This is a genomic window from Novosphingobium kunmingense (assembly GCF_002813245.1).
In the GTDB taxonomy this organism is placed as follows: Bacteria; Pseudomonadota; Alphaproteobacteria; order Sphingomonadales; family Sphingomonadaceae; genus Novosphingobium; species Novosphingobium kunmingense.
Genome location: NZ_PHUF01000003.1, coordinates 450,975 through 562,674 on the forward strand (window position 1 = coordinate 450,975; position 111,700 = coordinate 562,674).

The window sequence follows — 111,700 nt, forward strand, 5'->3', positions numbered from 1 at the left end:
GGAAACCGCTTCATCGTCCAGAAGCACGATGCCACGCGGCTGCACTGGGACTTCCGGCTGGAAGCCGACGGCGTTCTGAAAAGCTGGGCGGTTACCAAGGGGCCTTCGCCCGATCCCGATATCAAGCGGCTGGCGGTGCGGACGGAAGATCACCCGCTGGCCTATGCCGAGTTCGAGGGAACCATACCCAAGGGCGAATACGGCGGCGGTACCGTGATGCTGTGGGACCGCGGCACATGGGCGCCGGTGGCTGGCAAGAGCTGGAAGGACATCGACGAAGGGCACATCCACTTCACGCTGGATGGCGAGCGGATGAAGGGTGAATGGATACTGTTCCGCCTGAAACCACGCCCCGGCGAGAAGCGCGAGAACTGGCTGCTGCGCAAGGTGCAGGACGAGTTCGTCGAAGACGGCGATCCGCTTGTCGATAGGGCGCTGACGTCGGTTCTGACGAGGCGGTCGATGGCCGAGATTGCTGCCGATCAGAAGGGCAGCCATTCGCTGGCAGGCAAGAAGGGCGATGACTTCGCCGCCGAAATGGCCGCGGCGGCCAGATACAACAAGAGCAAGGCAAAGCCGGCCCGTCCGCGCAAGGCCGCGCCGCTGCCCAAATTCCGCGCCGTCCAGCTTGCCACGCTGGTCGATGCCGTCCCGCCCGGCAACGGCTGGATGCACGAGATCAAGTTCGACGGTTACCGCGCGCTGATTGCGGCAAAGGGCGCCGAGGTGCGCGTCTACACCCGCAACGGCAAGGACTGGACCGACAAGTTCGGCCCGCTGGTCGAAACGATCGCCGCGCTCGATCTGCCCGCCTGCCTGATCGATGGCGAGATCGTCGCCACGGGCAAGGACGGCAATCCCCATTTCTCGACGCTGCAGGCGGTGCTCAAGCGCGGACACGGCAGCCAATCGGCAAGGGACAGGCTGGAGTATCACGCCTTCGATCTGCTCGAAGCCGATGGCGAGGACCTGACCGGCTTGCCCAACGTGGAGCGCAAGGAACGGCTGGAAGCGTTGCTCAAGGGCGCGAGCGCGCCGATCTATGTCACCGACCACGTCATAGGGGCGGGCGAGAAACTGCTGCGGACGCTGTGCGGCGCTGGCCAGGAAGGGATCATCGCCAAGCGTATCGACGCGCCCTATTCGGGCAGGCGCACGAAAGACTGGGTCAAGGTAAAATGCACCTTGCGACAGGAATTCGTGATCGTCGGCTGGAAGGCGTCGAAGGCCAGAGGGCGGCCTTTCTCCTCGCTGTTGCTGGCGCAGAAGGACGGCCGCAAGTTGGTCTATCGCGGAAATGTCGGCACCGGCTTCGACGCCGACGGCATGGCCGATCTCGCGAAAAGGCTGAGCAAGCTCGCGGTGGAGGAACCGCCGGTCGAGGCGTCACGCGAGGATGCGCGCGGGGTGACCTGGGTTAAGCCCGCACTGGTTGCCGAGATCGCCTTTGCCGAACTGACCGCCGAAGGATCGGTGCGCCACGGCAGCTTCGTGGGCCTGCGCGGGGACAAGACGGCGAGGGAGGTCAAGGCCGAAAAGGCCGAGCCGGCGCCCCGCGACGACGAGGTCCGGATCAGCAGCCGCGAGCGCGTGATCTTCCCCGAAAGCGGGCTGACCAAGGGCGACCTCGCCGACTACTACCAGGCGATCGCGCCGCTGATCCTGCCCTTTGCCGGCCGGCGGCCGATCAGCCTGGTGCGCTGTCCGCAAGGGCGGGGCAAGCAGTGCTTCTTCCAGAAGCACGACAGCGGCTCGTTCGGGCCGCATGTGCGCAAGGTGCCGATCCGCGAAGGCGACGGCGGCCTCGACGACTACATCTTTGTCGAGGATGCGGCGGGCCTGCTGGCCTGCGTGCAGATGGGCACAATCGAGTTCCACGCGTGGGCATCGCGCAGCGATGCGGTCGAAGCGCCGGACCGGCTGATCTTCGATCTCGATCCCGACGAGGGGTTGTCCTTCGCCGATACGGTGAGTGCGGCGAAGCACTTGCGCGATCGCCTGTCCGACCTCGGCCTCGTCAGCTTCGCCATGCTGTCGGGCGGCAAGGGCGTTCACGTGATCGCGCCGCTGACCCCGGGGCATGACTGGGACAAGCACAAGGACTTTGCCCGTCGCTTTGCCGAGGCGCTCTCGCTCGCCGAGCCGGACCGCTTCGTGGCAACGATGAGCAAGGCCAAGCGCAAGGGCCGCATCTTCATCGACTGGCTGCGCAACCAGCGCGGCGCGACCGCCGTCGTGCCCTACAGCGTTCGAGCCCGTGAAGGCGCGCCGGTGGCGGTGCCGGTAACCTGGGCCGAACTCGACAAGGCGGCGAACGCGCACCCCTGGTCGATTGGCGATGCAAAGGCGTTGATCAAGCGGGCCCAGAGCAAGGCGCTGGCCGGATGGGGCTTTGCCGAACAGCGCCTGCCGGACATTTGACGGCCCGTTGCCAGGTACGCGCAACGGCTTGAAAGGTCTGAATAAATACCGGATCGACCCGGTGCAACTGCATAGCCGCGCGGGATAATTTGGAAAATAGCAATATTCCGCTGGTTACTTATATCGATGTAAGCAGCAAGAACATCGCACAACAGATACTTTGCTGTCATACTAATAGTTGTAACAATGCATGCCTAAAGGCCGCTGCGGGTCTGGAAAGGTTCCGGACTCTGCGCGAAGCGTAGTTGCCCATGAAACATTCAAATTTTTTTCCGAAGGTGTGAGCGACATCACATCCAGATTTGATTGATTCGCGCATGATTGTTGCTGTCGAGGGGGCTGGAGCCACCGGACACCCAGCAGGAGTGATTACCATGATCAAGTTCTACACCGTTCGCGCCGCCGCGATCGCCGTGGCCGCCACTATCGCAACAACCGCCGCGCTGCCCGCGTCGGCCGAAACGTTCGACGCCGATGGCCGCTATCAGGTCACCGTCAATGTCGACGATGGCATGCTGGCCACGCCGCGCGGTGTCAATCGGCTGCGCCAGACCTTGCTGCGCAACGCGCGCCGCACTTGCCGCGCTGATGTGCCCTCGGCCGCCGGGGCCGCCAACTATCGCGTGTGCATGGCCGAAATGACCGAGCTCGGCCACCGCGCGATCAACGCCCGGGCCGAACAGTGGGCAGCCCGCCACAACCAGAGCGCACCGCTCGCACTCGTCGAAAAGAAGGACTGACCGGCGCGAAATCGCGCGCGGCCAGGCCGATCGTCACGAAGCGTCCCCGTGGCCCTGCCGCGGGGACGTTCTCGTTGTCGTCCCGATCAGGCGATCGCCCCGAACAGGTCGTGGGCGTCGGCATCCTCGATCCGGGCCATGACGATCGCGCCCGGTTCCAGATCGGGCGGAACGTCGCGAAGATAGACCGCGCCGTCGATTTCCGGCGCGTCGGCCTGGCTGCGTCCGGTAGCGCCGATATCGCCGTCCTCGTCCGCTTCGCCGACCTCGTCGATGATCACCGGCAGCACCCGGCCGACCTTGGCGGCCAGCTTCGCCGCGCTGATCGCCTCGGTCTTTTCCATGATCCGGGCATAGCGTTCTTCCTTGACCGCTTCGGGCACCGGATCGGGAAGTGCATTGGCCGCCGCACCTTCCACGGGTTCGAAGCGGAAGGCACCGACCCGGTCGAGCTGCGCTTCGTCGAGCCAGTCGAGCAGGTACTGGAAATCGGCCTCGGTCTCACCCGGGAAACCGACGACGAAGCTGGAGCGGATGGTCAGGTCCGGTGCGATCGCCCGCCAGGACCGGATCCGGTCGAGCACCCTGGCCTCGTTGGCTGGGCGCTTCATCGCGCGCAGCACGCTGGGTGCGGCGTGCTGGAACGGGATGTCGAGGTAGGGCGTGATCAATCCTTCGGCCATCAGCGGGATGACCGCATCGACGTGCGGATAGGGGTAGACATAATGCAGCCGCACCCACGGCGGCGTGCCTTCGGGCGTGCGCAGCCCGCCCAGTTCGCGCGCCAGGTCGGTCATGTGGGTGCGGACTGGGTGGTCTTTCCACATCCGCTCCTCGTGCCGGACATCGACGCCGTAGGCCGAGGTGTCCTGGCTGATGACCAGCAGTTCCTTCGTTCCGGCGGCGACCAGCTTTTCGGCTTCGCGCAGGACGGCGTCGATCCGGCGGCTGGCCAGCTTGCCGCGCAGCGACGGGATGATGCAGAAGGCGCAGGCGTGGTTGCAGCCTTCGGAAATCTTCAGGTAGCCGTAATGCCGCGGCGTCAGCTTGATGTCCGGTTGGGGGATCAGGTCGATGAAGGGGCCCTGCGTCGGCGGGGCGGCGTCGTGTACGGCCTCGACCACGGCCTCGTACTGGTGGGCGCCGGTGACGGCCAGGACGTCGGGAAATTTGGCGCGGATCAGGTCGGCTTCGTTGCCCATGCAACCGGTGACGATCACCCGGCCATTTTCGGCGATCGCTTCGCCGATCGCGGCCAGGCTCTCCTCCTTGGCGCTGTCAAGGAAGCCGCAGGTGTTGACCAGCACCACGTCGGCGCCCTGATAATCGGGGCTCATCGCATAGCCATCGGCGCGCAGACGGGTGAGGATGCGTTCGGAATCGACCAGCGCCTTTGGGCAGCCTAGCGAAACCATGCCGACGCGTTTCTGATCGGGAATCTGGGTGGCCATGGGGGCGGGCCCTTACACCCCTCGCGCACAAAGTGCTACCGCCAAGCGCGTAGAACGAAAACAGGAGAGTACGATGGGTCCGGTAAATTGGCTGGCGGTGGGTCTTGGCACGGTGGTGTTCTTCCTTGTCGGCGCGGTTTGGTACGGTGCGCTGTTTGCCGTGCCCTGGCAGCGCGAGGTCGGCGTGGGCGAAGCGCCGCGCGGTTCGGCCGTGGTGCGCGTGATGGGGCTGACCCTGCTGTGCGAGTTTCTGGTCGTCTCGACGCTGGGCCATCTGTTCGCCCGAACCCAGCCGGCGCCGCACGTGGTGATGATGATGGCCTTGGGCTTTGCCCTGACCGTCATGGCCCCATCGCTGGGAATCAACTATTTGCACCAGCGCAAGTCGCTGAACCTGTTCCTGATCGACGCGGGCCATTTCGTGGTCGGGATGGCGGCGGTCGGCGCGGTGTTCATCCTGCTGGGTTAGGGTTTGTCCTGCGGCAGGTATTTCGCCGGGTCGAGCGGCACGCGGTTGCGACGGATCTCGAAGTGCAGTTGCGGTTGGGCGGCCAAGCCCGTCTCGCCGTTGAGGCCGATCCGCTGCCCGCTGCGCACCTCCTCGCCGTCGGTGACGGTGATCGCGTCGAGGTAGGAATAGGTCGTGGTCCAGCGCCCGCCATGGAACAGGATCACGGTCTTGCCGTACTCCTTGGGACCTTCTCCGGCGTAAATGACCTTGCCGGCGGCCGCTGCGCGGATCGCGGTACCCTTGTCTGCCAGAACGTCGATGCCGTCATGGCCGGTCTTGCCGCTACCTTGGGCCGCAAAGGCGCGGCGGACCGGGCCGGTCACCGGCCAGCGAAAGGCGGGAACGTCGCCGTCGGCTTCGACCGGAACCGACGGCGCTGCAGCGACCGCAGCCCGGGCCAGCGTCGGAATGGTCAGTTTCTGCCCCGTCCTGACTGGCGCCTTGGGATTGACGCCGCTGGCCAGCGCGATCTGGCTCCACGGCACGCCGAAGTCCATGGCAATGCCGAAGCCGGTTTCGCCATCCTTGACCGTGTGGGTGCGGCGGCGCGGGATGACCAGCTTCTGCCCGGTGCGAAGCGCGTAGGGAGCCTTGAGGCCGTTGGCTTCGATGATCAGCACGCGCGGCACCTCAGCGCGGTTGGCTATGCCACCCAGGGTCTCGCCCGCCTTGACGGTGTGGCTGGTCGCGACCTTCGGATCGTCCGCTGCCGCCAGCAGCAGCGCACCCGCCGTCAGCAGAAGCGCCGCGCGGGTGCCCATCAGTCGAAGCGCTGCGCCAGTTCGGCGAGCGAGGCGTCGTGGGTCAGGTCAAGCTGCAGCGGGGTCACGGACACATAGCCATCCTGGATCGCTTCGAGGTCGGTCTTATGGCCGGGCGTATGCTCGATCCCGTGCAGCCCGAACCAGAAGTACCGGTACCCTCGCGGGTCGGTCCCTTCAACCACCGAGCCGCGCGCGTAATCGTGAAATCCCTGCCGTACAACGCGAATGCCCTGAACATCGGCCGCAGGCCGGGGCGGGAAGTTGACGTTGACCAGCGTGCGCGGGGCGAACGGCAGGCCAAGCAGCGGCTCGATCACTTTGGCGCCCCAAGCCTCGGCCGCGGCGAAGGGCACGGTATCGCCCATGCCTTCCTTCTCGTAGACCTGGCTGAGCGCGATCGAGCGGATTCCGGCCAGCGCGCCTTCGATCGCGGCGCTCACCGTGCCTGAATAGGTTACGTCGTCGCCCAGGTTCGCGCCGCGGTTGACGCCCGACAATATCAGGTCGGGCGCACCCGGCATGACCTCGCGCAGCGCCATCATCACCGAATCGGTGGGGGTGCCCGACACGGCAAAGCGCCGCTGGTCGAACTGGCGCAGCCGAACGGGACGGCTCAGCGTCAGCGAATGGCCCGCGCCCGACTGCTCCTCGGCCGGGGCGACGATCCAGATGTCGTCCGAAAACTGACGCGCGATCCGCTCCAGCACGGCAAGGCCTGGGGCGTGGATGCCGTCGTCGTTGGTGAGAAGAATGCGCATCAGTTCGGCACCAGCCGGTCGATTCCGCCCATGTAGGGCTTGAGCACGTCAGGCACGATCACCGATCCATCCTCCTGCTGGTAGTTTTCCAGCACCGCGACAAGCGTCCGCCCGACCGCCAGGCCCGACCCGTTCAGCGTGTGGACGAACTCGGTCCCCTTCTGCCCTTCGGGGCGGTAGCGTGCGTTCATCCGCCGCGCCTGGAAATCGCCGCAGTTGGAGCAGGACGAAATCTCGCGGTAGGCGTTCTGCCCGGGTAGCCAGACCTCGAGATCGTAAGTCTTCTTCGCGGTAAAGCCCATGTCGCCCGCACAAAGCAGCAGCTTGCGGTAGGGCAGGGCCAAAGCCTGCAGCACCGATTCGGCCGCCTGCGTCATCCGCTCGTGCTCGGCCTCGCTGTCGTCGGGGCGGGTTATGCTGACCAGCTCGACCTTTTCGAACTGGTGCTGGCGGATATAGCCGCGCGTGTCCTTGCCCGCCGCGCCCGCTTCGCTGCGGAAACAGGGGGTCAGGGCTGTCATGCGAAGCGGGAGCTGCGCGTCCGCCAGGATCTGCTCGCGGACCGAATTGGTCAGGCTGACCTCGGCCGTGGGGATCAACCAGCGCCCGTCGGTGGTCTGGAAATTGTCCTCGGCGAACTTGGGCAACTGGCCCGTGCCGAACAGCGATTCCTCGCGCACCAGCAGCGGCGTCGCGCATTCCGTATAGCCGTTGCTGACCGTCTGGTGATCGATCATGAACTGACCCAGCGCGCGCTGCAGTCGCGCCATTTGCCCACGCAGGAAGGTGAAGCGCGCCCCCGAAATCGCGGCGCCGGTCTCGAAATCCAGGCCCAGCGCCGGCCCGATATCGGCGTGCTCCTTCGGCGCGAAGGCGAAACTGCGCGGCGTGCCCCAGCGGCTGACCTCGATGTTCTGCGTCTCGTCCTCGCCCTCGGGCACTTCGGCGGCGGGAAGGTTGGGATAGCGCGCCAGCGCATCGGTCAGCTGGACCGACAGTTCGCGGTCTTCCTGCTCCAGTCCGGGCAAGCTGTCCTTGAGGCCGGCAACCTCGGCCTTCAGCCGTTCCGCCTCGTCCTTATCGCCGCGGCCCATTGCGGCGCCGATCGCCTTCGAGGCCTCGTTGCGCCGCCCCTGCGCCTCCTGCATCGCGGTCGCCACCGCGCGGCGGGCAGCATCGAGGGTGAGGATCGCTCCCGAGAGGGATTCGAGCCCACGACGGGCCAGTCCCGCATCGAACGCCTCGGGATTGTCGCGGATGAACTTGATGTCGTGCATGGTGGCGGCGCTATGCCGCTTCGCCCTGCCCGGCGCAAGGTCGGGTCAGCGGCGCAAGCCGCAGCTGTCGATGCCCAGCAGGCTGTAAAGCGGACAGGTGCGCAGCAGGCCGGTGGCAAGCGGGATCAGCCCCAGCCAGCCCCACGGCGTGCGCGGGCCGACGAAGACCAGCGCGATCAGCACCAGCCCCAGCGCGATCCTGGCAATCCGGTCGACGGTTCCGACATTGGTGACAAACATCCTGGCTATCCTTTCGCGAGTTCGTGCGAAAAGCATCTAGGCGGGTGCCGGTGGGGTTTCATTGACCTTGGTCAACAAGCCGGAAGTGGTGGGCGCGACAGGGATTGAACCTGTGACCCCACCCGTGTGAAGGGTGTGCTCTACCGCTGAGCTACGCGCCCACTTCCTCAAGAGCGCGGCCCTTAGACAGGCGGGCGCGAATTGACAAGACGGGAAAGCACGATAGGGGCACCTGCCATGAGCGAAGACACCCAGACCGGACCCGATGTGCCCCCCGATCGCCTGGCGATCAACCCGCGCAGCGACCATTTCGATGCCGAAAAGCTGCAGCGCGGCGTGGGCATCCGCTTCAAGGGCGTGGTGCGCACCAACGTCGAGGAATACTGCATTTCCGAAGGCTGGGTGCGGGTCCAGGCGGGCAAGACCATGGACCGCCACGGCAATCCGCTCACGCTCAAGCTCAACGGCCCGGTCGAAGCCTGGTACGAGGACCTCGGCGAAGACGCCCCGGTGGCGAAGGCCTGATTCTCGTAGACCCGATTACCAGCCCATCCGCCGCTTGATGATCGCGGCGATGGGATCGTGGAAGGGCGATGACGCGCGGGGCTTTGCCTCGCCCGTGGCCGGCTTGCCCGGATAGATGAAGCCCTGCAACGGCCAGCGCGAGCCGCCCAGCCGTCCGGCCGGCGCGTACCACACCCGCACTTCCGACCAGTCGCCCTGGTCAGACACGTCGATGACCTTGACGTCGTCCTCGATCTGGCCGCGGCGGCCGCCTATCGGGCTCCAGTTGGCGTGGCGGATCAGCACAGTGCGATCGTCGACCACGCGGCTGACTGCGGCGACGTGGCCGAGCGTCGAATTTCCGTGGGGCTTGAAGGCCATCACCGCGCCCACCCGGGGGTGGGTGCCGCGGGCATAGCGGCCCTCGGCCTTGTCCCACCAGGTGTGGGCGTCGCCGTAGATCGCGATGCCCGAAATCTGCCGCGCATAAGGCACGCATTGCAGGTAGGGGGGCAGCACGCTGCTGCCGCCGCCCGAGACCAGGCGGCTGTCCTCGATCACCGGTTCGGCCAGGGCGGGCGAGGCGGCGGCAATCAGGGCGGCGAACAGGAACGGGCGGCGGAACATCGCGCCATCCCTCGCAAAACAGGGTTAGCATTGGGTTAAGGCGGCGACCCCGTTCCCCGCAAAGCTTGCCAAAGCCGCCGCCAACAGCCACTGGGCTGGCATGGCGCTTCCCCAGGTCATCATCATCGGTCGTCCCAATGTCGGCAAATCGACGCTGTGGAACCGGCTGGTCGGCAAGAAACTGGCGCTGGTCGACGACCAGCCCGGGGTGACGCGCGACCGCCGCATCGGCGAGGCACACCTGCTCGGCCTCGACTTCACCATCGTCGATACCGCCGGGTGGGAGGACGAGGACGCCGCCAGCTTGCCGGGCAGGATGCGCAAGCAGACTGAGGCTGCGCTCGAAGGCGCCGACCTTGCCCTGTTCGTGATCGACGCGCGCGCGGGACTGACCCCGCTGGACGAGGAAATCGCCCGCTACCTGCGCGAATCGACGGTGCCGATCGTGGTCGTCGCCAACAAGGCGGAAGGGAAGGCCGGCGATCACGGCCTGTTCGAGGCCTTTGCGCTGGGGCTCGGCGATCCGGTCGCTCTGTCGGCCGAGCATGGCGAAGGGCTGGCCGACCTGTTCGAGGCGCTGCTGCCGCACCTCGAGGACAAGCAGCCCGACAACGAGTTCGAGCCCTTCGATGAGGAGGACGAGGACGCGCTCAACCGCGCCCCGCTCAAGCTGGCCATCGTCGGGCGGCCCAACGCCGGCAAGTCCACGCTGATCAACGCGCTGCTGAAAGAGGATCGCCTGCTGACCGGCCCCGAAGCGGGCATCACGCGCGATTCGATCGCGGTCGACTGGCAGTGGACCGATCCCGACACCGGCGAGGAACGCCCCGTCCGCCTGATCGATACTGCGGGCATGCGCAAGAAGGCGCTGGTCACCGACAAGCTCGAAAAGCTGGCCGTGGCAGACGCGCGCCACGCGATAGACTTTGCCGAGGTGGTGGTCCTGCTGCTCGACGCGACGCGCGGGCTCGAACACCAGGACCTCAAGATAGCTAGCCTCGTGCTCGAAGAAGGCCGCGCGTTGATCGTCGCGATCAACAAGTGGGACGTGGCGGACGATGCCTCCGCCCTGTTCAACGGCATTCGCGCGGCGCTCGACGAAGGGTTGGCGCAGGTCAAGGGACTGCCGCTGTTGGCGGTCTCGGCGCGGACCGGCAAGGGCCTCGACCAGATGATCAAGGCCGCGTTCGACGTGCGCGCCGCCTGGTCGAAGCGCGTGCCCACGGGCCTGCTCAACCGCTGGTTCGACGAGGCGCTCGGCAAGAACCCGCCGCCCGCGCCCGGCGGCAAGCGGATCAAGCTGCGCTACATCACCCAGGCCAAGATCCGTCCGCCGGGCTTCGTCCTGTTCGGCACGCGGCTCGACGACCTGCCGATGAGCTACCAGCGCTATCTGGTGAACGGCATCCGCCGCGACCTCGGCTTCGATGCCGTGCCGGTCCGCCTCACGCTGCGCAGCGCGAAGAACCCCTATAAGAGCTGATCAGCTTCCGGCGGCTTCGCTTTGCAACTGGATGTAGTTGGGCAGGCCCATCCGCTCGATCATCTCGAACTGCTTTTCGAGGAAGTCGACGTGTTCCTCCTCGTTGCCGAGGATCTCGGAAAAGAGGTCGCGGCTGACGAAGTCGCGCACCGCCTCGCAATGGACGATCGCTTCCTTGAGCAGGGGAATCGCCTCGTGCTCGGTCTTGAGGTCGGCCTTGAGGATCTCGTCCACGGTCTCGCCGATATGGAGGCGGCCGATCGCCTGGAAATTGGGCAGGCCGTTCAGGAACAGGATGCGGTCCGCCAGCTTGTCGGCGTGCTTCATCTCGTCGATCGATTCGTGCCGTTCGTACTCGGCCAGCTTCTTGACGCCCCAGTTGTCGAGCATGCGGTAATGCAGCCAGTACTGGTTGATCGCGGTCAGCTCGTTGAGCAGCGCCTTGTTCAGATAGTCGATGACCTGCGCGTCGCCCTGCATGAACGCCTCCTGTGCTTGCGTGGCGCGATCATGGCCCCCTTGCGCAATGGGGGCAAGTCAACCTGTGACCAGAGCGGGGAGCTGCGCGCGGGCGCGCTCGTCAAGGATGATGTCGGTCGCCTCGTCGAGGCACGAACCGCACTGCGGCACCTTGCCGAGCGCCGCGTAGACTGCATCGACATCACCGGCGTTGCGTCGCGCGGCGGCGCGTATCTCGCATTCCCGGATGGCATTGCAGACGCAGATGATCATGGCGGCTCCCTCGGGTGGAGAGGCCCTGTTAATGCGAATCGATCTCAATAGCAACCGGTCTTCGCAACGGGACCATGCGGCTGTAGGTCAGGCAGCGCCACACCCATTCGAGCGGACCATGGCGAAAACGCTGCAACCAGGGCCGCGACCACAGCAGCATCAGCGCCCAGATCGCCGCGACGAACGCCAGCAGCTCGATCCGATCATATCGGCCGAACAGGCCCAGGCCCCAGCCGTTGAACAGCGGCACCAGCAGCAGCGACGTGCCGATATAGTTGGAAAAGGCCATCTGCCCGGCGGCGGCGAAGCGCTGACCGAGTGCGGTGACTGCGGCCCTCGGCGCCCAGGCGGCGAGCAGGAAGGCGAGGCCGATGATCATGGCAAGGCGCGGCACGGGGGCGGCGCCGATGAAGACGAAGAAGGTCAGGTCGATCGGAAAGCCTTTGGCATGGACCCACAGCCCGAGACCAAGCGTTGCCGCGCCGCCTCCCAGCAGCGCGGCTGATCCCCAGAGGCGCAGCCAGCTTCGATCGATGGCGCCACTGAACAGGCCCAGTTCGAACAGCGCCATGCCGATAATGGCGAGCGGGATCGTCTCGATCAGCCCGTAGGTCAACGATGACATGAGGATGCCATCGGCCCGTTCGAAGGTCACGTGACGCACGATGTCGAAGTAGCTTCCCTCCTGGTACAGCGCCAGTTCGGCAGCGTTCACCCGCAGGCTTTCAGCGGCAGTTTCGGCAAGCTGCGCCTCGGCACCCAGCATCAGCGGCGCACCCTGCTGCAGGGCGAGGATCGCGCTGCCGAACAGGTAGAGCGCCAGGCCGAAGGCCAGCTTGTGGTCCGGAGGCCAGTGCAGCGAGGTCAGCAGGAACAACCCCGCAAGCGCGTATCCGTGCAGGATGTCGCCATGCCAGAGGAGCAACAGGTGCGCCATGCCGAAGACGAACAGCCAGCCCAAGCGTCGCGCCTGAAGCCAGGCGCCGGCCGCGCCGTCGCCGGCACGCTGGGCGAACAGCATCATGCTGGCGCCGAACAGAAGGGTGAACAGCCCGCGCAGCTTGCCATCGACCAGCACGAACTGGACCAGCCAGACGATCCGGTCGGCTGCATTGGCCCCGCCCGCCAGGGCCGGGGGCCAGACCGCGGCAAGATAGGTGTGGCCGTAGGGCACGATATTGGCGAGGACGATCCCGAGCACGGCGACACCGCGCACGAAATCGAGCGTGACGAGCCGATCGCCTTGCGCCGTCGGCGTGGAGCCGCTCCTGCTGTCCTCGCCCTGCGCCATCCACGCGCTTCATGCGAGAGGGCTGGCGCGCATGGCAAGCGTTAAAGGCCGATGGCGAACCCTACTTCGGAACGGGAAGGCAGGTTGTGCCTAGTGCAGCGCAGGCGCTGCGCGCCGCAGCCTCACTGGCGAAGTTGCCGGCCTGGAGCCGCGTTACCGCACCCGCCTTGACCAGGATGCGCGGATGACCGGCGAGCGCGGGACGGGTCTTGAGCCGGTTCCACAGCGCCTCAGCGTTGTCCGCCACCGCAAAGGCGCCGAGCTGGATCCGCCATGATCCGCCCGTGCTTGCCAGGGCCGTCGCGGGCTTTGGCGCCACCTTGGCCGGAGGTGCCGTGGCGGCCAGCGCCGGCTTGACCGGCAGGTCGGAGGGCGCGGGGCGGGCATAGTCGGCGCCTGCTGTTGCCGGATTTGAATCCCCGGCACTGGCGGCTGGCGGCGGCGTGGGCGAAGCGGCGCCGAGATCCGCGGCGGCGAGCTGCCGGTTGCGCGCGGCGCCGGTTTCGGCCTCGATCGCCGCGCTCAGTTGCACCGCCTGCTGGCGTTGCTCCAGCGGTATGAAGGCATCCATCTGCTTTACCGCCGAAGCTGCCGGGACAACGCCCTGGGCCTGCGCCAGGCTGACCAGCGCATAGGCACGCGGCCAGTCCTTCGCCACCAGCACGCCGTTGAAGTGGGCCACGCCAAGCAGGTACTGCGCGCGCGGCTCACCCCGTCCGGCAGCGGCAATCAGGAAGGGCAGGGCGGTCTTCTGTTCGCCGCGCTGGAACAGCAGCAGCCCGTAATTGTCGGCGGCCTGCAGGTGGCCGCGTTGAGCTGCGCGGCCGTACAGCGTTTCAGCCTTGCGAAGGTCGAATGGCACGCCCTGGCCGAGACGGTTCGCCTGGGCGAGATTGTAGAGTGCGTCGGGATCGCCGCGTTCGGCTTCAACGGTCCATTCGCGCACGGCCGCCGCATAGTCGCCCTTGGTCCAGGCCTCGACTCCGGCTCTGGTATCGGCTGCGGCCGGGACGGAGAGAATCGCCGCACCGGCAAGGGTCGCAAGCATGGCGCGCGAACAAGGGGTCATAGTCACAAAATCCCGAGCGATCAGGGTGCGTTATCGCCCCTGCCCTGCGCCACGGGCCGCGTGGCCCATTGCAGCGCGTCCCCTCGGTAAAGGTCCATGGTGAAGATCGCGTTAGCGCGCGGCGGCGGCAGCAAATCTGCGCCAAAGCAGCGATTCAGCCGTTCCGGCCTTAACCCAAAATTAGGAACGTTCTGCGATCCCCCACTGCAAGTCCGATTGGGCTCAGGCATTTTTCAGGGGGAATTGGCTTTGCGCGTATTGGCATTGGCATCGCAGAAGGGGGGTTCGGGCAAGACGACCTTGTCGGGGCACCTAGCCGTGCAGGCCCAGCGGGCTGGTGCGGGGCCCGTCGTCCTGATCGACATCGATCCGCAGGGCTCGCTCGCCGACTGGTGGAACGAGCGCGAGGACGAGTTTCCCGCTTTCGCCCAGACGACTGTCGCGCGCCTCGCCGCCGACCTTGCCGTCCTGCGCCAGCAGGGTTTCAAGCTTGCCGTCATCGACACGCCGCCGGCGATCACCATGGCGATCCAGTCGGTCATATCGGTGGCCGAACTGATCGTTGTTCCGACCCGACCGAGCCCGCACGACCTGCGCGCCGTCGGCGCCACGGTCGACCTGTGCGAACGCGCCGGCAAGCCGCTCATCTTCGTGGTCAACGCTGCGACGCCCAAGGCCAAGATCACGTCCGAAGCCGCTGTCGCGCTGTCGCAGCACGGCACCGTCGCGCCGATCACGCTGCACCACCGCACCGACTTTGCCGCCTCGATGATCGACGGCCGCACGGTGATGGAAGTCGATCCCAACGGCCGCAGCGCCGCCGAAGTGACCGCGCTGTGGAACTACATCTCGGATCGCCTCGAAAAGAACTTCCGCCGCACCGTCTTCGCTGCGCCGACCAGCGTCAGCACTATCCAGGGCGTCCAGCGTCCGGCCGGCGGTTTCGGTCGCCGCGTCGCCAGCTCGTAACGGCGGCGCCCGGGCGATGACCGACACCAAGTCCTTCGCTTCGCTGAGCCCACGGCTCCTGGCCCGCAAGGGCGGGGCAAAGCCGGCCATGCGGCCGCAGCTGACACCGATCCAGTTCGATGCCCTGGCCCGTCATGCCGACGACCTTGGCTGGAACGACATGGGCGACGATGCCGACGTCCATTCCGGCGAACCGGCCGAAGTCTATCCGATCGCACCCGAAGGCAGCCCGCGCGAGCGCGCCACCCGCCGCCGCATTGCCGCCGCGCGCCGCTCGGCGCTCGACGATGGTCGCCGCGCCGCCTTCACGCTGCGGGTCGATGCCGAACGCCATCTGAAGCTGCGCCTCGCTTGCACGGTCAAGGGGCGCAGTGCCCAGCAACTGGTGACTGACGCGATCGACCGCCTGCTCGACGAATTGCCCGACGTGGCCGCACTGGCCGCGCAGATTGCCGCCAAGCCGCACAAATCCTGATCTCCAAAGGGGGGACTGACCATGACCATCAACCGCATCAGCCGCAAAGCCAAGGTTCTGGGCCTTCCGCTCGGCGTGGCCGGCATCGCCGCCGCTGCCCTGCTTGCCGGCGGCACGATGAGCACCACCGCCGTCGCCCGGTCGTCGCCCGACCAGACACTGGCCGAAGCGAGCAAGCTGCTGGCCAAAGGCAAGACCGAAAAGGCGATCGAGCTGGCCGAGACCGCGGTTGCCGCCAACCCGCGCGAACCGAGCTACCGTGCGCTGCTCGGCCAGGCCTATTTCAAGGCCGGCCGCTTCGATTCGGCGATCACCACCTTCAATGACGCGATGAAGCTGGGCGACAACAGCGCGCGCACTGCGCTGGCCCTCGCGCTGGCCGATGTCGCCGCCGGTCGCAACCGTGATGCGATCGCGATCCTCGATGACTGGCGCGACGCCATTCCAGGCAGCGATCTTGGCCTCGCCATGGCGCTGGCCGGCGAGCCGGGCCGCGGCGTGGCGATCCTTGCCGACGAACTGCGCGCAGGCGATGCCACGGCCAAGCTGCGCCAGAACCTGGCCTATGCCTATGCCCTCGACGGGCGCTGGCGCGAAGCCCGCCTGATGGCCGCGCAGGACATTCCGGCCGATCAGCTTGACAAGCGCCTCAGCGCCTGGGCCGCCAACGCCCAGCCCGAAGCGGCCAAGGCCCGCGTTGCCGCGCTGATCCGTGCGCCGCTTCGCGACGATCCGGGCCAGCCGCGAATGCTGGCGCTGGGCGACAGCCCGGCCGGTGAACAACTCGCCGCCGAAACCGCCGCGACCCAGACCCTTGCGACAACCAGCGAGCTGCCGGCTGTCGCCGCCGCGCCTGCCGCAGCGCCCGCAAGCACCGCCACCCTGGCGCAATATACGCCGGTGTCGACCCCGGACGAAACCGCTATGGTTGCTCCGGCCGAAACGCCTGCGGCGCAGGCGCCGACCTTCGCCAGCGCGTTCGCCGCGCAACCGGTCGCCGCTCAGGCCGCGCCACGCACCGCGCGCCCTGCCCGGGTCGCGACGGTCAAGACGCTCCACAAGCAGGGCCTGCGCCCGCGTGGCGGCGTGGTCGCCAGGGGCGGTAGCCATGCGGTGCAGCTCGGCAGCTTCTCGAGCCAGCAGGGCGCGCGCCGCGCCTGGGGCATCTTCGCCGCGAAGAATCCGGAACTGCGCAAGTACCGGATGCAGATCACGCAGGCGACGGTTCACGGCAAGCAGTATTGGCGCGTGGCTGCGGCCGGTTTCGACAAGGGTTCGGCCTCTGGCCTGTGCTCGACCGTGAAGACCCGCGGCGGGGCGTGCTTCGCCTATGCCACCAACCGTTTCGCGCCTGGCGGCAAGGCCGTGGCCGCACCCGCCCTGGCCCAGGCCAGAAAGCCGGTCCAGCAGATCCGCGTCGCTGCCGCCGCTTCGGTGCGCGGTGCCGCTGGTCGCGCCAACCTTCGCTGACACTTACCTGCCATAACAAAAACAGTCGGATCGCATCTGAACCCTCTCCCGCCTCCACGGGGGAGGGTTCTTCACATCATTCGACAGGAACGCCGCCCTTGAACAGCGCGGTCACGCGGCCCTGGACGCCCTGCTTGTCGAACGGGGTGTTGCCGGCGCTGGCGGCCATCTTGTCCGAATCGACGATCCACGGACGATCCGGATCGATCAGTGCCAGGTCGGCCTGGTAGCCGGCGGCAAGCTTGCCCGCATCGACGGCCAGCAGCTCTGCCGGCGTCGCGGCCACCAGATCGAAGGCGCGGGCCAGCGTGATCACGCCGTCGCGAACCAGCGACAGGGTCAGCGCCAGCAGCGTTTCGGCTCCGGCCATGCCGGGTTCGGCATCGGAGAAGGGCAGGCGTTTGTCTTCCGGCCCGCGCGGGTCGTGGCCCGATGCGATGACGTCGATTGTGCCGTCGTGGATCGCTGCGCGCACCGCTACGCGGTCCGCCTCGCCGCGCAAGGGTGGGGAAAAGCGCGTGAAGGTGCGGAAATCGCCGATTGCTGTCGTCGACAGCATGAAATGGGCCGGGGTGACGCCGGCGGTGACGCGGATCCCGCGCTGCTTGGCGGCGCGGACCAGGTCGAGCCCGCGTCCCGTGGTGACCTGGCGGATGTGGATTCGCGCGCCGGTCATTTCGGCCAGCAAGAGGTCGCGCGCGATGGCCAGGGCCTCGGCCTCGGCCGGGGCGGAGGGCAGACCGAGCCGGGTGGCCATTTCGCCCGCGGTCGCAACCGCGCTGCCGGCAAGGCCGGCATCCTCGGCGTGGGTCACGACGACAAGGTCGAGCATGGCGCAATAGGACAGCAGCCGGTGCATCGTGCCGCTGTCGGCGATCCAGCGTCGCCCGGTCGCCACGGCGCGCGCGCCGGCGTCGCGCATCAGCGCCAGTTCGGCAAGGTCGGTGCCGTCGAGGCCCTTGGTCGCCGCTGCCAGCGGGTGGACCCACAGGTCGGGCTTGCCCGACTGCGCGGCGAAGCGCACCGCCGATGGCTTGTCGAGCGCGACCGACTGGTCGGGCATCAGCGCGGCGCGGGTGATCCCGCCGAAATGCAGCGCCGCCTTGTCGATGGCGAAGACGCCCAGATCGACCAGCCCCGGTGCGATCAGCGCGCCTTTCGCGTCGATCACCCGGTCGCCGTCCTGCGGCGTGACATCTTTGCCCACGGCGACAATGCGGTCGCCCTCGCAGCGCAGGGCGCCGGGCGCGGGTTCGGCACCGGAAAGGACAATCCGGCCCCCCGTGAGGGTCAGCGGCGCCAGCGGCCTCATGCCCAGCCCTCCACCTTGCGGGTTCGCCGCGTCAGCACGTCAAGGCAGGCCATGCGGATCGCGACGCCCATTTCGACCTGGCTGGTGATGGCCGAACGCCCGGCAAGGTCGGCGACGTTGCTGTCGATCTCGACCCCGCGGTTCATCGGGCCTGGATGCATGATGAGGGCATCCGGCTTCGCCTTGGCTAGGCGGTCCAGGGTCAGACCGTAGAGGTGGCGGTACTCCCGCGGAGAAGGGATGAACTGCCCGCTCATGCGCTCCTGCTGAAGGCGCAGCATCATCACCACGTCGGCGCCTTTGAGAGCGGCGTCGAAATCGTGGAACGGGGTGACCTTCATGGCATCGACTTCGGCGGGCATCAGCGCGGGCGGGGCGCAGACGCGCACGTCGGCACCCAGGGTGGTCAGGCAATGGACGTTCGATCGCGCGACCCGGCTGTGCAGGATGTCACCGCAGATCGTCACGGTCAGCCCGCCGAAATCGCCCTTTGCGCCGCGCTCGGTCATGAAGTTGCGGATGGTCAGCGCGTCGAGCAGCCCCTGGGTCGGGTGCTCGTGCTGGCCGTCGCCGGCATTGAGCACCGGGCAATCGACCTTGTCGGCGATCAGCCGCACCGCTCCCGACGACTGGTGGCGGATGACCATGGCATCGGCGTGCATCGCGTTCAGCGTCATCGCCGTGTCGATCAGGGTTTCGCCCTTCTTCACGCTCGACTGGGCGACCAGCATGTTGACCACGTCGGCGCCGAGCCGCTTGCCCGCGATCTCGAAGCTGAGGAGCGTGCGGGTGGAGTTTTCGAAGAAGGCGTTGATGATGGTCAGGCCGGCCAGCTTTTCGCTGCGTTTCTGCGGCTGGCGATTCAATTCGACCCACTGTTCCGCTTCGTCGAGCAGGAACAGGAGTTCCCATGGGGCCAGGCCCGCAAGACCGGTCAGGTCGCGGTGCGGGAAGGCGGCCGAGCCGGCTGGATAGCGGCTCTGCGGCGTGTGGTTCGCAGATGTCATTGAAGACGGTGCCTTAGGTGGGATTGCCACACTGGGCAAGCGCAAGGTCGCCGTTGCCCACCATTCGCGGGTAAGAATTGCCTGTTAAGTGGTGCATTGCGGGACAGGGCCGAGCGATGGCTTGTCTGGCAGCGGGCGCCGTGGTGGCGTCATCGTCGAATTGCGAGATGCCGGACCATGGACGATACCCTGACTTTGCCCCGGACCCGAAGGCCTTCGCCGGTTTCACGCGATCGTGTGACGCGTGCCGGCTTGCCGGATTCGCGTTTGCCTCTCGCGGCAACGCTGATCGCGGCGCTGGGGCTGGCCGTGGCGCTTGCCTGGGGGATCTGGCACCGCGGGCCCTGGTACGATGATTTCTACTCCTGGTTCGTGACCGATCCCGGCCGGACTTTCGCGGACGGTCTGATCTCCAGTTGGCTGGTCGATAACCACCCGCCGCTGTTTTACGTACTGGTCTGGATCACCCGGCACGCGTCCCATTCGATCGAAAGTGCCCGCCAGATCAATCTGGTGGCGCTCGCCGCCGGATTGCTGGGAAGCTGGTTCCTGATCCGAGATCTTCGTCCGGAGCGCTGGATTGCCGCCATCTTCTTGCTGGTGATCGCCGCCAATCCGGCGACGCTGGAATATGGTACCGAACTGCGATCCTATCTGGTTTCGCTGATTGTCTCCGCTGTCGTGATCCTTGCGCTGACGGTCGGCTGGCTGACGGGCACGCTCGACCGGGCGCAGCGGATAGTCCTCGCTGCGGGATTGCTGACCGGGTTCAATGTCCACATCCTGACCAGCGTGATCCTGGGTGCGGCAACTCTGCCGTTCATCGCGGCGGCATGGTTTACGGGGCGTCGTCAGCTCGCACTTGCCATTTTGTGGCCCGCATTGATTGCAGGCGCGATCTTCGTCGGTATCTGCCTGATCCAGATCCCGCTGTGGTGGGCCAACACCACGGTGTTCTGGATCCCCAAGGACTTCAGCGGCGTGCGCTGGTCGATCGAACTTTGCATCGAGGCCGCGATAACGGCCAACCCGGTCGCCCTTGTCGCCGCCATTGGCGGCGGAGCGCTGTTGTGCGCCGACGCAGCGATCCGTCGCACGATATCCCCGGAGCTGGCCGCCGCGTTGCTCCTTGGCTTGGGGATCGTCCTGGCCAGCGCATTGCTGGCTGCGCTCCAGCTGGTGCGCCCGATGGTCATCGAGCGCTATCTCGCCGCCCTGATCGCGCCCGCCGCCATGACGCTGGCACTTGGTTTCAGCGAACTGGTGCGCCGGGTGGGACGGCGGGGCGGTGTCCTGATCCTGGCGGCCACCCTTGCAGCAACCGGATGGGCCTTGGTCAGGAACACCGAACTGGCGATCGAACGCCATTCCTGGCTGTGGGCCTCCTCGCTTGCCGCGCGGGTCCAGCGTCATTGCGCCGACACCCCCATCCACATCGATCCGCCATACTGGAACGCCTACAGCCTGTCCTTGCCGCCGCGGGACAATCACATGGTCATGAAACGGTCCTACGCCCTTGTCGCGGGGCGGCTCGGCCTTCGCCTCGAGCCCAGCCAGTCGCGGCGCATTGCACGCGATTGCCCAACTTTGTTCTGGGCCGAGCACGATGTCGAAAGCCGCCGCACGCCGGAAGCGGTGCTCGCCCGTCTGCGCGAGCAGGGCTTTGCGGTCGACCATATCTGGATGTACCGCCAGCGCTTCGGCTGGATCGCCAGCAACCGGCCCTTGTCGGCGGAAGGGCAACGCTAGTCGACGAGTGCGGCTGGCCATTGCCCGCCATGCCGCCTATCTCGAAGGCTGGACGAGTGGCACCTAGGATGACCCGATGATTTTTGCCCGCAAGGTTTGGACCTTCCTTGTCGCGATCAAGGACGGGCTCGTCCTGTGCTTCATGCTGCTGTTCTTTGCCGCGCTCTATCTGGCGCTGACAGCGCGGCCCAGCGCGGGATTGGTTCGCGACGGCGCGCTGCTGGTCAAGCTCGACGGCGTTGTGGTCGAGGAACCGGCCGAGATCGACCCCTTCGAACTGCTGCTTTCGCGCGCCAAGCCGCAGGGCGAGCATCGCGCCCGCGACGTCGCCCGCGCCATCCGCGCTGCTGCCACCGATGACCGGATCAAGGCCGTGGCGCTCGACCTGTCGGAGTTTTCAGGCGGCGGGCTTGTCCACATGCAGGAAATCGGCGCGGCGATGGATGCCGTGCGCGCAGCCAAGAAGCCGGTTCTGACCCATGCCGGCGCGTACATGGACGACGGCGTCCTGCTGGCCGCCCACGCGAGCGAGGCCTGGGTCGATCCGTTTGGCGGTGCAATCGTCACCGGCCCCGGGGGCACGCAGCCGTACTTCGGGCCGCTGCTCGAAAAGCTGAAGATCACGCCGCACGTCTACAAGGTCGGCACCTACAAGGATTTCGTCGAACCGTTCATTCGCGACGGCGCCTCCGATCCGTCGCGCGAGGCGCGCCGCGCGCTCTACGCTGCCGTGTTCGAGGACTGGAAGGCCGATGTCGTCAAGGCCAGGCCCAAGGCCGACATCGCCCGGGTCACCACCGATCCGGTCGGCTGGATCACGGCTTCCGGCGGCGATGCGGCCAAGGCCGCGCAGGCTGCGGGACTGGTCGACCGCATCGGCGACCGGGTCGCCTTCGGCGAACGGGTGAAGGAACTGGTCGGGGCCGATCCCGCCTCGACCAGGCCAGGCGCCTTCGCCCACACCTCGGTCGATACGCTGCTCGCCGCCCATCCCGAAAGCCGCGAGGGCAAGGCCGTGGCGGTGGTCACCGTGGCCGGCTCGATCGTCGATGGCGACGCGGGACCCGGCACCGCCGGCGGCGATCGCATCGCCCGGCTGATCGACGATGCCAACGACAACGATGCCGCGGCGCTTGTGTTGCGGGTCGATTCGCCAGGCGGCTCGGTCATGGCGTCCGAAGTGATCCGCGGCGCGATCGAGCGCTTCAAGGCCAAGAAGCGGCCGGTGGTCGTATCGATGGCCAACCTTGCGGCCAGTGGCGGCTATTGGGTTTCGACTCCGGCCGACCGGATCTTTGCCGAACCGGCGACGATCACCGGTTCGATCGGCATCTTCGCGCTTATCCCCAGTTTCGAACGGACCCTGGCCGATTACGGAATCAAGGCCGATGGCGTGCGCACCACGCCGCTTTCGGGCCAGCCCGACATTCTGGGCGGCTTTACCCCCGAAGTCGACGGGATGATCCAGTCTACGATCGAGCATGGCTATGCCCGCTTCATCGGGCTGGTCGCGCAGTCGCGGAGACGCACGCCCGAGCAGATCGACGCGATTGCCCAGGGCCGCGTCTGGGACGGCGGCACCGCCCGCCAGAACGGCCTGGTCGATCAGTTCGGCAATCTCGACGATGCTCTGGTGTTCGCCGCGCAGTCGGCCAAGCTGGGCGATGACTGGCATCCCGAATTCTACGGTCGCAGCGAAAACCGCTATGCCTCGTTGCTCGAACGGCTGAAAGGCGGGGACGACGATGCCGAGGGCGCGCGCTCGGCCGATCTGGCCGCGATCCTCGCGCAGCGGCAGGAACAGCGGGTAGTCCAGGCGATCGGCAGCCTGCGCTGGATGGTCGGCGCGCGCGGGGCGCAGGCCTATTGCCTCGATTGCCCGGTACAGGTCGTCAGCGTCCGGCCGCTGAGCGTTGAAATGGGCTGGGCCGCGCGCCTCGCCGCGCTTGTCAGCCTCTAGACCTCGTTGGGAACCTGGCCGGGTTCGTTGATCGACGGGTCCGGCGCCGGGGTTTCGACCGGCTGGGTCGGCGGGGCTTCGGGCACCGGGTTCTGTCCCGGGCTTTCGGGCGGGCTCTGTGGCTCGATGGTGTCGGGCGCGGGGTCTGGCTGGGTCGCCATGGCAGGTCTCCTCTGCTATGATAACGGCTAGCCCGACCGGCCGTTCCCCGCAATCCGGCCGATCGCCGCCGCAAGCGTGCTTGCCCTTTTCGGCGGACCTCACTAAGGGCCACCGCTTGATTCAAGGCTTCGTCGGCTGCGGGCGTGGCGGAATTGGTAGACGCGCTGGTTTTAGGTACCAGTATCGCAAGATGTGGGGGTTCGAGTCCCTTCGCCCGCACCAGTTCCCCCGCACCGGATCCGACCAGCCAGGACGCAGTTCGAGAAGGCTTCTATTGTCATGCAGATTGTCGAGACCACCAACGAAGGTTTGAAGCGCGCGTATACGGTCAAGATCACGGCGAAGGACATCGCCGCCCGGATCGATGGCGAAGTCGCCAAGATCGCGCCGCAGGTCCGCATGCCGGGCTTCCGCGCGGGCAAGGTTCCGGCGAACCTGGTCAAGAAGATGCACGGCCCCGCGCTGCACCAGGAAGCACTCAACACCTCGGTGCGCGAAGCGGTCGACAAGGTCGTTGCCGACAACAAGCTGCGTCCGGCGATGCAGCCGCAGATCGAGCTGACCCCGGGTTACGAGGAAGGCAAGGACGCCGACCTCACCGTCAGCCTCGAAGTGCTGCCCTCGATTCAGGCTCCGACTCTCGACGGGCTCAAGCTCGACAAGCTGGTCGTGCCGGTCACCGACGAACAGGTTGACGAACAGCTCGGCAAGCTGGCCGCCGGGGCCAAGAGCTTCACCGATGCCAAGAAGGGCAAGAAAGCCGAAAACGGCGACCAGGTCGTGATCGACTTTGTCGGCAAGCTCGACGGCGTGGAATTCGACGGCGGCAGCGCGCAGGACACCGCTCTCGAACTGGGCGCCGGCCGCTTCATCCCGGGTTTCGAGGAGCAGCTCGTCGGGGTCAAGGAAGGCGATGAAACGACCATCACCGTGACCTTCCCGGTCGACTATCCGGCCGAAAACCTGAAGGGCCAGGACGCGACGTTTGACATCAAGGTCAAGGGCGTGAAGGTTCCGGGCGAGACCAAGCTCGACGACGATTTCGCCAAGAGCCTCGGTCTGACCGATCTCGAACAGCTCAAGGGCCTGCTGCGCGGCCAGCTCGAGCAGGAGACCGCCGGTCTGACCCGCACCCAGATGAAGCGCGCGCTGCTCGACCAGCTCGCCGCCGGACACGATTTCGACGTGCCGCCTTCGATGGTCGAAGCCGAATTCGGCCAGATCTGGCAACAGCTGACCCAGGAAGCGCAGAACGAGGACGACCCCGAAGCCGCGCTCAAGGAAATCGAGGACGAGAAGGACGATTACCGCGCCATCGCCGTGCGCCGCGTGCGTCTCGGCCTGCTGCTGTCGGAAATCGGCCAGGCCAATGCGGTCGAGGTCAGCCAGCAGGAAATGCAGATGCTGATGGCCCAGGCCGCGCAGCAGTACCGTCCGGAAGACCGCCAGCGGTTCTACGAATACGTCCAGCAGGACCCGATGGCCGCCGCCCAGCTGCGCGCCCCGCTTTACGAGGACAAGGTCGTCGACTTCCTGTTCGACAAGGCCGATGTCACCGAAAAGACCGTGACCCGCGAAGAACTGCAGGCCGCGATCGAGGCCGAGGAAGCCGCTCCCGCCAAGGAGGCCAAGCCCGCCAAGAAGGCTCCGGCCAAGAAGGCGGCCAAGGCCGACGACGGCGACACGGCCGAAAAGCCTGCCGCAAAGAAGGCGGCCAAGCCCAAGGCCGAAGAGGCTGCGCCCACCCCTGCCGAGGACAAGCCGGCCAAGAAGGCTCCCGCCAAGAAGACCGCTGCCGCCAAGAAGTAAGGGGCGATCCCCAACCATTTGCGAAACCCGGGCGGGCCGTTGGGTCTGTCCGGGTTTTCATTTGTCTGGAGTATCTGTGCGGGACTGGCACAGCAGGGTCATCCCGCAACATTTCGATTGATTTTCGGCGACTTGTCCCGGATCAACGCCGCGATCGAGGTCGATCGGACCGGCGATGCGGGAGACGAATAGGCCATGGCTGTAATCACTGGAACGTCGGTCGTCGACGTGCTCAACGGCACCGCGGATGCCGACACGATCTACGGCCTTGCCGGCAACGACACGATCGACGGCGGCGACGGCGACGATTTCATCTATGGCGGATTGGGCGTCGACATGCTGTCGGGCGGCAACGGCGAAGATACTTTCGTCGAAGACCAGCCGACATCGGCGGGCGAGACGTTCAACGGCGGCGCCGGATTCGACACGATCGAACTGCGCACCATTCCGGGGCCCGTGGTTACATCGTTCGGGCTGCTGTCTCCGCACGGCCTGTCGGCCTCGACGCTCTCTTCGATCGAGCGACTGGTCTTCGCCTCGCAAGCGGGGCAGGCCATGCAGTCGTCGCTGCTGCTGTCCAACTGGGCCTCGATCGGACTGACCCAGATCGTGGGCGGGGCCGGGCGCGATTTTCTGACCATGTCCACCGGGACGAGCTCCGGCGTCTACGAGATGCCCGACCTTCCCCTGGTCGGTTGGGATGCCGTTCCCGCCAATGCGTGGGACGGGGGCGATTTCGTCGTGCTGTCGTCGTCCGCCGGGCCGGGGGTCGGCGTGACTCTCAACGCCCGCGCCGGGGCAGGTTTCCTTCAGCTTCTGTCGGGTGGGCAAGGCGACGACATCCTCAATGGATCGGCCAATGCCGACATCCTCGACGCGCGCGCCGGCGCCGACGCGGTGATGGCGGGGGCGGGCAACGACCTGATCCTGATCGTCAACTCCTTTGCGCCGACGGGGTCGTCGTGGATGCCGCCGACGACCTACAACGGCGCGGGTGCCACCTGGAACGGCGGCACGGGCACCGATCTTGTCGGCATCGGCGGTTTCGTGGACCTTCAAGCCACGCTGGTCGGTATCGAGGGCTTCTTCCTTCAGGCCGCGGTCCTGCCGCCCCAGCCGATCGTGACCAAGCAGGATGAGGGCTACCTCGTTCTCGACCAGGCCCATCTTGCGATGCTGCCTGCTGCGGCGGTCTTCGGCGGCACCGGAACGGTCGAGATCGACCTTGACGACAACAGCAGCTTCTCGGGCGCGCTGTTCACCTTCCTGCCGGGTACCGACGTTCGCTTCCAGATCGTTGCTGGAACGGGCAACGGCGTGTCGATCGTGGGATCGGGCGCGGCTGACGAAATCTGGTTCGGCACGGGGACGCAGACGGCGACCGGCGGCATCGGCGCCGACACCTTCCACCTCGGCCAGGGAACCTTCACGATCACCGACTTTACCCAAGGGTCGGACAAGTTCGACGTCAGCGGGTCGGGCTTCATACTGTTCGATCGGCTGCGCGATTTCCTTTCGCAGGGCGCCAACGGGGCGGTGATCGCGGGCGACAGCGGCGGAAACCATACCGAGGTGCGTCTGAACGGGGTCAGCGCCGCAAGCCTGGCTGCGACGGATTTCAAGCTCGATACCGGGTACTATTCGGTTTACGACAACGGCACGGCGCTTGCCGACATCATGCTGGGCGTCAACCTGGACGATCAGATGCACGGCGGCGACGGCAACGACCGCATCTACAGCGGCGGCGGAGCCGATATCATCAGCGGCGATGCCGGCGACGATGTGATCGTGCTCGATGGGGCGCTGAACCCCAACGGCGTCTTCGGTCAGCCGTCGATCACAGGCGGGACCGGAACCGACAGCCTGGTCCTGCGCGGCTTCGTGCCCGGCGGGTTCAGCCAGCACAGCCTCTATTTCGCCAACGTGCTGAACGGGATCGAGACGCTAAAGTTTGATAGCAAGGTCGGGGAAACGCTCAGTGCGGTGCTGCTGCTTCCGCAGTATCAGGGCGCGGGGATCACGACGGTGATCGGCGGCGCGGGCATCGACCAACTGGTCCTGGTCGCGGTCTCTGGCACTTCGGCCACCGTGCCGACGCTCAATCTCGTCGACTGGACAAATGGACCTGGGGGCGACGCCGTAGTCATGGCGGTCGCGGGCAGCAACACGACCGGCATGACGCTCAACGCGCTGCAGGGCGCCGCCTTCAACCAGGTCCTGCTCGGGGCGTCAGGGGCCGACACGCTCAACGGATCGGGCGCCGACGACGTGTTGCGCGGCAACGCGGGCGATGACGTGCTCGACGGGAAGGCCGGCGTCGATCAATTGGTTGGCGGGCTCGGCAACGATACCTACCACGTCGACGCCCAGGCCGATGTGATCGTCGAGAGCGCCGGAGAGGGCATCGATACCGCGATCGCGACGGGCAACTTCTACCTCTACGCCAATGTCGAGAACCTGACCCTGGCCGCCGGGACAGGAAGCAACTTCGGCGTGGGCAATGACCTCGCCAACGTGATCGCCGGGAACGATTCAGGCAACCTTCTGATCAGCGGCCTTGGCAACGACACGATCCATGGCGGCGCGGGTGATGACAGCCTGTTCGGAGAGGACGGCGACGATACCCTGAATGGCGATGCCGGAATCGATTACATCGTCGGCGGCCTCGGCAACGACACGATCAACGGCGGCGACAACCCCGATGCGCTCTATGGCGAAGACGGCGACGATACCATCATCGGCGGCGCCAGCTTCGATACCGACATTTTCTATGGCGGGGCGGGTAACGACATCATCTACGCCAATTCGGGTCTGGGCGACTATGACATCATGAACGGCGCGGCGGGCAACGACACCTACTATGTCGATACCCCCGACGACATCGTCTATGAGGGTCAGTTCGAGGGTACCGACACCGTCTATGCCGGAATCGTGGGCGCCGGCTTTTACCTGTGGGCCTATGTCGAAAACTGCACCCTGACCGGCAACACGCCCTTTGCTGCCGGCAACGAGCTGAACAACGTGCTGACCGGATCGGCCAGCGACAACTGGCTGCTCGGCAACCAGGGAAGCGACACCCTGAACGGCAAGGCGGGCAACGACGTGCTGTTCGGCGACCTGCTCGAAGGGCCATACAGCAGTGATACCTTCGTGTTCGACGGCGTCGTCGGTCAGGACGTAATCGGTGACTTCCGCCCCGGCGAGGACAGGATCCAGCTGACCGGGTTCTACGGCTCCTGGGCCGAAGTGAGCACGCACCTGGTCCAGAACGGCGCGGATTGCGCGCTCGATCTGGGCGGCGGGAACATCGTCGTGTTCCAGAACCTGCAGGCTTCCAGTTTCAGCGCGACCGATTTCATTTTCGGTTGAGCGTCCACTAGTGGTCTGATCTCGCCCGCTTTTGCGGCAGGCGGACGGCTGTGCGCGTCTGCCCGATCTGGCCAATCTTCCCTGCCGCGCCGATAACCACTTTCGTGCATGGCGAGGTAAAGTCGCGCGTCCAGTCGTTGTCTACGGGCTGGCGCGGTGTTCGCGCCTCCCTTGCCTAGGGAGGATGGGTTCGCCGCACACCGGCCAGGACCAATTATATCAGGAATGACCATGACTTACCGTATCTACTGCGCGCGTGCCGCTCGTCTGGCTCTCGCTGCGGCCTCTACCGTTTTCGCCGTTCCCGCCCTGGCCGCAAGCGCCGACACGCCATCCAAGGTCAGCGGCCAGAACACCGTCGTCACCGAGGCACCGCAGACCGAAGTCGACACGTTCGAACTGTCGACCGGGGTCGACTATTCGGTCGGCAAGTACGGTGCGCTCGCCGATACCTCGGTGGTCAGCGTGCCGGTTGAATTGAAGGGCCAGTTCGGCCGTCTGCGGCTCCAGGCGGGTGTACCGTGGGTCTCGATCAAGGGCCCCGGCCAGCTGGTCGGCGGGGTCGTGGTCAGCGATCCCAACAGCACCAGTACGGTCAAGCGCGACGGCATCGGCGACGTCAACGTGTCGGCAGCCTATCTGCTCAACACCGAAAGCGTCGCCTTGCCGGCCTTCGAACTGGGCGCCGGGGTCAAGCTGCCGACCGCCAAGGACACGATCGGCACGGGCGAGACCGATTATTCGGCGACGCTCAGCGCCTACAAGTCGCTGTCCAGCACGGTCATGCTGTTCGGTTCGGTCGGCTATTCCTGGCTCGGCAGCCCGGCAGCCTACCAGCTCAAGGATGGGATTACCGCGTCAGGCGGTCTCAATCTGCGACCGGACGAGAAACAGAACTACGGCGTCAGTGTTTCGTACCGCGAACCGGTGGCCGAAGGCTATGCCGGGCAGGCGGTCGTTTCCCCTTACATGACCTACCGGGTCAGCAAGGGGCTGGGGCTGACGCTCTACGGCATGGCGGGCTTCAACGATGCCAGCCCGCGCTGGGGCGCCGGTCTGCGCTTGAGCCTGTTCCCGTAAAGACAGGAATTTCTGCGCGGTGCGTTGCACCGAATCTAATTTGAAGAGGAGAGTAAAATGGGTCGACACATTCTTACCGCCGCTGCTGCCGGGTTCGCCCTGTCCGCGGCTTCGGTCGCGCTGGCCAATCCGGGCGGCGTGAAGCCAACCTTGCCGAACATTCCCAAGGGACCGCCGGCTGCCGCCACAGCGCGTATTCCCGCTGCCGCCACCGCGCGCATCCCGACAACACTGCCCGCCAAATCGGTCGGCGTCGATGCAAGCGCTGCGGCTTCCGCCAAGGCGAAGTCACGTGCAACGGTCAGCGCCAATGCCAAGATAAAGGCCTCGGCCAACGCTTCCGGCCGGAGCGACACCGGCGCCGCCGCCTCGCTGCTGAAGAAGCTCAATGCGGCTCACGCCTCGGATAACGGACTTGCCCACGCTTCGGAAAGGTCGGTCGTCGGCGCGATCAACACCTACAAGACCGCCACGGTCGAGGCGAAGGCCAACGTCGAGAAGTACACCGGTCTGGTCGCCACCGGCCAGGCTTCGGTAGCGACAGCGCAGACCGCGGTGACCGACGCGCAGACCGCATATGACGCTGCACTGGCTGCCCAGCCGCTCGATCAGGCAAAGGTCGATGCCGCCAAGGCGACGCTCGATGCGGCCAAGACCACGCTTGCCACCGCGCAGACCCAGTTGTCGACCGACCAGGCGCTGCTGGCCGACGCGCAGTCCGATGTGGTCGATGCCCAACTCGCGCTCGGCACGTCGACCAAGACGACGCTCTCGGACGCCCAGATCGCGGCGGTCAACAACCTGCTCGGCCTCTAAGGTCACGATGCCGGGGCAGCCCAGGCGGCCCAGGCGTCACGCGGCGAACCCCCGGTCCGTTCGACCGGGGGTTCGTTCGTTTCGGCCCATCGACAGCTTCGTGGGTTAATGCCCTTGAACATCCGCCGGGCAGGGCCGACATAGGCGGACCAACGCTGCAAGAGGAAGTCCATGCTCGACCTGTTCGGTTCGTCCAGTGCCCAAGGCAAGTTTACCCACGATCCCGTGACCGGCGCCCTGATCCCGGTGGTGGTCGAACAGTCGAGCCGCGGCGAACGCAGCTTCGATATTTATTCGCGCCTGCTGCGCGAACGCATCATCTTCGTGACCGGCGAGGTCGAGGACCACATGGCGTCGGTCATCGTCGCCCAGTTGCTGTTCCTGGAAAGCGAAAACCCGTCCAAGGACATCTCGATGTACATCAACTCGCCGGGCGGCGTGGTGACGGCGGGTCTCGCGATCCACGATACCATGCAGTACATCCGCCCCCGCGTGTCGACCGTGTGCATCGGCCAGGCCTGCTCGATGGGCAGCTTCCTTCTTGCTGCGGGTGAACCGGGCATGCGCATCGCGCTGCCGCAGGCGCGCATCATGGTCCATCAGCCGTCCGGCGGTGCCCGCGGCATGGCGACCGATATCGAAATCCAGGCCCGCGAAATCCTGCGCCTGCGCAAGCGGCTCAACGAGCTTTACGCGAAGTTCACGGGCAAAAGCGTCGAAGAAATCGACCTAGCCCTGGACCGCGACACCTGGCTGGATGCCGAAGAAGCACGCGCCTTCGGTCTGGTCGACAAGGTCTTCGAAACACGCCCTGCTGGCGACGAACCGGGTGCCGATGCGTCTAAGGGCGCGAAGGAATAAGTAACCCTGCCGCTTCAGGCACGGTCAATGCGGCCGTGCTATGACACAGGATTGAAGAATCAGATCGCCGGGCTACACTCCGGCGAATCCCTGCCAATGCGGGGAAACTGGAAGAAAGCATGACCAAACTGCAAGGCTCCGACGCGAAAAGCACCCTCTACTGCAGCTTCTGCGGCAAATCGCAGCACGAAGTGCGCAAGCTTATCGCCGGGCCGACCGTCTTCATCTGCGACGAATGCGTCGAGCTGTGCAACGACATCATCCGCGAGGAAACCAAGGCCGGGATCGCCGGCAAGAAGGATGGCGGCGTTCCCAGCCCGAAGGATATTTTCGAAACGCTGAATGACTATGTGATCGGGCAGGACCGCGCCAAGCGCGTTCTCTCGGTCGCGGTGCACAACCACTACAAGCGTCTCAAGCACAGCGGCAAGGGCGGCGAAGTCGAACTGTCGAAGTCAAACATCCTGCTGGTCGGCCCGACCGGTTCGGGCAAGACCCTGCTTGCGCAGACGCTGGCCAAGACTTTCGACGTGCCCTTCACCATGGCCGATGCCACCACGCTGACCGAAGCCGGCTACGTTGGCGAGGACGTGGAGAACATCATCCTCAAGCTGCTCCAGGCGAGCGATTACAACGTCGACAAGGCCCAGCACGGCATCGTCTACATCGACGAAATCGACAAGATCAGCCGCAAGGCGGAAAACCCCTCGATCACGCGCGACGTGTCGGGTGAAGGCGTGCAGCAGGCCCTGTTGAAGCTGATGGAAGGCACGACGGCCTCGGTCCCGCCGCAGGGCGGGCGCAAGCATCCGCAGCAGGAATTCCTGCAGGTCGACACGACGAACATCCTGTTCATCTGCGGCGGTGCTTTCGCGGGCCTCGAAAAGATCATTGCCGACCGTCTGCAGAAGCGCTCGATCGGCTTCGGCGCGCACGTCGCCGATCCCGACAAGCGCCGGGTGGGCGAACTGCTGCAGAAGGCGGAGCCCGAAGACCTTCTCAAGTTCGGCCTGATCCCCGAATTCGTCGGCCGCTTGCCGGTGATCGCGACGCTCAATGACCTCGACATCGAGGCGCTGGTCAAGATCCTGCGCGAACCGAAGAACGCGCTGATCAAGCAGTATGCCAAGCTGTTCGAACTGGAAGACGTCGAACTGACCTTCACCGACGATGCGCTCGAGGCGATCGCCCAGAAGGCCATCGAGCGAAAGACCGGTGCGCGCGGACTGCGCTCGATAGTCGAAGGGCTGTTGCTCGACACGATGTTCGACCTGCCGACCGAGACCGACATCTCCGAAGTGGTGGTGGACAAGGACGTGGTCGAAGGCCGCAAGGAACCGGTTCGCGTGATCAAGCCGCGGGAAGAGGCGGCCTGACGCCGCCTTGGGTCGCGTGAAGACCATCGGGCTGATCGGCGGGATCAGCTGGAAAAGCACCGCCGAATATTACCGCGTCCTCAACCAGTTGGTGCTGGAACGGCTCGGCGGTGTCCATTCCGCGCGGATCGTGCTGGTCTCGGTCGATTTCGACGAGATCGCGACGCTGCAGCATGCCGGGGAATGGGATCGGCTGGGCGAAATCATGGCAGAAGCCGCTCGTTCACTGCATGCGGCCGGCGCGGACTTCATCCTGATTTGCGCCAACACGATGCACCTGTGCCTGGACGCTGTCGAAGCGGCGACACCCTTGCCGGTGCTGCATATCGCCGATCCGACGGCCAAGGCCATGGCGCGGCACGGCATGTCGCGCGCCGGCCTGCTTGGTACCGGATTTACCATGGACCGGCCGTTTCTGGCCGACAGGATTCTCGCGGTTGCCGGGATCGACTGCTTCGCGCCGGGCAATGACGGCCGCGCCGACATTCACCGCATCATCTTCGAGGAACTGGTTGCCGGCCGGATCGAACCCGCCTCGCAAGCGCGGTTCCGTGGCCTGATCGAGGAACTGGCCGCTGACGGCGCGCAAGGAGTGATCCTGGGCTGCACCGAGCTTGTCCTGCTGGTCGAGCAGGGGGTCCGCTATCCGGTGCCGTTGTTCGATACCACGGCGCTCCACGCCGCTGCGGCTGTGGAGTGGGCGCTGGCCTGACAAGGGCTGGGACCCTACTTGCCTTCGTGGAAGAAGACTTCGCCGTCGCGCTTCACCGTCATGCCGGTCTGAACGCTCGAAACGAGCAGCCAGGCTTCGCCGCGCCGCGCCCAGGTGTCGGTGCTTGCCATCACCATTTCCATGGTGTGTTCCTTGCCGTCATCGCCCGTCCGCCTGGCGCCGCCGACAAGCTGCTGCTCGACCGTGGCCCTGTCTCCGACGACGGTTGCCGAGAGGACTTTCGTTTCGATCTTGCGCGCGGCATCGGGCGCGCGGGCCGCCATTTTCTGCATCCGGGCAAGCATATCGGCGCCCTTGCGCGTTTCGCCGCGCAGGTCGGTCATCGTGTATTCGGGCGCCAGGATCGCGCCGGTCGCGGCGGCATCGCGCGCCTCCATCGCCGTGCGCAGGGCCGCGTAGCGGGCCTCGAACTCGGCCGCGGTGTCGGCTTGCGCCAGGGCTGGCGCCGCGATGGAGGCCGACGAGGCAAGCGTGGCAGCAAGGGCAAGCGTGGCGAAGCGGGGCATGTCGACTCCTGTGTGGTGGCGGCGCCATAGCCTTGCCGGGATGAACAGCGGTTGAGCGCCAGTCAGTGGGCGTGCGCGCCGTGCAGGCGGCAATCGTCCACGCCGGTTTCGACCTGGATCGTCGCATGGTGGATGCCGAACCGCTCGTCGAGATGGCGTGCGACGTCGGCCAGAAACGCATCGGAAGGCGCGCCACCGGGCATGACGAGGTGCGCGGTAAAGGCGACCTCGGTGGTGCTCATCGGCCAGATGTGCAGGTCGTGAACTGCACGTACGCCGGGCAGCGCGGTCAGGTATTCGCGCACCGCGGCCTCGTCGATGTGGCCCGGGACGGCAAGCAGCCCCATCTTGATCGCGTCTTTGAGCAGATCCCAGCTGGCCCAGGCGAGGCCGACGGTGATGATCAGGCTGGCGACGGGGTCGATCCAGTCCTGCCCGGTCAGCATGATGACCAGGCCAGCCAGCACCACGCTGGCCGAAACGACCGCATCGGCCATCAGATGGAGAAAGGCTGCGCGCAGGTTGAGGTCCGACTTGCTTCCCCGCGCGAACAGCAACGCCGAGGCGAGGTTGATGCCGATGCCGATCGCGGCCACCGCCATCATCTGCCAGCCGTTGACCTCCTCGGGTTGCCAGAAACGCCGCAGGGTCTCGATCAGGACCGCGCCGAGTGCGACCCACAGCAGCGCCGCGTTGGCGATCGCGGCAAGGATCGAGCTGCTCTTGAGGCCGTAAGTGAAGCCCTTCGAGGCCGGGCGCGCAGCGAGCACCGACGCGCCCCAGGCCAGCAGCAGCGACAGCACATCGCCCAGGTTATGACCCGCATCGGCGAGCAGCGCGGCCGATCCGCTGATGAAGCTCGCTGCCGCCTCGGCAACGACGAACCCGGCGTTCAGGACGACGGCAATCGCAAAGGCCGTGCCGTGACTGCCTGCCACGTGCTGGTGGTGGTGTCCGTGCCCGTGCCCTTGACCGGCGCCGTTGTGGTGATCGTGGCCCTTGTGATCGGCCTTTATCATGCAGTTATTGTCCTTCCGGGCCGGTTCGCGCAGCCAGCGTTGCACAAATGCCGCAGTGCAGCAAGAATCGACGGGATGGCAAGGCGCTGGCACGTGCCGAACGTTAGATAAGTGCTCCCATTTCAAACAAACATTCCACCATTTCGTGCCCGAATGAAACTTAATTGCCCGTATACTTATCGCCACCGGCAGGCGGTCTGCGAGTGTCGCAATTCTGTCACCTTGGGCTGTTTTTAGGGGCGCACGGCACCTGTATTGAAACGGCAGGTCGGAAGGTCGGTGGTGATTCGCTGCCGGTCTTCGAAACCGTAAGATCTTGAAAAGACATCCCGAACCCGGGAACTGGGGACATACGACATGCAGCTGAAGTTCTTCCTTGCCGCCAGCGCGGCCAGCATTCCTCTCGCTTGCGGCATGATCGCCGCGCCGGCAGCCGCACAGGAAACCTCCTCGGCGGTCCGCGGCGTCGTCACCTCGGGCGGCAGCCCGATCGCGGGCGCAACGGTCACCGTCACCCATGAACCTTCGGGCACCACCGCCACGACCACCACGGCGGAGGACGGCACTTTCGGCGCCAACGGCCTGCGCGTCGGCGGTCCCTTCACCGTGACGGTCGAAGCCGCCGGCTACCAGGGCGGCACGGTCAACGATCTGTACCTCGAAGCCGGCGTTCCCAGCCGTCTGCCGATCGACCTCCAGGCCGAACAGCAGATCGTCGTCAGCGCGTCCTCGATCCAGCCGCGCATCAACAACAGCGACGGCCCGACCACTGCGCTCGGCCGCGCCGAAATCGAAAACGCGGCCTCGATCAACCGCGACATCCGCGACCTGGCTCGCCGCGACCCGCTGGTCACGATCGACCTGACCAACGCCCGCACCATCGAAATCGCCGGCAACAACGGCCGCCTCAACCGCTTCTCGGTCGACGGCATGCAGATGTCGGACGACTTCGGCCTCAACAACGGCGGCCTGCCGACCAACCGCGGCCCGGTGCCCTATGACGCGATCGAACAGTTCTCGGTCAAGGTTGCGCCCTATGACATCGCGGAAGGCGACATGCAGGGCGGCGCGATCAACGTCGTGCTGCGTTCGGGCGGCAACAAGCTGCACGGCGGCGGTTTCTTCAGCTACACCGACGACAGCCTGACCGGCAGCAAGACCAAGACCACGACCGTCAACCTCGACTTCGATTCCAAGCAGTATGGCGGCTGGCTCTCGGGCCCGATCATTCAGGACAAGCTGTTCTTCATGGTCGCCTACGAACGCACCAAGGAAGGCAAGCCGATCGAGGACGGCGTCGGTTCGGCTTACGCCAACCAGGTGACCAACGTTACCCAGGCGCTGATCGATCAGGTCTCCTCGATCGCGCAGAGCCGCTTCAACTATGACACCCTTGGCCAGCTGACCACCGCGCAGGAAGAAGACGAGAAGATCGTCGCCAAGCTCGACTGGAACATCAGCGACGCGCACCGCGCCGCGCTGACCTACATCCGCAATGTCGGCACCAACCAGTTCCAGCAGAACAACTTCCTTACCCCGGTCTATGCCCTCGGCCTCGCCTCGAACGGCTATGAGCTGACCGAAGAAGTCAATTCGGGCACTTTCGAACTGAACTCGTCGTGGACCGATCGCTTCTCGACCACCCTGCGCGCGTCGTACCGTGACTACAACCGCGGCCAGACCCCGTTCGGTGCGCCGTTCCCGAACATGGAAGTCTGCCTCGATCCGGCTTCGATCACCAACACCAGCACAAACTCGGCCACCTCGTGCGGCTCGGCTCGCGTGTTCTTCGGTCCGGACGTCAGCCGCCATTCGAACGCACTCAACACCGACAACCTGTCGGTCGACCTGACCGCGCGCCTCGAAGCGGGTGCCCACTCGCTGCGCCTGATGGGCGGCTACACCACGATCGACACCTTCAATCTGTTCCTGCAGCGTTCGCTTGGTGACTTCTACTTCGACTCGATCGCCGATTTCCAGGCCGGCCTCGCCAATCGCCTGCGCTATTCGAACGCGGTGCCGTCGAACGATCCGAGCGCGGCGGCTGCTTCGTTCACCACCCGCAACTGGACGTTCGGGATCCAGGACGACTGGCAGGTTTCCGATACGCTCAACCTCTCGCTCGGCATGCGCTACGACCTGTTCGACACCAATCCGCTGCCGCCGCTCAACCCCAACTTCACCGCACGCTATGGCTTCAGCAACCGTTCGACCTTCAAGGGTCGTGGCCTGTTCCAGCCGCGCATGGCTTTCACCTGGGAGCCGGCCGAGCGTCTGATTGTCCGGGGCGGCGTGGGCATCTTCGGTGGCGGCACGCCCGACGTGTTCCTGTCGAACGTCTATTCGAACACTGGCCAGCTTACCAACACGGTCGACATCAACCGCAGCAACTGCGTCGCATCGGGTAACACCTGCAACGCGCTGGGTTCGGCCGCCAGCCCGCTGACCAACGGCACCATCGCGCAAAGCGTGATCAACTACCTGACCACCAATGTGGGCTCGCTTGCCGCAGCGGCGACCGATGTGATCGATCCCGATCTCAAGATCGCCAACAAGATGAAGGCCTCGCTACAGGCCGACTACAGCGCCGATCTCGGTCCGCTGGGCGATGACTGGCTGTTCGGGGTCCAGTTCCTCTACGACAAGACTCTCGACGCCTACATGTGGACCGACCTGCGTTCGGTTCCGATCGGCACCCTGCCCGATGGCCGCACTCGGTACGGTCCCTTCGGCGGCACGGCGACGACCAACCGCGACCTGATGCTGACCAACACCAGCGATGGCCGCGGCATCTTCGCGACGGTCCGCTTCGAGAAGCGCTTCGGCAACGTTGTGTCGATCGACGGCAGCTACACCCGTTCGGACGTCAAGGACCGTTCGGCACTGACTTCGTCGACCTCGTCGTCGAACTACGGCAACAACGCCTTCACCGATCCGAACGTTCCGGAATACGGCCGGTCGATCTACGAATACCGCAACCAGTGGAAGTTCGGCCTCAACTTCACGCCGCGCCTGTTCGGCGACAACAAGACCAGCGTCGGCCTGTTCGGCGAACTGCGTTCGGGCCGTCCGTACAGCGTCACCATGCTCGACCGGTCGAGCGGCCGCGGCGCGGTCTATGGTACCGTGGGCAACCTGGGCAACATGCTGCTCTACGTGCCGACTGCGGGCGGCGATCCGAAGGTCAGCTTCGACACCGCAGCCAGCGAAACGGCGTTCAACAACCTCGTGACCACGCTGGGTCTCGACAAGTACCGCGGCAAGATCGTTCCGAAGAACAGCCAGACCTCGCCCAACTTCTTCAAGATCGACATGCACTTCGGCCAGGAAATCCCCCTGCCGGTCGTGAACGGGGCGAAGTTCGAACTGTTTGCCGACATCGAGAACGTGCTCAACCTGATCAACAAGGACTGGGGTGCGCTGCGGCAGTTCCCGTTCCCCTACAACGCGGCGATCGCCTCGGTGAGCTGCCTCACCACGGCGCAGTCGACGGGTCAGGCCGTGGTTGCCGTCGGCACTTCGGCCGCCAACAATCCGAACGGCCTGCCGGCGGTGCAGGCTACGCTGCCTACCCAGGGCTGCGCGCAGTACCGCTATTCGCAGGTAACGACGCCGAACGTCCTGCTGCAGGCGCGTCAGTCGCTCTACGGCATCCGCGTCGGGGCCCGCATCAAGTTCTGATCGGACTCGCGGTAGCGAAAACGGAAAGGGGCGCTTCGGCGCCCCTTTCTTTTTGCCTTAACGGTAGACGCAGGCGTCGAGCGCTTCATTGCGGACCACGCCACTGCGTGCGGCGATGGCGTTGCCGTGCCGGCGGGTGAAGCCGCCGGGGCTGACCACTTCGCGCCGCTTGGGGGCGGGCAGGGCGGCCGCGATCCGGGCCGCCTCGGTCCGCGTCAGGCGCGCGGCGGAATGCTTGAAATAGCGTTGGGCGCCGGCCTCCACCCCGTAGGTGCCAAGGCCCGTTTCGGCGACGTTGAGGTAGACCTCCATGATCCGCCGCTTGCCCCAGATGTTCTCGATCAGGACGGTGAACCAGGCTTCCAGGCCCTTGCGCAGATAGCGGGTCCAGCCGGTGCCCTGCCAAAGAAAGACATTCTTCGCGGTCTGCTGGCTGATGGTCGATCCGCCGCGCAGCCGCGATGAGCGCGCGTTGCGCTCGATCGCCTTTTCGATCGCTTCCTGGTCGAAACCGCGATGGCTGCAGAACTTGGCGTCTTCCCCGGCGATCACCGCAGAGACCATGTTGCGGTCGATCCGGCTCAACGGGCGCCAGCTCTTTTCGAAGCCGTTGGGATCGAGCACCATGGTCAGCGTGACCGGCACCGGCACAAACTTGTAGAGGATGGTGAACCCGACGCTGAGGACGAGAAAGGCGATGATCAGGCGGCCGATCCACCAGCCGATGTTGAAGGCAAGGCCGTGCTTGGCGGCCGGGCGGGACGGGGAAAGGTACTTGCGCATCGTGGCACAAGGTGGCCGCTGATCCGCGGCGGCGCAAGCCGGTCTAGTCGCGCGCGTCGAAGGCGCTGCGCGATCGCTGCACCGCGGCAAGGTTCGCCTCGGCCCAGTGCCACACCCCGCAGAACGCTTCGCCAAGGCTGTGGCCCAGAGTGGTAAGCCGGTAGTCGACATGCGGCGGGATGACGGGATGGACGGTGCGGATGACCAGGCCATCGCGTTCCATCGCGCGCAAGGTCTGTGTCAGCATCTTCTGGCTGATCCCTGGAACGGCTCTGGCCAAGGCTCCGAATCGCTGCTCGCCGCCTTCCTCAAGCTGTTCGAGCACCAGGAGGGTCCACTTGTCGGCCACGCGCCCGATCAGATCGTTGACCAGCGCGTCGACTTCGGGAGCGGTCGAGTAACTCGTAATCGGCTGATTTGCCATTTCTAACCTTTTGGTGGGTATGGTTCAAAAAGGTGCTTACTTATAATTCCATCCTAAACGCCATACATGGTGAGGCATCCAACCACCACAACGAAAGTGCCGATCATGAAGCCCAGCGGAAACACCATCCTCTTTACCGGCGGCGGCAGCGGCATCGGTCGCGAACTGGCGCGCGAACTGGCCGATCGCGGCAACACGGTGATCGTCGCCGGGCGGCGTCTTGGTGCGCTTGAAGAAACCTGCGCCGGTCGGCCATCGATGCACGCCCATGTTCTCGATGTCAGCGACGCGGCCGGAGTGGCGCGCGGCGTTGAAGAACTTCTTGCGCGCTATCCTGCCATCAATGTCTTGGTGAACAACGCCGGGATCATGGATTACGAGGATGTGACCAATCGACGCGATCTTTCGGCGGCCGCCTCGATCATAGAGACCAACTTGCTCGCCCCGATCCGCCTCACAGATGCCCTTATCGAACACCTGTCAGCGCAGCAGGATGCGGCGATCGTGAACACCACGTCCGGCCTCGCCTTCGTCCCACTGCCCAAAGCGCCGACCTATTCGGCGACCAAGGCCGCGCTGCATTCGTACAGCGTCTCGCTGCGCGCCATGCTGGCGGGCAAGGTCCGCGTGATCGAACTGATCCCGCCAGCCGTGCAGACCGAACTGACCCCCGGCCAGTCGAGCCGCGAGGGCTATCTGCCGCTAGCCACCTATATCGACCAGGTCATGGCCCAATACGGCGAAAGCGGCTTTCCGGATGAAGTCCTGGTGCCCAACGCCAAGGTCCTGCGCGAGGCGGAGAAGAACGACCAGTTCGAGCAGGTGCTGGCGATGCTGAGCCGGCTCTAGGCCGCGGTCGCTTTCGGAAACCGCACGCTGGCCCGATCCCGAACTGAAAGGGGCCGATCGACTGGTCGACTGGCCCCGTTTCGGTCGGTTCAGGCCCCCCGACGATCAGTCGGAAAGGCCTGACAAGCTCGATCAGGCGATGGCGTGCTGTTCCACCATTGCCTTGAGGAAGGCGAAGTCCTGGCTGGTGTCGGCGGCACCGTAAAACACGTCGCTGTCGCCGAACCCGGTCACGCCCAGGAGGATAACCGACCCGCCCGTGGTGAATTGCACGCGCGTGTCCATCGTGCCGTCGGCGTTGAAATCGCCGGTCTTCACGCTCCGCAGACCCATTCCTTCGCCGAGGAGCAGCAGGTCTTCGCCGCGGACGAAGTCGGTGATCGTGTCGGTGCCGACGCTCTTCACCTGGCTGAAGTCGAACTGGTCGCGCCCCGCACCGCCGACCAGCACGTCGTCGCCGCGGCCGCCGACCAGCACGTCATCGCCCGACCAGCCTTCCAGACGGTCGTTGCCGTTGTCGCCGTAGAGGGTGTCGTTGCCCGATCCGCCGCGGATCGTGTCGTCGCCGTTGAAGCCGTGGATGGTGTTGGCCGAGCCATCGCCGTTGAGCAGGTCATCGCCGTTGCCGCCGTCCTGGACGTCGGCAACGTGCATCACCAGAAGCTGACCCTTTTCGACCGTGGCGGGATTGCCGGTCGCGGCGTGGACCTGCGCATCGAGCAGGTAGACCCGCTCGTCGCCGGTGCCGAGGAGACTGGTCACGTCGATGATTCCGCTGCTTTCCTCGTCCTGCGTGATGAAGCCCGGATTGCCCGAGGTGAAAAGGACCGGATCGAAGCCGGCGATGGCATGGACGGTGTCACTGGCAATGTCGTATTCCCAGATCCGCGCGATGTAGCTCTGGTTGCCGGGATCTTCCTGCAGGATCACCTTGCCGTCGGCCACCGACAGGTTGTCGAACATGTGCTGGCCTTCGCTGCCGTCAAGCACCGCGCGGATCGTGCCGCCAAGTTCGGGGCGGGTGATGTCGGTGAAGGTGGCCTGGTAGAGCCGCGAATTGCCGCTGAAGCTGTTGGTCGTAGTGAAATACAGAACGTTCGGATTTTGCGGATCCCAGGCGCTGTCCTCGGGCCGCAGGAAGCTGGTGACGCCTTCTGCTTCGCTCTCGGCATCGATCTGCGCGCCGGTCAGGTTGGCGACCTTGCCGTTCGGACCGATCGCATCGAGCGTGAATGTGCCCGAAACCGCGGTGGCGTTGGTTTCGTCGGTCATTCCGGCAACCTTGATGCCGTAGAACGATCCTCCGACAAGGCCGGCCTGTTCGATCGCGGTTCCACTGGTCTGCTTTTCGCCGACGTAGATGTAGACCTGGCCGTTGGTGCCGTCGTCCGTCGCGGCGACGATGGTCAGGCTCTGCGCGAAGGGATTGGCGGTCAGGTTTTCGAAGCTGAGGTTGCCAAGCGAGGCCAGTTCGTAGGTTGCGCCGGCGTTGGCGCCGCTGACGATGGTCGCCACGGCGCGGCCTTCGGCGCCGCTTTCCTCGCCGGTGAGGTAGATCCGGTCGAGCGTGCCGAGCCCGCTGGCGACGTCGAAATAGGCGCTCGTTTCAGCAAGGTCGCCCGAGCAGAAGCGCGCGAAGGCTGTCGTGCCGGCAACGTAGCTGGCCGTCGCGGTGTTCCACAGATAGACCGACTGGATCGCATCGTCGGACGAGACCACCGCGAGGGTCGACTTGTCGATGACCAGGCGGTCGATGAAGGCGCCGGTCAATCCGTGGTCGCGCACCAGGCCCGACGACGCGCCGAGTTCGTGGTTGACCAGCACGGTGATCGTGCCGTCGCCGTTGTCGAAGGCGCCAAGGCCGTCGGGGATGCCTGCAAAGACGCCGCCGCCGGGCAGGTTGTCGCCCACCGTCAGGATCGACGTGAAGGTGACGTTGGGTTCGAGTCCGAGGATGTAGGGATCGGTTTTGGTCGAAGGGGCAATGGCCATGCGATTCGCTCCTGCTGCGGGTTTGTGCAGGGGCTAGGCGCGGCTCATGGCGCTATCGGGTCACTTTGCCGGCACCGGCATGACAGTGCTGTGACGCATGAAAAAAGGCCGGTCGAACAGGTCGACCGGCCCCGTATTCGGCTCAGGACTCGCGTCAGGCTGCGGCGAGCAGGCGCTTGTCGGTGGCGATGCGGATCATCGCCTTCTGCAGCTTTTCGAAGGCGCGCACCTCGATCTGGCGGACGCGTTCCCGGCTGACGTTGTATTCCTGGCTCAGCTCTTCCAGCGTCTTGGGATCGTCGATCAGGCGACGCTGGGTGAGGATGTGCCGCTCCCGGTCGTTGAGGCTGTCCATCGCTTCGACCAGAAGGGCGTGGCGCGTGCTCGCTTCCTGGGCGTCCTCGACGATCTGGTCCTGCAGCGGGCCGGCATCTTCCAGCATGTCCTGCCACTGGCCTTCGCCGTCCTCGTTGAACGAGATGTTGAGCGAGGCATCGCCGCCCATCATCATCCGGCGGTTCATGTTGACCACTTCCTGCTCGGATACGCCGAGATCGGTCGCGATCTTGCGCACCTGATCGGGATGCAGGTCCGAATCCTCGTAGGCATCGAGGTTCTTTTTCATGCGCCGCAGGTTGAAGAACAGCTTCTTCTGCGCCGCGGTGGTGCCCATCTTGACGAGGGACCAGCTGCGCAGGATGAATTCCTGGATCGACGCCTTGATCCACCACATGGCGTAGGTCGCCAGGCGGAAGCCGCGATCGGGTTCGAACTTCTTCACGCCCTGCATAAGGCCGATGTTGCCTTCGGCGATCAGTTCGGAAACGGGCAGGCCATAGCCGCGATAGCCCATGGCGATCTTCGCCACGAGTCGCAGGTGGCTGGTCACCAGCTGCTTGGCCGCTTCGGGATCCTGGTGTTCGGCATAACGCTTGGCGAGCATGTATTCCTGCTCGGCCGTCAGGATCGGAAATTTCTTGATTTCAGCGAGATAGCGGTTGAGCCCCTGTTCGCCGGAAAGGCTGGGCATCACCGTGCTGCCGGTTGCAGGCAGGTTGCTTTCGCGTTCGGACATCGTCTTCATTCGTCCTTTCAATCGTCGCCCACCTTTACCGGACCCTTAAAGGCATCCCGCGGCGGTGGCCACATAGAGTACACTTCTACACCAATAGATCAGCTTGAACGCCGCAATTCGACCAACAGTTCCTCCATATCGGCAGGGAGCACGCTCTCGCAGCGCACGGCGTGTCCCGTCACGGGGTGAACGAAGCCGATAACGGCCGCATGCAACGCCTGGCGGGCAAAGGACAATCGGGAGAGAATCGGGCGGAGGCGCGAAGGAGTGCGGCCATAGACAGGATCACCCAATAGCGCATGACCAATTGATGCCATGTGAACGCGCACCTGGTGGGTCCGGCCGGTCTCCAGTCGGCATTCGACCAGCGCGGCGGAATCGAGCCGTTCCAGGGTGCGGTAATGCGTGACGGCATGCTTGCCGCGTCCGTCCTCGACCAGCGCCATCTTCTTGCGGTTGGTCGACGAGCGGGCGATCGCCCCGCGCACCGTTCCGGACAGGGGCACGGGAAGCCCGCCGACGATCGCCAGATAGGCGCGCTCGATCGAATGGTCGGCGAACTGCCTGGCCAGTCCTTCGTGCGCGGCATCGGTCTTGGCGGCCACCAGAAGCCCCGAGGTGTCCTTGTCGATGCGGTGGACGATCCCCGGCCGCGCCACGCCGCCGATGCCCGACAGCTGCCCGCGGCAATGGTGCAGCAGCGCGTTGACCAGCGTGCCGTCCAGATTGCCGGCCGCCGGGTGAACCACGAGGCCCGCCGGCTTGTCGATCACGATGAGGTGCTCGTCCTCGTAGGCGACGACCAGCGGAATGTCCTGCGCCTCGGCCTCGGACGGGGCGGCTTCGGGCACGGCGATGGCAAAGGCCGTGCCTTCGGCCACTTTGCCGCTGGCCTGACCCGCCGGCTTGCCCGACAGGGTCACGCGGCCTTCGCCAAGCAGGGCCTTTATCCGCTCGCGCGAAAGGTCCGTGGCCTCGGCCAGGGCCTTGTCCAGCCGGCCGCCCGCGCCGATCACGCCTTCGATGATGCGTTCCCCCCGGATCATGGCTAGAACATGGGCATGCATGTGGAGGTGACAAGTGGCGCGCTTGCCACACTGCGCGAAGAAGCGACGCTCGCGGATCCGCTGGAGTGCTGCGGGCTGCTGCTGGGGCGCGGCGGGCGGATCGACAGCGTCGTGCCGGCAGCCAACGTCCACCCCGATCCGGCGCGCCATTTCGAGATCGATCCGGCCGCGCTGATCGCCGCCCACAAGGCGGAGCGGGCGGGCGGACCGCAGATCGTCGGCTATTACCATTCGCATCCCGCCGGACCGGCCGAGCCATCGGCCACCGACCGGGCACAGGCGAGCGGAGATGGCCGGGTCTGGGCGATCGTCGCCGGCCCCGCGGTCGGCTGGTGGCGGGATGCGCCGGGCGGCTTCACGGCGCTTGGCCTGCGACTCGTCGAAGGCTAAGGACGGGGCTAACCAGAAGGATCCTTGATGACCGACGCCTCCGTAGACCTTGCCAGCCTGCTCTGTTCGCGCCTGTGTCACGACCTGCTCTCGCCGGTCGGCGCGATGACCAACGGGCTGGAACTCCTCGCCGAGGAGAAGGACCCGGAAATGCGCAAGCGCTGCATGGAACTGCTCGAACAGAGCGCGAGGACCAGCGCCGACAAGCTCAAGTTCTTCCGCCTTGCCTTCGGCGCGGCGGGCGGCTTTGGCGACATGGTGTCGGTGGAAGAGCCGCGCGCGCTGGTCGACGCCTTGGCAGGGCCCGGCGGCCGCACCCAGGTCAACTGGGCGCTGGGCACCGCCAGCTTGCCCAAGCCCGCGGTCAAGATCCTGCTCAACCTTGCCCACATCGGGATCGAGGCGCTGGTGCGCGGCGGCACGCTGGATGTCGGAGCCGAACAGCGCGGCGGCGCCAGCGAGATCGTGGTCCGCGCCGCCGGTCCCAAGATCGCCTTCGACCAGACCGTGGGCCAAGCGCTCGACGGAACGCTGCCGGTGGCTGACCTGTCGAGCCGCACCGCGCCGGCCTGGATGCTCCACCAGCTCGCCAAGCGGCAGGGCGGAGGGCTGCAATATGCTCTGTCGCCCGAAGCGCTGGTCATGGGCGCGGTGCTTCCGGACGCCTGAGCCAGCAATGAGCGACCTGGTCCACTACGAAAGCCCGTCGCCCAACTGGAACGAACGCCTGCTGCCGGTGTCGATGGTAGTGCTCCACTACACCGGTATGGAAAGCGCCGAGGCCGCGCTCGAGCGGATGTGCGATCCCGATGCCCAGGTTTCGGCGCATTACATGATCGAGGAGGACGGCAGCGTGCACCGCCTGGTGCGCGAGGACCGCCGCGCCTGGCACGCCGGCAAGAGCTTCTGGCGGGGCGAAACCGACATCAATTCGGCCAGCGTCGGGATCGAGCTGGTGAACCCGGGCCATGAGTTCGGGTATCGCCCGTTCCCCGACGCACAGATGGAGGCGCTGCTGCCGCTGCTCGCCGAAATCGTCCAGCGATACGACGTGCCCCGCGCCAACGTGGTCGGCCATTCCGACGTTGCCCCGGCGCGCAAGGACGATCCGGGCGAACTGTTCGACTGGGACCTGCTTGCCGCGCACCGCCTGGCGCTGAAGACCCCGCGCGTCACCATGCCCAGCCCGTTCGAGAACGACGGTGCGTTCTTCCTTGCGCTGGAGCGCTGGGGCTACGACATTTCCGACCAGCAGGCTGCAGCCCGTGCCTTCCAGCGCCGCTTCCGCCCGCACATCCTCGACGGGCAGGTCGACGGGGAGTGTTCGGCCATGCTGTTCTCTTTGTTGTTGGATCGCGACAGTGGAAAGACTAGATAGGCCGGACGCCAGGGGGCCGGGCAGCCGCGGGGTTCGCAAGAGCCGCGAGGAAAGTCCGGGCTCCACGAAACAAGGGTGGCGGGTAATGCCCGCCGGGGGTGACCCCAGGGAAAGTGCCACAGAGAGCAGACCGCCTCTGAGGAGGTAAGGGTGAAAGGGTGCGGTAAGAGCGCACCGGGGTGCTGGTAACAGGACCCGCACGGCAAACCCCACCCGGAGCAAGATCGAATAGGGGCGGCACGCTGGCAACAGCAGGTCAGTTTCGGACCCGACCGCCCGGGTTGATTGCTTGAGCGGTGCAGCAATGCATCGCCTAGAGGAATGGCTGCCAGTGCGGATACGGTCTCTCTTCAGGGATACCGTCCGCGCTACAGAACCCGGCTTACAGGCCCCCTGGCGTATTAATCTGTGCGTGACGACCAATGGCCGATGGAACCGGGCGGCCGGGCGTGCTTTCTGGTTGTCCTATGCCGAACGCCGTTATCGCCTCCGACCAGCTCCGCGCCGAAATCAGTCCGCGCGGGGCCGAATTGCAGCGCCTGACGACCGCCGACGGCCTCGAACTTCTGTGGGACGGCGATCCGGCGGTATGGAGCGGACGCGCTCCGCTCTTGTTCCCTATCGTCGGCGCGCTTGCGGAAGGCCACTTCCGCTATGGCGGGCGCAACTACCCCATGGCCCGGCACGGCTTCGCGCGCGTCAGCACTTTCGCCCTGGTCGACACGCGCGCCGACCTCGCCACCTTTCGCCTGGTCGATACGCCCGACACCCGCGAGGACTATCCCTTCGAATTCGTTCTCGACGTGACGCACAGCGTCGAAGGGGCGACGCTGACCTGCAAGGCGGTGGTCACCAACACCGGCGAAAAGACCATGCCGCTGAGCTTCGGCTTCCATCCGGCGCTTCGCTGGCCGCTGCCGTTCGGGGCGCCGCGCGGCGATCACTGCCTGACCTTCGCCGAGGATGAGCCTGCGCCGATCCGCCGCCTTGATGAGGACGGACTGTTGCGAGCAGAGCGCCTGCCATCGCCGGTCGAGCGAGGGACGCTCCGCCTCGACGACGGCCTGTTCGACGACGACGCCCTGGTTTTCGACGCGCCAGTCTCGCGCAGCGTGACCTATGGCGCGCCGGGCAAACCCGGTCTGCGGGTCGATTTCGAGGGGATGCCCTATCTCGTCGTCTGGACGAAGCCAGGCGCGGACTATGTCTGCATCGAGCCGTGGCAGGGGCAGCCCGATCCGGCAGGTTTTACCGGCGATATCCGCGACAAGCCCGGCGTCGTCCTGGTCCAGCCCGGCGACGAGGCGCGCTTTGCCTTGAACCTGACGCTCGAGCGCTGACGCGCGTCAGGGCCGCCCGACGCTGACGTAGGTGAAGCCGTTGGCGCGCACTTCGGCCGGGTCGTAGACATTGCGCAGGTCGACCAGAACGGGCGCGGCGATGCGCTTGATCCGATCCAGGTCGAGCGCGCGGAAGGCGTCCCATTCGGTCACGATCACCGTCGCGTCTGCGCCCTCGATCGCGGCATAGGCGCTGGCGCACATCGTCACATCGGGCATCAGCGGCTTGGCGAGTTCCATGCCCTCGGGATCATAGGCGGTCACTTCGACGCCGGCGTCGGCCAGGGCGAGCGCGATGGCGATCGCGGGGGCATCGCGCATGTCGTCGGTGTTGGGCTTGAAGGTCAGGCCAAGCAGCGCGACCTTTTTGCCGCGCGCTGCGTCCATGCCGCCCAGCGCCTCGATCACCTTGCGCCCCATGGCGCGCTTGCGGGCGTCGTTGACCTTGACCACCGCCTCCACGATGCGGGTCGGCGCCTCGTAGTCCTCGGCGGTCTTGAGCAGGGCGAGCGTGTCCTTGGGAAAGCACGATCCGCCATAGCCGGGACCGGCATGGAGGAACTTTGCTCCGATCCGCCCGTCCATGCCGATCCCGCGCGACACGTCCTGCACGTCTGCGCCGACCTTTTCGCACAGGTCCGCCATTTCGTTGATGAAGGTGATCTTGACCGCGAGGAACGCGTTGGCCGCATACTTGATCAGCTCGCTCGAGCGGCGGCTGGTGAAAAGCATCGGCGACTTGTTGAGGAACAGCGGGCGATAGACCTCGGTCATGACCCCGCGGGCCCAGTCGTCCTCGGTACCCACTACGATGCGGTCGGGATGTTTGAAATCGCCGATCGCCGCGCCTTCGCGCAGGAATTCGGGGTTGGAGGCGACGGCGAACTTCACGCCGGGGTTCGCTTCGCCCAGGATCCGCTCGACCTCGTCGCCGGTGCCGACCGGCACGGTTGACTTGGTCACGATCACCGCCGGCTGCTTCAGGTTGGCGCCGATTTCCTCGGCCACGGCATAGACGAAGGACAGGTCGGCGTGGCCGTCGCCGCGCCGGCTGGGGGTGCCCACCGCGATGAAGATGGCGCTCGCATCCGCGATTCCCTCGGCGAGGTCGGTGGTAAAGGTCAGCCGGCCGGCGCGCACGTTGCTGCCGACCAGTTCGGCAAGGCCCGGCTCGTAGATCGGCATGACGCCATTCTTCAGGCTGTCGATCTTGGCCGGGTCCTTGTCGATGCAGACGACGTCGTGCCCGAAATCGGCAAAACAGGCGCCCGAAACAAGGCCGACATAGCCTGAACCGACCATTGCGATCTTCATCAAATGCTCCTTTGCGCGATGGTGATCGCGCCGTCGTTGTCCTGGGCCTCGATCAGCCAGCGTTCGCTGCCGTCGAGGCCCAGCGCGGTCAAGCAGCCGTGGGCATAGGCTCCGGTATCGATCCCGATCCGCCCTGTCCTTATCTCGGGCTTAGCGAAGATCGTGTGACCATGCACTACCACCGCGCCGAAGCCGTCGTCCTGGGCCAGGAACGGCCCGCGGATCCAGCGAAGGTCCGATGCCCTCTGCTCGTCCAGCGCCGTGCCGGGGCGAACGCCGGCGTGAACGAACAGATAGTCGCCGAGGGCAATGCGGGATTCGCCGCCGGCGAGAAAATCGAAGTCGGCCTGAGGAACATGGGCGCGCAGCAAGGCTCCGACCTCGGCAAGGTCGGCGGCGTGATAGGCGGCTGGATCGACGCCATAGGACAGCAGCGTTTCGCGCCCGCCATAGCGCAGGAACTCGCGCAGGATCGCTTCGTCCTCCAGCGCGTCGAGCAGCATCTCTTCGTGGTTGCCCATCAGCAGGCGCACTGGACGGCGCTGCTGCAAGGCGCGGGCGCGGGCAACCACGCCGGCGCTGTCGGGGCCGCGGTCGATCAGATCGCCAAGCAGGACGATAGTGGTCTCGGCACCGGCGCGCATCTCGTCGTCCGCTTCGATCGCATCGACCAGCGCGTCGAACAGTCGGGCGCAGCCATGCACGTCGCCGATCGCATAGACGCGCTGGCCCGCCGGAAGGGCGGGCACGGGCCGGGCCGGTCGGCGGGCAAAGAGGCTACGAAACGTGGGCATGGGCGGGTCAGCGGGGCGGCCGGGCTATAGCCGGGGCAACCTGTCACCACAATGACCGGCGGAGCGGGGCGCCGGCGCGACAAGATGCTGCCGGCGCTGTCACAGCAGCGTTGCGAAATTGCAACAGGCTGGATGTTTGCGCAACGATGTGTCGCTTTGGCTCTTGTGCGGTGCAGCAATTGCCCGCATGACACGCTCGTCTGGCGTGACGGAACCCGCAACGAGGTTCTCGCGCCGGTCGCAGGGGGGGCGCAGCGGTCTTTGGATCATGTGCAACTTAACGAGGGAAATTATCATGCAGACGTCGATTCGCGGTCTTCTGGCCGCCACTGTCCTTGCGGGCAGCGCCTTCATGGCTTCGCCGGCCTTCGCCCAGGACGAAACCGATCCGCCGTCGGACTTCACCATCACCGGAAACGCCGCGATCGTGACGGACTACCGCTTCCGCGGCCTGTCGCTGTCGGCCGGCGATCCGGCAATCCAGGGCGGGATCAACGTCAACCACTCGAGCGGCTTCTACGTCGGCACCTGGGCATCGAGCCTGCAGCAGGACGGCGCGGACGTTTACGGTTCGATGGAAGTGGACCTCTTTGCCGGCTGGACGGGTGAAGTAACCCCGGGTCTCACCGCTGACCTCGGCCTCGTCTACTATGCCTATCCGGCCGGTGACGGCGTCCTCGTTCCCTCGGGCGCGAGCGGCGACTACTTCGAACCCTATGCCTCGCTCAGCACCGCGTTCGGCCCGGCGACCGCCAAGGTCGGCGTCGCCTATGCCTGGAAGCAGGAAGCGCTCGACTTCAACGCCGACGGCGTGGGCGACGACAACCTCTACGTCTACACCGATCTGGGCATCGGTGTTCCCAACACGCCGATCAGCCTGTCGGCTCACCTTGGCTATGCGGACGGCGCGCAGTCGCCCAAGTTCCTGACCGGTCAGAGCGCCAGCTACGATGGCGGCTTCGACTACTCGGTCGGCGCGACCGCCAACATTACCAAGAACCTCTCCGTCGGCGTGACCTACCTCGGCGTCGAGGGCAATTCGATCGATGGTTTCTCGGACGACGCAGTCGTCGGGACGCTGAAGGTTTCGTTCTAAACGAGACGTTCGCAGGAACAGGCCCGCTCCGCGCATTTCGCGGGGCGGGCCTTTTCTGTATGCGGCAGGCGTGATAGCGCGGCGGCCATGACCCGCTATCTCCACACCATGATCCGCGTCAACGATCCGGACGCGACGATCGCCTTCTTCGACCTGATCGGGGTCAGCGAAGTCCGCCGCTTTTCCAGCGAACAGGGCCGCTTCACGCTGATCTTCCTCGCCGCACCGGGTGACGAGGGCGTGGCCGAGGTCGAACTGACGTACAACTGGCCGGCCGACGACGGTGCGGGCGAGAGCTATACCGGCGGGCGCAATTTCGGGCACCTCGCCTACCGGGTCGACGATATCTACGACACCTGCGCGCGGCTGCAGGCCGCCGGCCACATCATCCACCGCCCCCCACGCGACGGTCACATGGCCTTCGTCAAATCGCCCGATGGCATTTCGGTGGAACTGCTGCAGGACGGGCATCTGCCCCCGCAGGAGCCGTGGGCCTCGATGCCCAACACCGGCACCTGGTAAGCCCGGTCAGGCGGCCAGCCGCCGGCCCCCCGCCAGCCACAGCACGGCAAAGCCCGCCAGCGCGGCCGCGGTCGATCCCGCGATGACCCCCAGCTTCGCCTCCTCGACCAGCATGGGGCTGGCAGGGAAGGCCAGCTGGGCAATGAACAGGCTCATCGTGAAGCCGATCCCGCACAGCAGCGACACGCCCCACAGCTGGGCCAGGCTGGCCCCGGCGGGACGCGCGGCAAAGCCCAGCCGTTCGGCCGCGACGACCGCGCCGAGGATGCCCAGCTGCTTGCCCAGGAACAGCCCCAGTGCAACGCCCAGCGGCAAGGTATCGAGAAAGCCCGGCCCCTCGCCTGACGGCAGGTGCACGCCGGCGTTGGCGAAGCCGAACAACGGCACGACCAGGTAGGCGCTGAGCGGCGCCAGCGCGTGTTCCATGCGCAACAGCATGCTGTCCCGGGCGCCCCTGACCCGCAGCGGCACGCACAGCGCCGCCGCCACCCCGGCAACTGTCGCGTGAACGCCTGAATGGAGAACGGCGAACCACAAGGCCAGCGCGCCGGCAATGAACGGCCAGGTGCTGGTCACGCGCATACGGTTGAAGGCGATCAGGGCCGCCAGCGCCGCCCCGCCAATGCCGAGCCAGAACAGGTCGATCGCCGCTGTATAGGCAAGCGCGATGATCGCCACCGCGCCAAGATCGTCGACGATCGCCACGGTCAGCAGGAACAGCCGCAACGATGGCGGCACGCGGCTGCCGAGCAGGCTCAGCACGCCGACGGCAAAGGCGATGTCGGTGGCTGCCGGAATGGCCCAGCCGGCGCTTACGTCTGGATCGCCGCGCGTGACGAACAGGAACACGGCGGCGGGCAGGACCATGCCGGCCAATGCCGCAAGCACCGGCAGGCGCCGCTGCGCTGGGCTGGCAAGCTCGCCGTCGAGCACCTCGCGCTTGATCTCCAGCCCGACGAGGAAAAAGAACAGCGCCATTACCGCGTCGTTGATCCACAGGTGCCAGGTATCCAGCTTGGCGATCGGGGTCCAGCCGAGCGGGCCGTGGAACAGATCGTGGTAGCCTTCCGCCCAAGGCGAATTTGCTGCGATCATTGCCGCCAGGGCGACGGCGATCAGCAGCACGCCGGCTCCGGACTCGCCCCTGAAGAGGCGCAGGACCGTGGCGGCGGCGTGCGATACGGGATGGCGGCGCGGGGTGCCCATGATGGCCAAATTGCCGATGCGCGCAGGCGGCACAAGCCAAATCGAAAAGGGCGTGCCCGCGGCGGCGAGGCCGTCGCAGCCATAAGGCTTTGCAATGCGTTGCCATGCTGCCCGTCCATCACTAGGGTGCTGATTCGACGGGATAAACGGGGGCATGGGCGAAAACATGGTGTCGGCTGAAACCGCTTGGGCAGCGGCGGTGCAGGTTCTTGTCCCGATCGAGCGGGAGCTTCTGGTTTTTGCTGCATTCTGGTTCGTTGTCGGCCTCGTGGACGAGTTCGCGGTCGACCTCACCTGGCTGTGGCTGCGCCTGACCGGCCGCGCACGCACCCCCGCCCTGCCGCGCGGATATGGCGCCGCGCCGCTGGCAGGGCCGATCGCCGTCTTCGTACCGGCCTTTGAGGAAGCCGGCGTCATCGCCACGACCGTGCGGCACATGGCCGGCGCCTGGCCGCAAGACCAGGTGCGCTTCTATATCGGGTGCTATGGCAACGATCCGGCCACGCTGGAGGCGGCAATGGCCGGCGCGACCGGCGATCCGCGCGTCCGACTGGTCATTAACGGCGCCGCCGGCCCGACGACCAAGGCCGATTGCCTCAACCGGCTCTACGCCGCGCTGTCCTGCGACGAGCGGCGGAGCCTCACACCGTTCCGGGGGGTCGTGCTGCAGGACGCCGAGGACATGGTCCATCCGGCCGCTTTGCAGGTGATCGACACGGCGCTCGGCGCGTACGACTTCGTGCAATTGCCGGTGCGTCCGGCGCTGCAACCGGACTCGCGCTGGGTCGCGGGGCACTATGCCGACGAGTTCACCGAGGCCCATGCGAAGGCGCTGGTCGTGCGCTCGGTGGTGGGGGCGGCGATACCTGCGGCGGGCGTCGGCTGCGGCTTCGCGCGCGAGGCGCTCGGCCGCCTGGTCCGCGAACGCGGCGGCGACGGACCTTTTGCCACCGAATGCCTGACCGAGGACTACGAACTGGGCATGATGCTGTCACGCGAAGGCCGCGGCAGCACCTTCCTCAGGCTGCGCGACGCCGAGGGCGATCTGGTCGCCACGTCGAGTTACTTCCCGGCGGAACTGTCGACCGCGGTACGCCAGAAGACCCGCTGGGTTCACGGCATCGCCTTCCAGGGCTGGGACCGCATGGGCTGGAGCGCGCGGCCGCTCGAACTGTGGATGGCGCTGCGCGATCGGCGCGGGCCGCTGACCGCGATCGTGCTGTTTGCCGCCTATGCCCTTCTCGCGATCGAGGCCTTGCTGCTCTTGGCCGCACGACAGGGTTTTGTCCGGCCCGAACCGCATTCCACGGCGCTGCAGGCCATGCTGGCTTTGTCCATGGCCGGGTTCGTCTGGCGGCTGGCTTCGCGCGCGGTGTTCACGGCGCGCGAATACGGCCTCGCGGAAGGCGCGCTCGCCATGCTGCGAATGCCGGTTGCCAATATCATCGCGATCATGGCGGGCCGGCGCGCGCTGGTCGCCTACGTGCGTTCGCTCAGCGGCGGGGCGGTCACCTGGGACAAGACGGCGCACCACGGCCATCCCGCGCTCGTCGCCCCGATGCGGCCGGCCGGCGAAGGCGCACGGTCGTGACCGCGCCCCGGGCGGGAGCGCGGCGGGGGCAGCCGCTGGTCGTGCTGGCCGTGGTGCTGGCCGGTTGGTCGGGTCTCCGCTTTGCCGTGCTTTCGGGCGATGATAGCCCGGCACTCGTCTCTACGCCGCGCACCGTTCCGGTTCTGGCCGAAACGTCGGTCGCGCCGCTGGCTACGCCCGGCATTGCGCCGCCGCCGGCCGATGTCCAGCCGCGCGCAAGGCTGCCACGGTCCGGGGAACGGCCGGGCGCGATCATGCCGGCCTTGCCCGATCCCGCCGCGCCGACCATCGCGCCCCCGCCCCTCCTGGCGCCGGTGCTGCAAGGATCCCCTGCGCGGATCGCCGCCGGGCACCAGCTGCTCTACGCGGCGGCCTTGGCGCAGTTGCCGCTGCCGGCCTTGCTTCAGGCAGCTCGCCCGCCGCTCGCCGCGCCCGCACCGGTTGCACCGCTGGCGCGCCGCTGGTCGGGCGACGCGTGGACGCTGGTGCGGCGCGGGGGCAACGGCTTCAATCTGCCGGGGGCGGGCCTCCCCGGAGCGAACCTGCCGTCTGGCGTCTATGGGGCAAGCCAGGCCGGCGCGGTGATCCGCTACCGCCTGGCCCCGGCGAGCCGTCATAAGCCGGAACTCTATGTCCGCGCGACGAGCGCGCTCCACGCGCCGCGCGGCGAGGAACTGGCCGCCGGACTGGCGCTGCGCCCGCTGGCCGGTGTGCCCCTGGCCGCGCTGGTCGAAGGACGCGCCACTCGCACCTTGACCGGCTCCGTCGTCCGCCCGGCCGCCGCCGTGGTAAGCGAACTGCCGGCGGCCAGGCTGCCGTTTGGTCTGCGGGCCGAAGCCTACGTCCAGGCCGGCTATGTCGGCGGACGTGATGCCACAGCCTTCGCCGACGGGCAGGGCCGGATCGAACGCCGTCTGGTCGGGGCAGGGCGCTGGCAGCTGCGCGCCGGGGCGGGAGCGTGGGGCGGCGCGCAGAAGGGCGCCAGCCGGATCGATGCCGGACCCACCGCGACCCTCGACCTGCCGCTCGGCCCGGTCAGCGGACGCCTTGCGGCCGACTGGCGCTTCCGCGTCGGCGGCGGTGCCGCGCCCACTTCGGGACCGGCGCTTACGCTGTCCGCCGGTTTTTAGCCCCGCGAGCCTTTTTTCTGTCGCCCGGCTGGGGTAGGCCCATGGCCACGACATGGACGTCTACCTTCCGATCGCCAACCTTTCGGTCAACGGCCTGGTCATCGTCGCGCTGGGGGCGCTGACGGGCATCCTGTCGGGCATGTTCGGAGTCGGCGGCGGGTTCCTGACCACGCCGCTGATGATCTTCTACGGCATCCCGCCGACCGTCGCCGCCGCCTCGGCCGCAAGCCAGGTGACCGGGGCGAGCGTCTCGGGCGTGCTCGCCCATTCGCGCCGCGCCGGGGTCGATTACCAGATGGGTGCGGTGATGGTCGCGGGCGGGATCATCGGCACGGTGATGGGCGCTGGGATCTTTCGCCTGCTGCAGGAACTCGGCCAGATCGACGTGGTGATCAACGTGCTTTACGTGCTGCTGCTCGGCGGCATCGGCGGGATCATGGCGCGCGAAAGCTGGCAGGCGCTGAAGGCGCAGCGCACCGGCGTGCCGGTCCCGGCCCGCAAGCGGCGCCACCATCCGATGGTCGCCAGCCTGCCGCTGCGCTGGCGGTTCTACCGCTCGGGCCTCTACATTTCGCCGCTGGCGCCGCTCATCCTCGGCATATTCACCGGCATCCTGACCATGCTGATGGGCATCGGCGGCGGCTTCGTGCTGGTTCCGGCGATGCTCTACATCCTCGGCATGAGCGCGGGCGTCGTGGTCGGCACCTCGCTGTTCCAGATCCTGTTCGTGACCATGGCGACGACCATGATGCACGCCATGACGACCAAGGCGGTCGACGTCGTCCTCGCGCTGCTGCTGCTGATCGGATCGGTCTCGGGCGCGCAGATCGGGGCGCAGCTGGCGCAGAAGATTCCGGCCGAGCGTCTGCGTTTCATTCTTGCCGCGCTGGTCCTGATCATCGCCCTGCGCCTGGCGCTGGGCCTGGGCTGGCGACCGGACGAGATCTACACGGTGGCGCCGCTGTGAAGCGCCTGTTCGCCCTGCTGGCCTTGCTGGCCCTGACCGGCGCCCGCGACCCGATCCTCGTCCCCGAGATATCGCAGCACAAGGTCGAGGTGCAGCAGGGCTTCCGCGGCGCGGACCTGCTGCTGTTCGGCGCGATCCTGACGCCCGAGGGCACGCGGGCCGGGCAGGATTACGACATCGTCGTGGTCCTCAAGGGGCCGACGCGGTCGATCGTGCTGCGCGAAAAGCAGAGGATCGCGGGCATCTGGGTCAATGCCGACAACACCGAGTTCCGCTCCGCCCCGACCTTCTTCGCCGTCGCCTCGTCGCGGCCAATCCGCCAGATCGTCGACGACAAGACCGCGGCGATTTACGAGCTGGGTCTGCCGTGGCTGCAATTGTCGCCGATCGGGTCCTTCGATCCGACCGACCAGGCACGGTTTTCGGCGGGTCTTGTCGACCTGATGCGGCGCGGCGGGCTCTATTTCGAGAACAACCACGGTGTCACGGTGAACGAACAGGTGCTTTACCAGGCACGCATCGCCTTGCCCTCGAACGTGCAGACCGGCACCTACACCGCCGAAACGTTCGCCATTACCAAGGGGCGGGTGGTCGCTTCGGCAATTAGCCGGGTCGAGGTGCAGAAGCAGGGGTTCGACCGCCTGATCGAGTTGTTCGCCCAGAACAACGGGTTCCTTTACGGGCTTGTCGCCGTGGCGATTTCGGTCGCGATGGGCTTCCTGGCTGGCCGCCTGTTCGCGCTGGTCTGAGCAAACAGACTTAGTCCATTCTTAACCCTGCGCGCGCTAGGTTCCCGGCAATCGATCCAGGACCGTCGCAAGGGAAAGCCGCCTCAATGAACGACATGACTTCTCCGCCGCACGCTGCCGCGCGTCCCGCCGCCATCGCCGACATCCCGGCCGACGCGGCCCGGGCGGCCGGTGAAGCGGGGGTCGACAACATGCGCGATCCGATCGGCGTTGTGCTGGAGATCGCCGGTTCGGGCAGCCATATCGCGCTCGACCTGCAACGCCTCCAGGAATGCGCCGCCGATCCCGATCCGTCGATCGCGCTGGCCGGCCAGGTCGGCAGTCAGGTCAAGATCCGCGTCGGGCGCGGCTGGCTGCTCGCCTCGGTGCGCACCCAGCGGCAGGATTCAAAGACTCCGGGCGGCATTCTCGCCGCAATCGACTTCCTTGGCGAAGGCGACGAGGAACGGCTTACCGGGCGCATCCATTCGTTCCGCCGCGGCGTCACGCGCTACCCGATTCCGGGCGCGCTGATCTATCCGGCGACCAGCAACGACCTCAAGCAGATCTACGCCTCGGACGGACGTGCCAATATCCAGATCGGCACCGTGTTCCCGACCCGCGACATTCGCGCGGGGCTGTACATCGATGCGCTCCTCGGCAAGCACTTTGCGCTGCTCGGTTCGACCGGCACCGGCAAGTCGACCAGCGCCTCGCTGATCCTGCACCGGATCTGCGAATATGCGCCCGAAGGTCACATCGTGATGGTCGACCCGCACGGCGAATATTCGGCTGCGTTCAAGCAGACCGGCATGATCTTCGACGTGTCGAACCTGCAGATGCCCTACTGGCTGATGAACTTCGAGGAACACTGCGAGGTGTTCCTGACCTCCACCGGCAACCAGCGACAGGAAGACGCTGACATCCTGTCCAAGTGCCTGCTCGCCGCGCGCATGAAGAACCGCCTCGCCGAAACCATGGGGAAGCTGACGGTCGACAGCCCGGTGCCCTACCTCCTGTCGGACCTGACCAATGTTCTCCAGAACGAGATGGGCAAGCTCGACAAGGCGACCAGTTCGGCCCCGTTCATGCGGATCAAGACCAAGATCGACGAACTGAAGGGCGATCCGCGCTATCAATTCATGTTCTCAGGGATGCTGGTCGGCGACACCATGGCCGATTTCATCGCCAAGATCTTCCGCATGCCGAGCCGCGGCAAGCCGATCTCGATCATCGACGTGTCGGGCGTTCCTTCGGACATCACCAGCACTGTCGTCGCCGTGCTCAGCCGCCTCGTCTTCGATTTCGCGATCTGGGCGCGCGATGAAAAGACGCGGCCGGTCCTGCTGGTTTGCGAAGAAGCGCACCGCTACGTGCCCAACGAGAAGAACGCCGATGGTTCGTCGGTCGGCCGCATCCTGTCGCGCATCGCGAAGGAAGGCCGCAAGTACGGGATCAGCCTCGGCCTGATCACGCAGCGTCCCTCGGATCTTGCCGAAGGAGTGCTGTCGCAGTGCGGCACGATCATCTCGATGCGTCTCAACAACGATCGCGACCAGGCCTTCGTCAAGGCGGCCATGCCCGAAGGCGCGCGCGGCTTCCTCGATTCGATTCCCGCTCTGCGCAACCGCGAATGCATCATCTGCGGCGAAGGCGTGTCGATCCCGATCCGCGTCAGCTTCGACGACCTTGAAGAGATCAAGCGCCCGGCCTCGGCCGACCCATCGTTCGCCGAACTGTGGAACAGCTCGGGCGGGGAAGAGGAAATGGTCCACCGCACCGTCCAGCGCTGGCGCGCGCAGGGCCGCTGACCCGGTCAGGTCCCGCGCGTATCGCCGTAAAGGTGGATGTGCAGCCGGTCGGTAAAGCGCCAGCCGCGCTTTAGGCATTCGTCCGACAGCCAGCGCGCCCGCGCCAGCAGGGTCGCGCTGTCGGTGCCTTCGCCCATCAGGTAGAGCCGCTCTGACGCGATGCCATAGGCGGCCTGAAGGGCCTCGACCTCGGCAAGGTCATCGGGCTCTGCCACGACGAACTTGAAGAATGCGCGGGGATCGCCTGCCCAGGCGGTGAGTCGCTCAGGCACCAGGGCCAGGTCCGCCGGATTGCCCGAATGCGCCAGCTTGGGGCTGACGTTGTACTGCGCCACCTGGGCATCGAGCGCCGGATGCGGCGCGACCGACCCGTTGGTCTCGATCTCGACGCTCATCCCAGCCAGCAGCGGGACCAGCCGGGCCAGCGCAGCGCCTTGCAGCAGAGGCTCGCCGCCGGTGATCACCAGCCGGTCCTGACCGAGTGCCAGGACGCGCTCGGCAAGCTCGGCTTCGTCCAGCACGATCTGGTTGGCCTTGCGCTCGAAGGCGAGGCCGTCGCGGTGCGGGCGGTTGTCTCCGGTGAAGCGCCAGGTGTAGGCCGTGTCGCACCATTGGCAGGCAAGGTTGCAGCGGCTCAGCCGCACGAAGGCGACTGGCCGCCCCGCGCTGGCCCCTTCGCCCTGCAGCGAGGCAAAGATCTCCGGCTCGCCCGGCCTGACCGTGGCGAGGGTGAGGCTCACCCCAGCCGCGCCAGCGCGGCGGCGAGGCGCTCGGCCTCGGCCTGGTGCATCGCGTGGTCGGCGTGGGCCTTATCGACCGCCTCGGGCTTGGCCTTCTCGACGAAGGCGGCGTTCGAAAGCCGGCCCTCGAGCGACTTCGCTTCCTTGGCCGAAACCTCCAGCGCCTTGGCAAGCCGAGCCTTTTCGGCGGCGATGTCGATAACCCCTTCGAGCGGGACCATCACGTTGGCATCGCCCGCGCCGATCTGCATCGCGGCACCCGCGGGCGCCGGTTCGAAGCGGATCGCGCTGAGGCGGGCAAGCCGCTCGATCGCGGCGGGATTGCGCTCGATGATCGCGCGGGTCGCCGCGCTCGGCTCGGGCAGATAGGCGTCGAGCCGCGCTCCGGGCGCAATGCCCAGCTCGTTCTTGGCGGTCCGCAGCGATCCGACCAGTGCGATCAGCCAGTCGACTTCGGCCTTGGCGGCAGCGTCCACGGTGGCGGCGGGCGCGGGCCATTTGGCGGTGATCAGCGGATAGTCCGGCCGGTCGCCCAGCTTGGACCACAATTCTTCGGTGACGAAGGGCATGAAGGGGTGGAGCATGACCAGGATCTGGTCGAGCACCCAGCCGGCCACCGCTTTGGTCTCGGCGTCGAAGCTGCCCTTGATCAGTTCGATGTACCAGTCGCAGAACTGGTCCCAGACGAAGTGGTAGATCGCGTTGGCGGCAGCGTCGAAGCGCAGGTCGGCCATCGCCTTGTCGAGTTCGGCCAGTGTTTCGACGACTTCGCCGATGATCCACTTGTTGACCGCCGACGTCGCCGCCGGCGCTTCGATGCTGGTCGACGCGCCGATCCCGTTCGCCTGGCAGAAGCGCGCCGCGTTCCAAAGCTTGGTCGCGAAGTTGCGGTAACCTTCGACCCGGCGCTCATCCATCTTGATGTCGCGGCCCTGGCTTTCCATCGCCGCCATGAAGAAGCGCAGCGCATCGGCGCCGAACCTGTCGATCAGGCCCAGCGGATCGACCACGTTGCCCTTGGACTTGGACATCTTCTGCCCATCCGGCGCGCGCACCAGCCCATGGAGGTAGAGGCGCGGCCAGGGGTTCTGCCCGGTCATCGCCTGGCCCATCATCATCATTCGCGCATCCCAGAAGAACAGGATGTCAAAGCCGGAGACGAGCAGGCTGTTGGGGAAATGCCGCTCGACCAGATCGCTCTTCTCCGGCCAGCCCAGCGTGGCGAAGGGCCACAGCGCTGAGGAGAACCAGGTGTCGAGCACGTCCTCGTCGCGGGTGAGGGCCGTGGTGCCAGCAAGGGCCTGCGCCTCTTCCTCGGTTTCAGCGACATAGGCCTTGCCGTCCGCGTCATACCACGCCGGGATCCGGTGTCCCCACCACAGCTGGCGCGACACGCACCACGGCTGGATGTTTTCCATCCAGTTGAAGAACGTCTTCTCCCAGGTCTTTGGCACTATCTCGATCGCGCCCGAACGCACCGCCTCGATCGGCTTCTCGGCCAGCACCTCGGCGTTGACGTACCACTGGTCGGTCAGCCACGGCTCGATCTCCACCCCGCCGCGGTCGCCGAAGGGGGTCTGGATCGTACGCGGTTCGGCGTCGTGTTCGTTGCCGTCCTTGTCGACGTGGGGGATGAGGAAGCCCTGTTCCTTCATGCGGCTCACCACCAGCTTGCGGGCGGCAAATCGCTCCATGCCGACGAATTCGGCCGGAACCAGCCCGTCGGCGGTCTGCACCACGCGGGCTTCGGCATCGAACATGTTGAGCATGTCGGCGGGCTTGATCCCGGCGCGCTTGCCCACTTCGAAGTCGTTGAAGTCGTGCCCAGGGGTGATCTTGACCACGCCCGATCCCAGTTCGGGGTCGGCGTGCTCGTCCGCCACGACCTTGAAGCGGCGGCCGGTCAGCGGCTGGAGGATATCCTTGCCGATCGCGTCCCTGTAGCGCGGATCGTCGGGATTCACCGCCACGGCCATGTCGGCCAGCATGGTTTCGGGCCGCGTCGTCGCCACTTCAACCGCGCCGCTGCCATCGGCGAAGGGATAGCGGAAGCGCCAAAAGCTGCCCTTGATTTCCTTCGTCTCGACCTCGAGGTCGGAGATCGCGGTCTTGAGCTTGGGATCCCAGTTGACCAGCCGCTTGTCGCGGTAGATCAGCCCCTGGTTGTAGAGGTCGACGAACACCTTCACGACCGCGCGGGTGAAATGCGGGTCCATGGTGAACTGCTCGCGGCTCCAGTCCATCGAACAGCCCAGGCGGCGTAGCTGGCGGGTGATCGCGCCGCCGCTTTCGGCCTTCCATTCCCACACCTTGGCGACGAAATCGTCGCGGCTGTAATTGGTCCGCTTGTCCTGCCGTTCCTCGAGCTGGCGTTCGACGACCATCTGCGTGGCGATGCCGGCGTGGTCGGTCCCGACCACCCACAGCGCGTCCTTGCCGCGCAGGCGTTCGTAGCGGATCACCACGTCCTGCAGCGTGTTGTCCAGCGCATGGCCGATGTGCAGGCTGCCGGTGACGTTGGGCGGCGGGTTGACGATGGTGAAGGGCTCGGCATCGGGCCGGTCCGGGTGGAACAGGCCATTGGCTTCCCAGTATTCGTACCATTTCGCCTCGATCCCGGCTGGGTCGAAGGTCTTGGGCAGTTCGGTCTGAGGCGCGGTTTCGGTCATGACGGCGCGCTTTGCCAGCGGCCCGCGGCACTGGCAAGCTTGTCGGCGCGCCGATTTTCGCCCACAAGCGCGGGTAATGCGCAGACGGTGTGAGTTTTCGGCGGACGAGTGCGAAGGCGGGACGCGGACCCTTGCGCTCAGCGGGCCGCTGACCGTTTCGACCGTCGGCCTGCTCGAGCGCGACCTGCGGGCCGCACAAGGCAGTTTTTCGGCCATCGACCTCAGCCAGGTCACCGCGATCGACACGGTCGGCGCCTGGCTTGCCTATCGCCTTGCCGATGATTGCCAGGCCCCGATCGTCGGTGCCAGCGACCAGGCGCAGCGGCTGATCAATGCCGTGTCGGGCGACCGCGACGATATGGCGCTGACCCCGGATCGGCCGCCGGTCCTGCGCCGCGTGCTCGATTCGGTCGGCACCTATGTCTCCGGTTCGGGCGCGGGGATCTATGCTTTCCTGGGTTTCATGGGTCAGCTCATCCTCGCCATCGGCAGCCTGATCCGCCACCCGCGCCGTTTCCGCTACAAGGCGCTGGTCCACCAGATGGAACTGGTCGGCGTGTCGGCGCTGGGCATCATCGGACTGATGAGCTTCCTGGTCGGCATCGTCATCGCCCAGCAGGGCGCGGTGCAGCTCGAGCAGTTCGGCGCGGAAATCTACACGATCAACCTCACCGGGCGCATCTCGTTCCGCGAACTGGGCGTGCTGATGACCGCGATCATGGTCGCTGGCCGGTCGGGCAGCGCCTTTGCCGCCCAGATCGGCACGATGAAGCTGACCGAAGAGGTCGACGCGATGCGCACCATCGGCGTCTCCCCGATGGAGGCGCTGGTCGTTCCGCGGGTCATGGCCTCGACCCTGATGATGATCCTGCTGGGCTTCTACGCCTCGCTTTGCGCGATCCTCGGCGGGGCGACGATCTCGACGCTGACGCTGGGCATCCCCTTCATGACCTTCCTCATCCGGATCCAGGAAGTGGTGCCGATGCACGACCTTTACGTCGGCCTGATCAAGGCCCCGGTGTTCGGCGCGATCGTCGCGCTGTCGGGCTGCTACCAAGGGATGCAGGTCGAGGGCAATTCCGAGGAAGTCGGCCTTCGCACCACGATTGCCGTGGTCCAGGCGATCTTCGCGGTGATCGTGCTCGACGCGTTCTTCGCGGTGTTCTTTACCGAAGTGGGCTGGGGATGAGCGAGGACGCCGCGATCGAGGCCGCCAGGACGCCGGCCCCCAACGAGCCGCGTCCCGGCGAGGACAGCCGGCACCCGATCAAGGTCGAGGGGCTGCGCAACTGCTTTGGCGATCACGTCATCCACGACGACCTGTCGTTGACTGTCAACAAGGGCGAAATCCTCGGCGTGGTCGGCGGGTCGGGCACCGGCAAGTCGGTGCTGATGCGCTCGATCATCGGGCTGCAGATCCCCGAAGCCGGGCACATCACCGTGCTGGGCGACGACATCACCTCGGCCGAGGATGACGAGGATATCGACATCCGTAGCCGCTGGGGCGTGCTGTTCCAGGGCGGGGCGCTGTTTTCGACGCTGACCGTGGCCGAAAACGTCGAGGTGCCGCTGAAGGAGTTCTATCCCGAGATCGCCGACGACCTGCGGCACGAGATCGCCCGCTTCAAGGTCAAGTTGTCGGGACTGCCGTCCGAAGCCGCGGCGAAATACCCGTCAGAGCTGTCAGGCGGGATGCGCAAGCGCGCCGGCCTTGCCCGCGCCCTCGCGCTCGATCCCGAACTGCTGTTCCTCGACGAGCCTACCGCGGGCCTCGACCCGATCGGGGCGGCGGCCTTCGACGACCTGATCCGCGAGTTGCAGGACACGCTGGGCCTCACCGTGTTCCTCATCACCCACGATCTCGACACCCTCTACGAGATCTGCGACCGGGTTGCCGTGCTTGCCGATCGCAAGGTCATCGCGGTCGACACGATCCCGAACCTCCTGAAGCTCGATCACCCGTGGATCCAGGAATATTTCAACGGCCCGCGCGGTCGCGCGGCGCAGGCGGCGCAGGACCGCGGACGCGCCGCTCGCAAGGCCCAGGGCGAGGGCGACGCCAAGGCGGCGGGCAAGGGCATGGACAAGCCGTCGGGCAGGGGGGCATAAGGCCAAGTAATGGAAACCAGAGCCAATCATGTCTGGGTGGGGGCAGTCACCCTGGCCTTGCTGGCAATCGTCGCCGCCTTCGTGATCTGGATCGCGCGGCTGGGCGAAGGCAACCGCAACGAATACGACATCTTCTTCAAGCAGTCTGTCGACGGCCTTTCGAAAGGCTCGGGCGTGACCTTCTCGGGCGTGCCGGTCGGACAGGTCGACAAGATCGAACTGTGGCGCAAGGACCCCAGCTTCGTGCGCGTGCGGATCAAGATCGACGAAGGCGTGCCGATCCTCCAGGGCGTCACCGCGACGATGCAGGGCAGCTTTACCGGGGTGTCGAACATCCAGCTCGAAGGCGCAGTCAAGGGCGCGCCGCCGCTGGTCGAACCCGGCCCCGAAGGCGCGCCTGTCATCCCGACCAAGCGCGGCGGGCTCGGCGAACTGCTCAACTCCGCGCCGGTCCTGCTCGAACGGCTTGCCACCCTGACCGAGCGGCTGACCCTGGTGCTGTCGGACGATAACCAGAAGTCGATCCAGAACATCCTCGCGAACACCGACCGGATGACCGGGTCGATCGCCAACGCCTCGCCGCAGTTCGAAGCGGCGATGGCCGAACTGCAGACCACGCTGGTCCAGGCGCGTGCCACGCTCGCCAGCTTCGAAAAGGTCGCCAATTCGACCGACCAGCTGGTCAACGGAGAAGGGCAAAGCCTGGCCGAATCGCTGCGCAAGACACTGAAAAGCGCCGAAGGGGCGGCCAACAGCCTAAACGCGGCGATGGCCGACGTGAAGCCGGTGACCAAGCAGCTCAACGAATCCACCCTGCCAGCCGCCGAAGCCGCGATCCGCGACCTGCGCGCCACGACCCGCGCGCTGCGCGACGTGACCGAGAAGATCGACGAAAAGGGCGCCGGCGGCCTGCTCGGCGGGGACAAGCTGCCGGATTACAAGCCATGACCATGACCAGACCTACGCTTCTTCGTGCCACCGCGCTGGCCAGCGTCCTGCTGCTCACCGGCTGCCTTGGCCTGGGCGGGGGCAAGCCGCCGCCGACCCTGCTGCGGCTCGACGCCGATGCCACCGCGCCGGTCGGCGTCGCGGTGTCGGGCACCCCGGCGAACGCGCTGGCGATCGCCGAACCGGAAGTGGACAAGCAGCTGGCCGCGATGCGCGTGCCGGTGCGCGTGACCGATACCGATATCGCCTACCTCAAGAACGCACAGTGGGTCGAACGCCCAGCGCGCCAGTTCCGCTCGTTGCTGGCCGAGACGATTCGCGCCGGCAGCAAGGGCCTGGTCTTCGAAGACGATCAGCCCGTCCCCGCCAGCGGCCGGCGCCTCGGCGGAAAGTTGCTCGACATGGGTTACGACGCCCGCAGTATGAGCGTTGTGGTGCGCTACGACGCGCTGCTTTCCGGCCCGCGCGATGCGGTCACCATGCGCCGTTTCGAAGCCGTGGTGCCGGGTGTGCAGGCCAAGCCGGAGGCAGTCGGTGCAGCGCTGAACCAGGCTGCCAACAAGGTCGCGGCAGAGGTCGCGGCCTGGGTGGGCGGCTAGCCAAACCAGGCGAACGGTAAGGTAACAACTGGCGGAGCGGAGTGGGTCGATCAGGGGCTTGTCCTCAGTCCCCGGCAGTGCAAATATCGCGCCAGCGCAGTGACATAACAAGGCGGTCGCGACTGCGAGTTTCTGTCAAGGGAGCCACGCCGTGCGTCATGCCTTGTGCCTTGTGCTGTCGCTGCTACCGGCTGGCGGGTGCGCGCGCCTGTTCGCCGATGTCGTCCACCAGCCCAAATCGGTCATCGTCAACCAGCTGCATTACATGCCTAACGCCGCCAACCTGATGGCCTTGCCGCAGCGGTTTCCAAGCTCCACCCTGCAGGTTACTGCCACCGCCGACGAGGTGAACTGGACCTATTCGCTTGGTGGAAAGGAAGTCTGCCGGTTTACCGCCCATGTCGCCGACGAAGGGCAGGACCGCTCGTCCGTATGGACGACGAGCGAGGACATCAGCAGCGACGGGCAGGGATTTCTGTGCGGAGCGGTGAACGTGGCAGGCAAGGAAAGCGTTGCGGCTACGATCGAGGGACGCGCGGCCGATCGCCAGAAGGTCGAAACCGAACTCGCCGCGGTGGTGGTGACGAACTACGCTTCGATGCAAAAATCCATTGCCAAGGAGATGACCGACATGGCGCCGCCGAAGACGCAATGCCGCGAATACGGCAGCTAGGAAATGCAGGACGCCTGCCGCACGCGCGAGTTCCTGCGCGACCATGAGCGCCAGCAAAAGGGCCGCTAGCGGCGGTCAGCACCCTGGTCGGACGCTGCCCGCGCAAACGCCATCGCTTGCGCAAACGTCGCCGCCCGCTGCGCGCGCTTCTGTTCGGCTTCCCAGTCCTTGCCCCACAGGTTGGCCTGCCAGTCCTCCTCGAGGTTGGCCACCGCCCACAGTGCTTCGGCGTTGGCTTCCGGCTCCAGCGCGGCCAGTGCCACGGTCAGCGAGGCAGAGAGCGAGGCGAGGGTGTTGAGCGCGGACAGGGCGAAATTGTCCTTCGCGGCCAGCACGGCGCGCAAGCGGGCCAGCGTTGCGGCGGGCTGGGGGCGGGCCATGATGCCGTCGATGCGTTCGAAGTGGACGTCGTAGCGCGCCTCGGCCGCTTTCAGCACCGGCTCCCATAGCTCCAGCTGGCGGTCTTGCAGCGGCTCGCCCGCATCGGCGCGGTAGCAAAGGGTGTCGCCCTCGGCGAAGCGGAGCAGCGCCTCTATGGTCGCGTCCCGGTCCGGGCCGATCACGTCGAGCGCGAAGTCGGCCATGTCGCGGTAGACGAAGGCGGCAGGGTCGATTTCGTCGCCCTGCGCGGCCCATTCGGCGGCGAGGAGATCGGCCAGCGCGCGGCTCGGCACCACCTGCGCGCGGCCGCCCTGGCTCTTGACGCCGCGCCGGTCGAGCGCGACATGCCAGCCGCCGGTCACTTCGGCAACGCCAACATCCTTGTAGAAGCGCTTCATGGCGGCGGCGATTTCCAGCGCCTGGCGAGCAGCAACGGCACCACGAACAGGTCGATGAAGCCGACGATGAGGAACACGTAGCCTGCGACCATGGGCATGTCGACGCGGCGCGCGACCACCAGCAGGCCGAGCAGGGCGAAGAACGCGCCGCTGAGGCGCAGCAATTGCAGCACGATGAAGCGCTGCCGGGCAGGGTCGGACTGGCTCATGACAGAAGCTCCAGCAGATGGGCGGGCGAGGTGGCGACAGTCTCGGCCCCGGCCGAGATCAGATCGTCCACCGTGTGATAACCCCAGTCGACTCCCAGCGCGCGCACGCCGATGGTCGCCGCCATGGCCATGTCGTACTGGGTGTCGCCGATCATCACGGTGTCGGCCGGCAGGGCCAGACAATCGTCCATCGCCGCTTCCAGCATGGCAGGATGCGGTTTGGATGGATGGCGGTCGGCAGTCTGGAGCGTCGAGAACTGCGCGGACAAGCCATGGACGGACAGGCAATGGGCCAGACCCCGGTCGCTCTTGCCGGTGGCGACGCCCAGCATCCAGCCATCGGCCTTCAAGGCGGCGATCAGGTCGGCAATACCGTCATAAAGCGGCTCGACCAGCAACCCGGCTTCACGCGCGGCGCGGAAGCTGTCGCGATAGATACGGTCGATCTCGGCGCGGGTCGCCTCGCTTTCGTCCGGCACCAGCAGGCGGATCGCTTGCGGCAGGCTGAGGCCGACGGCGCGGCGCACGGCGTTGCGGTCGGGCGCGGGCAGGCCGGCCCCGGCAAAGGCTGCCGCCATCGCGTTGCAGACCGCCGCCTGCCCATCGACCAGGGTGCCGTCGCAATCGAACACGGCTAGGCGCACGCTCATTCGGTGCCGCCCAGGGTGCGCATCAACTGGGCGATGGCGCGCGATCCCTCGCCCTCCAGCCCGGCAGCGGCGCTTGCCCGGTCCTCGGCGCTCTTGTTCTGGCTGAGCTTCAGGGTCTCGCGCCAGGCCAGCACCTCGACCTCGAAGCCGACGATCGCCGCCATCTTGCCCTTGAGCCGCGCGGGCGAGAGCTTGTCCATTGTCCAGGGTTCGCCATCGCGGACGCGAGCCTCGTGCTTGTCGGACAGGGCGGTGATCTGGCCGAGCAGTCCGTCCCCATCCATCCGGCGCACCCGGCCTTCAAGCTCCAGCGCCACGTAGTTCCAGGTCGGCACCTGATCGTCGTCAGCATACCGGCGCGGGCTGACGTAACCGTCCGGCCCGTTGACCACGATCAGCACCGTCGCACCGTCGAGGTGCTTGGTCAGCGCGTTGCCGCGCGCAAGGTGAAACTGCACCGCGCCATCGCCGGTCGACAGCAGTGGGACATGGGCGACGCGCGGGCCATCGGGCGTTGCCGCGAAGACCATGCCGAAGCCCACCTGGTCGAGCAGCGCGTCGAGCAAGGCTCGGTCGGCGTGACGGAAGGCGGGATTGGGATGCATCGGCGCGCCTACTTCTTCGGGCGGCCCGATGCGGGCTTTGGCGATCCCTTGCCCTTGGTCGGCCCGCGCTTCTTCAGCGGCTTGGCTTCTGAAGGGCCGCGCGAACGGCGCTCGCCCCGGCGTTCCTTGCGGATCTGCTTGGCGTGCGCCTTGGCCTGCTGCTTCAGCACCTCCTTGCCGGGCAGCGGCGGGGCAGAAGGCAGGGCGGCGCCATCGGCCACGTCGAAACCGAGGCTGTCCATGCTGGCGGCGAAGTGTTCGGGCAGTTCGGCGATCACGTCGATCTTCTTGCCGCCGGCCGGCTGGTCGATGAGCAGGCGGCGGGCGTGAAGGTGCATCTTGCGGCTGATGCTGCCTGAAAGAAACGCGTCCTGCCCGCCGTACTTGCCATCGCCCACGATCGGATGGCCTATAGCCGCCATATGCACGCGCAGCTGGTGGGTGCGACCGGTCAGCGGCTGCAGCTCGACCCAGGCGGCGCGGTTGCCGGCGCGGTCGATCACGCGGTAGCGGGTGCGGGCCGACTGGCCCTGCTCGCTTTCGTCGACCATCATCTTTTCGCCGCCGGTGCCGGGCTGCTTGCCCAGCGGCAATTCGATCAGCCCGTCCTCGATATCGGGTACGCCGATTACCAGCGCCCAATAGATCTTGCGCGCCGAACGACCCGAGAAATGCTTGGAGAAGTAGGCTGCGCTGCCCGGCGTGCGGGCGATCAGCAGAACGCCGCTGGTATCCTTGTCGAGCCGGTGGACCAGCCGCGGGCGTGGCTCGTCGTCGCCGGCATAGGCATCCAGCAGCCCGTCGACGTGGGCATAGGTGCCGCTGCCGCCCTGCGTGGCAAGGCCCGGCGGCTTGTTGAGCACGATGGCGGACGGCGTCTTCTGGATCACCATCGCTTCGGCCAGAGCCGTCTGCTCGGCGGTCAGGGGCCTGCGTTCGCGGATCTTCTTGCCCTTCTCGGGCGTCTCGCCGCCCGGGGGCACGCGGATGATCTGGCCCGCCGTAATCCGGTCGGCCACGTCGGCGCGCTTGCCGTCGAGGCGGATCTGGCCGGTGCGGGCCCAGCGGCTGACCGTGGCGAAGCCGACCTGCGGCAGGTGGCGCTTGAACCAGCGGTCCAGCCGCGCGCCGTCATCGTCGGCCCCGACGGTGAACTGGCGGACATTGTCGGCCGGCTTCATGCTACCACCCGCATCATCGCAAGGCCCGCGAACAGCGCGGCGACGCCCACGATCACCGATACAAGGACGTAGCCCAAGGCCAGCGCCAGTTGACCGCGCTCGATCATCAGGGCGAGTTCGAGGCTGAAGGCCGAGAAGGTCGTGAACCCGCCAAGGAGGCCGACCCCCAGCAGCAGTCGCCACTGTTCGCCGCCCTGGCCGTGACGGGCGAGCCACCCGGCGAGAAGGCCCATGGCGAGGCTGCCCAGCACGTTGACCGTCAGCGTGGCGTAAGGCAGCGCGGTCAAGCCGGTCAGCCGGCCCGCGCCGAAGCGCAGCCAGGCGCCCAGCGCGCCGCCCAGCGCGACCAGCGCGGACTGCGAAAGAAAGGTCGATCCGTTCATCGCCAAGCGCCTTAGCCGCTGGTTGCGGTGCGCGCCACTGTCTTGCCCGGCGCTGCTGCGCAGACCAGCGCTGCGACACCACTGCCCAGCACCAGCTGCCAGGGGAAGGCAATCCCGCGCAGCGTATCGGGCAAGCCGGCCAGATCGATCACGAAAGGCTGGAAGGCCAGCACGGCGAGAAATCCGGCGATGAAGGCGGCAATCACGCTCACCGAGGATCCGCGCCCGGTGAACAGCGCGACGCCATAGACCCCGATCAGCCCCGAATAGGCGAAGGCCATGACGCCCAGCACGAAATCGAGCAGCGCGCTGTCGTTATAACGCTGCCAGTAGTAGGAGGTGATCGCCATGGCGAACAGCGCCAGGCCGAGCGCCACGCTGGCGATCCGCCCCATCCGCACGAAGTGCGCCTCGCTTCGTTGACCTGCGAAGGGGCGGTAAAGGTCGTTGACCAGCACCGCCGACATCGAGATCAGCCCCGAATTGATTGCGGCTGCCGCGATCACCCCCACGGTGACCAGACCACGCAGGCCGGGCGGGATCTCGGTCAGGATGTAGTGCATGAACACGGTCACCTCTTCGCCCCGGAAGCTGCCCGCCGCGCCGCCCTGGTAATGGAGGTAGAGCAGCGAGCCGATGACGAGGAACAGCGCGATGACCGGCAGGCTCATCCACACCGAGGCGTAGAGCGAGCGGGCGCCCTCCTTCGCCTCCTCGCAGGCAAGCAGCCGCTGGGTGATGTCCTGGTCGAGGCCGGAACTCGCCAGGTTGAGCAGCATGACCCCGCTCAGCACGGCGAACAGGCCCCAGGGGGCGGACAGGTCGAGCGTCGGGTTGACCAGTGCCAGCTTGGGTCCGAGCACGGTGGCCGCCTCAGCCAGCGTCATGTCCAGCCCGCTCCACAGGTGCCAGGCCACGAGCAGAGCCGCGCCGACATAGAGCACGACCTGGACCAGATCGCTCCAGATCACCGATTCGAGCCCGCCCATGAAGGTGAAAACCAGCCCGAATACCAGCAGGCCGAAGGCGGCCAAGGCGATGTGCTGGGGTGTCACGTCGAGGAACAGGATCATCGAGACGGCGATGGCGGCAAGATACAGCCGCGCCCCGCTCGCAAAAACGCGCCCGACCAGGTACATCGCCGCAGCAGCGCGCCGCGCGCGGGCATCGAATCGGGATTCGAGCAGTTCGTAGACCGTCGTGACCTTCAGCGCGTAGAATCGCGGGATCAGCACGTGGGCGACGATCCACGCCGCCAGCAGGGCCGCCAGGACTCCGCCAAGGTAGGTGTAGTCGCCGCGATAGGAATTGTCCGGCACGCCAAGGAAGGTCGCGGCCGACTGAACCGTCGACAGCACCGAGACCGCGACCAGCCAGGTCGGGGCGTGGTGTCCGGCCAGAAAGTAGTCCTCGCTGCGCATACCGCGCCGCGTCGTCAGCCATCCGGCCAGGGCCAGCAGCAGGACGTATCCGCCCAGCACTGCCCAGTCGATCGCCAAGAAACTGGTCCCCATCGGCCCCCCATCTGCCTGTCCGGCGCTGCTTCACCACAGTTGCGCGCGCCGCGCAAATGGCCGCATCTCGCCACTGCGGGCTTGCAAAGCCGGCCACGCGGTGCTAGCGGGCCGCCGGTTCGAGCCGTTCCTGCAAGGGAATCGGCACGTTTTCGTCTTTCATTTTAGAAGGCGCATCCCCGCACCATTTGCAGCGGGGCTCTGGTCTTTTGGCTCAATTGAGGTGTTTCGGTTTATGCAAATTCTCGTCCGCGACAACAACGTCGAACAGGCTCTCCGCGCGCTGAAGAAGAAGCTGCAGCGTGAGGGCGTGTACCGCGAGATGAAGCTGCGCCGTCACTACGAAAAGCCGAGCGAGAAGCGCGCCCGCGAAAAGGCCGCTGCCGTGCGCCGCGCCCGCAAGATGGAGCGCAAGCGCATGGAACGTGACGGCGTCAAGTAAGAGCCGTCTTGCCCGCTTGAACGTGGGCGACTGTTGAGCCAAGAGGGCGCGGACGAATCCGCGCCCTTTTTGCTGCGCGTCTTGAGGGACCACTGCATGACCGAGATTACCCGCGTACCGCTCCAGCCGATTGCCAAGGGTGCCCTGGGCAAGCTGTGGCTGGGCGTTGCCGCCGCCGCCGCGGCTGCCGCAGGCTTGGCCTGGGCGACCTTGCCCGCTGGCGTGAAGGTCGATGTGGTCAAGGAAGGCACCGGCCCCAGCCCGACTGCCGATCAGGTCGTCTGGATCAAATACGTCGGCAAGCTGGCCGACGGGACCGAATTCGACAAGTCGCCCGAGCGCAATTTCCCGATCCCCGGCGTCCTCCCCGAAGGCGTGCCCAATCTCGTCAGCGGCTTCGTGCCCGGCTTCAGCGAAGGCCTGATGAAGATGAAGGAAGGCGGTAGCTACGTCCTCCACGTGCCGGCCGACAAGGCTTATGGCGCGACGCCGCCGCAGGGATCGCCGATCCCGCCCAACGCCGATCTGACCTTCAACGTCGAACTGGTCGACGTGATGAGCCGCGAGGAAGCCGAGCAGCGCATCGCCGCAGCCCAGCAGATGATGCAGCAAATGCCGGGTGCGCCCGGTGGCGGAGCCGGTGCGCCCGGGGGCGAGCCGCAAGCCGCGCCGCAACCGCAACGATAACCGGGGCGCCACGCCCCGCTTGAAGCCGTTTTCTGCGGGTGCTAGCGCGCCCAGTCTATCCATTTTCACACGAAGGAATGCCATGTCGGTCGATACCGCCACGGTCGCCAGGATCGCCTCGCTGGCCCGGATCAAGGTCAGCCAGGCCGAAATCGACGCGATGGTTCCGGAACTCAACGGGATCCTTGCCTGGGTCGAGCAGCTCGGTGAAGTCGACGTCTCGGGCGTCGAGCCGATGACCGCGGTGATCGAGAACCACCTGCGGCTGCGCGACGATGTGATCGATGCCGATCCGCTGACCGCCGGCGGCGTGCGCGACAAGGTGCTGGCCAACGCGCCGGCGGCCGAACACGGCTTTTTCGGCGTGCCCAAGGTGATCGAATAATGACCGAATTGACCGAACTGGGCGTTGCCGCGATCCGCGACGGCGTCGCCAAGGGCGACTTTACCGCCGTCGAGGTGGCCGAAGCCTTCAACGCCAATGTCGCCGCGGCGCAGGACGCGCTCAACGCCTTCATCGTCGCCACTCCCGATGCCGCGATCGATGCCGCCAAGGCCGTCGACGTGAAGCGGGCCAAGGGCGAAGCACTCGGCAAGATGGGCGGCGTGCCGATCGGCATGAAGGACCTGTTCGCCACCAAAGGCGTGCAGACCACGGCCGCGAGCCACATCCTCGAAGGGTTCAAGCCCGAATACGAAAGCACCGTTTCCCAGAAGCTGTGGGACGCCGGCGCGGGGATGCTCGGCAAGCTGAACCTTGACCAGTTTGCCATGGGTTCGTCGAACGAGACGAGCTATTTCGGCAACGTCATCTCGCCCTGGAAGCGCAACGACGGCGGCAACGCGCCGCTCGCGCCGGGTGGCTCCTCGGGCGGCAGCTCGGCAGCGGTCAGTGCGCGGCTGTGCCCGGCGGCGACCGGGACCGACACCGGCGGCTCGATCCGCCAGCCCGCCGCCTTCACCGGCATTTCAGGCATCAAGCCCACCTACGGCCGTTGCAGCCGCTGGGGCATCGTCGCCTTCGCCTCCAGCCTCGACCAGGCGGGGCCCATGGCGCGCGACGTGCGCGACTGCGCGGTCATGCTGGAAGCCATGGCCGGGTTCGATCCCAAGGACGCGACCAGCCTGAACCTGCCGGTCCCCGAATGGGAAGCGAACCTGTCGGGCGATCTCAAGGGCAGACGCGTCGGCATCCCGCGCGAATACCGCATGGACGGCACCGACGCCGACGTGCTGGCCAGCTGGGACCGCGGGATCGAATGGCTGAAGGACGCCGGGGCCGAGGTGGTCGACGTGTCGCTTCCCCACACGAAGTACGCGCTGCCGGCCTATTACATCATCGCGCCTGCCGAAGCCTCGTCCAACCTCGCCCGCTATGACGGGGTGCGCTACGGCCTGCGCGACCTGCCTGATGGCGCGAACCTGCAGGACATGTACGCCGCCACCCGCGCCGCCGGTTTCGGTGCCGAGGTCAAGCGCCGCATCATGATCGGCACCTATGTGCTCTCGGCGGGCTTTTACGACGCCTATTACACCCAGGCGCAGAAAGTCCGCACGCTGATCAGCCAGGACTTCAGGAACGCCTTTACCCAAGTCGACGTGATCCTCGCCCCGACTACGCCGACGGCTGCGTTCGGGCTGGGCGACATGGTCAGCGATCCGCTGGCGATGTATCTCAACGACGTGTTCGCTGTCCCAGCCTCGCTGGCTGGGCTGCCCGCGATGTCCGTCCCGGCGGGGCTCAATCGCGAAGGACTGCCGCTCGGCCTGCAGATCGTCGGCAAGCCCTTCGACGAGCAGGGCGTCCTCAACGCCGGCCTCGCGATCGAGGCCCGCGCGCAGTTCACGGCCAAGCCGGAAAAGTGGTGGTAAGATGAGCAACTATCGCATCCAGGGCGCAACCGGTGAGTGGGAGGTCGTGATCGGCCTTGAAGTCCACGCGCAGGTCACGTCCAATTCCAAGCTTTTTTCCGGCGCGGCGACCGCCTTCGGGGCCGAGCCGAACAGCCAGGTCAGCCTCGTCGACGCGGCGATGCCCGGCATGCTGCCCGTGCCCAACCGCGAATGCATCCGCCAGGCGGTGCGCACCGGCATGGCGGTGGGCGCGAAGATCAACAAGTGGTCGCGGTTCGACCGCAAAAACTACTTCTACGCCGACTTGCCGCAGGGCTACCAGATCAGCCAGCTCTACCATCCGCTGGTCGGCGAGGGCAGCCTCGAGGTGATCCTCGACGAGAAGGACCCCGAAGGCAGCACCAAAACCATCGGGATCGAACGCATCCACGTCGAACAGGACGCAGGCAAGCTGATGCACGATCAGCACCCGACAATGTCCTATGTCGATCTCAACCGGTCGGGCGTGGCGCTGATGGAGATCGTCAGCCGCCCGGACATGCGTTCGCCGGCAGAGGCCGGCGCCTACCTTGCCAAGCTGCGCCAGATCGTCCGCTATGTCGGATCGTGCGACGGCAACATGGACCAGGGCTCGATGCGCGCCGACGTCAACGTTTCGGTGCGCCGCCCGGGCGAGCCGTTTGGCACCCGCACGGAAACGAAGAACGTCAACTCGGTCCGCTTCGTGATGGCCGTGGTGGAATCGGAAGCCCGCCGCCAGGTCGACCTGATCGAGGATGGCGGCACGGTGGTGCAGGAAACCCGGCTCTACGATCCGGACAAGAACGTGACGCGGTCGATGCGCAGCAAGGAAGACGCGCACGATTACCGTTACTTCCCCGATCCCGACCTGCTGCCGCTGGAACTGGACGACGCGTTTCTGGACGAATGCCGGGCGTCGCTTCCCGAACTGCCCGACGCCAAGCGCCACCGTTATGAAACGGCGCTGGGGCTGTCGGCTTACAACGCGAATGCGCTGACCGCCGATGTCGAAGTGGCGCGCCAGTTCGAAGCACTGCTCGGCTCGGTCGCCAAGGCCAGCGGCAAGAGCGAGGCTGATGCGTCGAAGCGCGTTGCCAACTGGCTGCTGTCCGAGGCGCCGGGCGTGCTGAACGCCGCTGGCGTGGGCGCGGACCACGCCAAGAACACGGTCGAGGCCAACACCGCGATCATCGTCGCCACCGAAAGCGGGCTGATCTCGGGCTCCAAGGCCAAGGAGATCTTCGCCGAGTATCTGACCGGTGACATCGACCTTGCCGCCGCGATCGAAGCCAACAAGCAGACCAGCGACACCGGCGCGATCGAAGCCGCGGTGGACGGCGTGCTGGCCGCCAACGCCGACAAGGTCGCCGAATACAAGGGCGGCAAGGAAGCCCTGTTCGGCTTCTTCGTCGGCCAGACGATGAAAGCCATGCAGGGGAAGGGCAACCCGCAGTTGGTCAACCAGGTGCTGAAGGAAAAGCTGGGATAAGTGCGTACCTCGTTCTACTTGCGCTAAGTTATTGATGCGATAGACGTAACTCATGATCGCGGGGGTCGCGATACATTGAACGGGGGATGCATGAAGACACTGTTTATCGCCGCCGCGGCGCTTGCCGCGCTGTCTGCTTCGGCGGCGCAGGCCGAAACGCTTAACAACACCAGTGTGGTCGATCTGGTCAAGATCGGTCTGGGGGATGAGGCGGTCGTCGCCAAGATCAAGGGCAGCGATGCCGAATACGACACGTCGACCGGCGCGCTGATCAACCTCAAGTCGCAGGGCGTTTCCAGCGCGGTGATTGCCGCGATGATCGAAGCGGTAAACCGCAAGGTAGCGACTGCCAGTGAAGTCCTGTCGGTCGATTCGCCCGATCCCGCGGTGCCGCATGCCAACGGCGTCTATCTGCTCAACGACTGGCAGGCCCAGCCGCGCATGATGGCGATCGATGCCACGACCAGCAACCAGACCAAGACCGGCGGCTTCCTTGGCTATGCACTGACCGGCGGGCTCGCCTCGATGAGCTTCAAGTCGGTTGTGCCTGGTCCGGCGGCGAAGACGGTCGCCAATGGCGGGCGCCCGACGTTCTATTTCTTCTTCGACCAGGGCAACAAGGGCGGCAGCTCGGCCGTGTTCAACGCCGGTGCAGTTACCTCGCCGCAGGAGTTCAGTCTCGTCCGGTTCGACGTGAAGGACGATCGCCGAGAAGCCAAGGTGGGCAAGTTCAACATTGGCGGCGCAAAGGCCGGGGTGATGGACAAGGACCGCATCCCGTTCACAGCGCGGCAAATCCGCTCGGGCGTTTACGAAGTGCGCCCCGATGCCGCGCTGACCGACGGGCAGTACGGCTTCCTGGTGCAGGTATCGACCGGCGGCGGTGCCGGCATGGCTGGCATGGGAGCGACCAGCGCGAAGATCTTTGACTTTGCGATCACTGGCCAGCCGGCGCTCAAGAAGAAATCTTAAGACACGAAAAAGGGCGCCGGAATTGCTTCCGGCGCCCTCATCGGTGAAGGGTGATCCCTCAGGCCTTGCGCGTGCCGTTGATCGGGAAGCTGCCGAAAGCGCCGGCCTTGACCGTGCCGGTCAGCGTGTCGCCGTCGATGGTCGCTTCGCCTTCAAGCTTCATCGGCATCGGGACGGTCATGTTCATCGTCCAGGTCAGCTTGTTGCCGTCGACCTTGCCGTCTTCCATTGCCATCGAACCCATCTGGCCCGCGTTGGTGCCGGTGAAGGTGTCACCGTCGGCGACGATGGTCACGTCGCTTTTCTGGTCGCCCATCGGGGTCTTGGTCACGCATTCGTAGGTGCCGGAAACGGACATTGCTGCTCTCCTCGTCTTAGTGCAACTTACAGCCGGGTAAGTTAGCGACTCACTTGCCTGCCTTCGACGCGGAGTCAACCGCGCTTGCCACTTCGACCGGCAGGCCGACCGACTTCAATTGCGGTTCGACCACCTTGCGATCGCCCACCACCACGAAGGTCAGTCCGTCCTTGCCAAGGTAGGTGCGGGCCATCGTGTCGATCGCCGCGGCATCGATCGCGCGGTAGCGGCTGGCCAGCGTGCTGATATAGTTGTCCGGCCGGCCCAGTCGTTCGTTGGTGACGACCGCGCCCAGCACCTGGGCGTTGGTCTGGAAGCGGTTGGGAAGGCCGCGCACGTTGCCGTCGGTGACGCGGGCCAGTTCGACCTTGTCGACCGGCTTGCTGGCCGGGAAGGCCGCCATGTCGGCCAGGATCAGCTTGATCGAATCGCCGGTGCGATCGGCCTGGACCGGGGCTACCACGGTCAACGCGCGCGACCCCAGCGGGCTCGAAACCGATGAGCGCACGCCATAGGACCAGCCCTTGTCCTCGCGCAGGTCGAGATTGAGGCGGCTGAGGAAGCCGTTGCCCAGCACCTCGTTGGCGAGGTCGAGCGCCTCCTTGTCGGCATCGCGCCCGGTCAGTGGCAGGACCCGGCCGGCGACGATCACCGACTGCGGTGAATTGGGCCGGTCGATCAGCACGATCCGCGGCTGCGGCGCGGGGGCGGGGCGGGCGATGTCCTTTACCGCCATGGCAATGCCAGCCGGGGCGGCCCAGTCGCCGAAGCTGGCGTTCAGCATCGGCAGCAGCGCGTCCATGGTGATATCGCCGACGACGGTAATCTTCAGCGTTTCGGGGCGGATCCATCGCTGGTGCGCGGCCTTCAAGCTTTGCGCGGTCTGGGCCGACACATCCGCCTTGAAGCCCAGGCCGTCGCCGGGCAGGCCATAGGGGTGACCCGCGCCGAACAGGATCGGGGCGAGCGATCGCACGGCAAGACCGCCCGGGTTGGATTCGACCTGGGCGATTTCGCTGATCCGCTGGTCGCGGACGCGGGCGACGTCGGCATCGCGGAACGCGGGGTTGCGCACCACGTCGGCCAGCAGCGCCAGCGACGGGGATAGGTTGGCCGACAGCGCGGTCATCGACACCGCGCTGCTGTCGATCCCCGGACCGGCGCTGATCGTGGCGCCAAGCCGTTCCTGGGCTTCGGCGATCTGGGTCGCGTCGCGGGTGGCGGTGCCTTCGTCGAGCAGGCCGAGCATCAGCGACTGCGTGCCCGGGCGGTCGAGCGCGTCGGCGGCGGTGCCGGCGTCGAAATTGAGGCTCATCGCGACCTTGGGAATGCTGGTGCGCCGCACCAGGGTGACCGGGATGCCGTTGGCCAGCTTGGCGCGCTCGATCGCGGGGAAGGCCAGATCGCCGACTGGCGCGACCGGCGGCGCGGTGCGCTTGGGTCCGGTGGCCAGCTTGGGCGCGGGCTTCTTGGCGTCGGGCGCCGGCGCCGGGGTGGTCGCCTCGTCGCCCCAGCCGCCCATGGTTTCGCCCTTTTCGGTGCGGGTGCCGGGGACCGTGTTGATCGCAGCGACCGGGCGCGACAGCCAGCGGTTCATCGCGGCCTTGACCTCGGCCGGGGTCAGCGCGGCGATCTTTTCAAGCTGCTTCTTGTAGGCCGCCGGATCGCCCGAATAGAGCTGCCCTTCGGCCAGCGTCATGCCCTTGCCGCCGAAATCGCCGACCTGTTCGAGCTGGCCGATTTCCTGGCTGACCAGCCGGGTGGCCGACCGGCGCACCTCGTCCTCGGTCGGTCCATCGGCCAAGAACTTCGCAATCACTGCGTCGAGTGCGCGTTCGGCATCGGCGCGGGCCACGCCGTCCTTGACCATCATCGCGACCTGCAGGAACGATAACTGCTCGTGCTGCTGGGCCATGGCGCTGACCTGAACGGCCTGCTCGCTGCCGCGAACCAGCGCGTTGTCCAGCCGCGAGGAGGCAAGGCCGCCGAGAATGTCCATGCCGACCATCAGCGCCTCGGTATCGGCATCGTTGATGCCCGGGCCGCTCCACGAGCGGGTCAGCCGCAGGTTGGGCACCTGGTCGGCGAGGTCGCGGGTCACCGGCGCGGAGAGGGTGACAGGCGCGGCGGCGACGACGGGCACGAGCGGCCCGGGCTTGATGTCGCCGAACCACTTTTCAACCAGCGGGCGGGCAGTGGCGGCGTCGATATCGCCGGTCAGCGCCAGCACCGCGTTGTTGGGGCCGTAGTTGTCGGTGAACCACTTGCGCACGTCGGTCAGCGAGGCGGCGCTCAGATCGGCCATCGAGCCGATGGTCGAATGGCGATAGGGGTGGCCGATCGGGAACAGCGCATCGCCGATCGCATAGTCCTCGAGGCCGTAGGGCTGGTTGTCGCCCTGGCGCTTCTCGTTCTGGACGACGCCGCGCTGCTTATCGAGCTTGTCCTGCGTCACCGCGCCCAGCAGGTGGCCCATGCGGTCGCTTTCCATGAACAGCGCCAGGTCGAGCGCACCCTTGGGCACGGTCTCGACATAATTGGTGCGATCGTACCAGGTCGAGCCGTTGGTGCTGGTCGATCCCGCGCCTTCCAGCGGCACGTCGAAGTTGGGGACGTTCTCCGATCCGCCGAAGAACAGGTGTTCGTAAAGGTGGGCAAAGCCGGTCTTGCCGCGCGGCTCGTGCTTGGACCCGACCCGATAATAGGTCGTCACCCCGACGATCGGCGCCTTGCGGTCGGTGTGGACGATGACCTTGAGGCCGTTGGCCAGGGTGAAGCTTTCGTAGGGAATGTCGACCGCGCGAACCAGATCGGCGAGCGGGGCCGGCGCGGGTTCCGCCACGGCCGCAGGAGCAGCCGGCGGCGCGCTGGCCACCCGGTCGGGCAGCGCGGTGGTGCAGGCGCTGAGGGCAAGGGCAATAAGCGAGACGGCGGCGAACTGGCGCATGGATTTCCCCGATTGGGCACTGGTGGTTGTGCGGCAAGGTGTGGGATCCAAACGCCTTCGGCGTCAACCGCCACGACATTTCGACGAACCGCATGACTGGCCGCACCGGCGACCAGCAGGGATGCTCCGTCGCCCTGCCACACATACCCTCGCAATTCGCCCCGGGGCACGCTTGCGGATCCCTTATCGGCGCTAGTCTTGCTTTTTCCAGCTCGTTCAACGGGCTGCGGGAGGGCCGCTTTCTTCATGTTGCAGCGCGCCTTGCGCCCGCGCGCCAGTCGCACAAGGGTCTGGTTCGCATGGCCGAATTCGAGATCGCCGGCAGCGATCTGGTTCTGCGCTTCGATGTCGCAAGCCCGGCCAAGGTGACGGTCGAGCCGGCCGGGGATCGTACGGTCCAGGTCAAGGTCCGTCGGGTGAGCGCCGCACTTTGCCGGCCTGCTGCTGGCGGGTGCGATCCGCAGCGGCGGCACGGTCAGGAACGATCCCGACGGCAACGCCGACACCATCGGCGTCCACTGATCGCAAGCCCTTGGGGGGACACAGGGGCGGTCTGCTTGACGCAGGCCGCCCTTTTTGTTGCACTGCCTCTTGTGTTGCCAAACGGCAACACTACCTTTCGGTGTAACAGGAGGCTGATACACCCATGAACCTCGAGAAATTCACCGACCGCGCCAAGGGTTTCCTGCAGAGCGCGCAGACCGTGGCAATCCGCATGAACCACCAGCGGATTACGCCCGAACACATCTTGAAGGCGCTGCTCGAAGACAGCGAAGGCATGGCGGCCGGGCTTATCACGCGCGCGGGCGGCAATGTCGGCATAGCCCAGGCCGAGGTCGATAAGGCACTGGCCAAGATTCCGGGTGTTTCAGGTTCGGGCGCGCAGGGCGCACCCGGTCTTGAAAACGACGCCGTGCGCGTGCTCGACCAGGCCGAACAGCTTGCCGCCAAGGCGGGCGACAGTTTCGTTTCGGTGCAGCGGATGCTGCAGGCACTGGCGCTCGGCACGACCAACCCGGCGGGGCAGGCGCTGAAGGCCGCGAACGTCGACACCAAGGCGTTGGAAGCCGCGATCCAGGAACTGACCGGCGGGCGCACGGCGGACAACGCCAGCGCCGAAAACGCCTATGACGCGATGAAGAAGTACGCGCGCGACCTCACCCAGGCGGCCCGCGACGGCAAACTCGATCCCGTCATCGGCCGTGACGAGGAAATCCGCCGCACCGTCCAGATCCTCGCCCGCCGCACCAAGAACAACCCGGCGCTGATCGGTGAGCCTGGCGTGGGCAAGACCGCGATTGCGGAAGGCCTTGCGCTGCGCATCGCCAACGGCGACGTGCCCGACAGCCTCAAGGACCGCCGTCTGATGAGCCTCGACATGGGATCGCTGATCGCCGGGGCCAAGTACCGCGGCGAGTTCGAGGAACGCCTCAAGGCCGTGCTCGACGAAGTGAAAGGCGCCGAGGGCGAGATCATCCTGTTCATCGACGAGATGCACACCCTGATAGGGGCGGGCAAATCGGAAGGCGCGATGGACGCGGGCAACCTCTTGAAGCCGGCGCTGGCGCGCGGCGAACTGCATTGCATCGGCGCGACGACGCTTGATGAATACCAGAAGTACGTCGAAAAGGACCCCGCGCTGCAGCGGCGGTTCCAGCCGGTGTTCGTGGGCGAACCGACGGTCGAGGACTCGATCTCGATCCTGCGCGGCCTCAAGGACCGCTACGAACTGCACCACGGCGTGCGGATCACCGACGGGGCGATCGTCGCCGCAGCCACGCTGTCCAACCGCTACATCTCGGACCGCTTCCTGCCGGACAAGGCGATCGACCTGATGGACGAGGCCGCCAGCCGCATCCGCATGGAGGTAGAGAGCAAGCCCGAGGAAATCGAGGTGCTCGACCGGCGGATCATCCAGCTCAAGATCGAGGAAATGGCGCTCGCCAAGGAAAGCGACCAGGCCAGCAAGGACCGGCTCGACACCCTCAAGGCGGAACTCGCCAACCTTGAGCAGCAGTCGGCCGAACTGACCACCCGCTGGCAGAACGAACGCGACAAGATCGCCGCCGAAGGCAAGATCAAGGAAGCGCTCGACGCCGCACGGATCGAACTGGAGCAGGCCCAGCGGGCCGGCGATCTCGCCAAGGCGGGCGAACTGTCCTACGGCAAGATCCCCGAGCTCGAGAAGCAGCTCGCCGAGGCGCAGAACGTCGATACCTCGAACATGCTGCTGCGCGAGGAGGTGACGGCCGAGGATATCGCCGCCGTCGTCAGCCGCTGGACCGGCGTCCCCGTCGACAAGATGATGGAGGGCGAGCGCGAGAAGCTGCTCAAGATGGAAGAAGTGATCGGCAAGCGGGTCATCGGTCAGTCCGACGCCGTGGTCGCCGTGTCCAAGGCTGTGCGCCGCGCGCGTGCGGGCCTGCAGGATCCGAACCGGCCGCTCGGCAGCTTCCTGTTCCTCGGCCCGACGGGCGTCGGCAAGACCGAACTGACCAAGGCGCTCGCCGGCTTCCTGTTCGACGATGACACCGCGATGGTCCGCATCGACATGTCCGAGTTCATGGAGAAGCATTCGGTCAGCCGCCTGATCGGCGCGCCTCCGGGCTATGTCGGTTACGATGAAGGCGGGGTGCTTACCGAAGCGGTGCGCCGCCGGCCCTACCAGGTCGTGCTGTTCGACGAGGTCGAGAAGGCCCACGCCGACGTGTTCAACGTGCTGCTCCAGGTGCTTGACGACGGGCGCCTGACCGATGGGCAGGGCCGCGTGGTCGATTTCACCAACACGCTGATCATCCTGACCAGCAACCTTGGCAGCCAGTACCTAGCCAACCTCGAGGAAGGTCAGGACGTCGACAGCGTCGAACCGCAGGTGATGGAAGTGGTGCGCGGGCATTTCCGGCCCGAATTCCTCAACCGCCTGGACGAGATTATCCTGTTCCACCGCCTGGGCCAGGAGCATATGGCGCCGATCGTCGACATCCAGGTCGGCCGGGTTGCTTCGTTGCTCAAGGACCGCAAGATCACGCTCGACTTGACCGACGCGGCCAAGCGCTGGCTGGGACGGGTCGGCTACGATCCAGTCTATGGCGCGCGCCCGCTGAAGCGCGCGGTGCAGCGCTACCTGCAGGATCCGCTGGCGGAAAAGCTGCTCGGCGGCGAAGTGCCCGACGGCAGCACGGTGCGGATCGACGAGGGCGACGGCGCGCTGACGATGGCGGTGGGTTAGGCCGCTTCGGGGCCGCGCCAGACGTCGAACGGGCGCGCGCGGATCCACCGCGTCGCGATCCATTTCGCGCCGGCCGTCACCGGAAGCCCCGCGTGGCGCGCCGCCATCGCGGGGCTACCGTGTTGACCGACCAGGTCGAACACGAGCGCATCGCCCGCGCGTGGCTTCACGGTGATGCCCAGCACGTCGAAATGGGTGGCGCCGCCATCGAAGGCGTCGTTGAGGTAAAGGATGAACGTCTTTTGCCGCTGGTTGGCCGTGTCGGGAAGCGTATCGAGATGGGGGCGATACTCTTGCCCGGGCGCATAGTGCAGGACTGTCAGCGCTTCGCCCTGCGTAACGGCCGTGCCGCTTGCTTTGGCGATCCGGCGAAGAATGGCCTGGATCGGCAGGGCCTCGCGCGTCGGGCCGATCGGGGCTTCGGAAGATCGGCGCACGGGATGTGCCTTGAACGCACCGGTTCGCGCATCGGCGACCATCGACGGGGCCAGAATGTCTGACGCCGTCCTTGCGATGAAGGCGCATTCGGCAGGCGAGAGAAATCCCTCGAACCGCTGCATCTGGATCGAAGCGTCGATCAGATCGCCCTCGGGTAGGCGCTTGGGATAGCCGTCCCGATCCAGGTCCATCTGTTCCATGAGCGCCAGTTGGTCGGCAAACTCCCCTCCGAAGCGCGCGCCGCAATCGGCGAGCTGCGCAAAGGCCTTGCGCCAGTCCGGCGCACCGCCGGTACCGTTGGCGGTCAGGGTCACTTCCAGCAGCGATGCCTCGGGATCGCCCGCCTGCGCAAGGTGGCGGAGCGTGGATCGCGCCTCGCTTAACTCGCGAGCGGCAAGGTGCCGCAGAACCTGGGTAATTGCTTCTGTCATGCCGGCTGTATGTCTTGCCTGCCTCCGGGGCAAAAATAAATGGGGCGGATACTGCCGTATCCGCCCCATCCATCAGTCAGTCCTTGATGCTTAGAACTTCGCAACGGCACCCGTGTACATGTAGCGGCCGCGGTTGTCGAAGATGCCCGAGCCAGCGCCGACACCGGTCAGACCGTACGGCGGCTTCTTGTCGAACAGGTTGTCGACACCGAAGTAGATCGAGAAGCGGTTGTCGACTTCCAGTTCGGCGCGAACGTCCGAATAGGTGACAGTCGGGTAGCGCTGGATCGGCGCATAGTCGGTGTTCTGCGGCGCAAGGCCGTTCACCGAGTTATAGTCTTCGTAGGTGTTGAGGTACTGTTCGCCGATGAAGCGCAGACCGTAACCCAGCGTGACCTTGCCGATCTTGAGCGAGGCGTTGATGTTGAACTCGTCCTGCGGGTCCGCCAGTTCGCCGATGAACACGTTACGGAACGTCGGCTGCAGCGGATCGGTGTAGGATTCGTTCTTGATCTGGTGCGTGTAGACACCCTGCAGGTTCAGCGCACCCCAGTCGAACTTGTGGCTGTACGTCACCTGAGCGTCGATGCCGCGAACCTTCAGTTTGGCGAAGTTCGCGGTGGACTGCAGCAGCGAGCCTTCCAGAACGCGGAAGGGAATTTCCCCACGCGGACCGCCACTGGCGCCAGCACGTTCGAACAGCCCGCAGAACAGGTTGTCGAGCGTGGGCGAGTCATAGCATTGGTTGAGGATCGTCTGCGCCGAACCGATCGAGGTGATCACGTTCTTGATCGTGATGTCGTAGAAGTCGACCGAGATGGCGAAGCCAGGGATAAACCGCGGTTCGAGCAGGGCACCCAGGGTGTACGAATCCGACTTTTCGGCTTCGAGGTCCGGATTGCCGCCACCCCTGATTTCGAGCGACGACGTGTAGACGAAGTCGTAGCCGGTCGGCCGCCCAGCCGCTGCGCAGTTCGCGGCGCGGTAGGTCGAACCGTTTGCCAGGTTGCGTTCCGAGCACGGATCGTTCGGTGCCGGCGCGAAGTTCTGGAACTGGGCCGAATAGAGTTCGGACAGGTTCGGAGCGCGCACCGAGCGGGCATAGGTACCGCGCAGGGTCAGGTCGCGGATCGGCTTCCACAGCACTTCACCGCCATAGGCGTAAACCGTACCGGTCTTGCCCTTGTAGTCCGCAACGCGCCCATTGCCGCGCAGCGTGAGTTCCTGGAAGAACGGCACATCCTTGAGCAGCGGAACCTGGACTTCGGCGAAGGCTTCCTTCACTTCGAAGGCCGGAGCCGTGAAGGCGGGGATCGCGTTGTAGAACGCGTAGCCGGCTTGGGTGATGTCATCCAGGTCGTACTCGTTGGTTTCACGGCGGTATTCGCCGCCCACCGAGAACGCGATCGGTCCGCCCGGAAGTTCGAACAGGCCGCTAAGATCACCGGTGACGTAGCCGAGCACGTCGAACTGCGTGATCTTGCCGGTCGCCAGCGAATCCACCGTCAGGTATTGGCGGGCTGCGTCGGTCACCGAACCGTCACCGAAGGGATTGATCGGAACGCACGCGGCGATATCGGCTGCGAGCTGCGCCGGATTTCCACCGCGATCGGTGCCAGCATAGCGCGAATCGATCTGCGAGCGGCAGACGATTTGGCCGGCGGAGTTCACCGCCGCATCATTCGCCAGCAGGAAGCGCTGACGGTTGATGTTGTTCTTGATCGAGTTGGTTTCGCGATGCTCGCCATAGTTCAGCGCGAGCTCGTAGTTCCAGTCGTCGTTGAACTCGCCGCGCAGGCCGCCGACGATCCGGTAGGTTTCGCGAACGATCTTTTCGTCGCGAATGCCCAGGTCCACGTAGTTGCGGCGGTTGCTGAAGCGGAATGTGCCGTTGTTCACCTGCGCGATCGCGGCGGCGCGGTTGGCCTGCGACTGGGCGGAAGTGGTGAACGCAGTCCCGGTGTTGGGGTTGACGTTGGCGTTAAGCGCCGCGAGCAGCTGCGTGGTCAGCAGGGTGCGAGCCTGGGCCGTCAGGTAGGGGTTGTCGAGGCGAATGCCTTCGCGGTTGACAGTGCCTGCCGGAGCAGTGGTCGTCGATGCATAGGACCGGTCGTTGAAGCCCGACACGGCGACGCCGTCGCTCAGCGTCTGGCCCTGCGAGAAGAACGGACCGCTTTGCGAACCGTATGCTTCGCTGCGGACGTACTTCGCTTCGAGGAACGGCACGAGTGCCGGGGTGATCTCGAAGTGCGCGCGCATGTTGGCCGAATAGCGCTGGAGGTCCGGCGTCAGCGCCAGCAGTTCGCCTTCGCGACCCGAATAGCCGTTGCCTCCGACGAAGTTCCCGTTCGGACCGAGACCGATGCGCAGGCCCGTCTGCGGGATCAACGATCCGTCAGGCTGGAACAGGTAGGCGCAGGTGTAGGCGTTGCCGACCGAATCGACCCCGCACGGCGCGCCGGCATTGGGATAGCGGATGCCGACCTGGCCACCGGTCGAGATGGTGGTCGAGCGGATGTCGTAGAAATACTGACGGTCAGACACGCCGTCCGAGCCGTTGAGCGAGCCCGCCGCGTCGGTGTCGACGACGACGAACGCGTCGTTCTGGCGCAGGTTCGGGCGGCCCGAGGCGAGGAAGCGGCTGGTGTGCGCGTATTCGAGGTTGACGGCAACGTTGCCGCGATCGTCGGCGAAGTTCTTGCCTGCCAGCAGCGAGGCATACTGATTGCCCGCATCGCCGTACTTCGACACGCCGGCCTGACCGCGCAGCTGCACGCCGTCATAGTTCTTCTTCAGGATGAAGTTGACCACGCCGGCCATGGCGTCCGAGCCGTAGACCGCCGATGCGCCGCCGGTGACGACGTCGACGCGCTCGATCAGATCGGTCGGGATGGTGTTCACGTCAGGCGACACGCCGTTGACGAGGATATCGCCGGCAACATGGCGGCGGCCGTCGACCAGCACCAGGGTGCGTGACGATCCGAGGCCGCGCAGATCGAGCAGGTTCAGGCCGCGGGTACCGAGGAAGCGGGTGGAGTTCTGCTGGCTGTAGGTGTTGCGCAGCTGGGGAAGCTCGTTGAGCACGTCGCCAACCGCGACCTGGCCCGTTTCGTACAGCGCCTCACCGCGCACGACGGTGATCGGGTTGGCCGAATCCGCATTCGGCTGCGCGATGCGCGAACCGGTGACGACGATGGTGCCAGTGTTTTCATCGGCGTCGCAGACACCGTTCGCATCGGTATCGTCGCAAGCGACGGTCGACGGCGTGGTTACGGTTGTGTCCTGTGCCTGGGCGGCACCGGCGCTGAGCGCGACGACAGCAGTCGTCAAGCCAAGCGCGAGCTTGAGCGTGTTCATTAGGTTTGAGCCCCTTCGACCCGCACACGGCCTGATTGCCGAGTTACGAACATAAGCGCCACCCGGGTACAGGCAGCGATTCGCTAGGCTTTGTCGATGTAAGGGCGGTGCGCAATAAGCCTTAATTGCGCGATTAGAATGTTGTCGTGACCTGTTGCAAACATGTGACAGCAATGTGGTGTATTATCCACATAGCACTCTGTTGCCATTGTTTGCGTTGGAACTGAAGTCCGAGAAACCAACAATGCAAGTTGGCATGACAGGTTGAAACTTTGTTTCCCGAGCAGCCGTAAATCCTAGGCGCTTTGAAGCTGCGCGCGGCTTTCGCGCAATCGCCAATTGACCAAGTCGGCGTTGCCCTTTAATCGAACGGTTAAACACACTGTTCGCGAGAGGAAGCCCAGCCATGCCCGCAGCCTATATCGTCGATGCCATCCGCACTGCCGGGGGCCGCCGCGGCGGTCGTCTGGCGGGTATCCACCCGGTCGATCTGGCCGCGGCCACGCTTGACGACCTTGTCACCCGCACCGGGATCGACCCGGCAGGAATCGAGGACGTGATCATGGGCTGCGTCAGCCAGGGCGGCCAGCAGGCCAACCAGGTCGGCCGCAACGCCGTGCTGGCCTCCAAGGTCCTGCCCCAGTCGGTTCCGGCCGTGACGATCGACCGCCAGTGCGGTTCTTCGCAGCAGGCGATCCAGTTCGCGGCGCAGGCGGTGATGAGCGGCGTGCAGGACGTGGTGATCGCCGCCGGCGTCGAATCGATGACCCGCGTGCCGATGGGCAGCACGACAATGCTGTTCATGAAGGAAGGGCTGGGCGCCTCGCGCTCTCCGGGAATCGAGGCCAACTACCCGGGCCCCAACTGGACCCAGTTCGCCGGCGCGGAAATGATCGCGCAGAAGCACGGCTTCTCGAAGGACGACATGGATCGCTTCGCGTTGAAGAGCCACAAGAACGCAAAAGCCGCGACCGAAAGCGGCGCGTTCAACGGCGAAATCGTGCCGATCGCGATTGAAACGCCCGAAGGCGCGGCGATGCACACTGTCGATGAAGGCATCCGCATGGACGCGACGCTGGAGAGCATCGCCGGGGTCAAGCTGCTGACCGAGGGCGGCCGACTGACGGCTGCCACGTCGAGCCAGATCTGCGACGGGTCGTCGGCTGCGCTGGTCGTTTCGGAAGAGGCCCTGAAGCGCTACAACCTGACGCCGTTGGCGCGCATCCACACCCTGGCGGTGACCGCGGGCGATCCCGTGATCATGCTGGAAGAGCCGCTGTTCGCAACCGACAAGGCCTTGCAGCGCGCAGGACTGGCGATCGGCGACATCGATCTCTACGAAGTGAACGAGGCCTTCGCCTCGGTACCGATGGCCTGGCTCAAGCACACCGGCGCCGATCCGGAAAAACTCAACGTCAACGGCGGTGCGATCGCGCTGGGCCATCCGCTCGGTGCCTCGGGTACCAAGCTCATGGCAACGCTGCTCCACGCGCTCAAGGCGAGGGGCAAGAAGTACGGTTTGCAGACGATGTGCGAAGGCGGCGGCGTCGCCAACGTGACCATCGTCGAAATGATGTGAGATTTACGGGGCAACCCACAAGACAGAGGAAACCAGAATGATACTCGACAACACTGTGGCCGCAGTCGTTACCGGCGGCGCTTCGGGCCTTGGCGCGGCAACCGCTCGCGCGCTGGCCGCCAAGGGCGTCAAGGTCGCGATCTTCGACCTGCAGGAAGAAAAGGGCAAGGCCGTCGCTGCCGATATCGGCGGCGTGTTCTGCGAATGCAACGTGACTGACGACGCCAGCGTCGACGCCGCCTTCGCCAAGGCGCGCGAGGCCCACGGCCAGGAACGCATCCTCGTCAACTGCGCGGGCACCGGCAACGCGATCAAGACCGCCAGCCGCAGCAAGGAAGACGGCAGCATCAAGCACTTCCCGCTTGATGCGTTCAACTGGATCATCCAGATCAACCTCGTCGGCACCTTCCGCTGCATCGCCAAGTCGGCGGCCGGCATGCTGACGCTCGAACCGCAGGAAGGCGGCGGCCGCGGCGCCATCGTCAACACCGCCTCGGTCGCGGCCGAGGACGGGCAGATGGGCCAGGCCGCCTATTCGGCGTCGAAGGGCGGCGTCGTCGGCATGACCTTGCCGATCGCGCGCGACCTTGCCAGCGAAGGCATCCGCTGCAACACCATCCTGCCGGGCATCTTCGACACTCCGCTGCTCGCCGGTGCGCCGCAGAACGTGCGCGACGCGCTCGCCGCCACGGTGCTCAACCCCAAGCGCCTCGGCAATCCGGTCGAATATGCCAACCTTGCGATGTGCATGATCGAGAACGATTACTTCAACGGCGAGGACGTGCGCCTCGACGGCGGCATCCGCATGGCGCCGCGCTAAGCATGACTGCCGGGTCAGGAGCGGCACGAGAACGCCGCTCCGGCCCCATCGGGAGAGTTTGATGGGTTATTCGCAGATCGCGCTCGACATCAGCGAAGGCATTGCCACGCTGACGCTCAACCGTCCGGAAAAGATGAACGCTTTCACCGGCACGATGATGAACGAGATCATCGACGCCATGGATCGCACCGATGCGGACGATGCGGTGCGCGCGGTGATCTTCACCGGCGCCGGCGACCGCGCGTTCTGCGCTGGCGCGGACCTGACCCCCGAAGACGGCCGCGCGGTCTTCGCCAGCGGCGATCCGGTCGAGGACCTGTCCGATCCGCGGGTCCGCGACGGGGGCGGCTTGCTGACCCTGCGGCTTTACCATTCGAAGAAGCCGCTGATTTCCGCCTGCAACGGGGCGGCCGTGGGCGTCGGCATAACCATGCAGCTGCCGATGGACATTCGCCTGGCGAGCGAGAATGCCCGCTACGGCTTCGTCTTCGCGCGCCGTGGAATCGTGCCCGAAGCTTGCTCCAGCTGGTTTCTCCCGCGCCTCGTCGGCGTCAGCCAGGCGCTCGAATGGTGCATGACGGGGCGGATCTTCGATGCCCAGGAAGCGCTGCGTGGCGGGCTGGTCCGCTCGGTCCATCCGCAGGGCGAACTGCTCGACGCAGCCCGCGGCCTCGCGCGCGAGATCGCCGACAACACCTCGGCGGTATCGGTCGCAATGACCCGCGCCATGCTGTGGCGCAATCCGTCGGGCGATCACCCGATGGCGGCGCACAAGGTCGACAGCCGGGCAATTTATCGCCTGTCCAAGGGCGTCGATGCCAAGGAAGGTGTGCAAAGCTTCCTCGAAAAGCGCCCGCCGGCCTTTCCGGGCCGTGTTTCCGCCGATATGCCGGACTTTTATCCTTGGTGGGGAGAGGAGCCCCCTTACGCATGACCGAACCGTCGCAGCAGATCGCGTCCGATGTGCCACCGGGCGCCCGGGACCAGTTGCTGGACACCGCGTCGGCCATCATGCGCGAAGGCGATATCGTCGATATCTCGCTTTCGGAACTGTCGTTGCGTTCGGGGCTCAACTCGGCTCTGGTCAAGTATTACTTCGGCAACAAGGCCGGGCTGCTGCGCGCGCTGCTCGATCGCGATATGCAGGGCATCGTCCACGCGGTCGACGCGCTGATGGCGAAGGACATGGATCCTTCCGAACGCCTGCGTCGCCATATCGGCGCGGTCGTCGATACCTATTACAAGACGCCGTACCTCAACCGGCTGCTGATGCGGCTGGTGCGCGAAAGCAATCCCGATGAAGCGCACCGGATCGCGGATACCTACCTGACCCCGCTCAGCCGCGCCTATGACAAGCTGATCGAGGACGGGGTGCGGCAGGGCGTGTTCCGCAGCGTCGATCCGCAGCTGTTCTATTTCACCACCACCGGAGCCTGCGACCGGTTCTTTTCCTCGCGCCTCGTGCTGCAGCATTGCTACGACACCGAAGCGCTGACCGAGGAATTGCGCGACCGCTATCGCGAACATTGCATCGATACGATCATGGCCGGCATCCTCGCCCACTGATGCCGGGCAGCTGGCACATCGGGGTAATCGGCGGATCGGGGCTCGCAACCGGTCTCGCGCTCGACCAGGCGCAGCAGATCGAGGTTGCAAGCCCCTTCGGCATGGCTTCCAGCCCGGTCACGACCGGCACGATCGGCAAGGTTCGCGTGACCTTCCTGGCGCGCCACGGTGCCGGGCACCGGATCCCGCCGCACCGGATCGACTACCGCGCCAATATCGATGTGCTGAAACGCTGTGGCGTCACCGACGTGATCGCCTTGTCGGGGATCGGTTCGCTTAACGAGGCGATGGCGCCCGGCGATTTCGTGGCGATCGACCAGATCATCGATCGCACCGTCGCGCGCGAAAGCAGCTTCTTCGGCGAAGGGCTCGTTGCGCACGTCTCGCTGGCCGATCCGGTCTGTCACAGGCTGCAGGGCGTCCTGGTCGACGCGGCCAGGGCGGCGGGCGCCACGGTGCACAGCGGTGGGACCTATCTGGCGATGGAAGGACCGCAGTTCTCCACCCGCGCGGAAAGCCGCCTCTACCAGGCTTGGGGCGCCGATGTGATCGGCATGACCGCGATGCCCGAAGCCCGCCTCGCGCGGGAGGCGGAACTGCCCTATGCCCTGCTGGGCATGGTCACCGACTATGATTCCTGGCGCGAGGCCGAAGCCGGCGTCGACATGGCGGAGGTCCTGGCGACCATGACTGCGAGCGCCGAAATCGCCAGGGCAGCCGTGGCCCACCTGGTCGACCGACTGCCCGCCAAGCGCGCTGCCAGCCCGATCGACCGCGCGCTCGACCACGCGATCGTCACGGCGCCCGACCAACGCGACCGGACGCTGATCGCCAAATTGCAGGCCGTTGCCGGGCGCGTCCTCCAATGAGCGGCGAGGTCGTCCTGTACGATTATTGGCGCTCGTCTGCTGCCTATCGGGTGCGGATCGTCCTCAACCTCAAGGGCGTGGCCTACCGTGCGATCCCCGTCGATCTGGTCAAGGGCGAACAGGCTGCTGCCGACTATGTCGGATTGAACCACCAGGGCCTGGTGCCGACCCTGCTGATCGACGGTCACACCTTGACGCAGAGTCTGGCGATCATCGACTATCTCGATGTCAGATATGAAAATCCGCCAATGGTCTCGCCCGATCCGGCCGTGCGTTCGCGCATCCTGGCCCAGGCGCTGGTCATCGCCGCGGACATTCATCCGATCAACAACCTGCGCGTCCTCAATTACCTGCGCAGCGAACTGGGCGCCGATCAGGACGCTGTCACGCGCTGGTATCATCACTGGATCATAGAGGGCCTGCGCGCGCTGGAAATCGATGCGCCCGAATCCGGCCTGATGGGTGGCGATCTACCCAACCTGGCCGACGTCTGCCTGGTGCCGCAGATGGCCAATGCGCGGCGGTTCGCCGTGCCTCTCGAAGGGTTTCCCAAGCTGGTCGCGATCGACGAGCGGCTGCGCACATTGCCCGCCTTCGCCGCCGCCGCCCCGGAAGCTGTCGCGCCGCCGTCATAAAATCCGCCGCACCTGCTTGCGCGGGCGCGGGGGAGGGCCTAGCAAACCGGTTGCAGTTGGAACCGGATGCCGATGACCACGCCGAACCCCGCGACCCATGCCCGCTTGGCCGAGTTCCTGCCCTATCTGCTGTCGATTGCGTCCAACGCGGTAAGCGACCGGATCGCCGACGAATACCGCAGCCGCTTCGGTCTCAAGATCCCCGAATGGCGGGTGATGGCCGTGCTGGGCGATGCCGGCGCGATGACCCAGCGTTCGCTGGTTGGCGCGACGCGGATGGACAAGGTCGCGGTCAACCGCGCTTGCAAGGTGCTGGAAGAGCGCGATCTGATCACCCGCAGCCCGAACGATCGCGATGGCCGTTCGCATCACCTCGAACTGACCATGGCGGGCAAGGCGATGCACGGTTCGATCATGCCGATCGCGCTGGCGATGGAACGGCGCCTGTTTTCCGCGCTCGACCCGGCCGAGCGCATGCAGTTCAAGTCCCTGCTGGCCCGGATTACCGAGGCGGCCGGAAAAATGGAGAGCCCTGAATGAAGCTAGCAACCTTGCCCGGCAGCGGGCGCGACGGACGGCTTGTGGTGGTCAGCGAAGACCTGCACTGGTGCGCGCCCACAACCCATGTCGTGCCCACGCTGCAGGCCGCGCTCGACGATTGGGAGCGCTACGAACCGGCGCTGCGCGCGCTGGCGACCGAGGTCCTGCACGAGGCGATCCCGCTCGACCGGTTCCACGAGCGCGAGGCACTGGCCCCGCTGCCGCGCGCCTACCAATGGGCTGACGGCTCGGCCTACGTCAACCACGTCGAGCTGGTGCGCAAGGCGCGCGGCGCCGAACTGCCCGACAGCTTCTGGCACGATCCGCTGATGTACCAGGGCGGCAGCGACGACTTGCGCGGCGGCCGCGCGCCGATAACGCTCGCCGACGAAAGCTGGGGCTGCGACATGGAGGCGGAGATCTGCGTCGTGACCGGCGACGTGCCGCAGGGCATCGATGCGGTCGGCGCGCTCGATCACGTGCGGTTGATCGGCCTCGTCAACGACGTGTCGCTGCGCAACCTGATCCCGGGCGAACTGGCCAAGGGGTTCGGCTTCGTCCAGTCGAAACCCGCGACCCATTTCTCCCCTGTCTTCGCGACGCCCGACAGCCTGGGCGCGGCGTGGAGCGGGGGCAAGCTCAACCTGCCGCTGCTGGTTGAACTCAACGGCAAGCCCTTCGGCCGGGCCGAGGCGGGCGAGGAATGCACCTTCGATTTCGGCACGCTGATCGCGCACCTGGCAAAGACACGGAGGATCGGGGCGGGATCGATCATCGGTTCGGGCACCGTGTCGAACCGCGATCCCGACGGTTCGCCAGGCCGCCCGGTCGGCGAAGGCGGGCGGGGCTATTCTTGCATAGCCGAGCTGCGCATGGTCGAAGCGATCGCCAAGGGCGAGGCTGCGACCCCGTTCCTGCGCCACGGCGACACGGTGCGGATCGAGATGAAGGACCACGCCGGCCATTCGCTGTTCGGCGCGATCGAGCAGCAGGTCGTTCCGCTCTGACCTGATCGACGGAAAAAGCGAAGCGGCCCGCTTCCCTTGTCGGGAAGCGGGCCGCTCGTGTTGCGATCTTCGGACCCTAGTTCTTGTGGCCCGGAGTGCCGCCGGCGAAGGCGTCGGTGATCGAGCAGGCCGCGGGGCCGAGGATCACGATGAACAGCACCGGCAGGATGAACAGGATCAGCGGCACGGTCATGATCGCGGGCAGACGGGCGGCCTTTTCCTCGGCGCGCATCATGCGCTCGTTGCGGAATTCGGCCGACAGCACGCGCAGCGCCGAAGCCAGCGGCGTACCGTAGCGTTCGGTCTGGATCATGGTCGTGGTCACGCCCTTCACCGCTTCGAGGTCGACGCGGTAGGCAAGGTTTTCGAAGGCCATGCGGCGTTCGCCGAGGAACGACAGTTCGATTGCAGTCAGCGCGAACTCGTCGCCCAGCTCGGGATAGGCCCGGCCCAGTTCCTTGGCGACGCGGTTGAAGGCGGCGTCGACGGTCAGACCCGCTTCGGCGCAGATCACCAGCAGGTCGAGCGCGTCGGGCAGGCCCTTGCGGACCTCGTTGGTGCGCTTCGACTTGATGTTGTTGATGTAGAGGTCCGGTGCCTTGTAGGCGAGGATCGTGACGCTTGCGAACAGCGCGAACTTCTTCATGTCGCCCCATTCGGGGAAAGTGTTGAAGCCGTAGATCATCACCGCCGACAGCACGCCGAAGACGATCGGCAGGACCATGCGGGCGAAGATCACCGCGACGGCCAGTTCCTTCTTGCGGATGCCGGCCTGGGCCAGTTTCTGCTGGACCTGGGCGACCTGGCTGGCCTGCAGCACCTTGAGCGATGCCAGGGTGTCGCGCATCTTGTCGGTCGTCTCGGTCTTGCGGACGATCTTGGTGCGCTTCTTGGCCGACTGGGTGATGATCCCGCTCTTGAGCTGCTCGCGGCGCTCGTTGAGCGACTTGACCCGCTTGGCCATCGGATCGCGGATGGTGACCGCGGTGTAGATCGCGAACATCACCGCCATGGCCGCCATGGCCGCCAGCAGCGTGCCGGCCCAGATGACGTCGATGCCGAGCAGTGTGGGTCCGGGAGGTGAGTTGAGCATGTCCTGTGTCCTCCCGTCAGATTTCGAAGCTGACCATCTTGGCCATGATGAAGCCGCCGATGCTCATCCAGGTGAGACCGCCCAGGCCGACCGCGATCAGGCGGTCGTCGCTGAAAAAGCCGCCGATGTAATCGGGGTTGATGAACCAGATCAGCGTGAAGACGATGAACGGCAGCGAGCCGACGATGTAGGCCGAGGCTTTCGATTCCGAGCTCATCGCCTTGATCTTCAGCTTCATCTGGCCGCGCTTGCGCAGCACGTCGGCAAGGTTCGACAGCGTTTCGGCCAGGTTGCCGCCGGTTTCGCGCTGGATTGCCAGCGTGATGCAGAAGAAGCTGAATTCGGCCATGTTGAGGCGGTCGGCGGTTTCCTGGAGCGCGTCCTCCATGGTCCGGCCGATCTTGATGCGTTCGGTGATGGCCTTGAACTCCTCGCCCACCGGTCCGGGCACTTCAGTCGCGATGACGCCCAGCGTCTCGGTCACCGGAAGCCCCGAACGCAGGCCGCGAACCAGCAGTTCGATCGCGTCGGGGAACTTGGTGGTGAACTTGACCCCGCGCTTGGTGATCGCGCGCGACACGACCATGTGCGGAATGCCCGCGCCGACGAACAGACCCAGCACCAGCGAAAGGAGCGGCGCGCTGGTCTTGATGAACATCAGCACCGCCACCGTCAGCGCAAGGCCGCCCGACGCATAGAGATACTGAGGCAGGGTCCAACCCTTGCCGGTGCGGTGCAGACGCAGAACCAGCGCAGCGACGCGCGACTGCGATCCTGCGATCTGGTGCATCTTGGGCTTGCGCGCGGCGACGGCCTTCTTGAGCTGCGCCTCGACCCGGTCGATGGTGCTTTCCGAATGGCGGAAGCGCACCGCCTGTAGGCGCCGCGCGCTTTCCTTGGCCACCGAAGGGCCGGCAAAGGCCGAATAGCCCAGGACCATGAAGGCCAGCAGGCCCAAGGCCACAAGCAGGAGCTGGATGATGTCCATCGCGGGTCTATCGCCTTCCTATCAGGGCCGTGGCTCCCGCCGGGGCGGGAGGGGATCCGGCCGGTCGTTCAGGCCTGGGCCGGAACGGGGGACTTGTCCTTCTTGGCCAGCATCGACTTGAGGTCGAGCTTGCCGAGCAGCGAGGTCTTGGCCTTGACCGCATCGTCGATCGTCTCGCCGTCGCTGACGCCCATGATGGACTTGGCGATATCGCGGATCACGGCGCCGGCCTTGCTGCCGCGGTTGGCGTCGGCGAAGGTCTGGCCAAGCTTGGCCGAATTGACCGCAGCCTTGAGATCGTAAGGGATCGCAAAGCCGATCTTGCGTTCGATCGAGGCTTCGAAATCCGCCTTGGTGATCTCGGCCAGGCCCGACTGGACGCGGTTGGCGACCACGATCGGCTGGACGTGTGCGGCGTTGGTCTTCAGCCACGACAGGATGCGGATCGCGTCGCGCGCGCCGGCCAGGGTCATTTCGGTGGTCAGGAGGACCACGTTCACGTCTGCCAGCAGGTGCGGGAAGTTGATCAGCATGTTGCGCGGCAGGTCGATGACCGTCATCTCGAAGGCCTGGCGGAACTCTTCCTCGAGCTGCACGAAGGCGGCGCCGTCGGTCATCAGCGGCGAGCTGATCGGCGCTTCGGCCGACAGGATCGCCAGGTGATCGTTGGCGCGGATCATCGCGCGTTCGATGAACAGTCCGTCGATGCGGCCCGGGTTCTCGATCGCGTCGGTCAGGCCGCGGCCCGGTTCGAGGTCGAGCGCAAGCGCGCCGGTGCCGAAGTGCACGTCGAGGTCGAGGAGCGCCGTCGGCATCTTCTCGTCGGCGCTGAACAGCCAGGCGAGCGAGGTGGCAAGCGTCGAGGCTCCCACGCCGCCGCGCGTGCCGATCACCGCGGTCGAGATGTGGCGCTTGGCCACGGCCGGGTCATGCTGCTTGGGCGCGGCGAACACCGCCTGGGCGTTGATCAGCGCGTCACGCACCGCCGCGGGCTGCAGCGGCTTGAGCAGGTAGTCGTGGATCCCGCTGGCAACGAGGTCGCGGTAGAGGCGCACGTCGTTGACCTGGCCCACCGCGATCACCACCGTGCCGGGTTCGCAGACCTCGGCCAGGGCGTTGATGTCGGACAGCGGATCGCCGCTTTCCGACAGATCGACCATCAGGATGTTGGGGCTGGCGGTGATCGACAGCGACTGGACCGCGTTGCGCAGGCCGCCCTTGTTGCACTTTTCGGGCTGCCAGCCCATTTCGATCACGACCGGGCGCAGCACGTCGAGCGCGGCCTCGTCGCAGATGAATGCGGCAAAGGCGTCGCGGTTGCCGGGGGTTGCGGGCTTCCAGGGAGCGTTCATGGCTTACTTCCCATCCTTCGTTGATTCAGCCTTCAGGCCGCCTTCGCCGGTCGGCTTGGCTTCGCGGTAGCTGTCGATCGCCTTGGTCGAGCTCATCACCACGGTCTGGCCCGAACCCGCCGCACCCTTGAGGAGGTGTTCGGGATCGGCGACCATCGAGGCGAAGTTCGAATTGGTGGCGCAGCCGTAGTTCGTGCTCGTCGCGTTGTTCAAAGACACGTCGGTCTTGCGCGACCAGTCCGGGCAGCCGGGGACCGACGCCGTGGTGCGCGTCACGACGACGCGGACAGTGCCGGCGTTGACCGCACCCGGGGTGACCGGTGCTTCGCCCGAAACGAGCATGCCATAACGGCCGGCGACCGATTCCACCGCTGCAAGGGTGGCCGCGCTGCCGAGCGGATCGTCGAGGCTGATCTTGTCGCCGTAGCGCAGGTCCATCGCTTCGAACCAGCCGGCCAGGCGGCGCTGTTCGGGGAGCGACAGGCCGCCGGGGCCCGAGGTCACGTCGAGCGTGTAGTTGGTCCGTTCGACCACCGGCTGGTGGACCGATTCGAGGCTGGTGTTGCCGCCCGTGAAGCCGCCGCACCCGCTGAGGGCCAGGCCGAGCGAGAGGGTGATGGCCGCCGTCAGGGCCGTGCGCTTGTTTCGATTACCCATGGTTCGTCACCTCTCAGTTCAGGCTGAAGCCGGGAGCCGCATCCTTCGATGCAGCGGCGGTCCGCGACTTGCGCTTCTTGTCGTCCTTTGCCGGCGCTTCGAGCGCGCCGACCTTGGGGGCGGCGACCGCGGCCGGGGCGGCGGTCGGCTTGGGCCGTTCGCCGCCCGACTTGCCGTCGTTCTCGAAGTGGCCGAGCAGCTGCTGCAGCGTGTTGGCGTTCTGGTAGCCATCGGTCGGCAGCTTGATGTCGCCGGCGTTGACCGGGTTCACCAGGTACGGCGTGACCACGATCACCAGTTCGGTCTCGCCGCGCTGGAAGTTGGTCGAACGGAACAGCGATCCCAGGATCGGAATGTCGCCCGCGCCCGGCATCTTCTTGAGCGTCTGCTGCGAGCTGTTGCTCATCAGGCCGGCGATCATGAAGCTCTGGCCCGAACCCAGTTCGATGGTGGTTTCGGCGCGGCGCACGGTCAGCGCAGGAACGTTGAAGCCGTTGAGCACGATGGCGCCCTGGCTCGACAGTTCGGATACTTCCGGGCGGACGCGCATCGAGATACGGCCGTTGGCCAGCACGATCGGCGTATAGGCCAGGCTGACACCGAACTTCTTGTATTCGACCGAGGTCGTGCCGAGGCCCTGGCTGATCGGGATCGGGATCGGGTATTCGCCGCCGGCGAGGAAGTCGGCGGTTTCACCCGATAGCGCGGTCAGGTTGGGCGACGACAGCGAGGTGACGAGACCGAGCGTTTCGCCAAGGTCGAGGGCGCCCAGGATGTCGAGCCCGAGCAGGCGGCCGGCGGCGGCCAGGGTGGTGCCATTGGCCATCGTGGTCACGCTGCTGGCGTTGACTTCGATGTACTTGGTCGGGTCGGCCGGATCGGGCACCAGCGTCTTGGTCGCGTTGCCCGCGCCCAGCGCCGAGCCGGGTCGGAAGTTGTTGAAGAACGGGCGGTTCTGCTGGCCGAGGCCGAACTGGAAGCCGCTGCTTCCGTCGATCGTCGTCAGGTTGACGCCGATCTGGCGGACCAGCGAGCGGCTGACCTCGGCAAAGCGGACCTGGAGGTTGACCTGCAGCGGGGTCGCCATCTTGAGGCGGCTGATCACGTTGGCGTCCTTGCCGACGAAGGCCTGGACCAGGCGCTGCGCCTCGGCCGCATCTTCGGGCGCGCCGACCGTGCCGGTCAGCAGGAAGGTGTTGGTGCCCATCGTCGACACGGCGACCTTGGCGTCGGGCATCGCCAGACGCAGCATCTGGTCGACGCTGTCGATGTTCGATCCGACGCGCACGTTGGCTGACCAGATCACCTGGCCTGCGGCGTTGCTGGCATAGACGGTGGTTTCACCGCCGGCCTTGCCGAAGACGTAGAGCTGGCGCGGCGACTTGACCTGCACGTCGGCGATCTGGTCGTTGGCGACGAAGACGTCGGCCATGGTATCGCCCACGGTGATCAACTGGCCGCGGCCGATCGACAGCACGATATCGTTCGCCGGGCGCGAGACCGACTGGGCCTGGGCGGCGGTTGCAGGCACCAGGGCCAGCGGCGCGGCAAGGCACGCGGCAGTCAGGAAGCGGGTCAGAAGGCGGTTCATCGGTCGGCCTTTCGTGGCGGAGCGGAATGGCGTGATGGGAAGCGTCATGTCAGCGGCTCCCCACGGATTCTTCGGTGGTGACCTTGCCGCGGGTCACGCGGACCACGGGGCCCGAGCGGACGACGGCCGGGCGACCGGCACCGGCTGCGCCAAGGGCCGAACCCATCGCGTTGCCGAACGAGGACATCGCGCTGCTCATCTGGCGCTGGGCCTGGGCCTGGCTCGGCATCGAGCGGCGCTGGAAGCGCGATACGTCGCCGCCGGTCACGAAGGTGGCTCCGGCATCGAGCGGGCGATTGAGCTGCTGGGAGAGGAACTTGTCTTCCTCTTCCTTGCTGAGGCCAGCGGGCACCTTGACCGAACCGCCCGCGATCGCGCGGTCGAGATCAGCCTGGCTGTCGGCCAGGCTACGCAGCGAAAGGCTGAGCTTGCCGATGCCGTCGGCGACCGCGATCTTCTCGGCCAGCTTCGGGGTCACTTCGAGCGTCACGGTGGTGGCGGTCTTGACCACGGTCTTGCCGTTTTCGGTTTCGGTTTCTGTGGTCTGGTCGGTGGCCAGAACGCGCAGGTTGCGGATGATGGTTTCCGCCGCCCGCAGCGCGTCGCCGCCGTCGGTCGGCTTGACCTGCTGGGTCAGAACGAGGTCGACGTGGTCACCCGGGAAGATGAAGCCGGCGACGCCGGTTTGCTTGGACACCGGGATCGTCACGGCGCGCATGCCCGGGCCGAGAGCGGCGGCGAGGAAGCCGCGGTCGCCCGGCTTGACGAGCGCGCCCTGGGTGACCGGCTGGCCGGCGGTGATCGGATAGCGAACCACCGTGCCGAGCAGCTTGGTCATGTCGGCCTTGCCGTCGATGTAATAGGCGTCCTGGACCATTTCCTTGGGCCAGGCCTGGTAAGAGACCGAATCGGCGGTGATGATCGTGCCGACGGGCAGGGCGCGCTGGGCGACCAGCACCTTTGGTCCCTTGGGCACGGCCTGGGCGGCTTCGGCCTGGGGGGCCGCGGCACCGACGAACATCGAGCGGGCAGCAAGCGCCGTGCCTACGGCCACGACCATCGCCCCCATCAGCAGCATCAGCTTTTTCTTATCCATGGCTTGGCAAGCCCCCTTGAAAACCCCGAAATATTGGTTTGATTTCGGGTAAATTGGTTAAAATCAGGTTCACTGCAGCCCGGTCGGGAGCTGCGATGTCACGATCACGTTGGAATACTGGCTAACCAGTACCCACAGCCCGGCTGCGGCGATCGCCACGCCATAGGGAATGGCCACCCGGTCGCGCTGGCGCCGGGCAATGTGCCAGGCGCCGAAAACCACGGTCAGCAGCAGGCCCACGAGGGCCATCACGATCAGCAACTTGCCGAACCAGTGCGGCGCGATCCACAGCGCCAGCGCGGTCAGCAGCTTGACGTCTCCCCCGCCCATCCAGCGCATCGCGAAAAGGACGGCGAAGACCGCGAAAACGGCGACGGCAAGTCCCAGCTGGTAGCCGACGTCGGGCCACAGCGAATAGCCAGCGGCCCACCAGTAGAGCGGCGCGGAGAGAGCGATTGCGGCGTTCAGCCAGTTGTCGATCTGGCGGCGGCGCAGGTCGGTAAAGGCGGCAACCAGCAGCGCGATTGCCAAGGCCCCCTGCAATAGGTAACGAAAATCGATGTCCGGCATAATGCCCCCTGATCCCCTGGGGACACGTGTAAAGGGCAGGGCTTACTAAAAAGTAACCAGTCCCAAGAGGCCGAAATTAGCCAAATGCCCGCCGCTATCGATCGCCGTGCCATACCCGCCGATGCCGCGGAATCGCGCTGGAGCGCGCCCGACGGGCACGCCATCCGGCGCATCGACTGGCCTGCAGCGAACGGGCTGGCAAAAGGCTCGCTGCTGTTCTTTCCGGGGCGCGGCGACTCTTACGAGAAGTACCTCGAAACGCTCGACCACTGGGCACAGGGTGGCTGGCGGGTGACCGCGATGGATTGGCGCGGACAGGCAGGCTCGGGCCGCCTCGGCACCGATCCCGTGACCGGACACATCGACGATTTCGCGACCTGGGTGTCCGACCTTGCCGTGTTCTGGGCGCAATGGATCAAGGACGCGCCCGGCCCGCACGTGCTGGCCGGGCATTCGATGGGCGGGCACCTGGTGCTGCGCGCCGCAGCAGAAGGGCGGGTCGCGCCCGACGGCTTGCTGCTCTGCGCGCCGATGATGGGCTTTCGCGACAGTTATGCGCCGGCTCCACTCATGCACCTGGCGGCAAAGCTGATGGCCGCGCTGGGCGACAGGCGCCGTCTCGCCTGGAAGTGGAGCGAGAAGCCAGGCGAGGTTCCCGCCGACCGCAACCTGCTCCTGACCCATGACGGCGATCGCTATGCCGACGAACTTTGGTGGCGCGCTGCGCGGCCGGAACTCGCCATGGGGCCGGGGTCGTGGGGCTGGGTCGAACGGGCCTATGCCTCGATGCGCTTGCTGGACAGCGAACACGCGCTCGACGCGGTGACCATGCCGGTCCTGATCCTCGCCGCACGCCACGACCAGCTGGTCAGCTACAAGGCGATCGACCGGGCCGGCGATCGGCTGCGCAATTGCGAGATGCTGCGTTTCGGCCCCGAGGCGTTCCACGAGATTCTGCGGGAGGAGGATGCGGTCCGCGACCGCGCGCTCGAGGCTTGCGATCGTTTCCTTGCCGGTATCGCGGCGGACTGATCGCCAATGGAGTCGGTTTACGATCATGCCGTGATCGGCGCCGGGATCGCGGGCGCGTCGCTCGCTGCGGGTCTGGTTGCGAACGGCAGCGTCCTGCTGCTCGAGGCGGAGGACCAGCCCGGCTATCATTCGACCGGCCGGTCGGCGGCGTTCTGGGCGGAAAGCTATGGCGGGCCGCTGATCCAGCCGCTGACCACCGCATCGGGCCCGTTCCTGTCCGACCATGGCTTCCTGTCGCCGCGCGGGGCGCTGACCCTGGCGCGGGCCGAGGAGAAGTCCGCGCTCGACGCCTTCGTCGCGACCTTCAGCGCGCTTGGTGTGCGGGTCGATCCGCTGGACCGTGAACAACTTGAAAGCTGGCTCCCCGGCCTTGCCGAGCCGTGGCGGCACGGCGCCTACGAGCCCGATTGCACGGATATCGACGTTGCCGGCCTCCATCAGTTGTGGCTTGGCGCGGCGCGCAGGGGCGGGGCGAACGTGGCGACCCGGGCCCGGCTGGCCGCCGCGCGATACGAAGGCGGCCTGTGGCGGATCGAGACTGCCGATGGGCGCGGCTTTGCCGCGCGGGTGCTGGTCAACGCCGCGGGCGCCTGGGCCGACGAGGTGGCGGCGGCCTGCGGGGTTCGGCCGATCGGCATCCAGCCGATGCGCCGCACCGTCGCGCAGTTGCGCGTAGGCGTGCCCGTTCGAGCCGATCTTCCCCTGACGCTTGGCATCGACGGGCTGTTCTACTTCAAGCCCGAAAACGGCCGCCTGTGGCTCAGCCCTCATGACGAGACGCCCACGCCACCGTGCGATGCCGCGCCCGAAGACCTCGACGTCGCCGTGGCGATCGACCGGTTCGAAGGGGTGGTCGACTGGCCGGTCCTCGCGGTTGAGCGCAAGTGGGCGGGCCTGCGCAGCTTTGCGCCCGACCGGCTGCCGGTCTACGGCTTTGCGCCCGACAGCCCGGCGTTCTTCTGGTTCGCCGGGCAGGGCGGCTTCGGCATCCAGACCGCACCCGCCGCCGCCGATCTGGCGCTGCGACTGCTGCGCGGCGAGGCGCCGGGCGCGGTCGATCCGGAACCCTACCGTCCGGGGCGCTTTACCTGACGCCGACCGACAGCGCGGCGTCGCTGGCCAGCTGGTCGGCGCGTTCGTTTTCGGGGTGACCGCTGTGGCCCTTGACCCAGATCCAGTGGATCTTGTGCGGGCGCACGGCAGCCAGCAGTTCCTGCCACAGTTCGGCATTGGCGACGGGCTTCTTCGCCGCGTTCTTCCAGCCGTTCTTCTGCCAGCCGAAGACCCAGCCGGTGATCCCGTCGATCACGTAGCGGCTGTCGGTGTGAAGCTTCACCTCGCACGGCTGTTTCAGCGCGTTCAACGCGCGGATCACCGCGGTCAGCTCCATCCGGTTGTTGGTGGTGGCCGCTTCGCTGCCGGACAGCTCCTTCTCATGGTGCCCCATGCGCAGCACCGCGCCCCAGCCGCCGGGGCCAGGGTTGCCCTTGCAGGCGCCATCGGTGAATATCTCGACGTGCTTCACCGGAGCATCAGGACGGGAGTCCACTCCGCATTCGCGTAAAAGCGTTCGAGGCGGTGGCCAAAGGCGCGCGGGTCCTTCTTGGCAACGAGGGCGTCGGCGGGAGTGTTGATCCAGTCATAGGCACGCGAGGCAAGAAAACGCAGACATGCGGCGCGGGCCAGAATGGGCAGAGCTTTCAGTTCGTCGGAAGAAAGCGGCCGAACCGTTTCGTAACCGTCCAAAAGGGCCATCGAAATGCGCGCGTCGAAGCTCTGACCATCCGGCGAGAAGCACCAGGCCGCGTGTGTTACCGCGACATCGTAGGCGCAGAATCCGTTGCAGGAGAAATAGAAGTCGATCAGGCCGGTTACGACATTGCCAAGCATCAAGACGTTGTCGGGGAACAGGTCCGCGTGGATCACCGATTGCGGCAGGTCTTGCGGCCACAGGCGCTCAAGCTCGTCTAGCTGGCTGAACGCCAGCGATGGCAGGGCCGGATCGATTTCGGCCAGCGGTGCTTCTCCGCATGATTCCAAAAGCCGTCTTGATTCGACCAAATCCATCGCGTTGGCGCGGGTCATCGGGAAATCGGCGGCGGCAAGGTGCAGCCGGGCCAGCGCCTCTCCCACGGCCCGGGCCTGATCGGGCGTCGGCTGGCTGACCGACACGCCGGGCAGGTATTCGATCAGCGCCACCGCCTTGTCGCCGATGGTGCGGTAAAGCTGACCCTGCCGGTCGTGGATCGTGCGCGGCACCGGGCAGCCCTTTGCGGCCAGATGATCGAGCAGCGCCAGGAAATAGGGCAGTTCGGCGGTGTCGATGCGAAACTCGTACATCGTCAGGATGAAGCGCGCGCCGGCGCCGTCGCTGCCGGTGGTTTCGATCAGCCAGTTCGAATTGGACACGCCCTCGGCAATGCCCTTGGCGCTGACCAGGGTGCCGACATCGAAATGGCCGATCAGCTCGGCCATCTCTTCCGCGCCCAGGTGGGTATAGACCGCCATCAGTCGGCCAGCTGGCGGGGCAGCTTGAAGATCATCTTCTCTTCGGCGGTCACGACCTTTTCGACCGTCAGGCTGCGCAGCGAGGCGATGCGGGCGACGACCTCGTCGACCAGCGCCTCGGGCGCGGAGGCGCCGGCGGTGAGGCCCATCGTTTCCACGCCTTCGAACCAGGCCGGATCGATGTCCGTCGCGCGCTGGACGAGGTGCGCCTTCGCTCCGCAGCGTTGCGCCACTTCGAGCAGGCGGACCGAGTTGGAGCTGTTGGGCGCGCCGATCACCAGAACCAGCTGGCAGCGCGGCGCGATCGCCTTGACCGCAGCCTGGCGGTTCGACGTTGCATAGCAGATGTCCTCGGCCTTGGGTCCGACGATCTGCGGGAACCGGGCGCGCAGGGCGGCGACGATCTCGGCGGTGTCGTCGACCGACAACGTCGTCTGGGTAAGGAAGGCGAGCGGCTCATCGGTGGTGAAGGGCAGCGCGGCGACATCCTCGACCGTCTCGACCAGCGTCATCTTGCCGTCCGGCACCTGGCCCATCGTGCCGATCACCTCGGGGTGGCCGCGGTGGCCGATGAACAGGATCTGGCGCCCGGCCTCGATCTGCCGTTCGGCCTGGCGATGGACCTTGCTGACCAGCGGACAGGTCGCATCCAGCCAGTCGAGCCCGCGGCTGGTCGCTTCGGCCGGGACGGATTTGGGCACGCCGTGGGCGCTGAACACCACCGGGGCGCCATCGGGCACCGCGTCCAGTTCCTCGACGAATATCGCGCCCTTGGCCTTCAGCCCATCGACCACGTAGCGGTTGTGGACGATCTCGTGGCGCACATAGACCGACTGGCCATAGCGTTCCAGCGCGCGTTCGACGATCTCGATCGCGCGGTCCACGCCGGCGCAGAATCCGCGCGGCGCCGCCAGCAGGAGGTGCATCGGGGGCAGGTCCGGATCGGGAAAGGAAGCGTTCATGTTCGCCCCCCTAGCGCTTTGCTCCGTGTGCGGCTAGGGCAAGCGGAAGTTCCCGACCCGGACCGAATTGCAAGGATGCCGAAATGATCGTTCGCCCCCGCCTGCTTGCCTCTCTTGCTGTGCTGGCAGCGCTCGCCGGCTGCAAGAGCGCGGGCGATATCGTTGTCGACCAGGGGGTTGGGATCCAGGCCGTCCGCAGCGCCTGCCCGGCGGTTGGCATCCCCGACTTTACCGGCGACGTGACCCTTTTCCGCACGCCCGGCAGCACCACGGCCGACAATATCGACGTGGTCGCGGCTATGACCAACGTGCGCACCGCCTGCAACGAGACCGGCGAGAAGGTGACCAGCACCGCGACCTTCGACGTGCTGGCCCGCCGCACCGACACTCGCGGCGCGCGCCAGGTGACCATCCCCTATTTCTCGGTGGTTACGCGCGGCGGCACGGCGGTGATCGCCAAGCGCATTGGCCAGGTCACGCTGAATTTCGCCGACGGCCAGGAACGCGCCCAGGCGACCGGCACCGGATCGGCCTTCATCGACCGGGCCGAAGCGACGCTTCCCGCCGACATCCGCGAGAAGATCACCCGCGAGCGCAAGGCCGGCGAGGCCGACGCGGCGATCGACCCGCTCTCGCTTCCTGACGTCAAGGCCGCCGTTGCCCGCGCGACCTTCGAACTGCTGGTCGGCTTCCAGCTCGACCAGAACCAGCTCAACTACAACGGCACCCGCTAGGGGCAGCCAGGCGCCCTCCCACAGAGGTTTCCTTGGCGACGCACATGCGCTAGGCGCGCCGCCATGACCGATACCACCACGCTTCACGCCGCCTTTGCGGCTCACGTCGATGCTGCGCTCGATGCGCTCGAGGCTGCGGGTACCATTCCCGCGCTGCCGCGCGGCGCCGTGGCGGTGGAGCCACCGCGCGATCCCTCGCACGGCGACCTTGCAACCAACGCGGCAATGGTGCTGGCCAAGCCTGCCGGCACCAATCCGCGCGCGTTGGCCGAGGCGCTGGCGGCGCAGCTGCGCAAGGTCGCGGGCGTCACCTCGGTCGAGATCGCCGGACCGGGATTCCTCAACCTGCGGCTCGATCCGGCGCTGTGGCTGGGCGAACTGCGGGCGATCGCCGCGCTGGCCGGTGACTATGGCCGCTCGGCCATGGGCAAGGGCACGACGGTCAATGTCGAATATGTCTCGGCCAATCCGACCGGGCCGATGCACATGGGCCACTGCCGCGGCGCGGTGGTGGGCGATGCGCTGGCGAGCCTGCTTGAATACGCCGGGCACGACGTGATCCGCGAATATTACGTCAACGACGCCGGCAGCCAGGTCGACGTTCTCGCCCGCTCGGCTCACGTGCGCTACCGCGAAGCGCTGGGCGAGGCCGTGGGCGAGATCCCCGAGGGGCTCTATCCGGGAGACTATCTGGTACCAGTGGGTCAGGCCCTGGCCGCCGAGTTCGGCGATGCCTATGCAAGAGCGCCCGAGGCCGAGTGGCTCGTGCCGTTTCGCGAGCGCGCGGTCGCGGCCATGCTCGACATGATCCGCGCCGACCTCGCGCTGCTCGGCATCCATCACGACCTGTTCTCGTCCGAAGCGGAGCTGCAGGCCGCCGGCAAGCCCGAACAGGCCGAAAAGTGGCTGCGCGACCATGATCTCGTCTATGACGGCCATCTGGAGGCGCCAAAGGGCAAGACTCCCGATGACTGGGAGCCGGTCGAACTGCCGCTGTTCCGCTCGACCCGGTTCGGCGACGACCAGGACCGCCCGATCCGCAAGAGCGACGGGTCCTGGACCTATTTCGGCGCCGACCTCGCCTATCATTTCCAAAAGGCGGAAAAGACCGACGCGCTGGTCGATATCTGGGGTGCGGACCATGCCGGCACGGTCAAGCGGATCAAGGCTGCCGTCGCCGCGCTGACCCAGGGTCAGGGCAAGGAGAAGCCGTTCGAGGTCAAGCTGGTCCAGATGGTCCAGCTGATGAAGGGCGGCCAGCCGTTCAAGATGTCGAAGCGCGCCGGGAACTTCGTGACGCTGGCCGATGTGGTCGAAATGGTGGGCAAGGACGTGGTCCGTTTCACCATGCTGACCCGCAAGCCCGAAGCGCAGATGGATTTCGATTTCGACAAGGTGGTCGAAGCCTCGAAGGACAACCCGGTGTTCTACGTCCAGTACGCCCACGCGCGGATCCGTTCGACGCTGCGCAAGGGCGCGGCCGAAGGCTTTGCGCCGTCGGACGAGGCGCTCGACCGGCTGGGCGAGGAAGAACTCGCGGTGATCCGACTGGCAGCGCAGTTTCCGCGCATCGTCGAGGCCGCCGCCGCCGCGCGCGAGCCGCACCGTATCGCCTTTTACCTCTACGATCTGGCCGGCGCGCTGCACGGGTACTGGAACCTTGGCAACGATCGTCCCGAAAAGCGGTTTATCGTCGCCAGTGACGCGCGCCTGACGGCTGCAAGGCTTTATCTTGCCGCCCAGATCGGGCAGCTTATCCGCAACGGCCTCGCCTTGCTGGGGGTTGAGGCTGTGGAGGAAATGTAGGGATGGCGGGCGAACACGACGATCACGACAGCCAGGGCGACTGGGGCAAGCCGCCCGAAGCTGGCGCGGCGCCCGTGCGGCTGGATTTCGCCGAGGACGAGGGACGCCTGCCCTGGCTGGAATCGGCCGACGACGATTTCGACGATTACGACACCGGCGGCAGCCGCCTGCTCGGGCTGGTTGCGGTCGGCGCGCTCGCCCTCGTCGGCATAGTCGGGGCGATCTGGTGGGCGTCGAACAGCGGACCGGATCCGGATGCCGTCGCCGACGGTAGCGTGATCGCCGCGCCCAAGGAGCCCTACAAGGTCGCGCCGCAGGATCGTGGCGGCAAGACCTTCGCCGGTACGGGCGACAGCAGCTATGTCGTTTCCGAGGGCCAGACCCGCACCGCACGCATGGGCGAGAACGCCGGCGCGCCGCCGCCGGGGCCAAGTCCGTCGCCCGATGCCAGCGGATCGTCTCCGGCCAAGGTCGTTCCGGTCGGCGTCGGGGTCCAGGTCGGGGCCTACAATTCGCGCGACAGTGCCGAGGCCGGCTGGACCCGCGTTACTGCGCAGGCGGGCGACGTGCTGTCGGGCGTGCCGCACCGGGTGGTCGAAGGCAGTGCCGACATCGGCAAGGTCTATCGCCTCCAGGCCGTGGCCGGCGATGCGGCGGCGGCCAATGCGCTTTGCGGCCGGCTCAAGGCGGCGGGCGTCTCCTGCCAGGTGAAGTAGGCCGCACAATCCACACGTCTCGAGGTCCGCTTGCTTGCCAAGGGCGCACGGGCCTGCGATTTTCGATCCTGCAATGACACCCGCGATTTTTGGCCTGTCCGGTTTGACGCTGAGCGCGGACGAGCGCGCCTTTTTCCGTGAAGCGGACCCGGCGGGCTATATCCTGTTCGGCCGGAACATAGAAAGCCGCGAACAGGTCCGTGCGCTGACCGACGATCTGCGCGCGATCCATGGGCGCGAGCGACTCCTGATCACCATCGACCAGGAAGGTGGCCGGGTGGCGCGGATGCGGCCACCGGTCTGGCCAGCCTATCCGGCGGGCGCGCTGTTCGACGCGCTCTACGACATTGCCCCGGCCAGCGCGATCGAAGCTGCGCGCGCCAATGCGGAGGCGATGGGCCACGATCTTGCCGAAGTCGGCATCACCTGCACCCACGCCCCCGTGCTCGACGTGCGGCAGGAAGGCGCCCACGACGTGATCGGCGACCGCGCGCTGGGCCGCGAGCCGCTGCGCGTGGCAGCGCTCGGACGCGCCGTGCTCGATGGTCTTGGCCGCGCCGGGATAGCCGGGACGATCAAGCACATGCCGGGGCATGGACGCACGTCGACCGATACCCACAAGGAAATGCCGACGGTCACCGCCAGCGCCGATGAACTGGAGGTCGACCTCGCCCCGTTCCGCGCGCTGAACGACGCGCCGATCGGGATGACCGGACACCTGCTGTTCATTGCCTGGGACGCGGCCAATCCGGCCACGCAATCGCCCACCATCATCAGTGACATCATTCGCGGATCGATCGGCTTCACCGGTCTCTTGCTGACTGACGATCTCGACATGGAGGCGCTCAGCGGCACCGTGCCCGAACGCGCCGAGCGCGCGCTGGCGGCGGGCTGCGACATCGCGCTCAACTGCTGGGCGAAGATGGACGACATGGTGGGCATCGTCGAGCGCTGCGGCGCGATGAAGACTGAGGTCGCGGCGCGGCTCGACCGCGCGCTGGCCGATACGCGGGTCGACGGCGCGCGGGGCGTGCAGCGTGAATTGCTGGCCAAGCGCGATGCGCTGCTCGGCCTGGTGGAGCAGCAGGCTTGAGCGACGGCGTAGAACCCCTGCCGCTGGACCTGCCCGAGGACGATTGGCAGGGCGTGGCCACGGCGGCTGCGGGGGACGAGGCGCTCTATCTTGAACTCGACGGGTGGGAAGGGCCGCTCGACCTGCTGCTCGATCTCGCGCGGCGGCAGAAGGTCGACCTGCGCAAGATCTCGATCCTCGAACTGGTCGACCAGTACCTGACCTACATCGAAGGGGCCGAAGCGCTGCGGCTGGAACTGGCGGCGGATTACCTGGTGATGGCTGCCTGGCTCGCCTACCTCAAGTCCGCGTTGCTCCTGCCGCGCGACGAGCAGGCCGATCCCAGCCCCGAGGAACTGGCCCTGCGCCTGCAATTGCGGCTGCAGCGGCTGGCGGCGATGCGCGATGCCGCGGCGCGGCTGATGGGCCGTGACCGGCTGGGCCGTGACGTCTTCGCGCGCGGCGCGCCAGAGGGATTGCGGGTGGACCGGAAGGCGCTGTGGCAGTGCGACTGGTTCGCGCTGGTCCAGGCCTATGGTCAGGT

Annotated in this window: 103 protein-coding genes, 2 tRNA genes and 1 other RNA gene (2 of these 106 only partly in view); 59 read left to right on the forward strand and 47 right to left on the reverse strand. The window is 66.3% G+C overall.

Annotated features, from left to right (window positions below):
* A protein-coding gene (gene ligD / locus B0I00_RS08215; RefSeq protein WP_100866892.1) for a DNA ligase D crosses the window boundary here: on the forward strand, window positions 1–2,421 show its 3' portion. It extends 93 nt beyond the left edge of the window; 2,421 of the gene's 2,514 nt are visible here — the last part of the coding sequence; its start codon lies beyond the left edge, outside the window; its stop codon occupies window positions 2,419–2,421.
* A gap of 374 nt (window positions 2,422–2,795) precedes the next feature.
* Window positions 2,796–3,161 carry a UrcA family protein gene (locus B0I00_RS08220; RefSeq protein WP_157812504.1) on the forward strand — a complete coding sequence of 122 codons (366 nt, stop codon included), beginning with the start codon at window positions 2,796–2,798 and terminating at the stop codon, window positions 3,159–3,161.
* An 86-nt stretch (window positions 3,162–3,247) separates the two neighbouring features.
* Here the strand turns inward: B0I00_RS08220 and rimO are convergent, their stop codons facing one another.
* A complete protein-coding gene (gene rimO / locus B0I00_RS08225; protein WP_100866894.1) occupies window positions 3,248–4,612 on the reverse strand; it encodes a 30S ribosomal protein S12 methylthiotransferase RimO in 1,365 nt (454 codons plus the stop codon).
* A 73-nt stretch (window positions 4,613–4,685) separates the two neighbouring features.
* Between rimO and B0I00_RS08230 the strand changes: the two genes are divergently transcribed.
* On the forward strand, window positions 4,686–5,081 hold the full coding sequence (locus B0I00_RS08230; protein ID WP_100866895.1) for a DUF1761 domain-containing protein: 396 nt from the start codon (window positions 4,686–4,688) through the stop codon (window positions 5,079–5,081).
* Here B0I00_RS08230 and B0I00_RS08235 read toward each other — a convergent pair.
* The 5 genes from B0I00_RS08235 to B0I00_RS08255 all read right to left on the reverse strand — a co-directional run bounded on the left by B0I00_RS08235 (window position 5,078) and on the right by B0I00_RS08255 (window position 8,323).
* Window positions 5,078–5,884 (reverse strand): M23 family metallopeptidase, encoded by an 807-nt coding sequence (locus tag B0I00_RS08235; protein WP_100866896.1) that lies wholly within the window; start codon window positions 5,882–5,884, stop codon window positions 5,078–5,080. The genes B0I00_RS08230 and B0I00_RS08235 overlap by 4 nt on opposite strands.
* Window positions 5,884–6,645 carry a 5'/3'-nucleotidase SurE gene (gene surE, locus B0I00_RS08240; protein WP_100866897.1) on the reverse strand — a complete coding sequence of 254 codons (762 nt, stop codon included), beginning with the start codon at window positions 6,643–6,645 and terminating at the stop codon, window positions 5,884–5,886. Before surE ends, B0I00_RS08235 begins: the two co-directional genes overlap by 1 nt.
* Window positions 6,645–7,922 carry a serine--tRNA ligase gene (gene serS, locus B0I00_RS08245; RefSeq protein WP_100866898.1) on the reverse strand — a complete coding sequence of 426 codons (1,278 nt, stop codon included), beginning with the start codon at window positions 7,920–7,922 and terminating at the stop codon, window positions 6,645–6,647. Before serS ends, surE begins: the two co-directional genes overlap by 1 nt.
* Before the next feature lie 45 nt (window positions 7,923–7,967).
* Complete coding sequence (locus B0I00_RS08250) at window positions 7,968–8,162, reverse strand: YgaP family membrane protein (protein ID WP_100866899.1); 195 nt, start codon at window positions 8,160–8,162, stop codon at window positions 7,968–7,970.
* An 86-nt stretch (window positions 8,163–8,248) separates the two neighbouring features.
* A tRNA-Val gene (locus tag B0I00_RS08255) sits at window positions 8,249–8,323 on the reverse strand.
* Window positions 8,324–8,399: 76 nt separating this feature from the next.
* Between B0I00_RS08255 and B0I00_RS08260 the strand changes: the two genes are divergently transcribed.
* Window positions 8,400–8,687 (forward strand): DUF3297 family protein, encoded by a 288-nt coding sequence (locus B0I00_RS08260; protein ID WP_100866900.1) that lies wholly within the window; start codon window positions 8,400–8,402, stop codon window positions 8,685–8,687.
* A 15-nt stretch (window positions 8,688–8,702) separates the two neighbouring features.
* On the opposite strand, the gene B0I00_RS08265 is transcribed toward B0I00_RS08260, so the two are convergent.
* Window positions 8,703–9,293 (reverse strand): CHAP domain-containing protein, encoded by a 591-nt coding sequence (locus tag B0I00_RS08265; RefSeq protein WP_100866901.1) that lies wholly within the window; start codon window positions 9,291–9,293, stop codon window positions 8,703–8,705.
* Between the two features lie 100 nt (window positions 9,294–9,393).
* Here B0I00_RS08265 and der point away from each other — a divergent pair, with 100 nt between their 5' ends.
* Window positions 9,394–10,776, forward strand: coding sequence for a ribosome biogenesis GTPase Der (der, locus tag B0I00_RS08270; protein WP_100866902.1), 1,383 nt, complete (start codon window positions 9,394–9,396; stop codon window positions 10,774–10,776).
* Here the strand turns inward: der and bfr are convergent, their stop codons facing one another.
* The 4 genes from bfr to B0I00_RS08290 form a co-directional block, all read right to left on the reverse strand.
* Complete coding sequence (gene bfr, locus B0I00_RS08275; RefSeq protein WP_100866903.1) at window positions 10,777–11,256, reverse strand: bacterioferritin; 480 nt, start codon at window positions 11,254–11,256, stop codon at window positions 10,777–10,779. It abuts the gene before it with no gap.
* 57 nt (window positions 11,257–11,313) lie between these two features.
* Complete coding sequence (locus tag B0I00_RS08280; RefSeq protein WP_100866904.1) at window positions 11,314–11,508, reverse strand: (2Fe-2S)-binding protein; 195 nt, start codon at window positions 11,506–11,508, stop codon at window positions 11,314–11,316.
* A gap of 28 nt (window positions 11,509–11,536) precedes the next feature.
* Window positions 11,537–12,799 (reverse strand): DUF418 domain-containing protein, encoded by a 1,263-nt coding sequence (locus B0I00_RS08285; protein WP_100866905.1) that lies wholly within the window; start codon window positions 12,797–12,799, stop codon window positions 11,537–11,539.
* A gap of 61 nt (window positions 12,800–12,860) precedes the next feature.
* The gene (locus B0I00_RS08290; protein ID WP_232730168.1) at window positions 12,861–13,847 is read right to left on the reverse strand and encodes an SPOR domain-containing protein; all 987 of its coding nucleotides are present in this window, start codon (window positions 13,845–13,847) and stop codon (window positions 12,861–12,863) included.
* Between the two features lie 270 nt (window positions 13,848–14,117).
* On the opposite strand from B0I00_RS08290, the gene B0I00_RS08295 reads away from it, so the two are divergent.
* The 3 genes from B0I00_RS08295 to B0I00_RS08305 are packed head-to-tail and all read left to right on the forward strand — an operon-like array spanning window position 14,118 to window position 16,782.
* The gene (locus tag B0I00_RS08295; protein ID WP_100866907.1) at window positions 14,118–14,837 is read left to right on the forward strand and encodes a ParA family protein; all 720 of its coding nucleotides are present in this window, start codon (window positions 14,118–14,120) and stop codon (window positions 14,835–14,837) included.
* Between the two features lie 16 nt (window positions 14,838–14,853).
* Window positions 14,854–15,312: a hypothetical protein gene (locus B0I00_RS08300; RefSeq protein WP_100866908.1), complete on the forward strand. Its 459-nt coding sequence runs from the start codon at window positions 14,854–14,856 to the stop codon at window positions 15,310–15,312.
* A 21-nt stretch (window positions 15,313–15,333) separates the two neighbouring features.
* A complete protein-coding gene (locus B0I00_RS08305; RefSeq protein ID WP_100866909.1) occupies window positions 15,334–16,782 on the forward strand; it encodes an SPOR domain-containing protein in 1,449 nt (482 codons plus the stop codon).
* Window positions 16,783–16,858: 76 nt separating this feature from the next.
* Here B0I00_RS08305 and B0I00_RS08310 read toward each other — a convergent pair whose 3' ends face one another.
* Window positions 16,859–18,094 (reverse strand): dihydroorotase, encoded by a 1,236-nt coding sequence (locus tag B0I00_RS08310; RefSeq protein ID WP_100866910.1) that lies wholly within the window; start codon window positions 18,092–18,094, stop codon window positions 16,859–16,861.
* On the reverse strand, window positions 18,091–19,101 hold the full coding sequence (locus tag B0I00_RS08315) for an aspartate carbamoyltransferase catalytic subunit (protein ID WP_100866911.1): 1,011 nt from the start codon (window positions 19,099–19,101) through the stop codon (window positions 18,091–18,093). Before B0I00_RS08315 ends, B0I00_RS08310 begins: the two co-directional genes overlap by 4 nt.
* 252 nt (window positions 19,102–19,353) lie before the next feature.
* On the opposite strand from B0I00_RS08315, the gene B0I00_RS08320 reads away from it, so the two are divergent.
* Both B0I00_RS08320 and sppA read left to right on the forward strand, forming a co-directional pair.
* Complete coding sequence (locus tag B0I00_RS08320; protein ID WP_157812505.1) at window positions 19,354–20,850, forward strand: hypothetical protein; 1,497 nt, start codon at window positions 19,354–19,356, stop codon at window positions 20,848–20,850.
* Window positions 20,851–20,926: 76 nt separating this feature from the next.
* Window positions 20,927–22,810: a signal peptide peptidase SppA gene (sppA, locus tag B0I00_RS08325; protein WP_100866913.1), complete on the forward strand. Its 1,884-nt coding sequence runs from the start codon at window positions 20,927–20,929 to the stop codon at window positions 22,808–22,810.
* Here sppA and B0I00_RS17175 read toward each other — a convergent pair.
* The gene (locus B0I00_RS17175; protein ID WP_198519178.1) at window positions 22,807–22,971 is read right to left on the reverse strand and encodes a hypothetical protein; all 165 of its coding nucleotides are present in this window, start codon (window positions 22,969–22,971) and stop codon (window positions 22,807–22,809) included. The genes sppA and B0I00_RS17175 overlap by 4 nt on opposite strands.
* Window positions 22,972–23,109: 138 nt before the next feature.
* On the opposite strand from B0I00_RS17175, the gene B0I00_RS08330 reads away from it, so the two are divergent.
* From B0I00_RS08330 to B0I00_RS08365, 8 genes are all read left to right on the forward strand, one after another.
* Window positions 23,110–23,194, forward strand: a tRNA-Leu gene (locus tag B0I00_RS08330).
* 57 nt (window positions 23,195–23,251) lie between these two features.
* A complete protein-coding gene (tig, locus tag B0I00_RS08335; protein ID WP_100866914.1) occupies window positions 23,252–24,781 on the forward strand; it encodes a trigger factor in 1,530 nt (509 codons plus the stop codon).
* A 195-nt stretch (window positions 24,782–24,976) separates the two neighbouring features.
* Window positions 24,977–28,150 (forward strand): calcium-binding protein, encoded by a 3,174-nt coding sequence (locus B0I00_RS17025; RefSeq protein ID WP_157812506.1) that lies wholly within the window; start codon window positions 24,977–24,979, stop codon window positions 28,148–28,150.
* 231 nt (window positions 28,151–28,381) lie between these two features.
* On the forward strand, window positions 28,382–29,230 hold the full coding sequence (locus tag B0I00_RS08345) for a transporter (RefSeq protein ID WP_157812507.1): 849 nt from the start codon (window positions 28,382–28,384) through the stop codon (window positions 29,228–29,230).
* A 57-nt stretch (window positions 29,231–29,287) separates the two neighbouring features.
* Window positions 29,288–30,046 (forward strand): hypothetical protein, encoded by a 759-nt coding sequence (locus B0I00_RS08350; RefSeq protein WP_100866916.1) that lies wholly within the window; start codon window positions 29,288–29,290, stop codon window positions 30,044–30,046.
* 171 nt (window positions 30,047–30,217) lie between these two features.
* Window positions 30,218–30,907: an ATP-dependent Clp protease proteolytic subunit gene (locus B0I00_RS08355; protein WP_100866917.1), complete on the forward strand. Its 690-nt coding sequence runs from the start codon at window positions 30,218–30,220 to the stop codon at window positions 30,905–30,907.
* A gap of 119 nt (window positions 30,908–31,026) precedes the next feature.
* Window positions 31,027–32,283 (forward strand): ATP-dependent Clp protease ATP-binding subunit ClpX, encoded by a 1,257-nt coding sequence (gene clpX, locus B0I00_RS08360; protein ID WP_100866918.1) that lies wholly within the window; start codon window positions 31,027–31,029, stop codon window positions 32,281–32,283.
* A gap of 16 nt (window positions 32,284–32,299) precedes the next feature.
* Entirely contained in the window at window positions 32,300–32,995 is a 696-nt protein-coding gene (locus tag B0I00_RS08365) for an aspartate/glutamate racemase family protein (protein WP_100866919.1), read from the forward strand.
* Window positions 32,996–33,009: 14 nt separating this feature from the next.
* On the opposite strand, the gene B0I00_RS08370 is transcribed toward B0I00_RS08365, so the two are convergent.
* Complete coding sequence (locus tag B0I00_RS08370) at window positions 33,010–33,522, reverse strand: nuclear transport factor 2 family protein (protein WP_100866920.1); 513 nt, start codon at window positions 33,520–33,522, stop codon at window positions 33,010–33,012.
* Between the two features lie 62 nt (window positions 33,523–33,584).
* Entirely contained in the window at window positions 33,585–34,541 is a 957-nt protein-coding gene (locus B0I00_RS08375) for a cation diffusion facilitator family transporter (protein ID WP_100867165.1), read from the reverse strand.
* A 357-nt stretch (window positions 34,542–34,898) separates the two neighbouring features.
* Between B0I00_RS08375 and B0I00_RS08380 the strand changes: the two genes are divergently transcribed.
* The gene (locus B0I00_RS08380) at window positions 34,899–38,222 is read left to right on the forward strand and encodes a TonB-dependent receptor (protein WP_100866921.1); all 3,324 of its coding nucleotides are present in this window, start codon (window positions 34,899–34,901) and stop codon (window positions 38,220–38,222) included.
* Between the two features lie 57 nt (window positions 38,223–38,279).
* Here the strand turns inward: B0I00_RS08380 and mtgA are convergent, their stop codons facing one another.
* Together mtgA and B0I00_RS08390 are read right to left on the reverse strand one after the other, a co-directional pair.
* Window positions 38,280–39,005, reverse strand: a complete 726-nt coding sequence (gene mtgA, locus B0I00_RS08385; protein ID WP_100866922.1) for a monofunctional biosynthetic peptidoglycan transglycosylase — start codon at window positions 39,003–39,005, stop codon at window positions 38,280–38,282.
* Window positions 39,006–39,048: 43 nt separating this feature from the next.
* The gene (locus B0I00_RS08390) at window positions 39,049–39,429 is read right to left on the reverse strand and encodes a winged helix-turn-helix transcriptional regulator (RefSeq protein WP_100866923.1); all 381 of its coding nucleotides are present in this window, start codon (window positions 39,427–39,429) and stop codon (window positions 39,049–39,051) included.
* Between the two features lie 105 nt (window positions 39,430–39,534).
* On the opposite strand from B0I00_RS08390, the gene B0I00_RS08395 reads away from it, so the two are divergent.
* Window positions 39,535–40,278 carry an SDR family oxidoreductase gene (locus B0I00_RS08395; RefSeq protein WP_100867166.1) on the forward strand — a complete coding sequence of 248 codons (744 nt, stop codon included), beginning with the start codon at window positions 39,535–39,537 and terminating at the stop codon, window positions 40,276–40,278.
* Window positions 40,279–40,410: 132 nt separating this feature from the next.
* Here the strand turns inward: B0I00_RS08395 and B0I00_RS08400 are convergent, their stop codons facing one another.
* The 3 genes from B0I00_RS08400 to B0I00_RS08410 form a co-directional block, all read right to left on the reverse strand.
* Complete coding sequence (locus B0I00_RS08400; RefSeq protein WP_100866924.1) at window positions 40,411–42,270, reverse strand: calcium-binding protein; 1,860 nt, start codon at window positions 42,268–42,270, stop codon at window positions 40,411–40,413.
* A gap of 154 nt (window positions 42,271–42,424) precedes the next feature.
* A complete protein-coding gene (rpoH, locus tag B0I00_RS08405; protein WP_100867167.1) occupies window positions 42,425–43,345 on the reverse strand; it encodes an RNA polymerase sigma factor RpoH in 921 nt (306 codons plus the stop codon).
* A gap of 98 nt (window positions 43,346–43,443) precedes the next feature.
* On the reverse strand, window positions 43,444–44,391 hold the full coding sequence (locus tag B0I00_RS08410) for an RluA family pseudouridine synthase (protein ID WP_100866925.1): 948 nt from the start codon (window positions 44,389–44,391) through the stop codon (window positions 43,444–43,446).
* 9 nt (window positions 44,392–44,400) lie between these two features.
* Here B0I00_RS08410 and B0I00_RS08415 point away from each other — a divergent pair, with 9 nt between their 5' ends.
* The 5 genes from B0I00_RS08415 to B0I00_RS08435 all read left to right on the forward strand — a co-directional run bounded on the left by B0I00_RS08415 (window position 44,401) and on the right by B0I00_RS08435 (window position 47,520).
* Window positions 44,401–44,802 (forward strand): M67 family metallopeptidase, encoded by a 402-nt coding sequence (locus B0I00_RS08415; protein ID WP_332870770.1) that lies wholly within the window; start codon window positions 44,401–44,403, stop codon window positions 44,800–44,802.
* A gap of 27 nt (window positions 44,803–44,829) precedes the next feature.
* Window positions 44,830–45,471, forward strand: coding sequence for a histidine phosphotransferase family protein (locus tag B0I00_RS08420; protein ID WP_100866926.1), 642 nt, complete (start codon window positions 44,830–44,832; stop codon window positions 45,469–45,471).
* 7 nt (window positions 45,472–45,478) lie between these two features.
* Window positions 45,479–46,180 carry an N-acetylmuramoyl-L-alanine amidase gene (locus B0I00_RS08425; RefSeq protein ID WP_100866927.1) on the forward strand — a complete coding sequence of 234 codons (702 nt, stop codon included), beginning with the start codon at window positions 45,479–45,481 and terminating at the stop codon, window positions 46,178–46,180.
* An 8-nt stretch (window positions 46,181–46,188) separates the two neighbouring features.
* Window positions 46,189–46,581: RNase P RNA component class A (rnpB, locus tag B0I00_RS08430), an RNA gene on the forward strand.
* Between the two features lie 66 nt (window positions 46,582–46,647).
* Window positions 46,648–47,520, forward strand: a complete 873-nt coding sequence (locus B0I00_RS08435) for an aldose 1-epimerase family protein (protein ID WP_100866928.1) — start codon at window positions 46,648–46,650, stop codon at window positions 47,518–47,520.
* A gap of 6 nt (window positions 47,521–47,526) precedes the next feature.
* Here B0I00_RS08435 and B0I00_RS08440 read toward each other — a convergent pair whose 3' ends face one another.
* Together B0I00_RS08440 and B0I00_RS08445 are read right to left on the reverse strand one after the other, a co-directional pair.
* Window positions 47,527–48,834, reverse strand: coding sequence for a UDP-glucose dehydrogenase family protein (locus B0I00_RS08440; RefSeq protein WP_100866929.1), 1,308 nt, complete (start codon window positions 48,832–48,834; stop codon window positions 47,527–47,529).
* Window positions 48,834–49,628 (reverse strand): metallophosphoesterase family protein, encoded by a 795-nt coding sequence (locus B0I00_RS08445; RefSeq protein ID WP_100866930.1) that lies wholly within the window; start codon window positions 49,626–49,628, stop codon window positions 48,834–48,836. Before B0I00_RS08445 ends, B0I00_RS08440 begins: the two co-directional genes overlap by 1 nt.
* A 295-nt stretch (window positions 49,629–49,923) precedes the next feature.
* On the opposite strand from B0I00_RS08445, the gene B0I00_RS08450 reads away from it, so the two are divergent.
* Complete coding sequence (locus tag B0I00_RS08450) at window positions 49,924–50,724, forward strand: TorF family putative porin (protein WP_100866931.1); 801 nt, start codon at window positions 49,924–49,926, stop codon at window positions 50,722–50,724.
* Between the two features lie 87 nt (window positions 50,725–50,811).
* Window positions 50,812–51,246, forward strand: coding sequence for a VOC family protein (locus B0I00_RS08455; protein ID WP_100866932.1), 435 nt, complete (start codon window positions 50,812–50,814; stop codon window positions 51,244–51,246).
* A gap of 6 nt (window positions 51,247–51,252) precedes the next feature.
* Here the strand turns inward: B0I00_RS08455 and nhaA are convergent, their stop codons facing one another.
* A complete protein-coding gene (gene nhaA, locus B0I00_RS08460) occupies window positions 51,253–52,452 on the reverse strand; it encodes a Na+/H+ antiporter NhaA (RefSeq protein ID WP_100867169.1) in 1,200 nt (399 codons plus the stop codon).
* 154 nt (window positions 52,453–52,606) lie between these two features.
* Here nhaA and B0I00_RS08465 point away from each other — a divergent pair, with 154 nt between their 5' ends.
* The 5 genes from B0I00_RS08465 (at window position 52,607) to B0I00_RS08485 (ending at window position 58,679) form a co-directional block, all read left to right on the forward strand.
* The gene (locus B0I00_RS08465; protein ID WP_232730169.1) at window positions 52,607–54,043 is read left to right on the forward strand and encodes a glycosyl transferase family protein; all 1,437 of its coding nucleotides are present in this window, start codon (window positions 52,607–52,609) and stop codon (window positions 54,041–54,043) included.
* Window positions 54,040–55,173: a hypothetical protein gene (locus B0I00_RS08470; protein ID WP_100866933.1), complete on the forward strand. Its 1,134-nt coding sequence runs from the start codon at window positions 54,040–54,042 to the stop codon at window positions 55,171–55,173. Before B0I00_RS08465 ends, B0I00_RS08470 begins: the two co-directional genes overlap by 4 nt.
* 52 nt (window positions 55,174–55,225) lie before the next feature.
* A complete protein-coding gene (locus B0I00_RS08475; RefSeq protein ID WP_100866934.1) occupies window positions 55,226–56,140 on the forward strand; it encodes a sulfite exporter TauE/SafE family protein in 915 nt (304 codons plus the stop codon).
* Entirely contained in the window at window positions 56,137–56,889 is a 753-nt protein-coding gene (locus tag B0I00_RS08480; RefSeq protein ID WP_100866935.1) for a TIGR02186 family protein, read from the forward strand. Before B0I00_RS08475 ends, B0I00_RS08480 begins: the two co-directional genes overlap by 4 nt.
* Window positions 56,890–56,975: 86 nt before the next feature.
* Window positions 56,976–58,679 carry an ATP-binding protein gene (locus B0I00_RS08485; protein ID WP_408635221.1) on the forward strand — a complete coding sequence of 568 codons (1,704 nt, stop codon included), beginning with the start codon at window positions 56,976–56,978 and terminating at the stop codon, window positions 58,677–58,679.
* A gap of 5 nt (window positions 58,680–58,684) precedes the next feature.
* On the opposite strand, the gene B0I00_RS08490 is transcribed toward B0I00_RS08485, so the two are convergent.
* Window positions 58,685–59,419, reverse strand: a complete 735-nt coding sequence (locus B0I00_RS08490) for a 7-carboxy-7-deazaguanine synthase QueE (RefSeq protein ID WP_100866936.1) — start codon at window positions 59,417–59,419, stop codon at window positions 58,685–58,687.
* Window positions 59,416–62,088: a valine--tRNA ligase gene (locus B0I00_RS08495; RefSeq protein ID WP_100866937.1), complete on the reverse strand. Its 2,673-nt coding sequence runs from the start codon at window positions 62,086–62,088 to the stop codon at window positions 59,416–59,418. The genes B0I00_RS08490 and B0I00_RS08495 overlap by 4 nt, the downstream gene beginning before the upstream one ends.
* A 76-nt stretch (window positions 62,089–62,164) precedes the next feature.
* Between B0I00_RS08495 and B0I00_RS08500 the strand changes: the two genes are divergently transcribed.
* From B0I00_RS08500 to B0I00_RS08520, 5 genes are all read left to right on the forward strand, one after another.
* On the forward strand, window positions 62,165–63,277 hold the full coding sequence (locus tag B0I00_RS08500) for an ABC transporter permease (protein WP_100866938.1): 1,113 nt from the start codon (window positions 62,165–62,167) through the stop codon (window positions 63,275–63,277).
* Window positions 63,274–64,197, forward strand: a complete 924-nt coding sequence (locus tag B0I00_RS08505) for an ABC transporter ATP-binding protein (RefSeq protein ID WP_100866939.1) — start codon at window positions 63,274–63,276, stop codon at window positions 64,195–64,197. The genes B0I00_RS08500 and B0I00_RS08505 overlap by 4 nt, the downstream gene beginning before the upstream one ends.
* Window positions 64,198–64,206: 9 nt before the next feature.
* A complete protein-coding gene (locus tag B0I00_RS08510; protein WP_100866940.1) occupies window positions 64,207–65,145 on the forward strand; it encodes an MlaD family protein in 939 nt (312 codons plus the stop codon).
* Window positions 65,142–65,744 (forward strand): ABC-type transport auxiliary lipoprotein family protein, encoded by a 603-nt coding sequence (locus B0I00_RS08515; protein WP_232730170.1) that lies wholly within the window; start codon window positions 65,142–65,144, stop codon window positions 65,742–65,744. Before B0I00_RS08510 ends, B0I00_RS08515 begins: the two co-directional genes overlap by 4 nt.
* Before the next feature lie 151 nt (window positions 65,745–65,895).
* Window positions 65,896–66,417, forward strand: coding sequence for a hypothetical protein (locus B0I00_RS08520; protein ID WP_157812508.1), 522 nt, complete (start codon window positions 65,896–65,898; stop codon window positions 66,415–66,417).
* 65 nt (window positions 66,418–66,482) lie between these two features.
* On the opposite strand, the gene B0I00_RS08525 is transcribed toward B0I00_RS08520, so the two are convergent.
* Genes B0I00_RS08525 through B0I00_RS08555 form a run of 7 tightly spaced genes read right to left on the reverse strand, consistent with a single transcriptional unit; the run spans window position 66,483 to window position 71,738 of the window.
* Window positions 66,483–67,196, reverse strand: a complete 714-nt coding sequence (locus B0I00_RS08525) for an ATP12 family chaperone protein (protein WP_100866943.1) — start codon at window positions 67,194–67,196, stop codon at window positions 66,483–66,485.
* Window positions 67,193–67,405, reverse strand: a complete 213-nt coding sequence (locus B0I00_RS08530; protein WP_100866944.1) for a hypothetical protein — start codon at window positions 67,403–67,405, stop codon at window positions 67,193–67,195. The genes B0I00_RS08525 and B0I00_RS08530 overlap by 4 nt, the downstream gene beginning before the upstream one ends.
* Window positions 67,402–68,055 carry an HAD-IA family hydrolase gene (locus B0I00_RS08535; protein ID WP_100866945.1) on the reverse strand — a complete coding sequence of 218 codons (654 nt, stop codon included), beginning with the start codon at window positions 68,053–68,055 and terminating at the stop codon, window positions 67,402–67,404. The genes B0I00_RS08530 and B0I00_RS08535 overlap by 4 nt, the downstream gene beginning before the upstream one ends.
* On the reverse strand, window positions 68,052–68,660 hold the full coding sequence (locus tag B0I00_RS08540; RefSeq protein ID WP_100866946.1) for an FMN-binding negative transcriptional regulator: 609 nt from the start codon (window positions 68,658–68,660) through the stop codon (window positions 68,052–68,054). Before B0I00_RS08540 ends, B0I00_RS08535 begins: the two co-directional genes overlap by 4 nt.
* An 8-nt stretch (window positions 68,661–68,668) precedes the next feature.
* The gene (locus tag B0I00_RS08545) at window positions 68,669–69,841 is read right to left on the reverse strand and encodes an RluA family pseudouridine synthase (protein ID WP_100866947.1); all 1,173 of its coding nucleotides are present in this window, start codon (window positions 69,839–69,841) and stop codon (window positions 68,669–68,671) included.
* On the reverse strand, window positions 69,838–70,224 hold the full coding sequence (gene crcB / locus B0I00_RS08550; RefSeq protein ID WP_100866948.1) for a fluoride efflux transporter CrcB: 387 nt from the start codon (window positions 70,222–70,224) through the stop codon (window positions 69,838–69,840). The genes B0I00_RS08545 and crcB overlap by 4 nt, the downstream gene beginning before the upstream one ends.
* An 11-nt stretch (window positions 70,225–70,235) precedes the next feature.
* A complete protein-coding gene (locus tag B0I00_RS08555) occupies window positions 70,236–71,738 on the reverse strand; it encodes a sodium:solute symporter family transporter (RefSeq protein ID WP_100866949.1) in 1,503 nt (500 codons plus the stop codon).
* A gap of 235 nt (window positions 71,739–71,973) precedes the next feature.
* Here B0I00_RS08555 and rpsU point away from each other — a divergent pair, with 235 nt between their 5' ends.
* From rpsU to B0I00_RS08585, 6 genes are all read left to right on the forward strand, one after another.
* Window positions 71,974–72,180: a 30S ribosomal protein S21 gene (rpsU, locus tag B0I00_RS08560; RefSeq protein WP_088310185.1), complete on the forward strand. Its 207-nt coding sequence runs from the start codon at window positions 71,974–71,976 to the stop codon at window positions 72,178–72,180.
* 96 nt (window positions 72,181–72,276) lie between these two features.
* Window positions 72,277–72,867, forward strand: coding sequence for an FKBP-type peptidyl-prolyl cis-trans isomerase (locus B0I00_RS08565; protein WP_100866950.1), 591 nt, complete (start codon window positions 72,277–72,279; stop codon window positions 72,865–72,867).
* An 82-nt stretch (window positions 72,868–72,949) separates the two neighbouring features.
* A complete protein-coding gene (gene gatC, locus B0I00_RS08570) occupies window positions 72,950–73,252 on the forward strand; it encodes an Asp-tRNA(Asn)/Glu-tRNA(Gln) amidotransferase subunit GatC (protein ID WP_100866951.1) in 303 nt (100 codons plus the stop codon).
* Window positions 73,252–74,739 (forward strand): Asp-tRNA(Asn)/Glu-tRNA(Gln) amidotransferase subunit GatA, encoded by a 1,488-nt coding sequence (gene gatA, locus B0I00_RS08575; RefSeq protein ID WP_100866952.1) that lies wholly within the window; start codon window positions 73,252–73,254, stop codon window positions 74,737–74,739. Before gatC ends, gatA begins: the two co-directional genes overlap by 1 nt.
* Window position 74,740: 1 nt before the next feature.
* A complete protein-coding gene (gatB, locus tag B0I00_RS08580; RefSeq protein ID WP_100866953.1) occupies window positions 74,741–76,231 on the forward strand; it encodes an Asp-tRNA(Asn)/Glu-tRNA(Gln) amidotransferase subunit GatB in 1,491 nt (496 codons plus the stop codon).
* A gap of 90 nt (window positions 76,232–76,321) precedes the next feature.
* Entirely contained in the window at window positions 76,322–77,203 is an 882-nt protein-coding gene (locus B0I00_RS08585) for a hypothetical protein (protein WP_100866954.1), read from the forward strand.
* Between the two features lie 58 nt (window positions 77,204–77,261).
* Here B0I00_RS08585 and B0I00_RS08590 read toward each other — a convergent pair whose 3' ends face one another.
* Both B0I00_RS08590 and B0I00_RS08595 read right to left on the reverse strand, forming a co-directional pair.
* Complete coding sequence (locus B0I00_RS08590; protein ID WP_100866955.1) at window positions 77,262–77,561, reverse strand: hypothetical protein; 300 nt, start codon at window positions 77,559–77,561, stop codon at window positions 77,262–77,264.
* A 49-nt stretch (window positions 77,562–77,610) separates the two neighbouring features.
* A complete protein-coding gene (locus B0I00_RS08595) occupies window positions 77,611–80,508 on the reverse strand; it encodes a M16 family metallopeptidase (protein WP_100866956.1) in 2,898 nt (965 codons plus the stop codon).
* Between the two features lie 646 nt (window positions 80,509–81,154).
* Here B0I00_RS08595 and clpB point away from each other — a divergent pair.
* Window positions 81,155–83,737 carry an ATP-dependent chaperone ClpB gene (clpB, locus tag B0I00_RS08600; RefSeq protein ID WP_100866957.1) on the forward strand — a complete coding sequence of 861 codons (2,583 nt, stop codon included), beginning with the start codon at window positions 81,155–81,157 and terminating at the stop codon, window positions 83,735–83,737.
* Here the strand turns inward: clpB and B0I00_RS08605 are convergent.
* Window positions 83,734–84,606: a prolyl hydroxylase family protein gene (locus B0I00_RS08605; RefSeq protein WP_157812509.1), complete on the reverse strand. Its 873-nt coding sequence runs from the start codon at window positions 84,604–84,606 to the stop codon at window positions 83,734–83,736. The genes clpB and B0I00_RS08605 overlap by 4 nt on opposite strands.
* 90 nt (window positions 84,607–84,696) lie before the next feature.
* On the reverse strand, window positions 84,697–87,963 hold the full coding sequence (locus tag B0I00_RS08610) for a TonB-dependent receptor domain-containing protein (RefSeq protein ID WP_100866959.1): 3,267 nt from the start codon (window positions 87,961–87,963) through the stop codon (window positions 84,697–84,699).
* 406 nt (window positions 87,964–88,369) lie between these two features.
* On the opposite strand from B0I00_RS08610, the gene B0I00_RS08615 reads away from it, so the two are divergent.
* The 8 genes from B0I00_RS08615 (at window position 88,370) to B0I00_RS08650 (ending at window position 94,979) form a co-directional block, all read left to right on the forward strand.
* On the forward strand, window positions 88,370–89,542 hold the full coding sequence (locus B0I00_RS08615) for an acetyl-CoA C-acetyltransferase (RefSeq protein ID WP_100866960.1): 1,173 nt from the start codon (window positions 88,370–88,372) through the stop codon (window positions 89,540–89,542).
* A 37-nt stretch (window positions 89,543–89,579) separates the two neighbouring features.
* Entirely contained in the window at window positions 89,580–90,362 is a 783-nt protein-coding gene (locus B0I00_RS08620) for an SDR family NAD(P)-dependent oxidoreductase (RefSeq protein WP_100866961.1), read from the forward strand.
* A gap of 61 nt (window positions 90,363–90,423) precedes the next feature.
* Window positions 90,424–91,296, forward strand: a complete 873-nt coding sequence (locus B0I00_RS08625) for a crotonase/enoyl-CoA hydratase family protein (RefSeq protein WP_100866962.1) — start codon at window positions 90,424–90,426, stop codon at window positions 91,294–91,296.
* Entirely contained in the window at window positions 91,293–91,928 is a 636-nt protein-coding gene (locus B0I00_RS08630; protein WP_100866963.1) for a TetR family transcriptional regulator, read from the forward strand. Before B0I00_RS08625 ends, B0I00_RS08630 begins: the two co-directional genes overlap by 4 nt.
* Complete coding sequence (gene mtnP, locus B0I00_RS08635; RefSeq protein ID WP_100866964.1) at window positions 91,928–92,797, forward strand: S-methyl-5'-thioadenosine phosphorylase; 870 nt, start codon at window positions 91,928–91,930, stop codon at window positions 92,795–92,797. The genes B0I00_RS08630 and mtnP overlap by 1 nt, the downstream gene beginning before the upstream one ends.
* Window positions 92,794–93,432, forward strand: coding sequence for a maleylacetoacetate isomerase (maiA, locus tag B0I00_RS08640; RefSeq protein WP_100866965.1), 639 nt, complete (start codon window positions 92,794–92,796; stop codon window positions 93,430–93,432). Before mtnP ends, maiA begins: the two co-directional genes overlap by 4 nt.
* Before the next feature lie 72 nt (window positions 93,433–93,504).
* Entirely contained in the window at window positions 93,505–93,972 is a 468-nt protein-coding gene (locus B0I00_RS08645; protein ID WP_100867172.1) for a MarR family winged helix-turn-helix transcriptional regulator, read from the forward strand.
* Entirely contained in the window at window positions 93,969–94,979 is a 1,011-nt protein-coding gene (locus B0I00_RS08650) for a fumarylacetoacetate hydrolase family protein (RefSeq protein ID WP_100866966.1), read from the forward strand. The genes B0I00_RS08645 and B0I00_RS08650 overlap by 4 nt, the downstream gene beginning before the upstream one ends.
* Before the next feature lie 76 nt (window positions 94,980–95,055).
* Here B0I00_RS08650 and B0I00_RS08655 read toward each other — a convergent pair whose 3' ends face one another.
* The 7 genes from B0I00_RS08655 to B0I00_RS08685 form a co-directional block, all read right to left on the reverse strand.
* Complete coding sequence (locus B0I00_RS08655) at window positions 95,056–96,072, reverse strand: type II secretion system F family protein (protein WP_100866967.1); 1,017 nt, start codon at window positions 96,070–96,072, stop codon at window positions 95,056–95,058.
* 16 nt (window positions 96,073–96,088) lie between these two features.
* Complete coding sequence (locus B0I00_RS08660) at window positions 96,089–97,060, reverse strand: type II secretion system F family protein (protein WP_100866968.1); 972 nt, start codon at window positions 97,058–97,060, stop codon at window positions 96,089–96,091.
* Window positions 97,061–97,128: 68 nt separating this feature from the next.
* Window positions 97,129–98,412 carry a P-loop NTPase family protein gene (locus B0I00_RS08665; protein ID WP_100866969.1) on the reverse strand — a complete coding sequence of 428 codons (1,284 nt, stop codon included), beginning with the start codon at window positions 98,410–98,412 and terminating at the stop codon, window positions 97,129–97,131.
* Window positions 98,413–98,415: 3 nt separating this feature from the next.
* Window positions 98,416–99,069 carry a CpaD family pilus assembly protein gene (locus tag B0I00_RS08670; RefSeq protein ID WP_100866970.1) on the reverse strand — a complete coding sequence of 218 codons (654 nt, stop codon included), beginning with the start codon at window positions 99,067–99,069 and terminating at the stop codon, window positions 98,416–98,418.
* Between the two features lie 13 nt (window positions 99,070–99,082).
* On the reverse strand, window positions 99,083–100,660 hold the full coding sequence (locus B0I00_RS08675) for a type II and III secretion system protein family protein (RefSeq protein WP_232730171.1): 1,578 nt from the start codon (window positions 100,658–100,660) through the stop codon (window positions 99,083–99,085).
* A 49-nt stretch (window positions 100,661–100,709) separates the two neighbouring features.
* Complete coding sequence (gene cpaB, locus B0I00_RS08680) at window positions 100,710–101,756, reverse strand: Flp pilus assembly protein CpaB (RefSeq protein WP_100866972.1); 1,047 nt, start codon at window positions 101,754–101,756, stop codon at window positions 100,710–100,712.
* Window positions 101,757–101,825: 69 nt separating this feature from the next.
* Window positions 101,826–102,326: an A24 family peptidase gene (locus B0I00_RS08685; RefSeq protein WP_100866973.1), complete on the reverse strand. Its 501-nt coding sequence runs from the start codon at window positions 102,324–102,326 to the stop codon at window positions 101,826–101,828.
* Between the two features lie 84 nt (window positions 102,327–102,410).
* On the opposite strand from B0I00_RS08685, the gene B0I00_RS08690 reads away from it, so the two are divergent.
* The gene (locus B0I00_RS08690) at window positions 102,411–103,358 is read left to right on the forward strand and encodes an alpha/beta fold hydrolase (protein WP_100866974.1); all 948 of its coding nucleotides are present in this window, start codon (window positions 102,411–102,413) and stop codon (window positions 103,356–103,358) included.
* 6 nt (window positions 103,359–103,364) lie between these two features.
* Window positions 103,365–104,450 carry an NAD(P)/FAD-dependent oxidoreductase gene (locus tag B0I00_RS08695; RefSeq protein ID WP_100866975.1) on the forward strand — a complete coding sequence of 362 codons (1,086 nt, stop codon included), beginning with the start codon at window positions 103,365–103,367 and terminating at the stop codon, window positions 104,448–104,450.
* On the opposite strand, the gene rnhA is transcribed toward B0I00_RS08695, so the two are convergent.
* Genes rnhA through ispH form a run of 3 tightly spaced genes read right to left on the reverse strand, consistent with a single transcriptional unit; the run spans window position 104,443 to window position 106,828 of the window.
* Complete coding sequence (gene rnhA, locus B0I00_RS08700) at window positions 104,443–104,883, reverse strand: ribonuclease HI (protein WP_100866976.1); 441 nt, start codon at window positions 104,881–104,883, stop codon at window positions 104,443–104,445. The genes B0I00_RS08695 and rnhA overlap by 8 nt on opposite strands.
* Window positions 104,880–105,866, reverse strand: a complete 987-nt coding sequence (gene thrB, locus B0I00_RS08705; protein ID WP_100866977.1) for a homoserine kinase — start codon at window positions 105,864–105,866, stop codon at window positions 104,880–104,882. The genes rnhA and thrB overlap by 4 nt, the downstream gene beginning before the upstream one ends.
* Complete coding sequence (gene ispH, locus B0I00_RS08710) at window positions 105,866–106,828, reverse strand: 4-hydroxy-3-methylbut-2-enyl diphosphate reductase (protein WP_100866978.1); 963 nt, start codon at window positions 106,826–106,828, stop codon at window positions 105,866–105,868. Before ispH ends, thrB begins: the two co-directional genes overlap by 1 nt.
* An 83-nt stretch (window positions 106,829–106,911) precedes the next feature.
* Between ispH and B0I00_RS08715 the strand changes: the two genes are divergently transcribed.
* The 5 genes from B0I00_RS08715 to B0I00_RS08735 form a co-directional block, all read left to right on the forward strand.
* Complete coding sequence (locus tag B0I00_RS08715) at window positions 106,912–107,562, forward strand: hypothetical protein (RefSeq protein WP_100866979.1); 651 nt, start codon at window positions 106,912–106,914, stop codon at window positions 107,560–107,562.
* Window positions 107,563–107,625: 63 nt separating this feature from the next.
* Entirely contained in the window at window positions 107,626–109,368 is a 1,743-nt protein-coding gene (argS, locus tag B0I00_RS08720; protein ID WP_100866980.1) for an arginine--tRNA ligase, read from the forward strand.
* Window positions 109,369–109,370: 2 nt separating this feature from the next.
* A complete protein-coding gene (locus B0I00_RS08725; protein ID WP_100866981.1) occupies window positions 109,371–110,084 on the forward strand; it encodes an SPOR domain-containing protein in 714 nt (237 codons plus the stop codon).
* Window positions 110,085–110,157: 73 nt separating this feature from the next.
* Complete coding sequence (nagZ, locus tag B0I00_RS08730) at window positions 110,158–111,177, forward strand: beta-N-acetylhexosaminidase (RefSeq protein ID WP_100866982.1); 1,020 nt, start codon at window positions 110,158–110,160, stop codon at window positions 111,175–111,177.
* Window positions 111,174–111,700, forward strand: partial view of a segregation and condensation protein A gene (locus tag B0I00_RS08735; RefSeq protein WP_100866983.1) — the 5' portion only. The gene runs 274 nt beyond the window's last position; only the first 527 of its 801 coding nucleotides appear in the window; it begins with the start codon at window positions 111,174–111,176; its stop codon lies off the right edge, out of view. Before nagZ ends, B0I00_RS08735 begins: the two co-directional genes overlap by 4 nt.

Bases quoted from the DNA above. Each gene is read 5' to 3' on its own strand.
- B0I00_RS08220 (WP_157812504.1), top strand. From the start codon at position 2,796: ATGATCAAGTTCTACACCGTTCGCGCCGCCGCGATCGCCGTGGCCGCC.
- rimO (WP_100866894.1), bottom strand. From the start codon at position 4,612: ATGGCCACCCAGATTCCCGATCAGAAACGCGTCGGCATGGTTTCGCTA.
- B0I00_RS08230 (WP_100866895.1), top strand. From the start codon at position 4,686: ATGGGTCCGGTAAATTGGCTGGCGGTGGGTCTTGGCACGGTGGTGTTC.
- B0I00_RS08235 (WP_100866896.1), bottom strand. From the start codon at position 5,884: ATGGGCACCCGCGCGGCGCTTCTGCTGACGGCGGGTGCGCTGCTGCTG.
- surE (WP_100866897.1), bottom strand. From the start codon at position 6,645: ATGCGCATTCTTCTCACCAACGACGACGGCATCCACGCCCCAGGCCTT.
- serS (WP_100866898.1), bottom strand. From the start codon at position 7,922: ATGCACGACATCAAGTTCATCCGCGACAATCCCGAGGCGTTCGATGCG.
- B0I00_RS08250 (WP_100866899.1), bottom strand. From the start codon at position 8,162: ATGTTTGTCACCAATGTCGGAACCGTCGACCGGATTGCCAGGATCGCG.
- B0I00_RS08260 (WP_100866900.1), top strand. From the start codon at position 8,400: ATGAGCGAAGACACCCAGACCGGACCCGATGTGCCCCCCGATCGCCTG.
- B0I00_RS08265 (WP_100866901.1), bottom strand. From the start codon at position 9,293: ATGTTCCGCCGCCCGTTCCTGTTCGCCGCCCTGATTGCCGCCGCCTCG.
- der (WP_100866902.1), top strand. From the start codon at position 9,394: ATGGCGCTTCCCCAGGTCATCATCATCGGTCGTCCCAATGTCGGCAAA.
- bfr (WP_100866903.1), bottom strand. From the start codon at position 11,256: ATGCAGGGCGACGCGCAGGTCATCGACTATCTGAACAAGGCGCTGCTC.
- B0I00_RS08280 (WP_100866904.1), bottom strand. From the start codon at position 11,508: ATGATCATCTGCGTCTGCAATGCCATCCGGGAATGCGAGATACGCGCC.
- B0I00_RS08285 (WP_100866905.1), bottom strand. From the start codon at position 12,799: ATGGCGCAGGGCGAGGACAGCAGGAGCGGCTCCACGCCGACGGCGCAA.
- B0I00_RS08290 (WP_232730168.1), bottom strand. From the start codon at position 13,847: ATGCTTGCGACCCTTGCCGGTGCGGCGATTCTCTCCGTCCCGGCCGCA.
- B0I00_RS08300 (WP_100866908.1), top strand. From the start codon at position 14,854: ATGACCGACACCAAGTCCTTCGCTTCGCTGAGCCCACGGCTCCTGGCC.
- B0I00_RS08305 (WP_100866909.1), top strand. From the start codon at position 15,334: ATGACCATCAACCGCATCAGCCGCAAAGCCAAGGTTCTGGGCCTTCCG.
- B0I00_RS08310 (WP_100866910.1), bottom strand. From the start codon at position 18,094: ATGAGGCCGCTGGCGCCGCTGACCCTCACGGGGGGCCGGATTGTCCTT.
- B0I00_RS08315 (WP_100866911.1), bottom strand. From the start codon at position 19,101: ATGACATCTGCGAACCACACGCCGCAGAGCCGCTATCCAGCCGGCTCG.
- sppA (WP_100866913.1), top strand. From the start codon at position 20,927: ATGATTTTTGCCCGCAAGGTTTGGACCTTCCTTGTCGCGATCAAGGAC.
- B0I00_RS17175 (WP_198519178.1), bottom strand. From the start codon at position 22,971: ATGGCGACCCAGCCAGACCCCGCGCCCGACACCATCGAGCCACAGAGC.
- tig (WP_100866914.1), top strand. From the start codon at position 23,252: ATGCAGATTGTCGAGACCACCAACGAAGGTTTGAAGCGCGCGTATACG.
- B0I00_RS17025 (WP_157812506.1), top strand. From the start codon at position 24,977: ATGGCTGTAATCACTGGAACGTCGGTCGTCGACGTGCTCAACGGCACC.
- B0I00_RS08345 (WP_157812507.1), top strand. From the start codon at position 28,382: ATGACTTACCGTATCTACTGCGCGCGTGCCGCTCGTCTGGCTCTCGCT.
- B0I00_RS08350 (WP_100866916.1), top strand. From the start codon at position 29,288: ATGGGTCGACACATTCTTACCGCCGCTGCTGCCGGGTTCGCCCTGTCC.
- B0I00_RS08355 (WP_100866917.1), top strand. From the start codon at position 30,218: ATGCTCGACCTGTTCGGTTCGTCCAGTGCCCAAGGCAAGTTTACCCAC.
- clpX (WP_100866918.1), top strand. From the start codon at position 31,027: ATGACCAAACTGCAAGGCTCCGACGCGAAAAGCACCCTCTACTGCAGC.
- B0I00_RS08370 (WP_100866920.1), bottom strand. From the start codon at position 33,522: ATGCCCCGCTTCGCCACGCTTGCCCTTGCTGCCACGCTTGCCTCGTCG.
- B0I00_RS08375 (WP_100867165.1), bottom strand. From the start codon at position 34,541: ATGATAAAGGCCGATCACAAGGGCCACGATCACCACAACGGCGCCGGT.
- B0I00_RS08380 (WP_100866921.1), top strand. From the start codon at position 34,899: ATGCAGCTGAAGTTCTTCCTTGCCGCCAGCGCGGCCAGCATTCCTCTC.
- mtgA (WP_100866922.1), bottom strand. From the start codon at position 39,005: ATGCGCAAGTACCTTTCCCCGTCCCGCCCGGCCGCCAAGCACGGCCTT.
- B0I00_RS08390 (WP_100866923.1), bottom strand. From the start codon at position 39,429: ATGGCAAATCAGCCGATTACGAGTTACTCGACCGCTCCCGAAGTCGAC.
- B0I00_RS08395 (WP_100867166.1), top strand. From the start codon at position 39,535: ATGAAGCCCAGCGGAAACACCATCCTCTTTACCGGCGGCGGCAGCGGC.
- B0I00_RS08400 (WP_100866924.1), bottom strand. From the start codon at position 42,270: ATGGCCATTGCCCCTTCGACCAAAACCGATCCCTACATCCTCGGACTC.
- rpoH (WP_100867167.1), bottom strand. From the start codon at position 43,345: ATGTCCGAACGCGAAAGCAACCTGCCTGCAACCGGCAGCACGGTGATG.
- B0I00_RS08410 (WP_100866925.1), bottom strand. From the start codon at position 44,391: ATGATCCGGGGGGAACGCATCATCGAAGGCGTGATCGGCGCGGGCGGC.
- B0I00_RS08415 (WP_332870770.1), top strand. From the start codon at position 44,401: ATGGGCATGCATGTGGAGGTGACAAGTGGCGCGCTTGCCACACTGCGC.
- B0I00_RS08420 (WP_100866926.1), top strand. From the start codon at position 44,830: ATGACCGACGCCTCCGTAGACCTTGCCAGCCTGCTCTGTTCGCGCCTG.
- B0I00_RS08425 (WP_100866927.1), top strand. From the start codon at position 45,479: ATGAGCGACCTGGTCCACTACGAAAGCCCGTCGCCCAACTGGAACGAA.
- B0I00_RS08435 (WP_100866928.1), top strand. From the start codon at position 46,648: ATGCCGAACGCCGTTATCGCCTCCGACCAGCTCCGCGCCGAAATCAGT.
- B0I00_RS08440 (WP_100866929.1), bottom strand. From the start codon at position 48,834: ATGAAGATCGCAATGGTCGGTTCAGGCTATGTCGGCCTTGTTTCGGGC.
- B0I00_RS08445 (WP_100866930.1), bottom strand. From the start codon at position 49,628: ATGCCCACGTTTCGTAGCCTCTTTGCCCGCCGACCGGCCCGGCCCGTG.
- B0I00_RS08450 (WP_100866931.1), top strand. From the start codon at position 49,924: ATGCAGACGTCGATTCGCGGTCTTCTGGCCGCCACTGTCCTTGCGGGC.
- B0I00_RS08455 (WP_100866932.1), top strand. From the start codon at position 50,812: ATGACCCGCTATCTCCACACCATGATCCGCGTCAACGATCCGGACGCG.
- nhaA (WP_100867169.1), bottom strand. From the start codon at position 52,452: ATGGGCACCCCGCGCCGCCATCCCGTATCGCACGCCGCCGCCACGGTC.
- B0I00_RS08465 (WP_232730169.1), top strand. From the start codon at position 52,607: ATGGGCGAAAACATGGTGTCGGCTGAAACCGCTTGGGCAGCGGCGGTG.
- B0I00_RS08475 (WP_100866934.1), top strand. From the start codon at position 55,226: ATGGACGTCTACCTTCCGATCGCCAACCTTTCGGTCAACGGCCTGGTC.
- B0I00_RS08485 (WP_408635221.1), top strand. From the start codon at position 56,976: ATGAACGACATGACTTCTCCGCCGCACGCTGCCGCGCGTCCCGCCGCC.
- B0I00_RS08495 (WP_100866937.1), bottom strand. From the start codon at position 62,088: ATGACCGAAACCGCGCCTCAGACCGAACTGCCCAAGACCTTCGACCCA.
- B0I00_RS08500 (WP_100866938.1), top strand. From the start codon at position 62,165: ATGCGCAGACGGTGTGAGTTTTCGGCGGACGAGTGCGAAGGCGGGACG.
- B0I00_RS08505 (WP_100866939.1), top strand. From the start codon at position 63,274: ATGAGCGAGGACGCCGCGATCGAGGCCGCCAGGACGCCGGCCCCCAAC.
- B0I00_RS08510 (WP_100866940.1), top strand. From the start codon at position 64,207: ATGGAAACCAGAGCCAATCATGTCTGGGTGGGGGCAGTCACCCTGGCC.
- B0I00_RS08515 (WP_232730170.1), top strand. From the start codon at position 65,142: ATGACCATGACCAGACCTACGCTTCTTCGTGCCACCGCGCTGGCCAGC.
- B0I00_RS08525 (WP_100866943.1), bottom strand. From the start codon at position 67,196: ATGAAGCGCTTCTACAAGGATGTTGGCGTTGCCGAAGTGACCGGCGGC.
- B0I00_RS08530 (WP_100866944.1), bottom strand. From the start codon at position 67,405: ATGAGCCAGTCCGACCCTGCCCGGCAGCGCTTCATCGTGCTGCAATTG.
- B0I00_RS08535 (WP_100866945.1), bottom strand. From the start codon at position 68,055: ATGAGCGTGCGCCTAGCCGTGTTCGATTGCGACGGCACCCTGGTCGAT.
- B0I00_RS08540 (WP_100866946.1), bottom strand. From the start codon at position 68,660: ATGCATCCCAATCCCGCCTTCCGTCACGCCGACCGAGCCTTGCTCGAC.
- B0I00_RS08545 (WP_100866947.1), bottom strand. From the start codon at position 69,841: ATGAAGCCGGCCGACAATGTCCGCCAGTTCACCGTCGGGGCCGACGAT.
- crcB (WP_100866948.1), bottom strand. From the start codon at position 70,224: ATGAACGGATCGACCTTTCTTTCGCAGTCCGCGCTGGTCGCGCTGGGC.
- B0I00_RS08555 (WP_100866949.1), bottom strand. From the start codon at position 71,738: ATGGGGACCAGTTTCTTGGCGATCGACTGGGCAGTGCTGGGCGGATAC.
- rpsU (WP_088310185.1), top strand. From the start codon at position 71,974: ATGCAAATTCTCGTCCGCGACAACAACGTCGAACAGGCTCTCCGCGCG.
- B0I00_RS08565 (WP_100866950.1), top strand. From the start codon at position 72,277: ATGACCGAGATTACCCGCGTACCGCTCCAGCCGATTGCCAAGGGTGCC.
- gatC (WP_100866951.1), top strand. From the start codon at position 72,950: ATGTCGGTCGATACCGCCACGGTCGCCAGGATCGCCTCGCTGGCCCGG.
- gatA (WP_100866952.1), top strand. From the start codon at position 73,252: ATGACCGAATTGACCGAACTGGGCGTTGCCGCGATCCGCGACGGCGTC.
- gatB (WP_100866953.1), top strand. From the start codon at position 74,741: ATGAGCAACTATCGCATCCAGGGCGCAACCGGTGAGTGGGAGGTCGTG.
- B0I00_RS08585 (WP_100866954.1), top strand. From the start codon at position 76,322: ATGAAGACACTGTTTATCGCCGCCGCGGCGCTTGCCGCGCTGTCTGCT.
- B0I00_RS08590 (WP_100866955.1), bottom strand. From the start codon at position 77,561: ATGTCCGTTTCCGGCACCTACGAATGCGTGACCAAGACCCCGATGGGC.
- B0I00_RS08595 (WP_100866956.1), bottom strand. From the start codon at position 80,508: ATGCGCCAGTTCGCCGCCGTCTCGCTTATTGCCCTTGCCCTCAGCGCC.
- clpB (WP_100866957.1), top strand. From the start codon at position 81,155: ATGAACCTCGAGAAATTCACCGACCGCGCCAAGGGTTTCCTGCAGAGC.
- B0I00_RS08605 (WP_157812509.1), bottom strand. From the start codon at position 84,606: ATGACAGAAGCAATTACCCAGGTTCTGCGGCACCTTGCCGCTCGCGAG.
- B0I00_RS08610 (WP_100866959.1), bottom strand. From the start codon at position 87,963: ATGAACACGCTCAAGCTCGCGCTTGGCTTGACGACTGCTGTCGTCGCG.
- B0I00_RS08615 (WP_100866960.1), top strand. From the start codon at position 88,370: ATGCCCGCAGCCTATATCGTCGATGCCATCCGCACTGCCGGGGGCCGC.
- B0I00_RS08620 (WP_100866961.1), top strand. From the start codon at position 89,580: ATGATACTCGACAACACTGTGGCCGCAGTCGTTACCGGCGGCGCTTCG.
- B0I00_RS08625 (WP_100866962.1), top strand. From the start codon at position 90,424: ATGGGTTATTCGCAGATCGCGCTCGACATCAGCGAAGGCATTGCCACG.
- B0I00_RS08630 (WP_100866963.1), top strand. From the start codon at position 91,293: ATGACCGAACCGTCGCAGCAGATCGCGTCCGATGTGCCACCGGGCGCC.
- mtnP (WP_100866964.1), top strand. From the start codon at position 91,928: ATGCCGGGCAGCTGGCACATCGGGGTAATCGGCGGATCGGGGCTCGCA.
- maiA (WP_100866965.1), top strand. From the start codon at position 92,794: ATGAGCGGCGAGGTCGTCCTGTACGATTATTGGCGCTCGTCTGCTGCC.
- B0I00_RS08645 (WP_100867172.1), top strand. From the start codon at position 93,505: ATGACCACGCCGAACCCCGCGACCCATGCCCGCTTGGCCGAGTTCCTG.
- B0I00_RS08650 (WP_100866966.1), top strand. From the start codon at position 93,969: ATGAAGCTAGCAACCTTGCCCGGCAGCGGGCGCGACGGACGGCTTGTG.
- B0I00_RS08655 (WP_100866967.1), bottom strand. From the start codon at position 96,072: ATGCTCAACTCACCTCCCGGACCCACACTGCTCGGCATCGACGTCATC.
- B0I00_RS08660 (WP_100866968.1), bottom strand. From the start codon at position 97,060: ATGGACATCATCCAGCTCCTGCTTGTGGCCTTGGGCCTGCTGGCCTTC.
- B0I00_RS08665 (WP_100866969.1), bottom strand. From the start codon at position 98,412: ATGAACGCTCCCTGGAAGCCCGCAACCCCCGGCAACCGCGACGCCTTT.
- B0I00_RS08670 (WP_100866970.1), bottom strand. From the start codon at position 99,069: ATGGGTAATCGAAACAAGCGCACGGCCCTGACGGCGGCCATCACCCTC.
- B0I00_RS08675 (WP_232730171.1), bottom strand. From the start codon at position 100,660: ATGAACCGCCTTCTGACCCGCTTCCTGACTGCCGCGTGCCTTGCCGCG.
- cpaB (WP_100866972.1), bottom strand. From the start codon at position 101,756: ATGGATAAGAAAAAGCTGATGCTGCTGATGGGGGCGATGGTCGTGGCC.
- B0I00_RS08685 (WP_100866973.1), bottom strand. From the start codon at position 102,326: ATGCCGGACATCGATTTTCGTTACCTATTGCAGGGGGCCTTGGCAATC.
- B0I00_RS08690 (WP_100866974.1), top strand. From the start codon at position 102,411: ATGCCCGCCGCTATCGATCGCCGTGCCATACCCGCCGATGCCGCGGAA.
- B0I00_RS08695 (WP_100866975.1), top strand. From the start codon at position 103,365: ATGGAGTCGGTTTACGATCATGCCGTGATCGGCGCCGGGATCGCGGGC.
- thrB (WP_100866977.1), bottom strand. From the start codon at position 105,866: ATGGCGGTCTATACCCACCTGGGCGCGGAAGAGATGGCCGAGCTGATC.
- ispH (WP_100866978.1), bottom strand. From the start codon at position 106,828: ATGAACGCTTCCTTTCCCGATCCGGACCTGCCCCCGATGCACCTCCTG.
- B0I00_RS08715 (WP_100866979.1), top strand. From the start codon at position 106,912: ATGATCGTTCGCCCCCGCCTGCTTGCCTCTCTTGCTGTGCTGGCAGCG.
- argS (WP_100866980.1), top strand. From the start codon at position 107,626: ATGACCGATACCACCACGCTTCACGCCGCCTTTGCGGCTCACGTCGAT.
- B0I00_RS08725 (WP_100866981.1), top strand. From the start codon at position 109,371: ATGGCGGGCGAACACGACGATCACGACAGCCAGGGCGACTGGGGCAAG.
- nagZ (WP_100866982.1), top strand. From the start codon at position 110,158: ATGACACCCGCGATTTTTGGCCTGTCCGGTTTGACGCTGAGCGCGGAC.